Consider the following 115,343-nt stretch of genomic DNA (forward strand, 5'->3'; position numbering starts at 1 on the left):
ACGACAAAATTATGTTAAAATTGAATAGTCACGTTTTATTTTAAGACAAAATTATAACTCATTACAATAGATTATTAACCCTTATGCAAAACGAAATAGTTAAGGAATTAGAAACTTTAAAAACATTTTTAAATGGTGATTTACATGGAGATGGGTTAATGCGCAAATTATATGCTACCGATGCTTCGGTGTATAGAAAACTACCTTTGGCTGTTGCGCTACCTAAAAGTAATCAAGATCTTAAACAACTCATTAATTTTGCAAAACAACATAAGACGTCGTTAATTCCAAGAACCGCTGGAACCTCTTTGGCCGGACAATGTGTTGGTGATGGTATTGTCGTAGATGTCTCTAAATATTTTACACGAATTTTAGATATAAATGAAAAAGCTAAAACTGTAACCGTGCAACCTGGAGTGGTTAGAGATGAACTTAATAATTACCTTAAGCCTTTTGGTTTGTTTTTTGGACCTAACACATCGACTTCTAATCGCTGTATGATTGGTGGAATGGTAGGCAATAATTCTTCAGGAACTACTTCGATTCAATATGGAGTGACGCGAGACAAAGTTCTAAGGTTACAAACCATTTTAAGCGATGGGAGTGAAGTTGAATTTTCGAGTTTAACTTCTGAAGAATTTCAAGAAAAATTAAAATTAAAGAATCTTGAAGGTGCTATTTATAACACCATTTATAAGGAATTAAAATCAGAAAGCGTTCAAAAACAAATTCAAGATAATTTTCCAAAATCCGATATACATAGAAGAAATACAGGTTATGCTATTGATGAATTGATAAAGTCGGAGGTGTTTTCAGGTTCAAATTCAGGTTTTAATATGTGTCAACTTTTAGCCGGAAGTGAAGGCACCTTAGCATTTACAACAGAAATTACCTTGCAGCTAGATGACTTGCCACCATCGGAAAGCGCTATTATTGCTTTGCATTTTGAAAGTATAGCTAAATGCCTAAATGCTGTGGAAACTGTGATGCAACACAATCTGCATACCTGTGAGATGATGGATGACTCTATTTTAAATCTTACAAAACACAATAAAACACAACAAGAAAACAGGCAATTTATAGAGGGAAATCCTGCTGCTATTTTAATGTGTGAGCTCAAAGCAAATTCAAATGAAGAGCTTCAATCACAAATAAACGCATTGTTAGAAACGGTAAAAAGCATGAATTTAAGTTATGCTAATCCTGTTTTAAAAGGTGATGATATCAATAAAGCTGTAGAATTACGAAAAGCTGGTTTAGGCTTGTTAGGTAATATTATTGGTGATAAAAAAGCTGTGGCTTGTATTGAAGATACGGCTGTGGCATTGGAAGATTTAGATAATTACATTTCTGAATTTACAGCGTTAATGAAATCGTATAATCAAAACGCCGTGTATTATGCACATGCCGGAGCAGGTGAGTTGCATTTGCGTCCCATATTAGATTTAAAGCAATCTGAAGATGTTGTCTTATTCAGGAAAATTACAACTGATGTCGCTAAGCTAGTAAAGAAATATAAAGGCTCAATGTCTGGAGAACATGGTGATGGTATTGTGAGAGCGGAATTTATTCCTATGATGATTGGTGAGGCTAATTACAAGATTTTAAAGCATATCAAATCCGCTTTTGATCCGCATAATATTTTTAATCCAGGAAAGATTGTAGACGCCTATCCGATGGATAAAAGTTTTAGATATGTAGTGGGCAGAAAAGAACCTCAAATTGAAACCTTATTTGATTTTTCTGCTTCTGAAGGCATTTTACGTGAAGCCGAAAAATGTAATGGTTCTGGTGACTGTAGAAAATTACCTGAATTTGGAGGTGTTATGTGCCCAAGTTATAGAGCCACTAGAAACGAAAAAGATACGACCAGAGGACGCGCAAATGCGCTCCGAGAATTCTTAACTAATTCTGAAAAAGCAAACCGATTTGATCATGAAGAATTGAAAGAGGTTTTTGATTTATGTTTGAGTTGTAAAGCATGCGGAAGTGAGTGTCCAAGTAGTGTTGATGTAGCGAGTTTAAAAGCCGAATTTCAATACCAATATCAGAAGGCTAATGGTGTGCCTTTTAGAACGAAGTTATTCGCTTATAATAATAAAATAAATGGCTTAGCTAGTCGTATTCCTAAGCTTACTAATTTTATGTTTTCTAATGGATTTACAAGTTCAATTATTAAATCTATTGGCGGCATTGCAAAAGAACGAAGCTTGCCTTTAATCTCAAGTAGAAGTTTATATAAAGAATTTCAAAGCTCTAGTAATAAGTTAATTAACAGTAATTTTATTAAAGAAGTTATATTATTTAATGATGAGTTTACAAATCATTTAGATACCGAAATAGGTGTCGATGCCATTGCGTTGTTGAGTCGTTTAAATTATAAAGTGACTATGATTTCTCATTCCGAATCAGGACGCTCAATGCTATCGAAAGGACGACTTGAAGATGCCAAAAAAGTAGCCAATGCAAATGTTTCAAAATTCAAAAAGATAGTGTCAGAAACCACACCATTGATAGGTATTGAACCGTCTGCTATTTTAACCTTTAAAGATGAATACTTAAGATTGGCAGATGATAACGAAGGGGCAAAATCAATCGCTAAACACACCTTTTTGGTAGAGGAATTTATTCAACAAGAAATTGCATTAGGGAATATAACTTCAGCTCAATTTACAACAGAAACTAAAACCATAAAATTCCATGGTCATTGTCATCAGAAAGCATTAGCCAACCAAATGGCGAGTTTTGCTATTTTGAATTTACCAAAACACTACAACGTGACAATAATTCCTAGTGGTTGCTGTGGTATGGCAGGTAGTTTTGGTTACGAAAAAGAACATTACGATGTAAGTATGCAAATTGGTGAGCAAACCTTATTTCCGGCGATTAGAAAGTGTTCTGGTGATACTGTGATTGCAGCCAATGGCACCAGTTGTAGACATCAAATTAAGGATGGAACCGGTAGAATTGCAAAACATCCAATTTCTATACTAAAAGCCGCTTTACTTTGATTTTTTCTTTTTAGGTTGCTCTACAATTGTAATTGCAGCAATAAGGTCTTGTGTATTCATCACCTTAATGTCTTCGTCGGCAAAAAAAGGGGCGAGCTTATCTTTATTGTAACTATAGACTTTCCAGCGTTTAAACTGGTATTCTAGAGCCGTAAAATTTTCAACCCAATCACCAGAATTGAGGTAGGTTGTTTTACCGTATTTATTCCCTTTTATGAGCATTTTGGGTTGGTGAATATGTCCGCAAATAACGTAGTCATAACCATTTTCAATAGCGAGGTCTGTCGCTACTTTTTCAAAGTCATTAATGTATTTTACGGCACCTTTTACACTGCTTTTTATCTTTTTAGATAGAGAATAACGTTCTTTTCCAAGTTGATCTAAACACCAGTTTATAAACCGGTTAATAATAATTAAAAGATCATAACCCCAACCACCAAGTTTAGCTAGCCATTTGGCATTTTGAATTGAAATATCAAATACATCACCATGAAAAAACCAGGCTTTTTTACCATCGAGATTTAGAACTAATTTATTCACGATAGAAATGTTACCAATTTCTGTGTCTGTAAATTTTCGTAGCATTTCATCATGATTTCCCGTAATGTAAATGACTTCAACACCGTTGGCAGCAAAATCCATAATTTTTTTAATAATGCGCAGATGTGATTTGGGGAAGTATCGTTTTTTAAACTGCCAAATATCAATGATATCGCCATTGAGTATCAGTTTCTTTGGTTCTATACTATTTAAATAGGTTAAAAGTTGTTTGGCATGGCATCCAAAAGTACCCAAATGAACATCGGAGATTACGGCTATTTCAACTTTTCGCTTTAGATTCACGGTTCGTTATTTATTGATTACAAAGAACAGTATATTTTTTTAACTAGCTGTAAACCAATAATCAGCAAATTGTTATTAATATGTTACCAAAAATAACCAGATTTTATTTGAAGTTAACATTGCTGTAACACCGTAAAAATCGCCCTTCAATTTTCGTTTTACTAATAATACAATTACATTAGCGTAAAATTTATTTCAATGGCAGGCAATTCTTTCGGAAAGTTATTTAAACTCACCACGTTTGGTGAATCTCATGGTGTAGCAATAGGTGGAATTATCGATGGTTGTCCGGCAGGATTAGAACTCGATTTTGAAGCCATTCAGAACGAATTAAACCGACGTAAACCAGGACAATCTAAAATTGTAACCCAACGTAAAGAACCTGATACTGTAGAGTTCTATTCTGGTATTTTTGAAGGGTTAACCACAGGTACGCCAATTGGTTTTGTAATTCATAATACCAACCAGAAATCTAAAGATTACTCACACATAAAGGATGTTTATCGTCCTAGTCATGCTGATTATACTTATGAAAAAAAGTATGGTGTAAGAGATTATAGAGGCGGAGGGCGAAGTTCTGCTCGTGAAACGGCTTCACGTGTTGTAGCAGGTGCTATTGCTAAACAATTTTTAGCTTCAATTGAAATTAATGCGTTTACGTCTTCAGTAGGTGATATTTTCATAGATAAACCTTATCAAGATTTAGATTTTAGTAAAACAGAATCAAACGTTATTCGTTGTCCAGATGAAGCAACAGCAGCAAAAATGATTGCTAAGGTCGAAGCGATTAAAAAGCAAGGCGACACCATTGGTGGTACTATAACTTGTGTGATTAAAAATGTACCTGTTGGACTCGGAGAACCTGTTTTTGATAAATTGCATGCAGAATTAGGAAAAGCTATGTTATCGATTAATGCGGTCAAAGGTTTTGAGTATGGAAGTGGTTTCTGTGGAGCAAAAATGACAGGTAGCGAACACAATGATTTGTTTAATGAAGATGGGAGTACAAAAACTAATTTATCTGGCGGTATTCAAGGAGGGATCTCTAATGGTATGGATATTTATTTTAGAGTGGCATTTAAACCTGTAGCAACAGTCATTCAGAAACAGGATGCTTTGAATAGTGCTGGTGAAATTGTAGAAATGCAAGGCAAAGGCAGACACGATCCTTGCGTTGTGCCAAGAGCTGTACCTATTGTTGAAGCAATGGCTGCTTTAGTGATAGCGGATAATATACTCTTGCGTAGGCAAGAATCTCGGGAATGGTAATTAATGTTCTGACGGTGTTTTTTTGATCGTTTAGAAACTAGAATTTTCGTTTATGATAGTAATAAACTATTTTTAGGCATTACTATAAATCGAATTTGTTTTGTCATTTACCCGACTAAAAACATAAATAATTAATTAAGAGATTCCTGCATTCAAAAGGAATAAAGCATATGAAAAAACTAGCATTACATTGGAAGATTATTATTGGAATGGTTCTAGGTATCATTTGGGCTTTAATTTCAAGCACAATGGGTTGGAGTCAATTCACAATTAATTGGATAGATCCATTTGGTACTATTTTTATCAATTTACTAAAGCTTATAGCAGTTCCATTAGTGTTGTTTTCAATAATAAGTGGAGTTGCTAATATTGGAGATCCTAAGAGTTTAGGAAGAATGGGAGGTAAGACCTTAGGGATTTACTTGCTCACAACAATAATGGCAATTTCATTAGGATTAGTATTAGTCAATGTCTTTAAACCGGGTGAACTTATTGATAAACAAAGTCGAATAGATAACCGTATAAGTTATGAAATTTGGGCAGCTAGTGAAGGTCATGAAATTAAGGATGGTATAAATTTTCTTCAAGATCCAGAGTATTTTGAGCGAGCTGAAGAGATTTCAAAACTATCAAAAAGTCAACTTCAAGCAGCATCAGTTAAGGATAAAATGGAGACAGTCAAAAAACGTAAAGAGACAACTCCGTTACAACCTTTGGTAGATATTGTTCCTAGTAATTTTTTCCATTCGTTATCCAATAATGGGTTAATGCTTCAGATTATCTTTTTTGCGATTTTCTTTGGGGTGTGTTTATTGTTTGTACCAACAGAGAAGTCACAACCAGTACTAAATTTAGTAAATGGAGTCAATGACGTCTTCTTAAAGATGGTTGATATTGTTATGCAAGGAGCCCCATTTTTTGTATTTGCGTTGTTAGCTGGTGTTGTAAGTAAAATGGCAGGTGACGATATTAGTAAGGTTGTAGAGATTTTTAAAGGTTTAAGTTGGTATTCAATTACTGTTTTAACAGGCTTGCTTTTAATGATTTTTGTGATTTATCCTCTGATATTAAAACTATTCGTAAAACAAATACCATATAAAGGTTTCTTTAAGGCGATGAGTCCGGCGCAGACCTTAGCATTTTCAACATCGAGTAGTGCGGCTACACTTCCCGTAACAATGGAATGTGTTGAAGAAAACCTAGGTGTAGATAAAAAAATAAGCAGTTTTGTACTTCCTATTGGAGCAACCGTTAATATGGATGGTACAAGTATGTATCAAGCTGTAGCAGTTATATTTTTAGCGCAAATGCATATGATCGATTTAACCATAGGACAACAAATAACTGTAGTATTAACCGCAACGTTAGCGTCTATTGGTTCGGCAGCTGTACCAAGCGCTGGTTTGGTTATGTTGATTATCGTATTGAGTTCAGTAGGACTTAATCCGGCTTGGATTGCTATTATTTTTCCGGTGGATAGAATATTAGATATGTTTAGAACGGTTGTTAATGTCACAGGTGATGCAACGGTATGTTCGATTATAGCCGATGGTGAAGACATGTTAGATTACAGAGAACATGAAAACCCTAGTGAAACATTTGATTTAGATTCTTAAGTTTCAAAATGTTGAAATATGATAAATTATTTTAACTTTATACAATAGAAATTAACAAAGTAAAAATGAAGCACAATTTAGTATGTCGTATTCAATTCCCTTGATTTAATGCATAATCAATTAGAAATAATTCATTTAAATTCAGATTTAGTTTCGGTAGAATGGCTAAATAAGCACGCTGATGCCACGAATTTAATAGTGCTAGATGCTACAATTAATAAAGTTATTAGTTCTGTTTCTACACGACTACCTAATGCTAGATTTTTTGATATTAAACAAAAATTTAGTGCTGTTTCTGCACCTTTTCCAAGTACCTTACCTTCAAAAGAGCAATTTCAAAACGAAGCGCAATTATTAGGAATCAACAATGATTCTGCAATTGTGGTTTATGATGATAAAGGCCTTTACTCAAGTGCTAGGGTTTGGTGGTTATTTAAAGTTTTTGGCTTTAAAAATATCGCAGTTTTAGATGGAGGCTTACCGCAATGGGAACATCAAGGTTTTAAAGTTGAAAATTATACTGATGAAACGTATGTTAAAGGTGATTTTGAAGCAGAATTTCGCGCTAATTTAATGACGGATTTTAATGGTATTAATCAATTGAATAAGGATACCAATACTTTAATAATCGATGCTCGTTCTGAAGATCGTTTTCTTTGTAAGGTAGACGAACCAAGAGATGGATTACGACGTGGCACCATCCCAAATTCAAAAAACTTACCCTATACAACATTATTTGAAGGGTATAAAATGAAGTCTAAAGACAAGCTTGCAACTCTTTTTAAGGCTTTAGTTGAAAATGAAACTCAAATAGTATTTAGTTGTGGCTCTGGTATTACGGCTTGTGTTTTAGCGTTAGGAGCAACACTTTGTAATTATAATAATTTAATTGTCTATGATGGTTCATGGACAGAATATGGAAGCTTAACACCTTAATTAAATGAACACAATCGACTGGACGCGAGATGAACTCGTAGCCTACATTCTGCTTTTTGCTGCAAATTCTGATTTTAAAGAAAAACCTGAAGAAAGAAATCTGATTCTTTCTAAAGTAGATAAGCAAACATTTCAAGACATTCATGATGAATTTGATCGTGATAATGACTATCAAGGCATCAAGAAAATTACGACGAGTTTAGAGCAACATAATTATACTAAAGACGATATTGATATTCTACTTGAAGATATAAAGGTTTTATTCCTTTCTGACGGTGATTTTGATATTACAGAACAAAATATGTATCGTTTTTTAGAGCGCTTATTAAAGTCTTAAAAAAAAGCCTCAAAACGAAAATAGCTTTTCTATCAAAAGTATTGATACTTATAAGAAGCAAGACATTTTTCTTATGAGAATTAAACTCATTCCTAACTAACGGAAGTTAGGGTCTAATTGAAACTATTTTGTTTTGAGGCTATGTTAAGTTATAGGTTAACGCGTTTTCCTTTCGGAAATTTTACGGTGTAGGAATGTTTAACATTTTTTAAGGCATTCGGTTCTAAATCTAAGATCCATTTTAAGATGCCTTTGTCTTCATCATAGTTAGAGTTGCCTGTTTCTATGTCATCAATTTTTATAGTCTTATCTTGACTTTTAGGAATGCGATCTAAAACAGTAATCTGAATATCAGATGGTTTGTTGTTTTTAATTTCAATTTCAAAAGCTTTCTGAATCACTTTATTATTCCCTACAAATGTAGTCTTTTTAAAATCGTTTAGTTGCTTACGTTTTACAATAATATTAGGGTCTACACCAAGCGAAACTGTTAAACTATCTGTGGTCGCGCTAGGATTAATATTGGTTTTACCAGAATAGCTACCTTCAAAATATACATTAGCTTCGGCAGGTAATAAATTGTACTGCTCCCAATTTCCAATTTTAGCCGTCAAAAATACATTTTCGTTTAGTACAGGTGCTGTAAAATAATTATAAGTCGCAGGTACGCTGAATTGATCTATTTCTATCACTGAAATATCTCCGTCTGAAGGAATACTGTGTTTTTTATTGATTTCGAATCTTGTGTTGGTGATACCTGTTTCAATGATATTACCATTTGATGTATAATTTTCTGGCTTTTCATAAAGCTCTTCTTCAAAATCGTCATCAATCATTAACTGTACTTTATTTTTGTATCCTGGTGTTTTAATTTTTTTTTCTGTTGACGTTCCATAGCCCACAACAACGACTTCATCTAACCTAACGTCGTTATCTAAAGTTATATTCATAATACTAGAATGAATCGGTAGTTCTTCGGTTTTCATGCCGATATAAGAATAACGCAGTGCGTTTCCAGAGCTTGTTTTTAAATTATATCGTCCATCAAAATCGGTTTGTACACCATTCGTAGTTCCTTTCTCAATAACACTAACCCCTGGTAATGGTAGGCCGTCAGAAGCCGAGGTAACAACTCCAGAAACATTTTTTACCAATGGATTATATTTATAATTGTAACTTCTAGTGGCGCGTTGCGATTGGTAATTACGGTATGAACTAATGAAGTTTAAATACTTCGGATTTACTATTGGTTTTTCGTTATTAGTGTTTGGATCACTTGTGGAAAGTACTAAGTTGATATTGTTCCAGTCACAACCTGAATTTTGAAAAACATGTGCTTTATATTCTAAACTTATAGGAATATTAATTTTTTCGGCTTTTAAATCGTAAATAGGAAACCAACCTGCATTTTTAATATTGTATTTAATTTTTAAATCTAAGGACGTAGCGATGTCGCTATTAAGCTTTAATTTTATTTTGCCTGTTTGCACTTTTTTATCAACATTTAGTTCAGTAAGTTGCTTGTTGATGTTTGCCTGTCTATTGGTGTAGTTTTTTATGGCTTTAAGAGATTTGTTTGTTGCCATTTTCAATTCTGTAATTCGTGTTCTATAATACGTAGCAAATGTTTTAAGCTTTTCTAAGCTTACAGCTTGGGTTTCGTTTCCTAATTTTTTATTACTCTGTATAAGGCTTAATTCTTCATTGTATCCTGCGATTAAATCGTATTGATGTTGCATTTTAGACGCAAGAGATTCTAATTCATTTTGTAAAGACGTAATAGAATCATTTTGTTTTTGCTTAGATAAATAGTTAATGCCATAGTTAATTGATAAAATAGAGGCCTGTTTTAAACCTGAAACCTGAATACTACTTTCTTCAATATATGGTGATAAGCCGTTGAGCGTAATTTCAGATTTACCAGAATTGAGGCGCAATGACGTTTCACGATTAATTTCCGCTCCATCTAAATAGACGGTTACAGACGTTATTTTACTTGGCTGCTGAAATGCATTCAATAGTTGTACAGTTATGAATAAGCCACAAATAAGAAGCGGTTTAAAGAATTTTGATTGGATTATCATAATTTTAGAATATTTATGTTTATCCAAAATTAGAGAAATGTTAGTTTGACAAAAATCACAAATGAGTAAAATATAGTATTTGATTAGTAAGTGCGTGTTATCAATTAGTAAGGCAATTACTATTAAAATGTTATTGATGGATATAATTGACACTTTTGGAACTAAAATCAATTATATATAGTCTTATATCGAGTTTTTTGTGTAGAATTTTGAGATGTATATACCTTTGTGGTAACAAATTAATGTGCTATTAATCAATTCATTATTACCCTCAATATAGAATTACAATATTTTTTTGTTTTTAATTAAATTTAGTTTAAAGTAAGTTGTTAAATTAAAAAAGCCCTTTCATTGGTTGTGAAAGGGCTTTTTTTATGGGACTAATTTTCGAGATAGTCTAGTCTAGAAATTTAGCTTTTAATTCAGATGTAGGAATCATACACGCGGCTTTTTTGCCATACCATTTATAGCGATTTTTAGCAATGTAATTGTAAACCCAATTACGAATAAATGCTGGTATAATTAAGAATATCGATAATATATTTGTTGGGAAGCCCAATTGTTTTGCTATTTGTAATGCCGCTGTAGACTTATAGGTAAGCCTGTTTTTAATAGGATTATAGAGTAGAATAGAATCTGTTTGTTCAGTATCGATATTAAATGTTTTAATAATCGTTTTTCCTATATCACTTTGAAGCGGTGCAAATAAGAATTTGTTGGCATTATCCCGCTTAATTACGTATAACACACTAGCGTTGCAAAGATTGCAAACTCCATCAAAAAGAATGAGCTGTTTGTTGTTGGGAATAGTTATCATTTTTTAGCTGTTTCAACTAATTCTAATTGATCTAAACTAACATTGGTTGTAAACATACCATAGTTAACATTGGCTTTACCTTTTTCAATAGAGTCAATGCTTCCAATAGCTCTGCCATCATGCATTCTTACACGATCGTTAATTTTTAATATTGGTTTTGGTTTTTCTATTTTAGCTTCTTTTTTCTTTGCTTCTTTTTTCTTTTTACGGATAACTTCAACCTTCTTTTCAGCTTCTTCTTTTATCAATTTTTCTTTATGCTTTTCGGCGCGTTTTTGTTTTGCGGAAACCTTTTTACGTTTAGAGTTTTCTATTTGAACGAGTCTGAATAATTCAGCCATCAATTCACGCTTTTTTTTGTCTTCAAAATACTTTTCAGAAATATCATTGACCTTCTGTCCTAAGTAAATTAAGCGTTGATTAGAATCGTACAATTCTTGAAAACTTTCTAGCTTCTTTTGAACCTTAGCATTGACTTCCTCTAATTTATCCGCTTCAGAAATCTTCTTTTTTTCGTTTTCTTTTAGCGAACGTTCCGTTCGTTCTAGTTTACTACGTTCTTTTTGAAGTTTAGCAATGGTAGCATCAAAGCGTACTTTACCACGTTCAATCTTCTTTTTTGATTTGTTTATTAAACTATACGGAATACCATTTTTCTGAGCCACTTCAAAGGTGAACGAGCTTCCTGCTTGTCCAACCACCAATTTATACATAGGCTCTAACGTTTTCTCATTAAAAAGCATATTTGCATTTTTAATATGAGGTAATTCGTTGGCCAATAGTTTTAAATTAGAATAATGTGTGGTGATAATCCCAAACGCTTCACGTTCGTAAAATACTTCTAAAAAGGTTTCGGCTAAGGCACCTCCTAATTCAGGATCACTTCCTGTACCAAATTCATCTATCAGAAAAAGCGTTTTATTATTACACTTCTTAAGGAAATAATTCATCTGTTTTAACCGATAGCTATAGGTGCTTAGGTGGTTTTCTATAGATTGATTATCGCCAATATCACTTAAAATGCGATCAAATAAACATACATGACTACGCTCGTGCACAGGAATAAGCATACCACTCTGTAACATGGTTTGGAGTAAACCGACCGTTTTTAAAGTTATGCTTTTTCCTCCTGCATTAGGGCCAGAAATAACAATAATTCTGCTATCTTTTTCTAAACCAATAGTTTGAGGGAATGTTTTTTCTCCTTTTTCTTTGTTGTTTAAATAGAGTAGTGGATGGTAGGCATCTCGCAAATGCATACTACGATCCTTAGAAAATTCTGGTAAAATGGCATTCATGCTTAGCGCATATTTGGCTTTAGCTGAAATGACATCTAAGTTGGTTAGAAATTCTTGATAATCTCTAAGCAACGGTAGGAATAACCGAATATAGTCGGTTAATTCTTTTAATATTTTTATGACTTCTTCCTTTTCCTCGTATTCTAAATTATTAAGCTCTCTAGTGTGTTGCAGTGTGGTTTCAGGTTCAATATAAACGATACTTCCTGTTTTGCTTCCACCCAATATCGCTCCTTTTACTTTACGGCGATACATTGCTTTTACGGCAAGGACGCGTTTGTTTTCTACCACAGATTCACGAATATCATCAAGATAATCAAGATTGTGATACGTATGTAATGCTGAAGAAAAACTACTATTGATTTTTCCTTTTAGTAAGTTTATAGATTTACGTAAGGTTGAAAGTAGAGGAGAAGCGTCGTCTTTAATATCAGCAAAACGATCAACGACAGCGTCTACTTGAGTTATAATAGAAGTATTAACTTCAATATGTCTACCAAACTGATATAGTTTTGGGTAATACTCTTCAAACTTTTCTAAAAATTTTAAAATTGAATTTACCGTTAACGACATACTTACTAGTTTTTGCAAACTAGAAACCTCGAGATAGGTGTTTTCAATTTTTAGTAATTTTAATTCCTTAGCGATTGTTTCAAACCCATGATTTGGAATTCTATTATCATTTTCAAAGGACGACAAGTATTCATTGACGTAGATAAGTTCACGCATTAATTGGTCTTCCTCGTTAAAAGGAAGAATAGATAATACGGCCTCTTTACCTAAAGCTGTAATGGCGTGTGAACTAACTTGATTTAAAACCGTAAAAAACTCAAGGTCGTTTAAGGTTTTTTCATGAATGTTTATCATGTATAACAGTGCGTTTTTAGAATTGCAAATTTATGATATTATGTAACACTATACGTATGAAGACACGGCTAATACAATTAGAGTTACAATTATTAATATGATGAATAGAGGGAAAATAAATTTCAACCATTTACTAAAGTTAACCTTTGCAACGGCAAGCGAAGCTAAAATTAGTCCTGTTGGGTTGATTAGATAGAAAAGTCCTAATCCATATTGGTAGGTGTTAACAACTACTTCACGACCTATTCCAACGGTATCTGCTAAAGGAGCCATAATGGGCATCGTAAGCACGGCCATTCCTGAAGAACTTGGGATAAAGAAAGATAATCCGGAATAAATCATAGTCATTACTCCAGCAAAAATCCCTTTATTCATTCCTGTGGTAATATCACTTGCATAATACAACAGCGTGTCGCTTATTAAACCGTCGGTCATTAAAACGGTGACACCTCTAGCAATACCAATTATTAATGCGACACCTAATAAATCTCCTGCACCTTTTACAAACGTTTCTATAAAATCTGTTTCACTGATCTGAATAATGAATCCAATTAAAATAGAACTAATTAAGAATACCGTTGTCATTTCTACAAACCACCAGTCTAGCATTGAAACACCAATAATCATAAAGATAAAACTACAGGTAAAGACGAATAGGGCCAATTTTAACCTCCAATTAAAATTAATGTGAGTGGTGTCTTTTAGAGTAAATAATTCAGCGATTTGATTTCTTTGGTCGTAAACAAGTGATTTACTTGGATCGTTCTTAACGCGTTTAGCGTAACGCATAATATATATTATGGTAATAGATAAGCATAAAACCAACATAAACACACGACCATACAAACCAGTTGTCCAATTAATACCAGCAGCATCACTAGCGATAATTGTAGAAAACGGATTTATGGTTGAGCACATAGTACCTATTGCAGAGCCAAGGAAAATACAAGCAATACCAACTATAGCATCATATTCTGCTGCTAAAAAAACAGGAATTAAGATAGGAAAAAAAGCAATAGTTTCTTCTGCAAAGCCAAATGTTGTACCTCCCAAAGCGACCAAAGTGGTAACTAACACAATGAGTAATGATTCTTTGCCTTTTAATACGACGGCTAATTTTGTAATAGCTGCATCAAATGCTCCAGATTGGTTTAGAATACCAATTAAACCACCAATAATTAGGACTAAGAAAATGATATCCGCAGCTTCAATAATACCTTTTACTGGAGATTTTACAAAATCTAAAACACTTTGTGGTTTAGGGTCTAATTTTTTATACGTTTCAGGGATATTAATCGGTTTATAAATATCTCCATTTGTAAATTTTTCTATAGGAATTTTAATATTTAAGTCATCAAGAGACGCTTGTGATGCTGTTAAGCTTATTTCCTTATCTAGACTTAAACGTGTAAATTTGTTTGTTGAGGAATCATAACTTAAGGTATCATACTTTCCTGCAGGAACAAACCAGGTTAAAAGTGTTACTAAACCTGCAATTATAAACAATATAGTTTGTGCAGAAGGGAATTTTAGATTTTTCATTCTGAGTTATTTATAGGTAAATTTAAGTCTTAATAGGATGTAATCTGTTTTAAAAAATGAATGTAAATATAGACCAAAGCTGGAAAACTTATCTCAATCTAGAATTTGAAAAGCCTTATTTTAAAGATTTAACCGCTTTTGTAAAGCATGAATATGAACATTATACTTGTTTTCCTAAACCGTCAGATATTTTTAATGCTTTTAATCATTGCCATTTTCAGGATTTAAAAGTGGTGATTCTAGGGCAAGATCCATATCATGATATTGGACAGGCAAATGGACTGTCTTTTTCTGTAAATGATGGTATAAAACACCCACCGTCTTTAGTTAATATTTTTAAGGAGATTGAACAAGATTTGGGGCTTCCTTATCCTAAAAGTGGTAACTTAACGCCTTGGGCTGATCAAGGTGTGTTACTTTTAAATGCAACACTTACGGTTAGAGCACATAAAGCAGGTAGCCACCAAAAGAAAGGTTGGGAGCAATTTACAGATGCCGTCATTAAAACAATTAGTAAAGAAAAGAATAATGTTGTATTTCTACTCTGGGGAGGCTTTGCTAAACAGAAAAGGAAATTCATTGATACCACTAAGCATATTATTTTAGAAAGTGGTCATCCCTCTCCATTGAGTGCCAATAGAGGTTATTGGTTTGGAAACAAGCATTTTAGTAAAACTAACTCCCAATTGGCGCTAGTTGCTGATTCGACTCTAATTGATTGGAAACTAGAGTAGCAGTCTTTTTAGGAGTCTTTTTAGTTTTTTTTGTAAGTGTTACTTCAAAATCTACTTTTTTAGTAGATTTATTACAACTAAAAATTAATAGTATAAAGTTAAATGCTACTAAGCATGATAATATCAGAGCTATGTTTAGAATCATATTAATCTGTGGTGTAGTTTATTGAAAGATATTGGTTATATCAAAAGTAACAAAAATTATCAAATTTTAAAAGATAATAAAAGAAGAGTTTTCTCTTAATTAAAAGTGACCTAACTGATTATCCTAATTTTAGGCTATAAAAATAGGATTACATTTTATGAATTAAATCTTGGTAATCTACTTTTTTTGAAATGATTTTTAGGTCATATAGTTGCTCTTGCACGTTGTTTAACGTCTTTTTATCCATAACACTTTGAGACCATTCGGTTAATGACAACCACTCTTGTACATCCTCTAATTCTTGCTCGTATCGGTTAGCTATGGTTTTATCTATACTTGGTATGGATTTAAACTCGGCTGTCGTTTCATTAATTATATCTAAAATTGTTTCTAAATCGGCTTCATTATTATCTATGAAATCTTGACGAACGGCAATAACAAAACAAGGCCAAGGGGATTTACAATTATCAATTCTTCTAAAAACACCTTCATCTACAATCGGTTTAGTGGTGAATTTTTCCCACATAAAATAATCAGCATCACCATTGGTTAAGCCTTTAATAGCTCCGTCTAAGTTTTTGATGACCTCAAAATTTAAATCTTTTTCTAAATCCCAGTTATTGTTTTTAGCATTTATATAGGCCATTAGGTGCGAACCAGATCCATATCTACTGATGGCTGCTCTACTACCTTTAATGTCTTCAACTGTCTTAAAATTAGAATTAGCAGCAACATGAACACCCCAAATTAAAGGGGTTTCAACAAAGGTCTGAACGATTTTAGAAGGGTTACCTTCAATAATATCCTTTACAATACCTTCGGTTAATATCACAGCCATATCAATTTCTCCAGAACGCAATGCTTTGGTCATAGCGCCAGTTCCACCGTAATAATCGTGCCATCTTAGATTAATGTCTTGATCTTTATATTCACCATTTTTAAGTGTTAAATACCATGCTAAATTAAAGTGTTCTGGTACTCCACCAATATTTACTTTTTTCATATTAATGCCCACGAAAGTGGGTATCATTTTTTGTTAATCTTCTGTTTTTCTATGAAAATTACTTTCATATTATATATTAACGATACGCTCTAAAGCATACAAAATTAATTTATTAACTGTTTTTTTTGGATCTTCACTAAAATCGCCGTTGGCTCTATTAGCAATGATAGCATTTAATGATAAAGCTTCATGGCCTAATAATTTTGATAGTCCGTAAATAACAGAGGTTTCCATTTCAAAATTTGTAATTCTAAAATCCTTATAACTAAAGGTGTCCAATTTATGGTTTAAATCAGCATCTTGCAAAGGTAACCTTAAAACGCGACCTTGTGGACCATAAAATCCTCCTGCAGTACCTGTCATGCCTTTATGAATAGAATCACTTACAAAGTAGTTTTCTAAGAATTTACTATTTTCTATTATAATTGGTCTAGCTTTATTTTTATCCCAATTGGTATGTTTAATAAATGCATCTTCAACTTCCGGATTACAAATACCATCAATTTGATAGAAATGTAGCATGCCATTAATATCTAGGGCATGTGTACTAATTAAAAAGGCGTCTACTGGTATGTCATTATGCAAAGACCCAGATGTCCCTATTCTTATAATATTTAAGCTGGTCAGTTCTGTTTTTGGTTTTCTAGTTTTTAAATCGATATTAACTAGAGCATCTAATTCATTTAATACAATATCAATATTATCAGGGCCGATTCCTGTTGAAATTACCGTAAGACGTTTATCTTGGTAATAACCGGTTTGTGTCTTAAATTCACGTTTTTGAGTGCTAAATTCAATACGGTCAAAATGCGTTGTGATTTTCTCTACACGATCTTGATCACCAACAAAAATAATAGTGTCTGAAATATTTTCGGGTTTTAAATTTAGATGGTAAACACTACCATCCGGATTTAATATAAGTTCTGAATTTTTAATTGACATATGTTAGAGTTTTTTTATTAATTTATTCTGAGTTACGCTAAATTGATAGTCTAGACGGTTGACGCCACCATAAACCATAGCATTGTTTATTTCTGACGCAAAGTTATGATGTCTTAATAACGCTTCGTGACCTTTTCTATTTAAGGTAAGTTGATTTTCAGTTTTTTCAAAAAATATAGAGAGCTTTTCAATAAGACGTTTTAATTGTGTGTCTCCATAACCATAATAACCTTGATAATTAAGGCTATAGCCGAGTAGATGGTGTTCTGATTTTATTTCATTATCTCGTACCAATCTAAGAATATTATCTTCTAAAACGTTAAGTCCACTTTGCTGGTGTGGAAATCGTTTTAAATGTGCTTTCAGACAATTGCTCATATATTTAAAATTAGAGTTTGTAACAATATAGGGTTTTAGAATGTTATGATCTTTACCACAATACGTTCTCCAAAGTGCGATTGCAAATTCGATATCTTTTTGAGTTAAAAGAACTTTATTATTATAGTGCTCTTTCAGTTGTTGAGGGGTTAGCTCACTTAAGCTTTTTAGGTTTTTTTCGCCTTTAATACGTCCGCTACAAATAAGGTATAGCGGTTTATTTATTTCTTTTTGATGTAATAAATTAATAACGCCGAGTAAATTGATATGGCAGAATAAATCATACTCAAACCATAAGTTGATTTCATTATAATTTTCAACATTATCTAATTTTGAAAGTTCGGTTTCTAGTTCTTTTGTGTCAACTTCAATATCATAGTATTCTTTAAGGAATTTGGCTCTGATTTTAAAGAATTCTTCCGAGTTTATAGCTGGAATGGTAGGGCCTTCACATAACATTTCTTGCCATGTAAAAATATCTTCCGTAAAATCTAATTCACGTAAATACTCGGTAAGACTACCTCCGTTGGTAATATGTAAAACATTTTTAGTCATATAACTTATCCGCCTACGCGTTTTACATTAAATCCTTTTTCTTTTAATATAGCCATAATTTTATCCCTGTAATCTCCTTGGATAATTATTCTATCATCTTTAAAACTACCTCCAACGCTAAGTGTTGTTTTTAGTTCTTTGGCTAATTTTTTAAAATCTTCTGTAGCTCCCGTATACCCTTCAAGAATAGTAATAGGTTTGCCTTTCCTTTTTTCATATTTACAGATTATAGGATCGTCTTGAAGCCATAAATTAGTCTTAGAATCCTCAGCGTTATCTGTAGGTTCTGGAGTATGATCTGGGAATAGATTTTTTAATTGATCTTGTAAGTCCATTTGTTCAATTTACAGTCTCAGTTCTCAGTCTTAGTCAATCATTTACAATAAGTAATTGTGACTGTAACAGATTAACTGAGTACTATTTTTTTATAAGTCCAAGCTCAATTAAACGTTCGTTTAAAAACTCGCCAGCCGTAATATCCTCAAATTGTTTTGGATTATCCGCATCGATACAGCTTTCTAAAACATCTAATTTCATTTCACTAACAGGATGCATAAAAAATGGCATAGAGTAGCGCGATGTGCCCCAAAGTTCTCTTGGCGGATTTATAACACGGTGTATTGTGGATTTTAATTTGTTATTAGAGTGGCGCGATAACATATCTCCTACATTAATCATGAGTTCATCTGGCTCTGCAATAGCATCAATCCATTCTCCATCGTTTCGCTGTACCTGAAGTCCACGACCTTGTGCACCCATTAATAAGGTAATAAGATTAATGTCTCCATGAGCAGCTGCTCTTACTGCGTTTTTAGGTTCTTCAGTAATAGGCGGATAATGAATTGGTCTAAGAATAGAATTTCCATTATGAATATACTGATCAAAATAAGTTTCTTCTAAATTGAGATAAAGTGCTAAAGCACGTAAAACATATTTTGCTGTTTTTTCAAGCATTTGGTAGGTTTGCTTTCCTACCTTATTAAACTGTTCTAGTTCTTTTACTTCAACATTTTCTGGGTATTCTTTGCGTCGTTCTTCATCATCTTCAACGTATTGTCCAAAATGCCAGAATTCTTTTAAATCTCCTTCTTTTTTTCCTTTTGCGCTTTCTTTTCCAAATGACACATAGCCTCGTTGACCTCCAATGCCAGGAATTTCGTAACTTTTTTTAACCTCTAAAGGTAAATTGAAAAATTTTTTAACTTCTTCATATAAATTATCAACTAAGGTATCATCTAAAAAATGGCCTTTTAATGCAACAAAACCTATGTCTTCATAAGCTTTTCCTATATCATTAATAAACTGTTGTTTTCGTTTGGGATCTTCAGAAATGAAATCCTTTAAATCTACACTAGGTATTCTATCCATGGGATTTGTGTTTAATTTTTTGTCAATATACAAATGTAACAATAATAGTGCTAAAAAATTACGTGAGAATTATTGACAATTTAAAGTCTATTATGGATTATTGCATCAATTTTATTTACATTTGAAACATTACAGAAAACAACAATCTATGCCAACAATTGCAAAAAACAACATAGCTTACGATAAACGAAGTTTAAATAATCAAACGTTATTGAAGCTCTACTATAATATGTTAAAGCCTCGACTAATTGAAGAGAAAATGCTCATTCTATTACGTCAAGGAAAAATATCTAAATGGTTCTCGGGAATTGGACAAGAAGCCATTTCCGTAGGTGTAACGATGGCCTTAAAACCAAGTGAATATATTTTGCCAATGCACAGAAATTTAGGTGTATTTACAACACGAGAAATTCCGTTACATCGTTTGTTTTGTCAATGGCAAGGGAAGGCTAGTGGCTTTACGAAAGGAAGAGATCGTTCTTTTCATTTTGGGACTCAAGAATACAATGTAGTAGGTATGATATCGCATTTAGGTCCTCAATTAGGAGTTGCAGATGGAATTGCTTTAGGAAACCTATTAAAGAAAAATGGTAATATAACTGCCGTTTTTTCTGGTGAAGGTGGTACTAGTGAGGGGGATTTTCATGAAGCATTAAACGTGGCTTCCGTGTGGCAATTACCCGTAATTTTTTGTGTTGAGAATAATGGCTATGGACTTTCAACTCCAACAAACGAGCAATATAACTGTAAACATATCGCTGATAGAGGTAAAGGATATGGTATTGAATCATTTATTTTAGATGGTAATAATATTATTGAAACTTATACCAAAGTTCAGAAGTTAGCAGAAAGTATTAGAAAACGACCACGTCCGATTTTAATAGAGTTTAAAACCTTTAGACGAAGAGGACATGAAGAAGCGAGTGGTACAAAATATGTTCCACAAGAATTATTAGATGAATGGGAAGCCAAAGATCCTATAGAAAATTATAGAAGTTTTTTATTTAGTAAAAAGATTCTCACCCAACAAATGGATGAAGCTTATATCAAGGATATTAAATCTGAAATCGATGCCGCTTTAGAGTCGGCTTATGCTGAACCAAATATAATTCCTAGTGAAACAGCGGAATTAAATGACGTTTATAAAGCTTTTAATTATGAAGAGGTTACACCAGGTAAAGAAACAACAGAACTACGTTTAATAGATGCTATTTCTGAAGGCTTAAAACAGTCCATGCAAAAACATAAAGATCTTGTTATTATGGGGCAAGATATCGCAGAATATGGTGGTGTTTTTAAAATTACAGAAGGTTTTGTTGAAGAATTTGGAAAAGACAGAGTTAGAAATACACCAATTTGCGAATCGGCTATTGTTGAAACAGCTATGGGTTTATCCATATCAGGAATTAAATCGGTAGTAGAAATGCAATTTGCAGATTTTGTAACCTCAGGATTTAATCCCGTAGTGAATTATTTAGCAAAATCGCATTATAGATGGGAACAAGAAGCTGATGTTGTGGTAAGAATGCCTTGTGGTGCAGGTGTTGCTGCAGGGCCGTTTCACTCGCAAACCAATGAAGCTTGGTTTACTAAAACACCAGGTTTAAAAGTGGTATATCCTGCATTTCCTTATGATGCCAAAGGCTTATTAGCCACAGCAATAAATGATCCTAATCCCGTGTTATTTTTTGAACATAAAGCGTTGTATCGAAGTATTCGTCAAGAGGTTCCTTCGGATTATTTTACAATTCCATTTGGTGAAGCCGCAGTTTTAAAAGAAGGAGAAGCAGTCACTATAATAACCTATGGCGCAGGAGTACATTGGGCATTAGATACCTTAAAAAAGAATGCTGATATTTCTGCTGATTTAATTGATTTAAGAACTTTACAACCCTTAGATAAAGACACTATTATTAATTCGGTTAAAAAGACCGGACGCGCTATTATTCTCCAAGAAGATTCTCTATTTGGAGGTATTGCTAGTGATCTTTCTGCAATGTTAATGGAAAGCTGTTTTGAATATTTAGATGCGCCTGTAAAACGTGTTGCTAGTATGGAAACACCTATTCCTTTTATTGGTCAGTTAGAAGATCAATATTTAGCCAAAGGAAAGTTTGAAGCAGCCTTAAGAGAATTGTTAAAGTATTAGAATACGAATCACCAATAATAGAAAAGCCAGCAAATTGCTGGCTTTTTTTTTGACATAAAATAGTATTAACTTTTTTTAATTTCTTTTGCTACAGCTTCAACTTCATCTAAAACACGTAATAAATTTCCACTCCATAGCTGTGCTATTTGATCTTCAGTATAACCTCGTTTAACTAATTCTAAAGTCACGTTAAACGTTTCTGAGGCATCAGACCAACCTTCAATGCCACCACCACCATCAAAATCGCTACTTATACCTACATGGTCAATACCTATTTTTTCAACTAAATAATCAATATGATTTACAAAATCTATAACATTTACAGCATCAGGAAAACCTTCTAATTGGCTAATTTTTTCATTGGTAATATCCATCACTGTTTTCCGATTCTCTACAAATTCCGTTTGAGCGTTCTCGTCTAATGTTCTAAACTCGCTCCAGTTGTACCAAGTAATATCTAATGAGTCAATAACATTGTTTCGTATCGCTTCCATAGCTGCATTACGCGCATCATGTTTTTCAGTATTCAAATATGAGCTAAAAGCAACCGTTTGTACAACACCTCCGTTTTCTTTTAGCCACCTTAATTGTTCATCATCTAAATTTCTACTGTGATTACAGAGGGCTCTTGCTGAAGAATGCGATGCTATTATTGGAGCTTTACTTAGTTCTATTATTTGTTTCATGGATTCTTTTGAAGGATGAGACACATCAATCATCATTCCAACACGGTTCATTTCAGCAACCACTTCTTTTCCTAAATCACTTAAACCATTATGAAGCCAAACATCGTCTTCTTCGCCTGTATTACTATCACAAAGTTGACTGTGTCCATTGTGAGACAACGACATATAACGTGCACCAAGGTTGTAGAATTTTTCAACATTGCTAATGTCTAAGCCAATTGGGTAGCCGTTTTCTATGCCTATCATAGCGACTTTTTTTTCTTTGGCATTAATCCGTCTTACATCATCAGAAGTTACAGCGAGCTCTATATCGTTTGGAGCAATGACTTCAACCAATTTATGAATGGCATTAAATTTAGACATGGCATTGTCATAAGCTTTTTTATACCCACTTTCTGTTAATGAGTCTTGTCCTGTATAAACAATAAACCAAGCCACATCTAAGCCTCCCGATTTCATCTTTGGAAGTGTAATTTGTGTATCTAAATCTTGTGTGTAATTTAATGAATCTGTAAAGTTTTTTACATTAATATCACAATGTGTATCCAATGTAATGACCCGTTTATGTATTTCTTTGGCTTTTGTTAAGAGCTTTTCTTCTTCCGTTATTTCTGATTTGCAACTTACTGTAAGTGTTAGAATTAAGCCAAAATAGAGAATTGATTTATTATTCATGATTGGTTTTGTTTTTCTAAAAATAACTAGAAATAAGTCTTAAAACAAAGCGGATTCCATTAAAAATTAATTAAAATCCTTATTTTTAAGCCACAAAAAAATACAATGATGAAATTAAAATTACTTTTTGCATTTGCATGTATGACCCTAATATCTTTTGGGCAACAAATTCCAGATAACATAAAACCACCGAGTTGGAGTCTTAATAATGTCTCTGATTTGGTTGCATTTAAACTTCCTTCATTTGATTTAAAAAAATTACAAGAGGAAGACTCTATTAACGATCAAAATAAATCCATTCCTTGGAGATTTGGTCATGATATCTATGTCGATCACAACTTTAATGATGTTGGAGAATGGACGACTTTAGATAATGGAGATCGGATTTGGAGAATGGCTTACACCTCTAAAGGAGCGTATTCATTAAACTTTATGTTTGATGTATTTAAAATTCCAAATGGAGCAAAACTTTATGTATACAATAAGGAAAAAACAGATTTACTAAGACCATTTACACATCATAACAATAACGCTGAAGAAGTTTTGGGAACGTGGTTGGTAGAAGGAGATTCTGCTTATTTAGAATACTATGAACCCGCTAATGTGGTTGGAGAAGCTAAAATTACAGTAGGATCTGTTGTTCATGGCTATCGTACAGCAGAAAGCTATCAAAAATCTTTAGGAGAATCGGGCGATTGTAATTTTGATGTGGATTGCGATATATCACCTTCACCAGATCCTTATGGCTTAAATGCTGTAAAAGAAAGTATAAAAGCATCAGGTGCCTTAATATTGAGAAATGGAACAGATTGGTGTTCTGGGACATTAATTAATAATACCAACAATGATGGTACACCTTATATGTTAACCGCCAATCATTGTGCTGGAGGAGAAAGTACATGGTCATTTAGATTTAATTGGAGAAGTCCAAACCCGTCTTGTGGGACAACCGCAAATAGTACCAACGGTACATATAACCAAACCGTTAGTGGTGCTACCGTGAGAGCAAATAGCTCAAAATCAGATATGGAATTGGTAGAAATTACAGATTCTAGTTTCTTTGATAATAATTACGATTTAGTTTGGGCTGGTTGGAACAAATCTACAACAGATATACCAGCGATAAGTTTTGGATTTCATCATCCTAGTGGAGACATTCAGAAAGTTTCTAGAAATGATGAAGGAGCAATTAGGTTTACAACAGACTTTAATGGAAATTCTACGGCTCAAATGTGGAGAATTAATGACTGGGAGTTGGGGGTTACGGAAGGTGGATCGTCAGGGTCTGGTTTATTTAATGAGACAGGTCATTTAATAGGGATGCTTTCTGGAGGAAGCGCGGCCTGTTCTGGAACCAATGATAACGGTGGATATGATATCTACGGACGTTTTGGTGTGGCATGGGATTATGGCACTACAGCTTCAACACGACTTAAAGATTGGTTAGACCCAACCGATTCTGGAATTGAAATTTTAGACCAATATCCTCCTCTCCAGACTTATAATATTGATGCAAAAGCAAACGCTGGTACAAGTAATGCTTCAGAAATTTGTGGAGAAGATTTTACTCCTTCAGTTACGCTTGTAAATTCAGGAGATTTACCTTTAACTTCCGTAGATATATCTTATAATATCGATGCAGAGGCTAGTACATTATTAAGCTGGACAGGCAATTTATTAAATGGCGAAAGCATTGTTGTTGCTACTCCAACATATTCTAATTTAGAAGCTGGTAATCATTTGTTTGCTGTAAACGTTTCTAATCCTAATGGAACACAAGATGAAAACACGTCTAATGACACATTTGTATTTAACTTTGAAGTGTCACCAACCTATACAACCTCTTCATTAATATTAAATCTTTTAACGGATGATTATGGCAACGAAACCTCTTGGAATCTTGTAGATAGTGCCGGTACTATTGTAAGTAGTCAACCAATTAATACTTATGGTGATACTCAGTCATATCAAGAAATTATAACCATACCTTCATTTAATGAATGTTATACATTTACTATTTTTGATTCACAGGGTGATGGTATCTGCTGTGGATGGTATGGTGATGGATCTTATACCTTAGAAGATGAAAATGAAAACATAATTATTGTCGGAGGTGATTTTAGTACTTCCGAATCTGTAACTTTCAGTGTTCAAAATCCATTAAGCGTGAATGAGTTTAATCTTGAGAATTTTATTAAAATTTATCCAAATCCGATACAAAATAACTTAACTATAGAATTAACAAATATAAGTGAGGACGTAAGTTATCAGATTTATAATACTTTAGGTCAGCAAATTAGTAAAGGAAATTTGAGCTCTAGTAGCATGCATACTGTAAATATGTCGCAATATGAAAGCGGTATTTATTTTGTAAAAATATCGACAAGCACAAGTTCAATGACTCAAAAACTTATTAAAAAATAAGCCTAAGTTATACATTATAAAAAAGTCAGTTTCTTTAATAGGAAACTGACTTTTTTTTAGATTTAAAATTGAATACATTCAAAGTTAAACTCTAATGGTTTCTAGGTCTTCATCTAAACTATTAGATGTGTTGACGATTTTTGATAAAACTCTCATAATGATTGATTGATTGATTGATTGATTGATTGATTGATTGATTGATTGATTGATTGATTGATGAAATGTTCTGTTTTATCTATAACGTCTTTTTAAATTCCAAGCAAAACTTTTTGATGCTGTTGAAGTTCTAGATAATTGATTGCTGTTTAAAGTTCTCATAATTGTTGTTTTTTAATTGGTTACGCTTAATAGACGACGAAAGTTTATATTTGTTACAGTACTAGGTATAGCATAGTTCAGTTTTAACAAAATTTAACGATTTTAAATGTATATTTATAAGCATGAAAACAAGATTGTATTTGATAATGATAATCGTTATTAGTGTCTATAATTGCAATACAAAGCCAACAGTGTCTACTTGCCCCAAAAAGACATTAAAAGTAACTGCTACAGCTTATAATTCCTTAGCATACCAAACCAATGCAAATCCAAACATTACAGCCTTTGGTGATAGTTTAAAACCTGGATTACGATACATTGCTGTGTCTCGTGACTTATTAGATTCGGGATTAGTACATAACACTAAAGTGAAAATTCAAGGTTTCGATAGTTTATTTATAGTTAAAGACAAAATGAATCGTCGGTATAAAAAACGAATCGACATTTATATGGGCAATGATGTTAAAAAAGCTAAAAAATGGGGCAAAAAGAAACTTAAGATTGAATATTGTATTCAAACAAATGATTCAATTTCTAATTTGAACGGTTGATCATAATTTCAGAAACTAAAAAAGGATAGGCCTTTTGGACATCAATTAATTCATGTTTTGTTAATTGATCTGGTATTTTATTATAAGTAAGTTTAGCGTAACGCATTCTTAAATCATAATACGCTTTTGTGATTTCATCTTGCACCGCAATAAAGTGTTCGTATTTAGTTAATGCGGCATGCTGTAACGAAATAACAGCCACTTTAGGATGATCAGAGGATTCTTTAGATTGATTACCTTCACAATAATCACATTTATCAATGCCATTATTATCGATAAAGGTTTCAACTATAGTTTTGACATCAGCCAATTTAATAATAGTATTTTCAATCATAATGTCTTGAGTCTCGTTCATTGAAATTTGGAGTAAATTTCGTTCGGGAAGGTTAGCGATACAATCAGCTGTGTCGCAAATAGCCGGTAATTTTCGTAAAATGCCTTTGTCTGCAGAAATGGTTGTAGTCACTAAAAAGAAAATTAGTAACAAAAAGGCAATATCTGCCATAGAACCTGCATTAACCGATGCAGAATGTCTTCTAAATGATTTCATAATATATAGATTTAAATGTTAATGATATGTTAATCACAATAACGATACCAATCTTGTGAAATCTTCTTAACAATTCATTCCATAAACCTTAACAATGTGCTATTTTTGCAAAATTAATCAAGTGCTAAATTCAATCTATGTCTTCAGAAATCAGAACTATACAACAAAAAACAAGTGAGAAGAGTCTCTATGATTACCAAATCAAAGATCTCAATCGCATTTTTGATGTAATGCGAGATGAAGCTGAGGACTATAATCTTTTATACCAGTTACCTACGGGCGGAGGAAAAACCGTTATTTTTTCTGAAATTGTAAGACGCTATGTAGAACAACATCAGAAAAAAGTAGTCATACTTACCCATAGAATAGAGCTCTGTAAACAAACCTCTAATGTTTTATCTGGATTTAATGTAAAGAATAAGGTTATTAATAGTAAGGTCAAAACACTTCCAGATCAAGATGAATTTCAGTGTTTTGTAGCCATGGTGGAAACCTTAAATAATCGTTTATCGGATAACGATTTTGAATTAAAAAACATTGGTTTGGTCATTATTGATGAAGCCCATTACAACTCGTTTAGAAAATTATTTAAGTTTTTTGAAAAGTGTTTTATTCTTGGCGTTACGGCAACTCCATTGAGTAGTAATATTAAACTACCAATGAAAGATAATTACAATAAATTAATTGTAGGTGATGACATTTCAACTTTAATAAAAAACGGATTTCTTGCTAACGCAGAGGTATATAATTACGATGTAGGTTTAACATCCCTAAAAATTGGTATTAACGGTGATTATACAGTAAAATCTTCTGAAGCTTTATACACTAATAGCCTGATGCAATCTAAGTTGTTAATGGCCTATGAGGAACTGTCAAAAGGTAAAAAAACGCTAATTTTTAATAATGGAATTTACACGTCTAAAGAAGTGTATTACACCTTTAAAAAGGCTGGTTATAATGTTAGACATTTAGATAACACTGCAAATAAGCAAGATCGTAAAGAAATTTTAAAATGGTTTAAGCATACACCAGATGCCGTATTATCATCAGTAAGTATCTTAACTACAGGATTTGATGAACCTTCAGTAGAATCTATAATTTTGAATAGGGCGACAAGATCATTAACCTTATATTTTCAAATGATAGGTCGTGGAAGTCGAATTTATAAAGATCGAAATTCGTTTCTAGTTATCGATTTAGGAAACAATCAAGCACGTTTTGGTCCTTGGAATCAACCAGTAGATTGGCAGCATATTTTTAAGCATCCCGACTATTATTTAGAAAATATCGTTGATGATGATTTGCTAGAACGTGATTTCGTTTATAAAATGCCAGATTCATTAAAGGTAAAGTTTAAAAAGTCTTTTACATTAAATTTTGATGTCAAAGCGGAATATAAGGATGTAGTTAATTCTGGAAAAAAATCATTCACAGTTATTGAGCGATCGATTGCACAGCATTCACAAATATGTATTGACAATAGTGAAGATGTTTATGAAGCGCGAGAACTCATTAAAGATCTTCAGGATGAAATTGCTTATAGAATTAAACAATATTGTTACTGCATTATGAATAGTACTCAGAATTATAAAGACTGGCTATTTGAAGAGTATAATAGAAAGTTAAGAATTAGCTTTAATGGTAAGTTTTAACTTTTTTTTGTAAAGATTTCTATTTTTATACCTTTAATTTGAGATAGGTATAGTTTTTGTAACCTACTAATCAAACACTAAAACAACACTATTATTCTTGTGAAAACCATTAATATCATAGCATTTATCCTCTGCATATTTTGTAGCACCACGGTTTTTGCCCAAGTTATTAAGGATAAAGAAAATAAATCTATTCGTATTCCTGCGGAAATATCAAAAAAGAAAACCGATTCTGCCTTAGTAAAAGTTAAGGTGGCTCCAATTCTAAAAAAAGAAGAAGAAAAATCGAGTGGTAGTTCTAAGGAGGGCGAAGAAAAATTTGTGTTTAGAGAAACAGAAAAACCATTTTCCATGACGGAAAATGACGGTTTAAAAAGTCCAAGTGAAATTTTTGAAAAACGATGGAAGAAAGAAGCTGTAAAAGGTGGCATTATAAGAACAATGTCCGATCAGTTTCTAGGAGAACATCGTGTAGATACTAAATTTGTAAACATTGTTTGTAGAGATCATCAATATCCTGATGGTGATCGTGTTCAAATTTTATTGAATGGGAGCATTGTAAAACATAACTTGTTACTTACCAGTAATTATAGACGTGTAGAAGTTAACTTAGTAGAAGGAAAAAATACGGTAGATATTGTGGCTTTAAATCAAGGTGAATCGGGACCGAATACAGCTGAATTTGTAGTCTACGATGATAAAGGCAATGTCATTTCTTCAAAAGAATGGAACCTTCTCACAGGTGTAAAAGCCACTATTGTTTTTCAAAATGAAAAGGTAACTATTACCGAAAAAACAGATAAACCAACAGAAGAAGCTTCTAATAACGAATAGGAAGCACCTCTGCAGGTTGCATTGCTCCTAATTCGTAATCACCAATCCTAACTCTAACTAATCTTAGTGTCGGCAAGCCGACTTTAGCAGTCATTTTTCGCACTTGTCTAAATTTACCTTCGGTTATAGTAATAGATAGCCACGATGTAATGCCATGACGCTCATCTCGCACAAAACGTTCAAAAATATGGGAGGTATCTTTTAAAATTTTAGCTTCACATGGCTTTGTTGTATATGGTTTTCCTTCTACTGAAATTTCAATACCCTTTTTTAATTCTAAAATAATTTTGGGTGTAATGATACCATCAACCATTACATGATATTCCTTTTCTATAGCAGAACTTGTAATGTAGTTACTAAATTTACCATCTGTAGTAAGCATTAATAAACCTTCCGACTTTTCATCCAATCGGCCCACAGCCATTGTTTCTTCAGGAAAATGATGAAGTTCTCCTAAAAGCTTTTTGGATTTGCGCTTATTCTGGTGATTTACAAATTGACTTAAATAACCATAAGGTTTATATAATTTAAAATAGCTGTGCTCTTTCATGGTTACCAAAAGGTTATAAAATATTTTACAAGTTTAGTTTCATTATATTTTATCCAAACTAAAGGTGAGCGTTCAGAATCAACGTCCTCTTTAATTTGTATTTTAATCGTATTATAGTCCACCCATTTTACAGCATTATGAGGTGTTATTAGCCAATCTAATTTCTGAGGTTTATAAAATTTAAGATGCCTAAAAATAGACATATCTTCAAAAGGAATATAGCATCCGCTGATACAATTTGCGTTTAAAGGCTCGGTACCAATTGTAGAAGATGTATGTGGTAAAAACAATTGCGCTTTAAAACACAGTTTTTGAGAAACCGCTATAGGATTGATATTATAGGCTGTGAGTAGAGGAGTGGCTTCTTCTTTTAAAAGTAGTGGGAACTGCTTATTTTTTAGCTTTTCTAATTTATAACAGAGTGTATCTTTTCTATTAGGTCCAATCCAATAGGCGAGAGGATCTGTATAGGTTTTCAATGTATCATATAAGTAGAATTTATATACAACTTCGAGATGAATTGGTTGTTTATTCTGATAATAAAGTGCATCGAGTTCGCCAATGGTTTGTTTACCTTGTTGTATTTGTAAATTTTCAACAATCCATTTCACGGATGGCTTTTGTTGGAGTTGATAAAACACAAATTCTTCAACCAATTTTCCTAAACGTTTATTTTTAAATTCTATATTGGTAGTTAAGGTCTCAAATTCTGAACTGAGTTCAATATTATCAATATTTTCTAAATAGCTCGTTTTAAATAGAGAAGGTGTCTTAATATAACCCTTATAACGTAATAATGTACTTTTATCCATCGCACATTAAAAGTATAAATAAATTAGATAAAGCTATCTTTCTCTGTGATTTTATTAATGTTTATTTTTTCTGTTTAACTGATTTTAAAAGCTAAAAAATCGCAAAATCTTCTTTAGATTTTGCGATTTATTTATAAACCAATAGTCATACTATTTAATTATCAATTTTTGTGTGCGTTTAGCTCCCGAAATAGTTTCTAATTCTACAATATAAATACCTGTATTTAGATGATGAACATCAATTGATTGTTGTGTAGATGTTCCATCTAATACGGTTGATAAAATAACACGACCATGAATATCATAAAGCGTAAATGAGGTTGATACCTCTAATTGTCCTGTAACCTCAACGGTACGTTCAAGTTGATTTGTTGAAATTTTTAAGGTGTCAAAAGAGGGATTATTTAGATGAAGTACATCATTTTCAAATCTAAGATAAAAACGACCTACGCCAGATAGATTATTAGTCGCTGTAAATGTATAATCATTAATATTTAATAATGTAAATGTATTATTAGAAGTATCCTCTAAATAGACATTAATTGCATCAGGAATATCCGTTTCATGAATAGTAATCGTAATTTCTTGACCTTGGTTTGCATGAACACCAAGTGCTATACTAACATTAGTCATAGCGTTTTCTCCTAAGGCTTGTATCATTAATGGTATATCTGAATTATCGTCTACTAAATGTGAATACATAGAAAATTCAGGAATGTTACCACTATATAGTGCAGCATCATAACCAGGATCTAAACCGAGCGTAGCATTACTGTTAAAGTAAATATCAGTATGATACTCTGAATTGAGTGTACTTGCCTTTAGTTTTATATATCCTAAATGTGCAGACGTATTTGATCGTCCTAATATAAAATCATCAGTATTACCACTAACACGCATTTCAGGTGTAAATGTGATAACGCCTCCACCTGGTTTACTCTTTACAAAGAAGCCTTGTCCAGGAGCAATTAATTGACCTGTTGTTAAATTATTTAGAATAGTCCAACCATTAGATGCATCACCATCATATCCATATATAGCTTGATAAGGTCCACCATTTAAATTCGCTTTGTTATGTTCAAAAAAGGCATCAAAATCAATGTACGCTGTATATGGATTACCTATAAGATTCCAGCCATCAAACGAAGATCCGGAAGTTGAAATATTTCTTGTTACAGTATTTGTATCTATACCACCATAAAAGGTTAGGGTAGTACCATAAGTTGCATCTTCTTGGCTTTCTCTAGCAGCTCTATATCCAATCCCTAAGTTTATATTAGTAGTAGCATTAGTGTCCGTTGAGTAAGTTTCATAGGCACCAACGGTCTCATCAAAAGGACCAAATAACTTCTGAGCTGTATTATTGGGATTTTCATATAGATTTTGATTGCTACTCGCAAAATCACCAAAGGTTTGTCCACTAACTGGTGATGAAATTAAATCATTTCCGGTTGTACCGTTAAAAGCATTTACATGTCTCTTATAGTTTAGGTTCCCAGTACTAGTACCTTCTACAATTAAACTTGAATACTTATTTGATATTGAATTTAATACGACGTCACCATGAATCGTTAAATTACCTGTTATAGTTAAACTACCACCTTCAAATATTTCGATCTTACCAACAGGAGGCACTGTATAATCTCCATCAATTAGTAGTGTTTCATCTACACCAACAATAAGGTCAATACAATTATCTGGTGCTGTAAATACAGTGGCATGACTTGAGTAAATACTTTTGTATCCATCTGTAAACTCAGCTTCAACCTCTACTGGTTGTCCATCTGAAATTAAACCAGTTAAAGTAATTGTTTGTGGACTCGATGTAATAGGAAAACTTTGACCATTTACCACTAATGAACCTGTTTCTGGTGGATTAGAATAGGTTACAATTAAATCTTGAGAGTAGGTATTATCGGACGTACTGCATGTAGTTTGTTGAAGTCCGGCAACAACGCTTTCTATAATTGTTGGGGTGTTATAAGGAACAAATTGTACTAATGTTGCTTTAGGTTCCGTATTAACGTCATTGTAAAATGGGTTATTTGGGTTATTATTTCCGACACCAGTAGATGCACCTCTGCCCCTTAAATGAATACTCTTTACATCATGGATACCATCACTATATAATTGTACTCTTAACGCTTCAGCAAAGATAGGTGTTTGATTGTCACCTCCCCATTCAAAGATACCTGCATTTATCCAGCCTCCTTTGCCTTCATTAATTGTAACCCAATTGCCTTCTCTCAGATAACTAATCCGCCACATTGTATATTGTTGTGATTGACCACCATAAGAACCACCTATAGTAATATAGTTAACAAATTTCGGATTTGGCCAATCAACACGCCAAAAGAATCCGTTTTCTGCATTTACGGTACCTTGATTATATAAATATTTTACACCATATTCTGCATATTGAGAAAACGTTTTATATTCACCTGTCAAGGGTTCATATAGAATTTCAAAAGGAGTACCTCGACCTTGTTCCATTCCTGGACCCGTAAATCCAGAATTAATAGCTGAAGGTAAAAGGGCCAAGTTACTCATTGGGTTTGGCGTATTTACTTCAGTAGTATTGGAATCTAATTGGTTTATCCATTGCTCAATTAAATCTACGGCAGGTTGGTCTATCTTTAATTTTGCAAGTGGTGGCATCATAATTGCTTGATCCACACTATTCATTTTATGAAATAAGATAGACTTTGAAGCCTCTCCTGGATAAATTATTTTTTCATTAGGATCAATACCTAAAGGATTTAGTATACCCGCAGTTAATAAGCCCGTGGCTTCAAGACTATTAAATAATCGTAAGTCAAAGGTCGTTCTGTTAGGATTGTCTAACCTGTGGCAATATGCACAATTTAAATCTAAATAAGATCTTGCTCTATCATCCAAGCTTGCCGTTAGGTCATTAATTGGTTTATTAGAGCGCAATTCTGAAGCATCAACATCTGTTATCGTCTGATTAAGAATACCCAAATGACTTAAAGTTACTAATTGATTACCTACCAAACCTGTCTCTTCATACAAATAATCTGTATTTAAATATCTCGTTTTTAATCCTAGATTACCTTTATTAGCTTCATTATGACAAGTATTACATTCCGTATTCGATGGAAAATGCCAAGTTTGAGTTCTAGTGCCACCATTATTATCTGTAGCGATGGTCACCGTTTCATTTAAACTTGTGGTTTGTAGTACGGCATCTGTTTGTGTATCATTCCAATTATAAGTTAAAAAATACCAGTCTCCGTTTTTATCTACTATAGAAAACCGTGTTTCTATTTTTTTGGTAATTGAAGGATTATTATCATCAATTTGTAAATTAAATTGTTTAATGATAACAGTTCCAGGAGGAAATTCCCAATCATTATATTCTGAATATTTGATTTGTTCTTCAGGACCAGAGTAAACTCCATCCGTATTAGGAACAGCAATCCATCTTCTTTTTAAGGCACCATCTGACCAAAATGACTCATATAACTCATAAGGGACGATTCCTTCATTAACTTCTAAAGTCGTTAAATCCGTAAAAATTTCAGTTTCAGAAAGTAATTGAGGCATAGTTGCATAAGCATCATCGACACCTTCTACAAGTTTGTAAATATTTTGATTATAAGCATGAGTCAAAAGAAAAAGTTCACCATCGCTATCCTCTCCAAATGAAATGATTTGATTTAAAGAAGCTATTTGTTCGTAGTCTCCAGAACTAGTGTCAATAGAAAAGATTTCACCACCACCACCATAATCTGCACTTAAATATTTCCCATAAAGATCTGGAATAGCAGAACCTCTATAAACAAATCCTCCAGCAATAGCATTCGCATCTGTACGTGCAAAAGCTGTTAAAGGTTCTTCATGCGGCATACCATCTAATAAAACGGCACAACCGGTTCCTCGATTATTAAACCCTTCATATTGTGGCCAGCCATAATTAGCTCCTTTTTTAACCACATTAATTTCTTCAAATGAACTTAAACCAACATCACCAATATAAAATTCACCTGTGAGTTTATCTTTTGTCATTCTAAAAGGATTTCTTAATCCTATACTATAATATTCTTCGTATGTTGATCCGTCAGGACTTAAAAAAGGATTGTCATTAGGAATCCAATATTCTATGCCAGTGACTTCATCGGCATTTCCAGAGACTTGTTTTGTTCTAATAGGAGCGTGACTTTTAGTTGGATCTTTGTCTACATCTAACCTTAAAAGTCCACCAGAGAGGTTATCTGTAATATCTTGCGCTCTTCTCCAAGAGGCTTGATCTCCAATAGTTAAATATAAAAAACCATCATTGCCAAAATCTAGACCTCCACCATAATGTGTGGTGCCATACATTCTAATTTTTAAAAGATCTATTTCAGAATTTGGAATAATAGATAAATCCGTTGGGTCAACGGTAAAACGGCGAAGTCTTAATTTATTACCTTGATACTCGTTTCTGTCTTCACTATGCGTACAGCCTTGACCAGTATGTGATCCAACAGCAGGACTATTTTGTCCTGCACTATTTTTAGATGTGTAATAAACGTATATATAGTTTTTAGGATTTACAGTTGCATTAAAATCAGGATGTAATGCCAAACCCAAAAATCCGCCATCGTGAACTATGCCTACATCTCCAGAAAGATCGAGCATAGGATTTTTTATAGTTGTTGTCTCATCATTATCAAACCAAAAAATAGCACCATCTAATTGAGCAATCATAATTCTATTTTGATTTGGCACAGGTTTAAACGCAATAGGGCCATTAAACCTTAAATTAGGATAAGCCACTCTATATGTCACATCTAAGCCAATATCAGCTTCGTCAGGAAATTTGCCATTTGCATAAGGTGCTATTGTTCCTGGAGTTTGTAATCCAGGACCTTGATTATTAAAATAAGGAAAAGCACCAAAAAGTAATATAGATGAAAAAAGGATTATAGTGGATTTGATTTTAAACGATTTGGATTGAATAAATAAAGCGACATTTCCTATCGTTTCCGTGGAGAAAGAATATTTCATTTGGTGATTGAATAAAATTAATAGCGAGCTAAACGTACTAATAATAAATTCAAACGGTAAAAAATTCCGATATAAGCAGTATTATATCGTTAAAGCATAAATATAAGGTTATGAGTGTTTTAAGTTTTGTTTTAAAATGTATTAGGCATAAAAAAAACAGCTATTAAGAATAACTGTTTTTAGTAACTTTCATTTCTATTTCTAATTTAGAACAGGCTATGATTTTAACGCTTAGCGATAATAACTTTGACTAGTTCCTTTTGTACAAGCACAATTACTTACTCCTTGTAAGAAATCTAATCCAATAGTAATCATATGAGTACCAGAATTGAATCCTGATAAATCATTAATGGTTAATTGGTAAGAATAAGCAAAAAAGAATTGATTGAATGTAATTCCACCGATTGGACCTACGTTTAACGGCTTAAAGAATTGATCATTAAGAAAACGATATGATCCACCAACAAAATAATAATCACCTTTTCTGTTAAACTTTCTGTATTTAAAATTGACATCAGTACTAGAACGCTTGTCACTATCAAACATTTGATAAAATAACGAAGGTTCAAACTCTACGTCTTTATTCTGTTTACTTTTAATGACTAATCCTGTATAGATTTGATAATTTAACAGTAGGCTAGGTTCAATTCCAACATAATTGTCAATGTCTTTTCTTAAAATATTGTTCGCATTAAAACTCAAATAAAAGGCCTTCCATCGGTATAAAATACCTGCATCAAAATTATTATTTGATTTAGAACGGTCATCCGTAATATAAGGGTCAATTATTGGTGTGTCGTAACTTAAATTAAAGTCTTCAATAGCCACTCTAAAACTATTGATATTATAAGACAGTCCAAATGATAAGAATTGTTTTGACTTATAATCTAAAGTTAAATGGTGAGCAAATGAAAATTTCACACCTTTTTGACGTGTGTTCCCATTCTTATCATTATAAGCGGATATACCAAATCCTGAACGATCAGCAATTCTAATATCGGCATAGATAGATTGATTATCTGGTGCATTTTTTATACCAACCCATTGTGTTAGTCCATTGGCTCTTATTTTTAGATTATCTCCAATACCTGCATATGTAGGTGAAATTACAAAGTCGTTATCTGCTAAATACTGTGTAAATACAGGTAAATTTAATTCTTGGCCATAACTCTGTGCAAAGACCAATAAAAGAAAATATAGTGTGATTTTTTTCATAATGTTATCTTTCTAGTGTTATGTGCTTTTATCTGTATAATGTAAAATGACCGACAAACTCTTTATCATTTGTTGAGTCGTTTGTTTTAACAACGAACCAATAATCTCCTGTTGGCAATTCGCGTCCTTTGTATTTCCCATCCCAAGCTTCACCAACACGGTAAGTCGCTATTTTACGACCATAGCGGTCAAATATATCAAAGGTGAGGTTAGGGTAATTCTCAGTACATCCAGGGGCCCAAGTATCAAATTCTCCATCGTCATTAGGTGTAAACCAGTTAGTAATACAAATATCTTGGAATTCTAACTCTACTTGTATCGTTGCAAAACAACCGCTACTATCTGTAACCGTGATTGTATACAATCCTGATTCGGTTATGAAAAAAGAGTTTTCTGAACCATTGTCCTCATCGTTTATTGTAAACTGATACTCACCAGTACCACCAGCAGCATTCGCTATATATTCATTTAATCCTCCTTCTGATAAGGTTAAAGTGACAGGGTCTGCCATTTCAATATCAAAGAATTCAGTGGTTTGAATACATCCATTGGTATGTCTAACATCAATATAATGATTCGTTCCTACAGGGACGTTTATAAATGTATTTTCGGATTGGTAAGGTCCACCATTTAATGAATAATCTAGTTGTGAAAGATCTTCAATAGAAGCATCAACTGTTACCGTAACAATATTTCCTTGAACGTTATTATCACAAATACTTTCAATAATAATTTCAGGTAAAATGTTTACAGAATCAGGGAATGTAATATTCCATTCAGATTCACATCCTTCGGCATCTCTTACAAACACAATATGATCTCCACCTTGTAAATTTGTAAAATCAAACTCAGTTTGTGCGGCACCTCCTGTAGTGTAAACACCGTTATAATCATCTAAACTCACGCTATAAGGAAGCGTACCTCCAGAAATAGCAATACTAAATTCTCCATCATCATCTCCAGAACAAACTTCAGGGAAGAATGAATTTGGAACGATACTTAAGATTACAGGATTAGGTTCTGTGATGGTAAAATCGAAAGTTAAATAACAGCCTAATTCATCTTGTACAATAATATTATAATTACCAGGTTCTAAATTTTCAAAAGTATCTGTTTCAAAAAACTGATTAAGTTGTGGTGAAATCGCATATTTAATAATACCTGTACCTCCGGACGCTGTAATTTCAACTGAACCATTATTACTACCAGCACAGCTAATATTGTTTATAACAATTGAAGCATCAAGAGGAGCATCTGGTTCTGTAATACTAATTGGAGCAGATGTTGCAACACAATCTCCACTTTCAACAAGCACAACATAATCACCAGCAAATAATTCAGTAAAATAACCAGGGCTATTTTCGGTTGCCGTTACTGGATTTCCTAAATCATCTTGTAAAGTATAGGTGTAATTTCCTAATCCACCTATGGCAGTGGCCAAAATAGTTCCATTATTATCACCAGCACAATTAATTGTAGGGTTGGTTGATTCTAATGTTACCTCGAGAGTAGGTAATGGATCTACTGTAATTTCGTTAGACACATTTGTTACACAACCATTGGCATCTCTTACATAATAAGAATAGGTTCCATCAGAAACAGGGAAGGTTGTCGATGTTGAGAACGTTCCGATAATTGGTGAAAAGGATGCGTTTTCACTATACGTGTATAAACCTGTACCTCCTGTTGCACTTAATGTTAACGTAGATTCTGTTAAACATGTTTGCGTAGTTGTTCTTACTAAACTTGCTTCAATTGGAGTTGGTTCAGTTATTACAATATTTACTGAAGTAAACTCACAATCATAGCCATCTGTAATTCGTACAAAATAAGTTCCAGGGCCTAAGTTTTCAAAGACATTAGAGGTTTGTGGACCAGAAACACTAGGTGTTGGCGACACCGTATTTAAGGTGTATGTATAATTTGAACCTTGACCACCTGTAACATTCGATATGGTAATACTCGCATTTTGATCTCCAAAACACGATAATACCGTAGTACTAGGAGTAAAGGTTGCGCTAATAGGAGCAGGTGGTTGTAAGTTAATGGTTTCGGTAGCAATACAACCGCCGCTATCTCTAACATTAACGGTATAGTTTCCGGCTGAAAGACCAGTAAATGTTCCGTTAGAAGAGTAAGCTACTGTTGCATCACCAGTTAATTCATATTCATAATTTCCCCAACCACCAGTTGCAATAGCTGTAATTGTACCAGCATTGTCATTACACGTTACATTAGACGTTTCTGAAACTGTAAGTGTCATGGCACTTAATGGAGATACAATAATAACATCAGAAGTTGCAGAACAGAAAGGAACATCTGTTTCTGTTATTACTACTGAAAATGACCCAGCTTCCATTCCGGTTACGGTCATTGGGTTTGTTGATGTGTTGGCATTAACAAGTCCTGTTACTGAAGTTCCAGAACTATTAAACACTTCGTAAGTATAAGCACCAGAATAGTTTTCGATGTTTATATCGAAAGCTCCAGAATTATCACCAAAACACGTAATTTCATTTGGAGTTAAAGTGAACGTAGGGGCAACAGCTTCAGCAACAACAACAGAAACTTCTTCTGTACAAGAAGTTAGTGTATCTGTAATTGTGATTGTGTACGTTCCTGAAGGGACTCCAGAAAACACATTACCTGTAACACTTATTGAAGCAGGATTTGGAAGAATGCTATACGCATATGATCCAGATCCACCAGACCCCGTAATTGTTATTTCGCCATCGTCATCATTACAAGACGGTAATGCAGTTACTTCTGGTGTTAAAGCAATAGGCGGAACAATATCTAAAGACACCGTATTTCCACAACCATTCACATCTTTAATTGCTATAGTATGAGTTCCTGAATATAAGTTTGAAAGGGTAAATGGAAAGGTTTGCGTTTGAAATGCCCCTCCGTTAATACTAACGGTATAAGGAGGCATACCAATTGTATCTAAGGTAACGTCAATTTCATACTCACCTTCTGCAACGGTACATTGATTGTTTATCGTTGCTGAAATATTTGGAGTTGGATCCATATCTAACACCTGAACAGCACTAGATACAATACAGTTATATGCATCTTTAACATGAACGTAATAACTGCCTGCATCCATATTAAATGTACTTGACGTATCCCAAGCGGCATCTGTAGGAAGTGGGCTACTTGGTGTTGTTGTAATTTGATATTGATATGGTGGCGTTCCGTTAGATCCGATAGCGCTTATAACTCCAGAATTAGCTTCACAATTAGCATTCTGATCGATTGAAACAGCTAATTCTAAAAGAAATGCAGATTCTGTAATATTAAAAGGAACGGTTACAATACCACAACCCGCATTTGCGCCAGTGGTTTCACTAATTGAAACGTAATAATTTCCATAAGGTAATGGCCCTAAGTCCGTAACATTTAACGCTCCATTTGCAGGTACAGTTCCAGAACCTATAATACCTGTTGATGTTAAACTTAAAGAATCGAAAATTTCATAACTAACGTTCACGGAACTACTGTAAACACTGTTTACTGTAAAAGATACATTTCCATCGGCACTACCTGTACATGTAATATTATTAGCACTTACAGCTGTTGCTGTTAAGGTTGAATTGGTAGGAATAGGAATTGTTGAAGGTTCATAATAACTACAATTTGTAGATTGGTCATAAACTATAAATGTATAAAGAACACCAGGTGTTAATCCTGTAAAAGTCGCAGATTGACTTCCAGGAGCATCTTCTGGTAACCAAGTACCTACAGGATATACAGTAGATACACCATGATAAATACTAAAGAAAAATGGTCCTGCACTCGTTAGCGATGAACCAATGCTTACTTCAGCTTCACCACCTGTAGAACAGTCTACCGTTGCAGTAACATCAATATCTAAATCTGTTGGAGGTGAAGCCACTAATACATCTTGAACTAAAACAGAACAACCATTGGCATCAACTACATTTATTTCGTACAATCCAAAATCAACCACATCAAAACTTACGGATGTAGAACCTGTATTGTTTAGTTCTGAATTTGAATAACCATTAGATCCTGTTACAAAATAATTATAAGGAGGTGTACCACCTACAGCGGAGTTTATGATAACTGAACCTTGAGAAACACCACCTGGACCACAAGTAATATCAATAGCATCGTAATCTATAACAATTGCATCTGGTTGGTCAATAACAATGGTTTCAGTTGTTGTACACATTTTTGAATCCGTTAAGGTAACCGTATATGATCCTGCTGGTAATCCAGAAGTTTGTGTTCCAAAATCTGTTCCTGTAGTATCATTATTGACATTAATTGTAAAAGGCGGTGTTCCTACTGTAGTATCAATAGTAACATCAATAGCTCCATTAGTATCTCCGTTACATAAGATAGGTTGTGTTTGAGCCACCAAACTTAAAGTGGGTAATGACAAAGGGTTTACCGTAAGTACAGAGGATTCCGCTGAACAACCATTAGCATCTGTAATTTGAAACTGATAAGTTCCTGCAGTTGCTGTTGAATATGTAAATGGTGTTCCTGTTGCTCCTAAAGCGGTATATGCTGATCCATTGATAGAAACAGCATACGTATATGGTGCAGGACCAGATATAGTTCCGGTAATAATAGCATCAGGCGAAGCTGTACAATCTAAACCTTCTGTTAAAACAACGGATAAAGTTGGAGTAGGTATAGGATCAATGGTATATGATTCGCTATACACACAATCATTCTCATCTTTTACTTGAAACGTATATGTTCCAGGTTCTAAGCCAGAAAAAGAAGTTGAAGTTTGATATGTAGTAACTGCCGAAGCAGGCGCTGTGATTTGATACTCTAAAGTTCCTGTTCCACCTGTAGTTCCTGTAATCGTTATTGTAGCTTCATTTGTTGGACAGGTAACAGGAGAATTATCAAACATTAAATCTGTTGGTGGATCTAATGCATCTATTGTAATAGTATTAGTTCCCGAAGTACACCCACTATCATCTTTTACAATAATTGTATAGGTACCTTGCGTTAAGTCATTAAAAATAGGACTCGATTGATATTGAACTCCGTCAATACTGTATGTATATGGAGCATTCCCACCAGTAACATTTGTAACTGTGATTGTTCCATTTGTTAGACATGTTAAAGGTGTTGTAAGATCTATAGTGCCATCAATAGGTTCACTCGAATTTATAGTTACGGTTAGTGGATCAGTTACACAAACATCAGTACCAGAAGTGTATTCTAGTACAACATCATAGTTCCCAACAGTTAGATTTGTGAACACATTAGAATCAAAAAACGTTAATCCTCCATCAATACTATAAGAAATACTATTGCCATTAGGATTTGTAACGTTTATGGTTAGCATTCCAGAATCGGTATTATCCGCACAAGCAATATCGGTTACATCAACATTAAATTCTGGTCCAGAGATTGCTTCAACGGTAATTGTAACATCTGCACTACAATTATTAGAATCGGTTACTGTAATATCATAATCACCAGCTGTTGTTACCACTATTTCTGGAACTGTTTGAAATTCCGTAGAACCATTTACAAAATAGAAATACGGAGGTGTACCACCTACAGGGTACACGGTAATCTCACCTTCGGTACAATTTAATGGACTTGTTATAGCAGCTGTTACAGAAAGAAGTGGCGGTTCTGTTATTGTAATATCTTCAGAAAATATACAACCATTTTCAGAGGTTATCGTTGCTGTGTAGATGCCAGGATTTAAGTTTTGAAACGTGTGAGTATTATCAATAACAGGCCCAACACTATTGACAAGGCTACCACCTTGTGTCAATGAAAACGAATATTGAGGATCGACATCATTCGCTGCTAAATAAATGGTTCCCTTATCTCCGTAACAAAAAGGCTGCGTTACCACTGTTGATCCTGTAAAAGCTCTATCTCTAATTTGAACATCTGGAACGGTAAAAACACAGGGGTTAGTTGCAACACCGACTTGTCTTATGTAAGCTGTATAGATACCTGCGGTGTTAACTTCAAACACATTACTATCTTGAAAATTAGTACCATCTAAACTGTACTCATAGCCTGAAGGCACTCCGTTTACAGTAATACTACCAGGCGTTGTACAAATAATATCTGTTGCATTTACGGTTGCATTTAATATATTTTCATAGATATTAAAATAGAATTGAACAAAACAACCTCCAGGATAATTTATGGTTATTCTATATTGACCAGAAGTATCTGCAAGAAAATTGGCACCATTTGCAACTTCATTCCATGTACAAGCGCTATCCTCATTTGCACAATCAGAATTAGATACAGCAGAACAACTAGCTTCATCTAGTTTTTCCCAAATAACCGATGTCGAATTTGAAATATTAGTTTCAATTAATCTCGAATCATTTGCTCCACATAGGAATATATTAGGTAATAATTTCCCATCATTAGGACAAGTAACCACTTCATCTGCATAAGGAATTACAGGATTGGTTGTGTTTCCACCAAAAAGTTCAACATGAAATTCTTGCACAATAGATTGACAAGGAGCAACTGCAGTATTAAACGAATAGTAAGTTCCTGTTTCTGTAGCAGTAAATGTTTGTGTATTACCTATAACAGGTGTGCCAGTAGGGCTTGAAGACCAAGCGTAAGAATCATAGCCATTTGCCGCAGTAAGTTCAACACTATCTCCACATAAAACAATATCTTGAGAGAATGTACAATTTAAATCGGCCAAAAAATTTGTTGCTTGTGGTGAGAGCAGACATCCAGTATTACTACTTAAACTTGGATCGTCTGTAATATTAAAATTAGGATTAAAAAATCCACTATAACTTGCAAAAGCTTGATTACTGATAATATTAGTACAGGCATCAATTAACAAGTTACACGATTCAACCACTTGTACTTCAATACGAATTTCGTAAACCGGATCATTCTCTTCAACTAAAGAGTTGTCCACTGCAAATATTATTTCTCTAGTAACAGGGTTGTAACTAGAAACTGTGACTCCAGGTGGCAATACTAAATCATCAGGATAATTGAATACAATATTTACCGGAAGAACATCTCTAATTTGAAAATTAGTTGCATTATCGTTACCTGTATTTTGAAAACCAATCACATAATTAAGGGACGTTCCAAGATCAACGTAGGCATTACCAATATTATTTCCCGCATCATCTTCTACAATTTTTGTAAGAACAATATTAGGCTCGATAATCTCTACTGCAAAAGCGAAAAAATAGGGAAAATAGGTATCACCGCTTGTTTCTAACCTAATAGTTCCGGAAGTAGCATTATTGGCTATCACTGAATTTCCTGGATTAGGAATGGCAATAACCCCAGTATCAAATCCAAGAGTGTTTGTACTATTAGGGACTCTGTTATTAACAGGTGTGGCGTCTAGTTGTGTAACCGAACTATTGAAAAAGTTCGCCACCGGACGATCTGCAGTCGATAAACTTACGCCATTTAATCTTAAACGATCTCCTAAAATTGGACTATCACCTTCTAACGTTGCAAAAGCAAAATTAGCTCTTACAGGAGCAGGAGCAGGAACAGTTCTAAATCCATCCACTGGAATATCTAGCGTAGGATTACCACCAGCAACACTAATGGCGCTAAAACCGTCAAAACTCGTAATTGATTTTCCCGGTAATGTTGGGTCTTCATATACAATAAATAATGACCAACCAGCAGATTGACCTGTTCCATTGTATGGATTATAAGATGCTGTTCTTCCTTGGGCGGAAGAGACGTTTGCTACAGTATATGTTCCTAAATCTACACCAGAACCAAAACTGGTGACAATTGAAGTCACATCGGCAAAACAAGCATAAGAAAAACTATCACCACCATCTACAGAATTTCCACCAGCATCGTATATAATAGTTCCTTCTATATCATTATAACCACCTACAGGGCCTTTAAATTTTACTTCAGTAATTGGAGCCTCTCCCGGATTTACAGCTCCCCAATATAATCCTGCATATATAATTTTGTAACAATTAGGATTTGGAATTTCTAAATCAGCACTAGAAGAACTAAATGTAGAAGGGTCTCCATCGATATCAATATAGGTCATATTAACCTGATGATTATATACCCAATTGTTATTAAATGCATTATTATTAGGCCCAAGAATATTGTTTCCAATAAGAACGATATCACCTTTTAAATCTTCATTAAATCTAGGATTAAAAGGTTCGTAGTTTTGAGCAAATGCTAGCTGTCCTAAAAAGAGACTTAAAGCAATTAATACTATTCTAGAAAAAGTAGGTTTTTTCATGATAATTGATTGTTTTTTTTCATTTTACGACTTGGGGCAAAGTATAAAATGACAGGTGGCTTAACTATTTATTGGTTTTCAATTTTTACTATTGACATTTTCCCATTGTAGGGTCTATTTCCTTTAGATTTCATAGCCTTATTGGCACTAGAAATATCATTAACTTTATCGTAATAAATGTAATATTTACTAGTATTTACATCATGAAAGAAATCAACGTTTGTTCTTCCTGAAGCGACAACTTTAGTTATAAATTCATCTCTGCTTTTTACATCTCCATGAACTGCTATAATGAGGTAATAACCACTTTCAACATGTTTAATATTCTTTAAAATTTTGATGTTATTACCTTGTTCTTCACCAAAATCAAAATCTTCAGCTTTAAAAGGAGTCTCTGCTAATGGTGTGTTTTCTCTTATACTTTTTAACTTCGCTCTATCTTGGCTGTATCTATCGTCTTCATTATTAAAAGCCGCCCGTTTGATTCGTCTTCTTTTCTCAAATTCAGTAGCAATCTTAATCGCTTCTAACTTTGCATCTAATTGTGCTTTTGCGGCATTAGCTTTTACTTGTTCTGATTGTAGTCTTTTGATTTCTTTTTTATAAAATAAATTCACTTCATCTAAAGCATACGTACCATTACTAGCACGTTCTTCATAAAGTTTGTTTAATTCATCAATTTTCTCACTACGTGTTTTAATGACATTTTCTAAATCGGCCTTAATCGCTCTAAGTGCATTATTTTCTGCTGTTACACTTTTAAACGGTCTTGGTTGTACTGTAATCCCTTGATCACTTAAATCATTTTCTTCTTTTAAATCTTTAAGGTCTTGATCTTTTATAGCAATAATATCATTGAACTGTTTTAGTAAATCATTTTGAACTGTTTTAGAATCCTCAGTTGATTTAGCCAAAGTTTGCATTGATTTAGCAAGTGCATCTGTAGGGTTTGAAATAAGATCTTCTTTAGCATCTTGCTCTGCTACTAATTCAACTTGAGCATCAGCTTCTTCTTTTGCTTTTTGTTCTGCTAATAGTTTGGACTGAGTATCAGCTTCTTCTTTTGCTTTTTGCTCCGCTAATAGTTTGGCCTGAGCATCAGCTTCTTCTTTTGCTTTTTGTTCTGCTAATAGTTTGGCCTGAGCATCAGCTTCTTCTTTTGCTTTTTGCTCTGCTACTAATTCAACTTGAGCATCAGCTTCTTCTTTTGCTTTTTGTTCTGCTAATAGTTTCGCTTGAGCATCAGCTTGTTCTTTTGCTTTTTGCTCCGCTAATAGTTTGGCCTGAGCATCAGCTTGTTCTTTTGCTTTTTGTTCCGCTAATAGTTTGGCCTGAGCATCAGCTTGTTCTTTTGCTTTTTGCTCCGCTAATAGTTTGGCCTGAGCATCAGCTTGTTCTTTTGCTTTTTGTTCTGCTAATAGTTTGGCCTGAGCATCAGCTTGTTCTTTTGCTTTTTGTTCTGCTAATAGTTTGGCCTGAGCATCAGCTTGTTCTTTTGCTTTTTGTTCTGCTAATAGTTTCGCTTGAGCATCAGCTTGTTCTTTTGCTTTTTGTTCTGCTAATAGTTTCGCTTGAGCATCAGCTTGTTCTTTTGCTTTTTGTTCTGCTAATAGTTTGGCCTGAGCATCAGCTTGTTCTTTTGCTTTTTGCTCCGCTAATCGTTTCGCTTGAGCATCAGCTTGTAATTTTGCTCTAGTTTCTGCTCTCTTTGCAGCGATTTTATCCGCTTCTATTTGGTCGGCTTTGGCCTGAGCTTCAGCTAATTCCTTTGCCTTTTGTGCCTCTAATAGTTTCGCTTGTTTCTCAGCTTCGATTTTAGCTTGCGCTTTTTCTTCTGCAATTAATTTTGCTTGTGCATCTGCTTCAGCTTTTGCTTTAGTATCTATAGTTGATTTATTACTAGCTACTTTTGGTTTAGATTTTTTAGTTACACGACGTTTTTTATAACCACCAGATGATAAGATACTACTGACTTCATCCTCGCGACTATAATCGTAATAATTATTGTTTTTAAATCGGTAAGCCAATGTAATTTCGTGAGAAGGACCATAATTACTTAACTCACCAAAAGCCGTTTCGTAATTATACTCAATTGCAATTTGTGTAGTAATATTAATCCCTAATCCGCCAGAAGCTCCATATAATGTATTATAACCAGCTTGTGCCCAAATACCTTTAGGTACGGTAACCATAGCCACTGCGGATATAATGGTTTCTTCTTTTTGAAAATCAGATTGCAATAATCCCGTAAACTTACTCTCATCAAAAAAACCTCTACTATCCATATAGCCCGTATACATAATGTGAGCTTGAATACTTTGTTGAGGATTATCTTCAATAAGGGCAGAGGTTTGAAAATTATATAAGGCTAAGTTATTTATTGCTAATCCAAAATCTAAAAACTCAGTCCCGTAGTTAATTCCTGGATTCACAGTTAATAGAAAATTTTCTGGAACATTTTGAAGTGAAGGATCGTCAAAATTAGTAACAACGTTTGCAGTATTCACTCCACTTTTATAAGCTCCGATATTTAAACCAAACGTAAGGTTGCTATCACGACCAAGTTTTGCATTGTATGCAAAATTCAAAAGACCACCAAAGGTGGTTAATACTCCATAATTTTGTTGAAAAAGACCTAATCCTGCTCCGATATTTTCACCAAATCGTCCTGAGTAACTCGCTAAATAGGTGAGTGGTGCGTTTTCAAATTGCACCCATTCTCTTTTGTTATAGAAACTAATAAACTTGGTCTGTTCTCTTACAAAACTAAATGTTGGGTTTAGGGTGTAACGATTAAAGGTTAAAGAATTTCGTGTTGGTATGGCAAACGAAACCACTCCGTCATCTTCTTGAGCGTAGGATGTCTGTGTAGCACAGATACATAATATAAGAAGTAAGAAATATGATTTCATATTATTTCACTACGGTTATTGAACCTTTTTTTACTTTATTATCAGATGTTGTGATGATGTAATAATACACTTGATTAATACTCGTTAATTTTAAATCGTTTTCTGGCCAATTATTTTGATAATCATTTGTTTTTAAAACCACCTTACCTTGATTAGTCATTATCATAACTTCAGTGTCCGTACCACTAACATAAGCTGTTGGTATAATCCAAGTGTCGTTAATGCTATCTCCATTTGGACTGATAAGATTAGGAATCTTTTCTACGTCAGGAAAAAGATCAAGAGCTTCTTCTATTGAAAAGACATATTCTACTGAAGTTGTACAGCCTGTAGATTGTGTAATGATTACTTTATAGTCACCAAACTCAGTCGCTTCAAATGAAGCTCCTGTTGCGCTAGGGATTAAATCACCATTCAAATACCAAGTAAACTCAGGGTTTGTGGCTGTTGTAGTAACGGTTACCATTAAGGAGTCTTCAGCAGTCATTTCATTAAATTCTGGGACATTGATAGCACTATCAAATAATTCACTTACTAAATCAATTGAACCGGAAGCAGAACAATCTCCTAAATCGACTTGAACTGAAAATACACCAGATGCATTAGTCTGATACATCTGATCAGTGGCTCCGTCAATTATATTTCCATCTTTATACCATTGATATGCTAGTCCGCCTATAGTACTTAAAGTGGTATAGCCTTGTTCAGGACAGTAAGGGTTGCCTAAGCTAGATACGATAGTTGCATTGGCTTCACCAGATGTTGCTTCACTAATAGTCACACGATTAGAAAAAGAATCGGAAGTACAACTTCCATAATTTGTTCTCACAAAATAAGTTCCTTCGGTATTAACACTTAATGTTGGTCCGTCAGCAACAAAAGCAGATGTCGTAGGTCCGGTTTCCTTATACCATTTAAACGTTAAGTTTGGATAGAGTAGAGGCGAATCGTTTGTGCCATTACCTGGATTATCTATAGATAATAAATAACTACCTCCTGTACAGTAAGCTCCTGTTGATACTAAATTATTAATGGTGAAAGGAGAATCTTGAATTTTATAATATGCTGCAAACGGAACTGATTTAGAGCTGGTTGCTGCTGGTGAACTACTTTTAATACGAATACGGTAATTTTCACCGGCTGTTGTTTCAGGGATAGAAAAAGTGATGGTTGCTGGTGATGTAGTTACAGTGCCTGCGTCTGTAGTATGTATCGTAGTTGGGCTTGTAAAATCACCATCAGCATCAGACATTTCAATTGTAAATTGATTAGAGGCATTTAATGCCGATTCAGGTGAAAAAATAAAAGTAGTAGTATAGGTATTAAACGACTCGCTTGCACATGCCTGACCAAATCCTAAGTTAGGCGTACCAATTACGACTTGAGCATTAGCTTCATTTGATATAAAAATGAAGCATAAGCAAATTCCAAAGAAGCATTGTGTTAGGGAAATAGATTTAAGCATCGTCTTAGAGGTTGTAGTTTTTTAATCAATAAGCTGTTTAGGTTTTTATCAGTGTCATTGGATATTTAAAATTGCTTTTAAATATCCAATGAATTAAAATTGAATTTTTATATTACATTAGAGAATGATTTTATTCGTCGTCTTCTTTATTATTGTCATCAAATAAATCATTTGAAGCAATAATTTTATTTATTCTTAATCTGAAATCTGGATTTCTACTGTTGTTAGAGTCAATAAAAGTTTCAGAATCGGGACCTTTTGAATAGACATTATCAAAAGCTCTACTACCATACCAACTTTCTAAATCGTCATTATTTGTATAGCCTTTTCTATAAATATTTCCTTTACAGTTATTAAAGTAAGAGCTAGTGAATTTTATTTTTTCTAAATTATCGTTATTAATAGCGATGCGGTCATCAAAGATTACTGCAGGTTTAAAACCAGAGATCACACTTTTATTAATACTAAACTCAACGTCTGGTCCAATAAAAATAGCTTCCTGTACTAAACCTATTTTTATATCCGTTTTTAAATCTTTACTAACATTTATTAAGGTTAGGTTTTCAGCATTTATATAAGTAGGTTTTTTAGAAGCGTCAATGTTTTCTTTCAAATCATAAGAACTTGCATATATACAACGTGAACCATCAGCACTTGAAATATAAGGAGATCTTATAGCCAAAGCATTTTCAATATGACATTGTGCACCTAAGTTAAAATTATAATCATTTTTATTAGATCTAAAAGACACGGTTTTAGTTAAGTTAACTTCACCACCAATAATATTAAAGGAGTTTCCTTCACAATAACTAACCATTACGTTACGTATTGCAGTATCTAAACCAACACCTGCAAGAGTAAGTCCACTGAAGTTCCCAAAGTCTTTCGTCTTTTTACCAGCGTATTCAATTCTGACATAATTTAATGAACCTGAATTGCTAAAAGGATTATCACCACCATAGCTTAAACTTTCGGTTATAGACGGTTCTAAACCGTAATTTAAAGAAGCTAAGTTTCCAAAAGTATTTAAAGGAGCGTTTCCTAAAATAAATATCCCTCCCCAATCGCCAGGTTTTTTATCCGTTCTGTTAGATGTAAATACTATTGGGTCTGTTGTTGTACCTTCAGCAATAATTTTAGAACCATTACTAATAATTAAAGATCCTTTAGTTTTAAAATCACCAAGAACCACTGTTCCTGGTTCAATTGTTAAGGTTGTGCTATCTGTAACAAAAACATCACCAAGAAGAAGGTAAGTATTTCTTTTATCTAAAGTAATGTCTTCAGTAATGTTTCCTGATAAAATTTGTGTCGGTTCTTCATAGTTAGCTTTATTAGGTTGAAAGTCTGTCCATGAGTCTAGCCAATTATTATAGCCAGTTATTCCTTTTTCTTGTTGGGCAAATAAATTACCAAACACCAAAAGAAAGAAAAGTGTAGTAAGAGTAATTTTTTTCATATTTAGTGAAATTTGATATTTAGGTTAAGGGCTTTCAATCAATTCTATTCAAACATATAAATATTATCTATGAAACACAAATAATATCGATAAAATACATCTTTTAGTACAAAATATAGTATTTAGATTACAAATATGAGTCGTTAAACGTTAATAATGACAAATATTTTATTATTTTAAGTTTTCAACCTGAATAATTTAGAATATAAAAAAACCTTGATACTTTACGGATCAAGGTGTTTCTAAACACATACAATAATTAAAAAACTAACTAATCCTTTTTAAAATCGTCGTAAGTATGTAATGCTTTCAATGTTGATTCATAAAAAAGAATTGCGGCAATTAAATCTGTTGTATCCGAATAGGGCAATATCTTTTTTTGAAATTCCATCGTACTTTCAAAATAAGAGGCAGAAGCATTAATATTATCTTCTAACGCTTTTCTGTTATCCTTTGTATCTGGAATTCCAAGGTTCTCCATGGTTACTCCAGGTTTCGTTGCAAATGCAATATTTGGAAGAATATTTACAATCACTTCTATTCGTTCTATATAAAGGTTTAATAGGTCGCCTTTTTTCATCCTTTTTAAGTCCTCTCGACTGTGGTATTTTGAGATGTTTACTTTACCACTAATGATACTTTGAGATGCTTCTTTTTTTTGAGCAAAACTCATGCTAACCATTAGAAAAAATAGAGCACAAAATAAAGTAGATTTGGTTTTCATATTCACGCTTTTTAATTAATCTTAGTGCCACAAATCTATACAATTTATTAAATAAAACAATTAATTTCTAGCATTTTTCATAAAACATCTTGGGTTACCAAATACATATTTTGAGGTTAAACGGCGTGTTTGCTTGATAAAAAGCAGATTTTATCGACGAAATACTTTTATGCTTTTCGTTGAATTTTCAACCTAGAAAGCCTCAATTTTACTAAGAAATCCATTGTAAATATCAATTTATAAAGACAAATAGACTTAAGATGTAAAGGCCTTATCTACTCAAAATTAAATTGAAATTCATTTTACCAAAGAAGTGGCAATATTTCAATAATTAGTTGTTTTAAGTGCCTTTGTTTTACGTTTTTAGCAAGTGTAATTGTACTTGTCTGTAACTAATTTTTACTCAAATGTTTTTTTTATATCACTATTGTATTTCATCGATTATTTTTGTTTGTTTTTTCTGTTTATCGTCAAAAACCAGCATTGGTGTGATTTTTAGGGTATTAAGTTAGAAAAGCATCAAATTTGGTTAAACCCAAAAAGCTTATTCTCATGAAAAACCTAATTACTTTGTTTTGTATTGTGTGTTTTTATAGCGTGTTTAACCATGTTACTGCACAAGAATCAAATTCTATATTAGATTCTAAAAACCCTATACATGATCGCGCTATAGATCAGATAAAATATACAGATACCATTCCAGAGTTTAGGTCTAAAACAAATAAATTAAAACTAACAGGCATTATTTATCAAAGTGATGGTGTGACACCAGCCAAAGATGTGATTCTTTTTATTGAACAACCAGATGAAGACGGTGAATTTGATTTAAGAAATACGGGTGATGCACGTTATGTTTTTCATAGAAGTTGGGTAAAAACGGATGCCGATGGTAGATATACCTTATATACATTTGTGCCAGGTGGAGACAGAAGGTACAATCAGATGCAGCAAATATTCCCGCTAATTAAAGAACCTTTAAAGCAGGCTTATGTGGTTGAATCGTTTTTGTTTGATGAAGATCCATTGCTTACTGAAACATGTAGAAAGCGTATGGCTAAAAAGGGAGATGTGACTAGAATTCTTAAACTAAAGACTGAAGATGGTATTTTTGTTGCAGAACGTAATATCACTTTAAAAGCGAATCAAAATTTAGCGAAGTCTTAAATACAGACTTTACAATATTATATAGACGCTCTAAATTTATTTAGGGCGTTTTTTTTATAGACCACTTTTTGTTCAATGGTATAGGTGACCACATGTATCTTTAATTGTATTTAGTATACATATGAGCATACATTTTTTAACTAAGTGATAATTGTTTCTGATTTTAGTATAGACTTAAGTGGACTTCAAATAAATGCATAAATCTCAAAGCACAGTATAAATATTACAAAAAAGTAGATTTTTATCACTGTTTAAGGCGGTTATAGAGTAAATTAGGACCTGTTTTTATAGTGCCTTACAATAAAATAATAAGAAAGAATCCAAATAAAATGCTGTAAGTCAAAAAAATGGCATCATCTTTGTACTTTAATAAGTATTATAAATTAAATTACATTATGAGTAAAGGAACAGTAAAATTTTTCAACGATGCCAAAGGATTTGGATTTATCACTGAAGAAGGTGTTGACAAAGATCACTTTGTACACATTTCTGGATTAGTAGACGAAATTCGTGAAGGCGATGAAGTTGAATTTGATCTTGAAGAAGGTAAAAAAGGATTAAACGCAGTAAACGTAAAAGTTATCTAATACATATACTTCAAAGTTTAAATAAAAAAGCCCATCAATTTTGATGGGCTTTTTTTATGGGTAAAAATAGAAGAATATGACTATTCTTTAACTCTAATAGGTTTTAGTTTAATCACACCAAAACCATCTAGTATTTTTATAATGACGTATGTTAAATCAATTTCATACCATTTTACACCAAAGTTAGCTCTACTTGCATATTTATGATGATTGTTATGGTAACCTTCTCCCATCATTAAAAAATCAAAACGGAATAAGTTTTTACTAGTATTCTTCATTTTAAAATTCACGTAACCGTAGATATGACCAAACCAGTTGATAATAACTCCATGAATTGGAGCCATTAAAAACGTAATTGGCAATAATAGCCATTGCCACCAAGCTGTAGCAAACAACGCAAAGAATAATACATAAAGTGAGATCCATAGTAATCTTGAAAACCGAGAACTAGCAAAATTATCAAATGCTTTCCATTGGGGCACATTTTTAGTAAAACGCTGATCAACAGATATTCGTTGCTTATTAATATCTTGATAGATGGTTTTAGTTTTCCACATCATAGCAAATACATTAGCATCATATGATGGAGAATGTGGGTCTTTTTCTGTATCGGTATAGGCATGGTGCATTCGATGCATGATTCCATAACCATAAGCACTTAAATAGCTAGAACCTTGAAAAATCCAAGTTAGTATAAAAGTGATGCGTTCCATAGTTTTAGACATTGTAAATACTTGGTGTGCCGCATAACGATGCAAAAAGAATGACTGAAAAAACAGACCTCCATACCAAAGTATTAAAACAAAAAGAATTATAATCATAGTTATTTTTTTACAAAGATAAGTGCACAATACGTGCCAAACAATGAATCTAAATCAATAAAAACTTGGGTTTATGCACTGCAGTGATTAAATATGCTCTGTAAATAGTATTGTATAATTAATTATACACGTTTTCTTATTCGGCTTAAAGCTTGAGCTGTTATACCTATATAAGAACTAATATATTTTAATGGAATGTCTTTTAAAAGTTCTGGACGTTCTTTGAATAATTTTAAATAACGCTCTTCTGCGGTAAGATTTAGTAGGTTTTGTTCGCGACTAGATTTTAATAGAAAGAGGCGCTCAGCGGTTAATCTTCCAATTAGATTACCTATTTGAGTTGTTTTGTAAACGTCTTGTAAATCAGCATATGTTATACTTAATAAAGTCGTCTCTGTAAGCGCTTGTAATTGATAGGCAGAAGGTGTCTGTGTTAAGAAAGAATCGTAAGCACTAACAAATTGATTCTTAAAACTAAAGCCAAAAGTGATTTCTTTATCAGGATTTTCCTTAGGAATAAATAAACGTACTACACCAGACTCAATAAAAGAAATATGATTTTCAATAGCGTTAATTTGTAAAAAAACGCTTTTCTTTTTTATAACACGACGTTGCAATTTAGATGTAAAGAAATCCCAATCCGCTTGCGAAATGCTAGCTAGTTGATCTAAATATGCTTTTATTTGTTTCACGTTTTTCAAGGCTAATAATCGAGGCTGCAAAGATATAAATTCAAATAATCTTTAAATTGAAAATAGTAAGAAAGAACGATAATATGAAGTCTTTCATACAAACTCTATAAATTATACTATTTTTGTAATGTTAATTCATAAAAGTAATTACCGTTTTTTTAAATTTATAAATAAAAATTATACAAGAAGATGATTAGAAATTTCATAAATAAATTATTTAATCTTAACAAAGGAAGCGAAACAAAAGAAGGTACCGTGAAATTTTTTAATGCAAAAAAAGGATTTGGATTTATAACGCTTAACGACACTAAGGAAGAGATCTTTGTTCATACCACTAATGTTGTCGGTAAAATACGAGAGAAAAACAAAGTTACTTTTAATATAGAAAAGGGAGAAAAAGGCTTAATAGCAACTAATGTTCGTGTTGTAAAATAATTACGCCTTAATTATATTCTACATAACCATCTTAATTGATGGTTTTTTTGTTACTTAATTTTTAGAACGTTTCTGGGTTTTAAGTTCTAATTATCAAGTTCCTTGGCTTTATAGAGGTTGTAAGCTGTTTTAGTTGATTTAACTTTAATTTTGTAACGTCTTTTTTTATTCTATTACCAAGAACGGTATTCTTACCTTTGCAAAAATATTTTTTTATGTCCAAACGTTTTTCCGATTTAGGAATTAATGAGCAGCTACAACATGGTTTAGCTGATATACAAATTTCAATTCCAACAGATATTCAATTAAAAACGATTCCTGTGGTATTGCAACAAACTGATGATGTGGTTGCCTTAGCCAAAACAGGAACGGGAAAAACAGCCGCATTCGGACTTCCGTTAATACAATTAATCAACGTTGATGATTCTAATATTCAAGCCGTCATTCTAGCTCCAACGAGAGAATTAGGTCAGCAAATCAGTGCTAATTTAGAATCCTTTGCAAAGTATGTTCCGGAGATCTCTATAGCTACAATCTGCGGTGGAGTACCTATTAAACCTCAAATTGAACGTTTGCAAAGTAGTACACATATCGTTGTGGCCACACCAGGTCGTTTAGCAGATTTAGTAAAACGACAAGCCATTGATATTTCTAAGATTTCTTATTTTGTTTTAGATGAAGCCGATGAAATGGTAAGTGCTCTAAAAGATGGACTCGATGCTATTATAAAAGAAATCCCCAAAAAGCGACGGACGTTATTGTTTACAGCGACCATGCCTGGAACCATAAAACAATTGGTTCAAAATTACATGTCAAAACATGTTGTGCATATTGAAGCCGATATGGCCACTGTTGGACATCAAGGTATCGATCATCAATTTGTGGTGGTTGAGCCTATTGAAAAATTAGATGTTTTACTTCATTTCTTAAATTCGAAAGCAGGACAACGGGGTATTATTTTCTGTAAAACGAAAGCAGCCGTTAATAAATTAGCTAAAAACTTAGCGATTAATAAATTCTCTTCAGGGGCCATTCACGGTAGTTTAACACAAGGGATTCGCGATCGTATTATGGGGCAATTTAGAGAAGGGCATATTGACATCTTAGTCGCTACAGATTTAGCCTCTCGTGGATTAGACATTAAAGATGTGGAATATGTGATTAACTATCATTTACCAGACACCTACGATGCGTACGTGCATAGAAGTGGTAGAACCGCCAGAGCAGGCGCAAAGGGTTTAGCTTTAACTATTTTACAACAAGAAGAAGTTGCTGATATTGCTGATTTTGAAGATGAATTAGGTATTTCATTCAAGGAATACAAAAAAGCAGATGCTAAAAGCATAGAAGAAAACAAAGCTTTATTATGGGCTAAAAAAATATTTAAGACCAAGCCCAATCGTACCATTTCTGAGCAGTTAAGAAAAGACGTCAGAACGGTTTTTCATCATTTAACAAAAGAAGAGTTAATAGAGAAAGTATTAGCAAATCAGTTGGCACAAACTACTTTAGGAGTCCAGAAATCAGAGGATTCTAAACCAAAGAAAAAGAAAAAATAACTATGGCAAATAATATCAAAGCACAGCAAGATATACTTGAAAAATTAAATATCTATGCGCTTAATCCAATGCAAGAATCTGCGTTGGCCACCATAGAAGAAAACCCCAATGTTATTCTTTTATCACCAACAGGAACTGGGAAAACATTAGCCTTTTTGCTACCGCTCTTAGAAACTTTGGATCCTGAATGCAAAGAAGTGCAAGCCTTAATTATTGTGCCCTCTAGAGAATTAGCCATTCAAATTGAAACGGTTGTTCGTAATATGGGATCGGGTTATAAAGCCAATGCTATTTATGGAGGTCGTGCTATTTCAAAAGATAAAATAGAATTGAAACACACACCTGCCATTTTAATTGGTACACCTGGGCGTTTGGCAGATCATTTTGAACAAGCTCGTTTTTCTACCAAATTCATTAAAACCTTAGTTATTGATGAGTTTGATATTTCAATTGAAGTAGGAGCAGGCGGCGAAATGAAACAGATCATGAGTTATTTGGCGAATGTAAATAAGCGTATTTTAACCTCTGCCACTGAAGGAGCCTCTATTCCAAAGTATTTAAAAATGGATGGAGCCAAAACCTTAAACTTTTTATCTGAAAGACCGAGTTCTAAGCTCGAAATTAAAACCGTAATCTCACCATCAGTTAATAAACACAATACTTTAGTCGATTTATTGCATCATGTTGGTAGTGATCCAGGGATTGTATTTTGTAATAAAAAAGAACGTCTTGAAGATTTAAGTCGTTTTTTAGAGAAAAAGAATATAGCACATACCTGCTTTTATAGTGGAATGGAGCAACACGATCGTGAACGTGCTTTAATTAAATTACGAAACGGAAGTGTATCTGTACTTGTTGCAAGTGATTTAGCAGCACGTGGTATTGATATCCCAGAGATGAATTATATTATTCATTACGAAATTCCTGAAGCGATTCAAGAATACACGCATCGAAATGGTAGAACAGCACGAGTAAATTCTAAAGGCACAGCGTATTTAATTAAAGGAGAGCGCGAAGTCTTACCTGATTTTGTCGGGAAATCTCAAACCATTCGTGTTAATGCTGCCAAAGACATTAAGCCTCCATTTTGGACGACTTTATTTATTTCTGGTGGTCGAAAAGATAAGATCTCTAAAGGGGATATTGCAGGACTGTTTTTTAAACAAGGAAACATTACTAAAGATCAACTCGGCGTCATAGAATTGAAACAAGACTGTGCTTTTGTTGCCGTTCCTGTTAGTATTGCCAATGACTTAGTTAACAACTTAAACAATACACGTTTAAAGAAAAAGAAAGTGCGCGTTAGTATTATCTAAGCTTAAAGCAAAGGTTGTAATACTTCCCAAACCGTATTAGCTACTATTTTATGACCTTCAACCGTTGGATGAATTCCATCATTCTGGTTAAGGGCTTTTATACCTCCAACGTCTTTCAAAATAAAAGGAATAAATTCTAAGTTATTTTTTTCGGCAATATTCATAAAGACTTGTTTAAAGTCTCTTGTGTATTCTTGTCCCATGTTCGGAGGTAATTGCATACCTGCTAGTATAATTTTAGTTTTAGGACTTTTAGATTTTACCGCATCTATTATAGATTGAAGGTTTGCGGCCGTTTCTACAAGATTAACACCTCGTAGTCCATCGTTAGCCCCTAATTCTAATATAAAGATATCAATGTCTTGGTTTAAAATCCAATCGATTCTTCCTTTTCCTCCAGCCGTAGTTTCTCCACTAATTCCAGAATTAATAATTGTATAATTTAAGTTTAAAGAATCTATTTTCTGTTGTAAAATACCAGGATAGGCATCGTTAGTATCATCTAACCCATAACCAGCCGTAATGCTATCACCAAAACAAAGAATGGTTTTGGTAGTGGTTTCTCTAGTGGCTATTTCTTCTGCTTGATCTTGCGATTGGTTTTCAGTATTTGTTTTCTCCGATTTGCTATCACCACAACCAACCAATAAAAAAGCGGTTATAATATAACAAAACTTTAAGAGTTTAGAAGCCGTTGAGATTGGTGAAATTAAATGCAAATGAGTATTTTGAGCCTTCGACATAAAGTGTCTTATTTAATTAAAATTGATATGCCAAAGATATTAAACATAACTGGTCTAGAAAAGACATATTCTAGCGGTAACAAACAATTAACAGTCCTACAAAACATTTCGTTTGCCGTAGAAAAAGGACAAACGTTTTCTATTGTTGGACCTTCAGGAAGTGGAAAAACGACGTTATTAGGCTTGTGTGCTGGTTTGGACCAACCTAATGCTGGGACCATTGAGCTTTGTGGCCAAAACTTAAACGCTTTAAATGAAGACCAACGTGCACAGTTGCGTAATAAAGAAGTGGGATTTATATTTCAGAATTTTCAGTTGTTACCAACGCTTACTGCACTTGAAAATGTGAGTGTTCCTTTAGAATTGCAAGGCTCTAAAGATGCTGATAAAATTAGTAAGGCATTATTAGAAAAAGTGGGTTTAGCTGATCGGATTCATCATTATCCATCGCAACTGTCTGGTGGAGAACAACAACGTGTGGCATTGGCAAGAGCCTTTGCCAATGCACCTTCCATTTTATTTGCAGATGAACCAACAGGAAATTTGGATGAGGAAACAGGAGAAAAAGTAATTCAACTATTGTTTGAGTTAAACAAAGAAGCCGGAACCACTTTAGTGATTATTACCCACGATTTGGATTTAGCCAACCGAACACAACAAATTTTAAGGCTTAAAGGTGGCCATATTTTAACCAACGACCGTACAGCAGTACAGTAAATAATTCATTACAGATGCGTAAAAATACCCCTTGGTTATTTAAAATGGCATGGAGAGATGCTAAAGCGAGCCGTGTACGCTTATTGTTATTTATGGCTTCTATTATATTGGGAATCGCTGCAGTAGTCTCTATTCAATTATTTAGCAGCAATCTTAAAGACAACATAAAGCTTCAGTCTAAAGCCTTAATGGGGGCAGATTATACTATAGATAGTCGGCAAGAACCCACAGCACGTGCACAAGCCATTATAGATTCTTTACAGCCTAAAGCTAAAGAAATCAATTTTGTGTCTATGATTGCTTTTCCTAAGAATGGTGGGACTAAATTAGTTAAAGTCCGTGGTCTTGATGGAGCATTTCCTTTTTATGGAACGATTGACACCGAACCAAGCTCTGCTGCAAGTACTTATCAAGATTTAAATGGAGCATTAGTTGATGCCACTTTAATGCTTCAATTTGATATAAAACCAGGCGATTCTATAAAAGTAGGAAGCTTAACATTGCCTATTTTAGGATCATTAAAAGCAATTCCCGGAAGTACAGCCATTTCAACATCTGTAGCTCCACCAATTATAATGCCATATGCATTACTAGAAGCGACAGGTCTCTTACAATTTGGAAGTCGTAAAGAGTATCAGTTTTTCTATACAACTTCTGAAACTTTTAATTTAGAACAGTTTGAAAAAACAATAGGACCTTTATTAAAAAAGGAAGAAGCAGACTTAGATACCCATACGAGTACGAGTGAACGTCTAGGGAAACGGTATGAGAATGTCGGTAAGTTTTTGAATCTAGCCGCTTTTATAGCCTTATTATTAGGTTGTATAGGGATTGCAAGCTCTGTTCATATTTATATTAAAGAGAAACTCAGTGCTATTGCTGTTTTAAAATGCATGGGAGCCTCACGACTGCAAAGTTTTCTGATTTTCTTGATTCAAATTGCAGGTATTGGTATTGTTGGAGGTCTAATAGGCTCTTTAATTGGTATTGGCGTCCAGAAATTGTTTCCATATTTACTAAAAGACTTTTTACCGTTTTCAGTTGAAATCTCAATAGCTTTTCAACCCATAGCGATTGGTGTTTTTCTCGGTTTATTTATGTCCGTGTTATTTGCTTTATTACCACTGCTTAGAACTTGGTATGTTTCTCCATTAGAAGTATTACGCGTCGATGAAAAAGGCGCTCAAGAACCGTTCAAAGTGCGGGTGATTGTTATTTCTGCAATATTAGTTTTTCTTTTCTTATTTTCTTTTTGGCTATTAGAAGATGCGGTCTATGCTTTAGGTTTTATGCTTGCGACTTTAATTGCTTTTGCGGTTTTAACAGGCGTTGCCTTACTGTTTATTAAAGCCATAAAAACTTATTTTCCAAAACGATGGGGTTTTGAAGCACGTCAAAGTTTACTCAATCTATTTAGACCCAATAACCAAACTGTGGTTTTAGTGGTTGCTATTGGTTTGGGTACCTGTTTAATTAGCACTTTGTATTTTACTAAAGATATGTTGTTATCGAAGACAGAAGTAGGGCAGAGTGCTAACAAGGCTAACATCATTATTTTAGATGTGCAGGCAGAGCAGCAAGATGCCATTGAAGACCGTATAACTTCAAAAGGTTTACCGGTTGTTAATAGTATTCCAATCGTTACGATGCGCATTCATAAAATAAAAGGACGCTTAGCGAATGAATTGCGACAAGACAGTACAAAGCAAATGCGGAATTGGATATTGAATCATGAATTTAGAAGTACATATCGCGATTCTATGATAGATTCCGAAACACTTTTAGAAGGTGAGTGGACTACGCACACCACAGCTAATGCTCCCATACTAGTTTCGATTGCAGACAATCTTGTAGAGGACGGTATAAATATCGGTGATAATATTACATTTAATGTGCAAGGGGTGCTTATGGAAACTACAGTTGGTAGTATACGAAAAGTAGATTGGAGACAATTACAACCTAACTTTAATTTTGTGTTTCCTGTTGGAGCCCTTGAGCAAGCACCACAGTTTCGCGTTATTTCTACAACTGTACCAGATGAAGCTAGCTCTGCAGCATTACAGCGCGATTTAGTGGCCGAATTCCCTAATGTTTCAATAATAGATTTACGTCAGGTTTATACTATAATTGAGGATATTTTAGATAAAGTCTCTTGGGTTATTAATTTTATGGCATTCTTCAGTATTATTACTGGAATTATTGTTTTGATAGGATCCGTGCGTACCAGCAAGTATCAACGTATAAAAGAAAGTGTATTGCTAAGAACCCTTGGGGCTAAAAATGCACAGATTTTAAAAATTTCAGCTTTAGAATATCTGTTTTTAGGATTGCTAGGTAGTTTAATAGGTATTCTATTGGCCTTAGTTGGTAGTCTTTGTTTGGCTTTATTAGTCTTTAAAGAACCTTTTGCACCTTCATTGATTCCATTTTTAGTGATTTTACCAGGCATTACTCTCTTGGTGATGGCTATTGGTTTAAGTAATATACGATCTGTTTTAAATAGTTCACCTTTAGCTGTCTTACGAAAAGAAGCATAGTGTAGTTTTGACCGTAATCTATAGCCATTTATTTGATGCAAGAATTTTCAATAGCAAACCCGCTTATGGCCCGAGTATGTCTAAAGATCATTTATTTTCGTCATTCACTCTAAAAAAAAGTATATTTAGGCCTATCTAACGTATTGATAATTAATGCTTAAGTATTATACATCATTCTTGTTTATTTTGGCTTTAGGCCTGTTTCCATTGTGGTCTCAAAGCACCACGCTTACTCGTGAAACCTATTTTAGACAATATGAACAGATTAGTGATTCTATGGCATCTGTGTTTCCTGAAAATGACATAAAAACATATAGACGCGGCTCCTTTTCTGATGCTGAAATGCAGCGGTATCTATCACTTCATTTTAAACGTTTAGATATATTAAAACATATTGAAGGGCATACCAAATTTGTTTTGGATAGCTATTTACATTCAGGCAATTGGTTTAGAGAAGTGGGGTTTCCAAAAGAATCCATAAAATCATATCTTGCCTTTTTTAGGTATTATGCCGTCCATGAAAGCCAATTAAGCCTTGTAGAACGGAACAAATTTATGGAAATGCGGAGCTATGCTCGGAGTATACTTGCTGAAAACTATGCTAAACTGGGTTTGTTAGATAGTGCAGCGTTTCAGCATAAAACGAATATGGCATTTACTAAAAACCTGGATTATATTTACCATCCATCGTCTATAAACAATTATGGTCTTTTTTTTTATTGGCATAAAAAAGATCTCGATTCTGCTATGTATTTCTTTGAACGTGCTTATGCACTTACAACGTCTAAATTCCCAAAGCATACTTTAAATGGTAGTATTCGTGATAATATTGCTGATATCTATGCCGAACAGGAAGATTATAAAAATGCCCAGCCTTTATATCAGCAAAATTTTGAGTATTTTAAAACAGCCATAAACGAAGAAACTTTAACGCATGACATTCCGCGTTTAATTAGTGCCGGATCGCAATTGGTGACTAGCGATACACATTTAAACAAATTAAATACAGCACAGGAAGCCTTTAATACCTTAGACAGTATTGTACAATATCATGAAGCCTACAATAATCTTAGCACTAGTTCTAAATTAGAATTTTTAAGGGCTAAAGAATTGCTATTGCGTGCCAAAAACAATATTCCTGCAGCGTATACTACCGTAAAGCAAATAGAGCATATTTCAGATAGTCTTCAGTCCTTATTGGATCATGCCGACAAAAAATGGCAAGAGGAATTGAATGATATTACAATAGATAAAATTGAATTAAATTTTAAAATCGACCGTATTCAAAAGGAAAACATGATTAAAAACCAGCGCGCTAAACTTTGGTTTATTGGACTTTTGTCTTCGATTTTTATAATTGTCTTAGTTTCACTAATAATTAGTAGACGGCAACACCTTATAAATGCAAAGAATAAGCAATTATTAGCAGAACAGCTCCTTGAAAACTCTGCGCTAAAGGTAGAGCAACTTAATTCTGAGATTCAATCTAAGGAACGGGACTTATCTGATTTTGCGATTAAACTCACGCAAGATCAGGATTGGGCTAAATCGCTCGCCAACCAATTAGAAGTTATAAAACAAGCGAATTCAGAAGCGCATCCGGAATTAATCAATGAACTCGATTTAGCCATTTCAAATAAAATAAGTGTTGATAGCGATACGCAAGAATTTTTTGAACGCTTAGATAAACTGAGTGATGCGTTTTACAGTAAATTGACAAAGCGCTATCCTAATTTGAGTAAAAACGAGATTAGACTGTGCTCGTTAATTCGATTAAAAATTGAAAGTAGAAGTATTGCGACGCTTCAAAATATCACCTTAGCTTCCTTAAACACCAGTCGTTATCGGTTAAGAAAAAAACTTCAACTCTCAGAAGAAACGGATTTGAATTTCTTTATTCAAAACCTATAAGCCTTTTATTACGAGGTAACTATAATTCAAATTACGAAACTGTCTATTAAATGTCTATCGCCTGTACATCAGTGGTCTATATAGATTATGCGGTTGTGGCTTACTTAACTTTTAATTTAGCAGTGTTCTATTTATACAACGTGTTTATTTAGAATAATGCTATTACCAATTTAATTATTAAGTACCACTCTAAAACCGTATCACTTATGAAAACATGTCTTCTTGGTTTAATTTTATTAGGACTCACCAACCTTAGCTCTGCACAAAATGAATTAGCAATGGGAACGTCTCAGTTTAAGGACAAGGATTATACTCCGCGTTCCATTACAGTTCTAAACGAACAGTATTTAAATTTAGAACTTCACACAGCACAACCGTTAGCGGTTCGTATTAAGAAATTACAAAAAGTAGCTGCAAATTTTGATGTGACAAAAGATCCTGTTTACAGTAAGGACAAGTCTATAACGTACACGATTAACTTTCAATCTCGTACCAATTATATTACAGCTATTTATGATGCTAAAGGTGTTATTTTGAGTTCTGATGAATATTATGAAGATGTTCGACTTCCTTTAAAGCTCACTAATCAGTTGGCTAAAGACTATCCTGGGTGGGGCTTTCTTAACAGTTCCTGTACCGTTAATTATGATCATATAAATGGCGCTGATATCACTTACGTTATCGCTATACAGAAGGAAAATAAATCGAAGTCTATTTCCCTAACGCTATAGAATCCATATCTTATTTTTCTGAGTTGAGAACAGCACTAAGTTAGTGCTGTTTTCTTTTATAATAGAGATTTTTATGTCAGTTCGAGTGTTTTGAGTATGCGAAAAACGTATCGAGAACCATTTGTGTTAAAAAGCTTCTCGATACAAAATTCCAAAAAAGGAATTTCACTCGAAGTGACAATCATTGCATATTGAGAACACTACCAACCATCAACTACAAATCCAACAAACGCGATCTTAATATCTTCTGAATATCCATATTGTTTTTTTGAGGAATGAGGAATCTCTCTAAATCATCGTTATGGCTTATGGGTTCTTCTTTATCAATAAAACCATAGCCTAAATAGTCTCCATTTTTCACTAATACAAAAGCTTCCTCATTATCATATCTTCCTTTTTCTCTAACAATGATGTCGTTCTTTTGGTCTGACATATCATGAATAGCTTCAAGAACTCGGTTATTATAGTCTTCTACAGATTCTTCATCTTTACAAACACCTTTACAGTTTTTTATACTAAAATGGGAACATTCTGAAACCGATTCTTGTAAATGACAATATTTAGGACATAAATTATATTTAGTACACATCTTTTCTAAATAGGCACGTACTTCTCTTATACTAAATAGTGTAACAATAGGATTAGGCACTAAACGCCCCTTATTACTAGCTAAATGCAGAATTCCTTTTCGATCTTCATACGAGAAAATGGCAAAGGATTGAATACTGCGCTTGGCGACTTTATTATACACCGGAAAGTGGTGCTTAATAGCAGCATCTTCCATAAGCAATGCTATTAATTCGCTACCTGAGCATTCAAAATCGATATCGCGCGTTTCTCTTACCATATCTTGTGCCTTTTTTGTTTTACTATAAAAATGGCTGAGTACTCTTTTTTTGATATTTATAGCTTTGCCTACATAGATCACGGTTCCTTTTTTATCCTTAAAATAATAGATACCTGCGGTATCTGGCAAGGCTTCAAAAGTGGCTTTAGGTAGGTTAGGAGGTAAAGTCGCTTCTTTAGAATTCTTATTTAAAAATTCTTTAAAAACAGCTGAAGCTTCAGGTTGTTGTAAGAGTAATTTAAATAGAATGGTTGTGGCTTCAGCATCCCCTCTGGCGCGGTGTCTACCAACCAAATTAATCTCTAAAGCACTACATAACTTCCCTAAACTATAAGACCGATGGCCAGGTAATAAGCGTCGGGATAAACGAACGGTACAAAGTTTCTTTCTATTGAATTCTAGACCAATTCGGCTGAATTCTCCACTAATCACTTTATAATCGAAATTCACATTATGGGCTACAAATATGGCTCCTTCAGTAATATTTATAATATCTTCTGCAACTTCTTCAAATCGCGGCGCATCAGCGACCATATGGTCATCGATTCCGGTGAGTGCTGTAATATGTTGTGGAATATAAGTTTCCGGATTAATTAGTGATGTAAACTCGTCTATTACGGTATCTCCGTTAAATTTAAAAATTGAAATCTCAGTCATGCGATTGCTTTGTCCTGTAGTTTCAACATCAATAATGGTGTAAATCATGCGTTTTCGCTTGCTTTTATGTTTTGCATCAATTTATCTATGGATTGTGCTAATGGGTGTTTAAGACTTCCTGTAAATTTACAGTAGTAGATCAAAGTGATTTAATTTATTAACTTAAAAATATAGAAATTATGTCTAAACCATGGCAAGATAAAGCAAAAGGCAATTGGAATATTGCAAAAGGAAAATTAAAACAAAAATGGGGTGAATTAACCGATGACGATTTAGATTACGCAGAAGGTAAGGAGGATGAAATCTTAGGAAGAATTCAGAAACGTACCGGAGAAACAAAAGAAAGCGTTAATGCGTTTTTGAATGATTTAAAGTTTTAGATTCCTTTTAGTTTATAAAATTAAAATCCCACGTATTGTGGGATTTTTTTATGGGTATTAATTACCTGATATTATTAGGTCATCTTGCATGCTTCTTTTAAGAATTGCAGGTTCTTTTTCATATAATTAAAACCCTTCTTTTTATCTCTTGTAGTATCGTTTGTTGAAGTTTTACATGTTCACTAAGTTTCTATTTTATTAAATAGGTGTTCATGAATGCTATTGATTTGCCATAGGTGAATAAGTGCTTTTAAAACTTTTATGCGTTTTTATAATAAACGCTCGGCAATTTCTAACCAGGTCGCGACTCTTGTGTAGCCTGTATCGTGTACATTATGAGGGGAATTAAACAATAGGGTATCGCCTTCAAATTTTTCTAAGTTGTAGGTTCTGTCGTCTATTAATAAATCTCCGTTTAAAATAAACTTATCTCCACACATAATGCGATGTTGCCAAGTGATAAACGGCATGTGCTCGTCTAACCATTCGCTTTTTTCTAATAAGGAATTCGGGAATTGTGTGGCTGCTGTGGCAATGTACACTTCGTGTTTGCTGTATAAGGCTTCCATAACTTGTATGGCATCTTTAATTGGTTCTAACTCCCGAAAAAAACCAGGTCGTAGCGCGTGATCTTTGATGCTTTTTTTGTGTGTTTCTGGGACGTTATTCCATATTTCACCAGAAGTGATTTGGTTGATATGTAAGTCTTGTTGGTGTTCTTTATTATATAATTCGATGTGCTTACCGTAAGTGTCGGCTAACACATCGTCCATGTCTACAAATATTGTCATTGGGTTGTTTTTTTTGCGAAGTTCTTGATTATGGATTGAAATGCCAAGGAGCTATGGGTTATTTAATATTTATTTAATGTTTTAACTTAGAAGTATAAATTAACTATAGATCAATCATATTTATAATTTTATTAGAAGATTCTTTTCTAAACAGTAAAATTATTCAACCAAACTCTAATTCTTTTATTCTTAGCTTTTTTATCCTTACCCGCAATACCTCTATTTTGAAGTAACTTTATTAATTTTATATTGTAATCATTATCGTTTAACATCATTTGAGAACTAGGGACAACATTGTAAGAAGCAGGTAATCTGTTTCTTAAAAAATCTACTACATTTAAATTAGTCAACATTGATTCATACAATACAATAAGGTTTACTTTTTGCTTAATTGTTAACTCCTGTTTCAACAATGCTTTAATCTTTTCTATAGATAAAATCAAACTACTTGTGTTAATAATTAAATCACACAATTCTTCTGACAATTCTTCGCTATCGTTAATTTCACTTATTGAAATTTCATCTGTTAACTTCAATTGGCTACTATTTGATATTTGGTAATTCTGTAAGATTAGTATTTTGTCAGCTATATCTATATTGTTATTATTAATGAATTCTAAGAAATTAACTTCATTTTGTACTAACAAATTAATATGCAATTCGGGGTGAGTTTCTTTTATGGCTTCATAAAATGTAGGACTTAATATAATAACTTTTTCATCTATTAAAATCTCTACTTTGTCCTCATCTATTAATTTAAAATCAAAATCATTGGGCAATTCAAAATCATTAGATATGCAACCTATAAGCTCTGTATATGAATCTATACCTAAACCATTGTTACTTATTAAATCTAAAATAAACTTAAACCGTTCTTTGTCTTCTATACTTAAATTAATCTTTCCTTCAATACTAAGACCAAGATAATTATCAGCATCGTTTAGATATTTAGTTAATGATTCATCGAAGTTATTACTAGACTCAACATAATAGCTATAAATATTATTCCAAGTTGCTTTTATACTATTGTTATCAAATACTAAACTAAAAATAGACACATCTTTTATATCGTACAAATCACTAATTTCACAATCTTGAGATTTAAGAAATAATATAGTATTTGCTATTGACAATCCTTTCTTATTAAGAACTTTTAAAATATTATCTTCATTATCATATTGATTATTTTCTAATTTGGAATAAACGTTGGAAATATAAGTGTTGTAGCTATCTTCCTCAATATATTCAGTTAATTCAAATAAGTTGCTATCATAAATATATGTTAGGTTGAAATTATCGAATGATTTCTTATCGCGAATTTCTAAATGATATTCTATAATAGTACCAATATTATTGTAGTCAAGAACATATCTATTATTCTCGTAAATAAGTTCAAAGAATTTATTATATCTATCCTCAGGAGGGGTGAGTTCTTTAAACTTTATATTCAAGACTCTTTTAAAATATCCTCAGTTTTACTCTCTAGGCTAAAGTTGTAAAAGAAATCTAAATCATCAGATATGTCATTACTTAAAGCTCCTTTATTATTTAATGCTATTAACGTTTTACTATCCGTGTTTACTAATAATAAGTGCAAAAGTCGATTTTTATCCTTATGTAAAAAGCTAGAATCTGATTGTATAGTATTCCACATATCTTTCCAGCTTTTAGCCAATTGATCAATAAATAAGACGTTTTGAACCCCTTGATTTATGTAAATGATAAAAAATTGCTTACTTCGTTTACTCCAGATTGAAATTGTTTTAAGAGTTGTTTCAAATTTATTTACATAAAACTCTCTATGAACAACAAGAAAATCTATTAAGTTAGTATTTAATATTCTATTGTCTTTAAAATAATTGATTGGTAAATCATTAACCAGATCATCAATATTTGACAATTTATAATCAAAATGTTTTGGTTCATTTACTCTCGATATTATATTTATTTTAAATTCTTGGTCACTTTCCGTTAAACCTCCTTTTTGAAAAGTTGAAATATAAACTCTATAATGCTCATCTATATATCCATTTTCTAATAAAAAGATTAATAGTAGATCATTATATATTCTTTCTTTTTCTTCATTTATTTCACTTTCCAAATAGAAACTTCCAAATTCTTCTTTTAATTTATCTTTGGATAAATCTTTTTTTATTAATATTTGAGCGAGAGTTTCATTTTGCACATCTCTCAAGTTTTGTCTTAACGTCTCTATTTTGTTTTCCTTTTCATTTATTAGTTTGTCTTCATTCACTATTATATTATACCTCTCAGAATATTTATACCCTACAAGTTTATCAATTATATCAAGAGTTGTATGAGTTGCATTATTCATGTTTTGCCTAGAAAACCAAAATATTTCCTCAGAATAGAAAATATTTAAATCAATACCTTCAATAATAATGTTATTAAATTTTATCTTTTTAGTATTTACAATTAAACCTTTAGCTGATTGATTATTAATAACTTCTTTAATATGGTATAGAAAGATAGTGTTTAAATTTGCTATACTAATTAAATGAGATTGTCTAATTTCAGTAATTGACTCGTTTATTTCTAAGATTTCATTATTAAAATCCTTAACAGATTTTTTAACTAACTTATTTTTATTTGCAAACACAACATCAATGTTACTACTTCCTTTATGCAGTCTTGAAAAGTCTTTAGGTCTTAAGTTTTTATAAATTATTAATGCTAATAATTTTTCTTGATTAAACTCTTCCTTTTGCAGTTTTTGCTGTTCTTTATAAACAACAAACTCATTTATGATGTTCACCAGTATTCTATTATCTGTTATAAATGCAGAAACAGTATTAATAAAATCCTTATTACTATTAGGATTATTAAACAAGTCTTCTTCATTACCATAAATCTCTTCCAATTTCTTAGTTAAAACATTCTTAGAATTACTAAAATTAACAAAAGGGATAGTTGGGATAATTAAGTCAAAAAATTTAGTTCTATCTAATTCATTCAAGAATATATCATCCTTTATAGCGTATAAAAAAGTAACTTTCTTAAAGCTATTCATTGTGTTTTCAAGATAGTTGTTAAGAATGAAATTTAATTCCCTAAGCGTTCTATAAATTTCAGTACTATTAAATCTATCTAAGTCTTCAATTACGACAATATCAGTCTGTATTTTTTCAAAAAAATACAATATTTCATCTATATATTTATTTAGAAAATCTTTGTGTTCAACTTTATTTCCAAGCTCGGCTTCTCCTTTTACATTTATCTTATTTATTTTAGAATTAGACATCATTTTTAATAAGAATTGTCCAATAAAAAACGAAGAGCCTATAAATAATAAAAAGAAAAGAATGCTCCAATTATTAAAACTTGAAGCGTTACTCCAGTTATTAGGATTTAATTGATATGAAAAAAAATTCAATATCAAATATGTGGATATTATAAATACAAGTAATCCGAACACTTTTAAAAGATGACCTTTTTTCCATACATCAATTTCTCGAATACGATTAATCCTTGAGTCTGGTAACTTCACTGAATCTTGACTATAAATTATCTGTTGAAGAATTGTTAATTGTATTTGATCTTTAAATGATTCATATTTATCCGTTTCGTTAAAAGATGCAAGCGAAATATTTAATGTTTTTTTGTTAGGATATTTTGATTTATAAGATTTAATTATGGTGCTTTTTCCTGAGCCATAAACTCCTGTGAGTGCTAAATTTCTAACATCAGGATTTGAAATAGCATCATTTATGTGTTTTAAATATCTTTTTACTCTTGGGTCATCTTTCTTATCTGAAGGAGAAAGTAAATCTAATTTAATACCATTATTAATTTCATCAACAACATCTTCATAAGCAGTATCTTCATTAATTGTTTTATTTCCCATTAAGTTGATATTTAAAAGTTTACAACTTCAAATTTAATAAGAAGATTCAATCAAATTGATTTTTGTTTTTAACATTAGTGAAATGTTTTTAACAATTTCAGTTTTCGGATATATTCCATTAGGAAAAGTCAGAACATTGTAACTAACGTATTTTTTATATTTGTCTTGTACGTTCATTTTGCCTTGATGCAAACTGCGAAGCATATCATGAGTTCCAAAATAAACAATAGATTTATACGAATAAACGAACCAAAAGATCAAAACGATTTGTTAGGAAATCACTGCGTGCCATTCGCTACTGCATTAATAAATAGAGGTTTTTATTAGATCTGTGTTTTCAATACTTGATATTGTAAATTAACTTTATTCTTAGCTCATTATTTCTGAAAATCGTTGGTTCCGACGGTGTCGGAATTTGGGTGTTGATGGTTTGCTAGCTGTTTGTTGTTCTTATTATAACTTATTCCCAATGGTATTTCGTTCATTATTTATAAATCTATAAAGGCATTTACTCTAAAGGTTAAACCTATCTTAATTGATGCTTTTTGGTTCATTGTGGTATTTGAAAATCGTAACTTTATATTCTAAATTAATACGAGAAAAACACATGGATATGCAACCCTTATTAACACCTTATCATAAAAATATAACATTAAAAAACCGAGTTGTTATGGCACCTATGACACGTAGTCGTGCGGATAACAACGAAAAAGTCGCTACAGACGATTTACAAGGTTTGTATTACGAACAGCGTGCTTCGGCAGGTTTAATTATTACAGAAGGTTCTCAGGTTTCTAAGGAAGCTGTGGGTTATATTAATACTCCTGGTATTCACTCTAAAGCGCAAGTGGAAGGATGGAAAACGGTGACTAAACGTGTACACGCCAAAGGAGGTACTATTTTTATCCAGTTATGGCATGTGGGTCGTATTTCGCATCCCGATTTTCATGATGGTGCGTTGCCTGTTTCTGCGTCTGCTATCAATCCGAATGCCCAGTCTTTTACTCCAAATGGATTTAAAGATACGGTTACTCCAAAAGCCATGACGCTTGAGGATATTAAACGAACCGTTACCGATTTTAAAAATGCAGCTGCAAATGCTGTGGAAGCGGGCTTTGATGGTATTGAATTGCATTCGTCTAATGGGTATTTGTTTCAGCAGTTTTTTAATGGCTGTTCTAACACCAGAACGGATGCGTATGGTGGCTCTATTGAAAACAGAGCGCGTTTCTTTTTTGAAGTTTTAGACGCTATGAAAACCGTGATTCCAGAAGAAAAAATTGGAGTGCGTTTTAATCCGTCGTTACATGGGCTGTTTGGTATTACGATAGATGAAGAGACCATTCCGACGTTTGAATATATTATTAAAAAACTAAACGACTACAACTTGGCTTATGTGCATTTGTCAGAACCGTTTACCGATGTTTCTGAGGTACCGTTTGCTGTAACTGATATTGCTAAGCATTTTCGTCCGTTGTACAATGGGACGTTGATGATTAATACTAATTTTGATCAGGAAAAAGGAAATAAGGTGCTTGCTGATGGTGATGCAGATTTAGTAGCCTTTGGTAAGCCTTTTGTATCGAATCCGGATTTAGTGGAACGTTTTGAGAAGCATTTAGCATTAGCGGAATGGGATAAGGATACGTTTTATACTTCGGGTAAAAAAGGGTATACGGATTATCCTTTTGCTTCTGAGTAAGTTTTGGTTTCTTTTGGTATTAGGATTGGCATTGTAGGGCTTTTGTTTTATGATGCCTTTTTTTTGTGCTTTTAAGCTAATGTGTTTTTTGATGAAGGTCGTCGGTTCGAGTGCATTTTACGATTGTAATGCCTAAAATTAGTATTGATAACCTGTGTTCTTAGTTGTGTTTTGATAATATTGCAATGAAAACGTTGAGATACTTGAACTTAAGTTGTGTGGTTTTTGTTTTATATGTTCATTTTTATTCGTAGATATTCATTGTATAAGAACTCATGATATACTTCGTAGTTGAAGGACCAAAAACGAACCAAAAGGTCCTTTACTGTCGACAGTGTTTCCGACGCTGTTGGAATTTGAGTATTGCTTGTATAATTGGGGTGTTTTCACTGAATTTCTACGTTTTAGCTTCCTAATTAGAATAGAAAATCAGAAAGGCTCCGATCATAATTCCTGCTAAAGGGACTAGTTACTTGCGCTTATTGAAGATGTAAAAAAATATTTACTCAAACGTATGACGAATTTCTCCGATTACAGAGGCTTTTAGTAACTGATTGAATAATTTTATGCTGTCAAAATTTTCCGTGATAGCATCCGATACCGCAATGCCAGATATCCCAGTTTCTAAAATATCAGTGACATCATTTGTGGTGATATCACCAAAACCTATAATTGGTTTCTCAGTTATTAAAGCATTACTAATAGCTGTATAGCCATCAAGACCTAAAGCTTTAGTTGTATTTTTTTTAGTTGGTAATCTAAAAGGTTCTAAAATAATATAATCACTATTTTTGGCTATTAATGTTTCACAATCTTCTAAGGTATTTGCCGTACCCCCAATAATTTGCCAAGTATATAAATGCGGTCTTACTAAAGTAGGGCAGATGTCTGATTTATCTAAATGCACACCTTCTGCTTTCACGTCTTTAGCTATTTTATAATTTGAAAATATGATTAACCGTGTTTGAAAATGAAAGGTGATGTCTCGAGCAGCTTTGGCAATCTCTAAATATTTAGCATCCGAAACATTTGTAAGATGTAATTGTACTAATTCTGCACCAGATGTACACGCCCTTTGGATATTTTCAAGATGGTCTTCAGGAGTGTTTCCTTGAGAAATATAATGCAGTTTAGATATAATCATAGGTGTTGTTCTTGATTATTAGGTATTCTAATAAAACGTAGCACAAAAATACAAATGTTTAGTGGCGTAGATGATGAATCTATTATTGAAATACGTTATTTTTTAATTTAAGACCATAGACCTAAACTTCTAGTACCTATGAAGACATAAAAAAGCCTGCAAACATGACGTTATACAGGCTTTTCGCTACTAATCAACTAGGGGTAATTATTTCAATATTTCTAATAACTTTTCAGCAACTAATTCTGATGATGCAGGGTTTTGCCCCGTAATAAGGTTACCATCTTGAACTGCATAAGGTGCCCATTTATCAGCATTAGAATAAAATGCTCCATTTTCAATAAGCATATCTTCTAATAGTAATGGTACTACTTCAGTTAAGCCCACAGCGGCTTCTTCTAAATTTGAAAAACCAGTTACTTTCTTACCTTTTACTAAGGCTGTTCCGTCTTCATTTTTTACATCTTTTAATACAGCTGGTGCATGACATACAAAAGCAATTGGTTTTTCTTGACGATCAAACTTTTCAATCAATGCTACTGAATTGGCATCATTGGTTAAATCCCATAAAGGCCCGTGACCGCCTGGATAAAATACCGCATCAAAATCATCTGGATTCATATCTGCTAATACTTTAGTGTTTGCAATTTTATCTTTGGCTTGGGCATCTTTGTTAAAGCGCTCAGTGGCTTCAGTTGCCGCATCTGGCGAGTCACTACTTGGATCTATTGGCGCCGCACCACCTTTTGGTGTCGCAATAGTAATAGTTGCTCCTTTATCTAATAAGGTGTAATATGGACTTGCGAATTCTTCAACCCAAAACCCTGTTTTCTTTCCTGTATCTCCTAATTTATCATGAGAAGTTAATACGAATAATACGTTCATTGTCTTTTCTGTTTTTGATTCTTTTTGTACTTCTGAAACGGTTTCAGAAGGTAATTTGTTTTTACAATTAGACGTTGTAATTACGATTAGAAAGACTACGATTGTTTGTAGTGTTTTCATTTGTATAAAATCTTATTTCCGTTTAAATATTAAAAAAAACGGTTCTCGATACATCCCGACTAAAAAGTCGGGACACTCGAGCTGAGACTTTGTTTAAAATTAGTACGCCATTTTTACGATTTTCTCTACCTTATCTGGTGACAATGATTGGTGTTCACCTAATCCTAACCATCCACGATCAGTAAAACGTTTTGCTATTTTTTCAGCAGTACCTTCATAATCTTTAGTGTAATCAGATAACTTTGTATCAATTCCTAATTGATGGAAGAACGCGGTTGTTTTTTCAATCGCAGCATAAGCCTTATCGTCGGTGTTACCTTCGGTAACATTCCAAACACGCTCTGCATATTGCGCTAATTTTTCTTTCTTCGTTTCAAAATTAAATTTGTAATGGCTTGGTGCAATTACCGCTAAGGTACGTGCGTGGTCAATACCAAACATGGCTGTTAATTCGTGTCCCATCGAATGAATTGCCCAATCACCTGGAACTCCTTTCTGTATGAGTCCATTTAATGCCATTGTACAACTCCACATAAAGTTTGCGGCAGCATTATAATCTGTAGGATCTTTTAGAACTTTTGGTGCAACTTCAATTAGAGTTTGTAATATACTTTCGGCAAAACGATCTTGTAATAAGGCTCCAACTGGGTAGGTCATATATTGTTCTAAAACATGTGTAAAGGCATCTGTTAATCCGTTTGCTAATTGTCTTTCCGGAATAGATGTAATTACTTGAGGATCTAGAATAGAGAATTCAGGAAATAAACCAGGTCCACCCATAGCTAATTTCTCTTGAGTTTCAGCTCTTGTAATTACAGCACCCGAATTCATTTCAGATCCTGTAGCAGGAAGCGTTAAAACGGTTCCGAATGGCATGCCTTTTTCAGTTCTAATGTTTTTAGTTAAAATATCCCAAGGTGTTTCACCTTCAAAAACCGCAGCAGCAGATAAAAACTTAGTCCCATCGATAACAGATCCACCACCAACAGCTAATAAATACGTAATATTTTCAGCTTTAATAATTTTTAAAGCTTCCATTAACTTAGCGTATTCTGGATTTGCAGGAATGCCTCCAAATTCAATAACATCTACTTTAGCTAAAGCCGTTTTTACTTGGTCATAAATGCCATTTTTTTTAATACTTCCTCCACCATAAAGCATTAATACTTTGGCATCTTTAGGAATTTCGTTTTCTAGTTTTTCTATGGTATCCTTTCCAAATATAATTTTGGTTGGATTTTTAAATTCAAAATTGTTCATTGTTTGTTCTTTTTTTGTTTGTTGTATTGTGATTGATTTAGAAAACCATCCTAAAACCCCTAAACAAGATTCTAGGATTGTTACTTATTGATTTTATAGTTCTACGATCATTTTCCCTTTGTTCTTACCATCAAATAAATCGATAAAAGCACTAGGAATGTTATCAAAACCTTTAACAATGGTTTCTGAGTACGTCAATTGGCCTTCTGCCAACCAGTTTGCCAATTGTTTCATGGCCTCTGGAAATTTCTCAGTATAGTTAGACACAATAAAGCCTTGCATTAACGCACTGTTTTTTACTAAGAACGGTTGTACGCTTAAACTTTTTGGTGCTTCCGTATTATTGTAAACTGAAATAGCACCACAGACTATGATTCTCGCGAATCGGTTAATGTTTACTAGTACAGCATCTGATATTGGGCCACCGACATTATCAAAATAGATGTCTACACCATTTGGTGCTGCTTCTGCAATAGCCGCTTTCATGTTTTCTGTAGTCTTATAATTGATACCAGCATCAAAACCGAATTTGCTTTTTAGAAGCTCTATTTTTTCATCTGTTCCGGCAATACCAATCACTCTAAGTCCAAGGATTTTTCCAATTTGTCCTACGACAGATCCAACCGCACCGGCTGCTCCAGATACCACTAAAGTTTCACCTTGTTTTGGTTGTCCTATTTCTGTTAATCCGCAATAAGCTGTTAAACCTGTCATACCTAGAATTCCTAAATAAGCTGATAACGGAGCTTTAGACGGATCAACTTTAGTCAATCCTTCACCATTAGAGATTTGTTTCGTTTGCCAGTTTAGCATGCCCGAAACATAATCACCTGCTGTAAACTTATCATTTTTTGATTCGATGACTTTCGCGATGACGCCAGACTGAATGGGTGTATTAAGTTGAAATGGTGGCACGTATGATTTAGCATCACTCATTCGTCCTCTTAAATAAGGATCTACAGAAACATATTGGGTTTCTAATAGTAATTCTCCTGGATTTACTGTGTTGTCAGACTCTTCTGTTTTAAATTCGAAATCTGACATTGAAGGTTTTCCTTCAGGTCTATTTTTTAATAAAATTGTCTTTGTCATGATTCGTTATTTTTTTAGTCTATTACAGTCACTAAATCTTCCATAGGTTTTCTCACCTTAACAAGATTTACTAACCAATCTTCATCTTCTTTTCTGTAGCCTATTGGTAACATAACGGCACTACGTAAACCTTTTTCACGAAGTCCTAAGATATGGTCTACAGCATCTGGTTCAAATCCTTCTAAAGGTGTTGCGTCAACCTCTTCAAAAGCAGCAGCAGTTAAGGCTTCTGTAAATGCGATGTAGGCTTGTCTTGCTGCGTGATTAAAATTTTCTTCAGGATCTTTTTGAGGATATAGGTTTAATAACATTTGGCGGTAGTTTTCCCAACCTTCGTTTTTAAAGCCACGAATTTCGTTGGTTAAATCGAACATGTAATTAATTCTATCTTCAGTATAGGTATCCCAAGCCGCAAAAACGAGTAGGTGAGAGCAGTCTGTAATCACTGACTGGTTCCATGCTATAGGTTTAATTTTTTCTTTAACCTCTTGATTTGTAATTACAAATATTTCAAAAGGTTGTAAACCACTAGATGTTGGTGCTAAACGTGCTGCTTCTAAAATGCGTTGAATTTTTTCTTCTGGAACCACTTTTCCACTCATGGCTTTAGCGGCATATCTCCAATTTAATTTATCTAATAATTCCATATCTATAATTTCTATTTAAGCGTTGTTTCCTAATTTATTAATATCTTCTGACGTTATAATTACATCAGCATAATCATTTGTATTGGCTAGGTGTATCATAGCTTGCGCTATGGTTTTGGCATTTACTATTTTATACTTTTTTAGTTTACCTATAAATAAGGGCTGAATGACTTTGAAGATCACCAATCCTATTTTTTCTAATAATCGAGTTTCTTGTCTATCACCACCAATTAAAGATGGTCTTAAAACAAATGTGTTTTTAATCTGCTGCTTTAAGATGCTGTTTTCCATTTCGCCTTTGGTCTTGTTGTAAAACACCGTACTATTTTTATTCGCTCCCATTGCTGAGATGACTAAAAATGTAGGGATGTTATTTTCTTTTGAAAGCTTTGCAGCGGCAACCGGAATTCCGAAATCTATTTTTTTATAAAGCGTCTTATTAGGAGTTTTTTTCGCTGTGGTACCAATACAACAATACACGTCGTCTGCTGTAAAGTCTGCTTTAAATTGGTTGATTTCTAATAAATTACCAATAAACTGCTGGACTTTATTTGGCAAACCTTCCATTTTTGAACGCGAAAACAATTTAATGGTATCGTAGCGCTCGTCTTCAATTAATTTTTGAAGCACGAAACCACCCGTTAAACCAGAAGCACCTAATATAATTGCTGTTTTTTTCATGTTATTTACACATTTTTATGCTACTCCAAGCTGATTGATAAGCGTCTTCTAAATGTGTTTTATCTAATGTAAATGCCCCTCGTTTTTGAGTCATCATTAAAAAGGATAATGGGTTAATGGCATAAGCATATAATATGTAATTAGAAAGCGGTTTTATAATTCCTTCTTTTTTACCACGTTCCCAAAGGTCGAGTAGTGGTTGTAGGTGCTTAATACCTTCTTGTCTGCTATCCTCGTCAATCATTGGTGTATTATCACACTGTGCTAAAAACATAGCATACTCGCATTCCTTAAGTTTAAAATCGGCGATACGTTTCCATATCATTTCGAAGCCTTCTTCAATTGGCATATTAGGGTCGTAATTGGCAAAAGCATAATTAGTATATTCAGCCTTAACGTCTATATAAGTTTGATTTACTAGGTCTTGTTTATTTTCAAAGTATAAGTAAATTGTTGCTGGTGAGACCTTAGCCATTTTAGCAATCTTACTCATAGGAGTTGCATGAAACCCATTATTATTAACCAGCTCTATAGTTGCCTTAACAAGTGCATTACGTTTATCTATACTTTTTTGAAGTTTTGCCATGATTTAACTAATTCTGAGGCAAAGATACAGTAAAAATGAATGTTCATTCTTTTTTTAACAAAGGTTTAAGTTTCGCTAACCATAGGGCCGCTATTACATTGTATTATGAAATAAATGTGTTTTTGGTAAATAGGCGTATAGCAATACGCCTATAAGGCCTTAGATATTAATTAAATAATTTTTATGATGCATTTTTTTGTAAATATCTTTACTAAACATGTATAGCTGTGCAGGCTTTTTTGACACACCAACTTGTTTCTCATCTAGAGGAATGATGTATTTTTTCTTAATTAACTTTCTCCTAAAGTTTCGGTTATCAATCTCTATGTCTAATATAGATTCATACAAATCTTGCACTTCATTAATTGTGAATTTATCAGGTAATAATTCAAATATAATAGGTTCTGAAAGACATTTGGTTTTTAAATCTTCATGCGCCTCTTCAATAATTTGCTGATGATCAAAACCTATTTCGGGGAGTTGTCTTACAGGAAACCATTTGGGTTTATGTTTATTGTTTATTACATCTACATCTTCAGTCTTTAATAAAAAATAATAGGCTATAGTGACGGTTCTTAAATTAAACGCTTCGTTTTTAATCCAAATCAGATCCTTTTCATTTGTTAAACGATTAGGATCCCCAAATGCCTTAAACTGCTTTTTATACTGATTTGTTAAACCGGTCAACTCCTTTAATACTCGTGAGGCAGATTCATCTAAAGTTTCATCTTCATAAACATGATATCCAGTCAGTACATAATCATCAACCAAAACTTCTTTGGTGTCCTTAGATTCTAAATACCGTTTAATAAGAAGCACATTTAAGGATTTTGAACTTGTATCATAACCAAAAACAACACAATCTACAGATAAATTAAGAATTTTTTGAGCTGCCATATATATGAATTATGTGATAAAAATATAAAAATATTATTTAATAAACGTCACTTTAACACTAATTATCATTAAGATGAAACTCTAATAAACGATCTGTTTTAATGGTAATATGCCATAGTATCAAGTTAATATAATATATTTTTATGAGTTAAGTTGTGAATTATTCAGATTTTATTTTATACATTTGAATAATAAACGTAAAAATGACGTTTATAAATATAACATGATTAGAATTGTTGAAACCACAGAATTATAATTACGCACATATTAATTCAGAACATAACCTAACGACAAACACATTGGTATGTACGTCAGAATACAATATTTAAACAAGGCTAATTTCAATTTATAAATTATGGACGCAACCAATGACTTTCAGCAATTCGAAAACTTAGAGGACGAACAATTACCAATTGCGAAACATAAATTACATAATTGGATGCATTTTGCAGGTATTTATGCCGCTGAGCATGTTGCTGCAACAGAGTTTGTAATTGGTGCTACTTTTGTTGCTTTAGGAGCTACAACAAAAGATATTCTATTAGGGTTGTTAATCGGTAATATCTTGGCTGTTTTAAGTTGGACGTTCATTACATCTCCTATTGCTGTAGATACACGTTTAAGCTTATACACCTATCTCAATAAAATTGCAGGAGATTCAATGACCAAACTTTACAATTGGGCTAATGTCATTATCTTCACAGTGATTTCTGCAGCAATGATTACGGTATCGGCTACAGCTGTTAGGTTTGCGTTTAATATTCCACCACAATTAAACTGGTATCCCACCAATTCTTGGTTTGTACTCATTGTATTAATTGTTGGAACAGTCGTCGTATCTATAGCTATTTATGGTTTTAAAGCCGTTTCAGAATTTGCTGGTATTTGTGCGCCGTGGTTATTTGTGATGTTTACGTGTGGCGCTTTTGTCCTATTACCCGCCTTATCTTTAGAAGTATTAGGTAAGCCGTTGCCAAATGGATGGGCAGATTTTATAAGCTTAGGTGACCAATCTATCTGGACAGGAGTGAATAGTGACGGAGAAGCAGGTATCGGTTTAACAGAAGTCATTGGTTTTGCTTGGGCTGCTAATACCATTACGCATTTTGGACTTATAGACATGGCCTTATTCCGGTTTTCTAAAAAGAAAATATACGGATTAACAACGAGTACAGGCATGATGTTTGGACATTATGTTGCTTGGATTTCTGCCGGAATTATGGGAGCTGGTGCGGCTGTTATCATCGGGAAATCTATAGTAGAACTAGATCCTGGTGATGTCGCTTATTATGCCTTAGGTTGGTCTGGCTTTGTTATTGTGATTGTTGCGGGTTGGACGACTGCAGTTGCTAATCTTTATAGGGCTGGTTTGGCAGCACAAGCGATATTTAAAAATCATTCGCGTAAAAAAACCACCATAGCAGTTGGTTTAGTTACTATGGTAGTGGCCTGTTTTCCGTTTGTGTTTTCTCAAATACTGCCGTTACTTACTTATGCTGGTTTATTAGTTGTACCGGTGGGAGCCATTGTATTTTCAGAGCATCAAATATTTCCTCGAATTGGTTACACACGTTATTGGTTACACTATCGACAATTAACGGTTAGTACTCCGGCAATTGCTTCTTGGGCACTTGGTCTTGTGTTTGGTTTTGGACTAAACGCATTAAATGTCATGTCTTTCTTTTATCTATTTATACCTACTTGGATATTCACTATAGTCGTTTATATATTTTTAGCAGGACGCTACGGTGCTAAACGTAAGTATCCAGAAGCTGAAGAAAAAGAAAGAATACGCAACATAAACATCTCAAAATTTCAAGAGCAAAAAGCAGAAGGAGAGCGCATAATCATCAAAGACACATCACTTTTTACTAAATTATTAAGAGCTATTGCTTTACTTGTTTTACTCATTACGGTCGTCTTAGCCTGTAATGTGTTATTTGGTAGTTCTGATGCAGAGATGTACACAAAAAAGCGAGAGGTATTTTATAAATATGCCTTTATCTGTACCGTAATATATTTTGTAACAGCCTATTGGGCACTTAAGCGTGGAAAAATTAAAAATACCTAAATATCATGGAACATAACATCAAACTTAATCAAAAGAATTTAGGAGAAATTTCAAAAAGAATTTCTTATCCTAAATACGATAGAAGCTATCTAAAAACGGGTATTGTTCATATTGGTATTGGTGGTTTCCACAGAGCTCATGAAGCTTATTATACCGATCAATTATTACACAATACTGCTATAACTGAATGGGGAATTTGTGGAGTGGCTTTACTGCCTTCTGACACTAAAATCTATAACACTTTAAAGGCACAAGATGGTCTTTACACTTTAATGGTTAAAGAGTTTGATGGCTCGCTAACCAAACGTGTTATTGGCTCTATTACCGAAATCCTTTTTGCCCCAGCAAATCCGATGCAAGTCATTCAAAAAATGGCGAGTCCAGAGGTTAAAATAGTAACCTTAACCATTACAGAAGGCGGTTATAATTATAATGAAGCTACAAAATCATTTGATAAAGAGAATCCTGTAATTCTTCATGATATAGCAAATCCATCAACACCAAAAACCGTATTTGGCTACCTCACTCAAGCCTTAAAATTGAGAAAAGCGAGGGGGAGTAAAGGATTTACTATTCAATCTTGCGATAATATCCAAGGCAATGGTCATATGGCTAAAAACATGCTTTTGAGCTATGTGCAAATGGCAGAACCAAGTTTAGTCCCTTGGATTAAACAACATGTGTCTTTTCCAAATAGTATGGTAGATCGCATTACGCCAGCAACATCGCCTAAGGATATTGAAAGATTGCAAACAGAAGTCGCTATCGATGACGCTTGGCCTGTAGTGTGCGAACCGTTTAAACAATGGGTTATTGAAGATGCCTTTGTCAACGGTAGGCCACTTTGGGAAGCTGTTGGTGTGCAGTTTGTTAAAGACGTTGTCCCTTACGAAAAAATGAAATTAAGCCTATTAAATGCAGGCCATACAGTCCTTGGTCTTTTAGGAGCATTATCAGGTTATTCTACAATCGATGAAGCTATTCACGATACTCAAATCAATACGTTTTTGAAGCATTATATGGATACTGAAGTGACACCAACTCTAGCTGATTTAGAAGGCGTGGATCTAGAAGCCTATAAAGCCTCATTATTACAACGCTTTGGAAATGTAAACATAAAGGATCAAATCGATCGGATTTGCTCAGAAAGTTCTGCTAAAGTCCCAATTTTCGTTTTACCAACTATAGCGACCAATTTAGAATCTAATGGATCTATTGACTTTGCAGCATTTCTAATCGCAGCTTGGGCTATTTATAGCTTAGGAAAAGACGACAAAGGCGACGATTTAATTGTAAAGGATGCTATGGCAACTACTTTACATGATAAAGCGGTAGTAGCATCGAACGGAAATCCAAAAGCTTTTTTAGAAATAGAATCTATTTTTGGACAACTAATAATGTCCAATCGATTTGTTGAAGCTTACACAACAGCGTACCAAAACTTAGCAAAATTGGGTACCAAAAAGAGTGTTCTTAATTTAAATAGCAACAACTCAAACATTATTTAAATGAAAAACATAGTTTGCTTTGGTGAAGTGTTATGGGACGTGTTTCCAACGCACAAAAAAATTGGAGGCGCTCCATTAAACGTGGCTGTACGATTACAGTCCTTTGACAATAATGTCTCTATAATTACCAGAATTGGTGAGGATTCGGATGGAGAAGGGCTTTTTAAGTTCATAAAAGAAAATGGAGTCGCTGTAGATAATATTCAAATGGATTCTGAATTAAAAACAGGTGAAGTGGCCGTTTCATTAAATGAAGAAGGTTCTGCTTCTTATACTATAAACTATCCAAGAGCTTGGGATCATATTCAATTAACAAAAAGCGCTAAGGATGTTACTTTGGCTTCAGATGCTTTTATATTTGGAAGTCTAAGCGCTAGAGATTTTAATTCTAAGCAGACGTTGTATGATCTTTTGGAAATTGCTCCTTATAAAATTTTTGATGTTAATTTAAGAGCTCCATATTACACCAAGGATATTTTAAATCATTTAATGGAGTCTGCAGATTTCATTAAGTTTAATGATGCTGAAATTATAGATATCGTAAGAGCTATGAATTTTGAAACTCAATCTATTGAAGAAGGCATAGCATTTATAGCTAAGCAGACCAAGACAAAATCAATTTGTGTCACACTAGGTTCAAAAGGAGCTATACTATTTTACAAGGATACCTTTTATTACAATAAAGGTTACAAGATTAATGTCGTAGATACCGTAGGTGCTGGAGATTCTTTTTTAGCAGCTTTAACAGATAGGCTACTAAAAGGTGACTCACCGCAAACCGCTATTGATTTTGCCTGTGCTGTTGGCGCAGTTGTAGCTAGTAGCGAAGGAGCTAATCCTAAACTTAATCAAAATGACATAGATACTTTAATGTCTAAACATATAAATTGCTAAATTCTAGAGCCCTGACTAGTAGTGATTTAAGAAAAGCTTTGTGATGTATTCATGAAGCTTTCTTTTTTACTTAAAAATGACATATGGAGTACTTCTAAATAAATTTCTCTTTAATATCCTCTTGTTTTATAATCGTCGTTTTAGCTATAAAATTCATAAATAGGTAGATGGCCATCACATGACAAATAACAATTAATATTGTAAACGTTTTGTCAAAATACAAAAACTCATTAATTGCAATTAATGTAATTTGAAAAAAAGTAAAAATACCCGAAGCTAATAAAAGCGTACCATTATGGTAGGTATCGCGTATGTAAATAATAGCGACTGTTATGATATAAATCAATAAGCTCACTGCGCACAAAAAAACAAAGAACAACTGCACACCTGCAAGGAAATCAATAAGCAAGTCTACGATAGCATAAATAATATAGAATATCAATACAGCGCTTATTATAACCGAAAAGGATAATACCGATTTCAACTTACCTTTATGTAAGTAGCTCTTGAGGCTAAGTGCACATAAAATCAAATAAATAGAAGCGAAAACAGCAATCCAAACAAAACAAGCTTCAAAACAATAAAATGATAAGATATCAGAAACTAATATTGCAAATAAAGCCAGTAAAAAAAGAGGGTTAGCTTTCTTTTTTGTGAGGCTTATGTATTTAAAAAAAATGGAAAGAATAACAATAGGTAACACATATACAAGCTGTGTGCGATCAAAGCCAATGCTAACCGCTATGGTTGCTAAAAACGAAATGTAAAATATGCTGTCAACAAAAGTTATCTTTTTAAAAAAACGAGTATTGACTTCGCCTTTTTTAGTCATTTTAATGAATTCATATTGGTTATCACAATACCAAATATAATTAATTAATTTCTTTAAAACGGACTCAATACATTTATAATCAACACTTATACTCTTTATAACTCTTCAAGCATATCGATTTGGGTTACTATAAATATTCCTATTAATCTCTAATGTTAATCGTTCTTAAAAGCACAGCTCCTCATTGCAAAAAAAGAGCTACCTTACAACTTTAAGCACGTATACTTGAGGCACAAGCTCCTCTTTTTAACATCATATATTCACCATTATTTTTAAATTCACGGATAGAAGTACCTGCATAACGTTTAAACGTTTTAGATAAATGACTCACATCAGTAAATCCAAGCTCATCAGCGATTTGTGTTAATGTGAAATCTGAATTTAGCAAGCGTATTTCTACTAATTTCAACTTTGCTTTAATAATGTATTCACGCAAAGACATATGCACCTGTTTTTTAAAATATTCACTAACATAAGTTGAAGACATCATGAAGACATCAGCTAGGTTTTCTACTTTTAGTAATTCGGTTTTATCAATGTTTTCATTAATATAAGTGAGCATTTTAGTAATTCTTTCATCACTATTATTTGGAATCTCAAAATAATTACTCTTTTTAATATTTCTAATAAGTATTTCTAAAATACTCGTCATAAGACTGGTTACAAGATTTATAGACGATTCTCCGTAATTCCTAGATTCTTGTAAAATCATATCAACCAATCCGGATAAATGACTTCTATCGATATCATTTTTAATAATATCTCCTGGTAATTGATTATAGTTAGATAAAATGTAGGACGCCTCTTTAAACCATTCATTACGGTCTATGGTAATTCTGTTGACATTCTTAAAAAATGAATCCGTAAACTTTAAAAACACAAAAGTGGTAGGTTTTTCTATAGTAAACGAATGGCATTTTAAAGGTGGTAACAAAAATATACTATGCTTTCCGTAGGGGTAATCATTATAATTTATGCACTGAGTACCTTCTCCACCTTTAATTAAAACCAATTCAAAAAAGTTGTTTTTAACAGGTCGCTGTTTCCATTCTGTTAATTCAATTTCTTGTATTTCAAAAGGTTTATATGCTTCAATAACTTGCATTTTGGTATGATTTAATACTAATTTAAAGCGAAACTAGATAAAAAAGAATTATAAATTCAGAATAGCACCGCATAAACCTTTTAAAATACCATATTATCCTTTTAATATACCTACTCAACATCGCTATCGACTAGTATCTTTGTGTTCTTATTAACGATTGCATTGGTTATACTTCTTAAAAACAGAAAACAATGCATGCCATGACTAGTATTTTATACCTCAAGCTATTTATGACGTTAAAAGATTTTTGTAAAAATTAATTATAAAACAACATGAAAAAAGTAAACATAGGACACACAGATTTAGAAGTCTCACGCATCAATTTTGGTGGGAACGTTTTTGGTTGGACTTTAGATGAAAAACAATCTTTCCAAATTTTAGATGCTTTTGCAGGAGCAGGATTCAACTTTTTAGATACTGCAGATACGTATAGTTGGTGGGTAAATGGCATTGGCGGACAATCAGAAACCATCATCGGCAAATGGATAAAAGCTCGCGGTAACAGAGACCAAATGGTTATTGCTACAAAGGTAGGCTCAGAAACCAAAGAACATCCAAAGGATATTAGCAGAAAACATATTTTAAAATCGGTAGATGAATCTTTACAGCGACTTCAAACCGATTATATCGACTTGTATTACACACATTTTGATGACGAAGTAACTACCGTAGAAGAAACCTTATCTGCTTACGACGAAATTATAAAAGCAGGTAAAGTGCGTCATATTGCTGCTTCAAATGTATCATCAGAACGGTTATTGGAGTCTTTTAAGGTTTCCGAAGAAAATAACCTTCCCAAATATGTGGCTTTACAACCGCATTATAATTTGGTGGAACGTGAAAATTATGAATCTAAATATGCAGATATTGTAGATAAATATGGGTTAAGTGTAATGACATATTTTTCTTTAGCAAGTGGATTTTTGACAGGTAAATACCGATCGGAATCTGATTTAGGCAAAAGTGTACGAGGAGAAGGAGTTAAGCAATATTTGAACGCAAAAGGTTTAGCCGTTATTAATGCATTAGACACGGTATCAGCAAAACATAGTAGCAAGCCAGCAACCGTAGCTTTGGCATGGTTATTAGTACAACCACATATTGCAGCACCAATTGTTAGTGCTACGAGCGAACACCAATTACAAACCTTATTTGATGCGCCTAAATTGAATTTGGATGCTGAAGATTTAGAACTATTAGAAAAAGCTAGCAACTAATTAGAAATTTAAAAGAAGACCAAATGGATTTAAAAATAAAAGGTAAAGTAGCATTAATTAGTGGATCTACTGCTGGTATAGGCTATGCAACTGCAGAGCGTTTTTTAAACGAAGGAGCTACGGTTATTATTAATGGGAGAACGGACGATCGAGTCAATGCAGCGATAGCTCAATTAAAAGCAAGTACTAAAAATGAGAATGTTTCTGGTGTTGCCGCCGATTTTTCTAAGGTAGCTGATATTAATAGATTACTAAAAGAAGTTCCAGAAGTTGATATTTTAGTAAACAACACTGGTATTTTTGAACCTAAAGCTTTTGCCGATATTCCAGATGAAGATTGGTTCCGTTTTTTCGAAGTGAATGTGATGAGTGGTATTCGCTTAGCGCGTCACTATTTTCCTAAAATGTTGAAGAAGAACTGGGGACGCGTTATCTTTATTTCTAGCGAATCGGCTGTATTTATTCCTAATGAAATGATTCATTATGGAATGACAAAAACCGCACAATTAGGAGTCAGTAGAGGTTTGGCAGAACTAACCAAAGGCACAAATGTTACGGTTAATTCTATTTTGCCCGGCCCAACAAAATCTGAAGGGGTTAGTGGGTTTATTAAAGATTTAGCTGAAGCAGACCATATATCAGAGGAAGACGTTGAAGCTGATTTCTTTAAAAATAGGCGTCCAACCTCTTTAATAGAACGGTTTGCTGCTGTGGATGAGATTGCAAACACTATTGTCTATTATTCTAGCGATTTAGCTTCTGCAACTAACGGAGCTGCTATTAGAGTTGAAGGAGGATTAATTCGTTCTATATTATAAACTATATCATTTTTCAGAAAAAGATTAGGGATTAGGATTTAAATTCTAATCCCTATTTTTGTTTAAATCAAAATACTTTTAATGTTCAGACACCTTCAGAAACATGCCATTTTATTCATTTCCATAGGCATTATATTTACTTGTACATTAATTGTGTTTTTTGCCACTAAAGCTAGCTATAATACTATAGAAAGCGCGTCATTATGGGTTCGGAATTATTTTGGATACTTCTATTTGTACTTAGGTTTTGGTTGTGTTGTAGCATTATTATTAGTTGCATTTTCCAAATACGGAAACATAAAATTAGGCAAAGCATCTACTAAACCAGAATACTCATTATGGTCCTGGATTGCTATGTTGTATAGCGCAGGAATGGGATCTGGTATTTTGCTAAGAGCCGTACAAGAGCCTGTTTATATGCAACAAAATCCGCCTTTTGCATCTGGCGTATCTAATGAAACTTTAGCATTGGAATTCACGTTTTACCAATGGGGAATTACAGCTTGGGCATTTTATGGGCTATTTGCAGTTATTGTTGGCTACGCATTGCACGTCAACAAAAAGAAAGTCAGAATTAGTGCCACCATTGAAGATCGTATTAAAAACAAACCCTTAAGAGCAAGTGTAGATATTATTACGATTATCACCACTATTTTTGGATTAATTGCAGCTATTGGTTTGGGTACTACACAAATTAATGGTGGATTAAATCACGTTTTTAGTACTAATTTTGGACTAATAACAACTATAATTTTGTGTGTTTTTATTTCTACAATAGCATGTTATTCTGCTTGGCAAGGCGTTAATAAAGGGATTAAAATATTTTCTAAACTAAACATTATTGTCACGCTATTCATCCTTTTATTTGTCTTTTTCACAAGTGATATACAAGGTATTATCGTTTCTTTTTTTACAGCTTTGTTTCAGTACATTATCGACTTTATACCTATGAGTTTGGCTATAGGAGATTATAATCCTGGATTAGAGTTTTTAACAGGATGGACCTTTTATTATTGGGCATTTTGGTTAGCTTGGGCACCTTTTACAGGTATATTTATTGCGCGTATTTCTAAAGGAAGAACGATAAGACAATTATTATTAGGTGTGCTAATTATTCCTAGTTTAGGAACCTTCTTTTGGTTTTCGGTTTTTGGTTCTTCAGCATTTCATTTAATTGAAGCTTGGGGCACTTACGATAACCAATTCGGGAATGTATTCTCATCTATTTTTGTGTTTTTTGAACAGTATCCGTTTGCTACATTTTTAAATATAACCTCTATATTTTTATTAATTAGTTTTTTGATTACATCTGTTGATTCCGCAGTATTCGTACTAAGTATGTTTACAGATAAAGGGTCTAAAAACCCAAATAAAACGCATCGTGTCATCTGGTCGGTTTTCATCTTATTAGCAACTATTGCTTTAATTCTTTTAGGTAATATTAAGGCAAATGTCAATGTATTGGAAGCTGTGCAACGCTTGTTAATTATAACGTCGTTACCGTTTTCGTTTTTCATCATTATTATGTTTGTTTTTTTTGTAAAAGATCTTAGAAAAAAACGACTAACAGCCAATAATTTAGAATAGGATTACTATGGAATCATTCAATCAAATAGATTTGTTTTCGACTAATGAGGTCCATAAAACGGAATTTGATTTACCTGGTGCTGTTGTTACTTTATTTGAGAATTTCTTTTCAGAAGAAGAAAGCGATAGATTGTATAATAGCCTTTTAAAAAATACCAATTGGGCGCAAGACCAAATGGCTATATACGGTAAACAAATAGACTTACCTAGACTTACCGCTTGGTATGGCGATACGGATTTAGAAGTGGCCTATGTTGGAAAAACAACAAAGCTACGTCCTTGGACTCCGGAGCTATTAAAAATCAAACAACGCATAGAGCAGGAGGTAGACATCAAATTTACGCGCTGTTTACTTAATTATTATAGAGATGGAAAAGACAGCGTAGATTGGCATCAGGATTATGAAGTAAATCAACGCAAAAACACGGTTATCGGCTCCGTTACTTTTGGAGAAACGAGACCTTTTCAACTAAAACACGCCACGCGTAAAGATTTAAAACGGTTGGACATTCCTTTAAAACACGGCAGTTTATTGCTAATGCAAGGTGCTACTCAAGATAATTGGAAGCATAAAATTCCGAAAACCACAAAAAAAATTAGACCACGAATAAACCTAACCTTTAGATGGGTTGGATAAAACCACAATGGTATTATTAATCAAGGATTAACTAAAAATAAATGTACGTTCTGCAGTTTGGAAGCGTGCTTATTGTTTTTTTATGAAAACTTTTGGAATTCACCTTTAAACATACTGTTATTACCTGTTTTTATACATCAATTTGGGTCTAATTACCAGTTATTTTTGTACTATCATTTATGACCGTTATTGTGAGGTTTTAATACTATACTTACTTTTGTCACTATAAAAATGATAGTTAATTAAAAAAACATATAAAAATGAATTTACAAGACACATTAAACTGGAGATACACTACGAAGGAATACGACACCACCAAGAAAATATCTGATGCAGATATGGCACAAGTCAAAAATTTATTACGAATGAGTCCTTCAAGTATTAACCTTCAACCTTGGCATTTTATTATTGCTGAGACTACAGAGGGAAAAGCGCGTATGACAAAAGGAACACAAGGCTTTTTTCATTTTAATGAACCAAAAATAACGAATGCATCAGCAGTAGTATTGTTTTGTTCAAAAACGAGTGAGGGTGCAGATGATGCTTTTTTTAAACACCTTTTAGAAGTACAGGATAAAGACGGAAGATTTCCTAATGAAGACATAAAAAACGGAATGTACGGAGGAATGAACGCTTTTGGTGACATTCATAAATATGATTTAAAGGATTACCAACATTGGATGGAAAAGCAAGTATATCTTAACATTGGTAACTTTTTATTAGGAGTTGCTAGTTTAGGTATCGATGCAACACCAATGGAGGGTATTGATGTAAAAGCGTTAGATGAAGAATTCGGATTAAGAGCAAAAGGATTTACCTCTTTAGTAGTTGTTTCTTTAGGATATAGAGCAGCATCTGATTTTAATTCGACGGACAAAACACCAAAATCTAGATTACCACAAAGTGAAATTATCACTGTAATATAATTGCAATAATTATAATTCAGATGAAAGCAATAGGATATAAAGAGAATTTACCAATTGATAATGTAAATTCTTTACAAGACATAGAATTAGAATCGCCAAAAGCAACAGGAAGAGATATTCTTGTTGAAATTAAAGCGATTTCTGTAAACCCAGCAGATTACAAAGTACGTGCAGGAATGCCTGTAGAAGGAGACGATTGGAAAGTAATTGGTTGGGATGCAACAGGAATTGTAAAGGAAATTGGAGAAGATGTTTCACTATTTAAAGTGGGTGATGAAGTTTGGTATGCTGGCGATTTTACGCGTCAAGGGAGTTATGCGCAATTTCAAGTGGTAGATGAACGTATTGTGGGTAAAAAACCTGCAAGTTTATCGTATGCAGAAGCTGCTGCATTGCCATTAACATCATTGACGGCTTACGAAATGTTATTTGACAGATTACAGGTGTCTAAAGACGATGCCAATAAATCTATTTTAATAATAGGAGCAGCTGGAGGCGTTGGTTCTATAATGGTGCAATTAGCTAAAAAGCTAACAAAACTGAACATTATTGCTACTGCTTCTCGCGAAGAAACTACTGATTGGTTAAAAGAATTAGGTGCAGATACGGTTATCAATCACAGAAATAAATTGAATGAAGCGTTTGAGAAATATAGCCTTCCTGCGCCAGAATATGTGGTGAGTTTAAATGCTACGGAACAACATGTAGATGACATTGTAAAGCTGATTAAACCACAAGGGAAATTCGGATTTATTGATGATCCAAAAGTAATGAATGTGATGCCTTTTAAAGGGAAAGCAGTGTCTACGCACATCGAGTTAATGTTTACGCGTGCTATGTTTCAAACAGAAGATATGATTGAACAACATAACATTTTAAACAAAGTTTCTGAATTAATAGACAACGGAACAATTAGAACCACTTTAGGTGAGAATTTTGGAACTATAAATGCTAAAAACTTACGTAAAGCACACGCTTTTTTAGAAACAGGAAACGCAAAAGGTAAAATTGTTTTAGAAGGGTTTTAGACTGAATAAATACCAAAAAACATTAACAATACGTCACTTCGAGTGTTTTTATTGGAATAAAATGAAAATAAAAATGTATCGAGAAGCACAGCAATCAGAATGGTTCTCGATACAAAATTCTGAAAAATAATTTCACTCGAACTGACGAAATATATAAATAGAAAAATGAATTTCAAATCAATTATAGCAGCAGCAGCAGCAGCTGTAACCGCATTTTTTGCTAGTAACACGGTAAATGCACAAGTAAACACCATAGATTCTGTAGCAACATCAAAAGTGCAACATTTCAATTTTGATGATATGGCATCAGAAACTATTGGAAAAGGTATTAAACGTAAATGGTTTCACGGAGAAAAAGGACAAATGACGATTTTCAATTTAGAAAAAGACGCACATATTCCTTGGCACAAACACCCAAACGAGCAGATAACATACATCATGTCTGGTAAGGTTAAAATCAAGACTATTATTGATGGTAAAGAAACATATGTAGAAGTTGGAGCAGGAGAAGTGATTGTTTTTCCTGAAAATGTACCTCACGAATTTTGGGCATTAGAAGAAACTGTAGATTTAGATGTGCACGTGCCTGTTCGTGAAGATTGGTTGTCTAAAGAGCTTCCGGATTACTTGAAGAATAGCAAAAATTAATTAATAGTCCCTAAGTATTGATTAATAGCAGGAAGAAGCCACAATATACTGTGGCTTTTTCTATTTGAATACTAGTTGCTGATTTTTCAGATTTAAAAGCAGTTAAACAACTTGCAGAACAGATTAAATTCGAGATTCCGAAAATTAATGTTTTAATAAACAACGCTGGGATTTTTAAAACGAAAACAACTATAACTAAAGACAGTTTAGAAATTAGAATAGTTGTTAATTACTTAGCGCCATAGGTGTTAACAAATACTATAGCTTATGATGAAGCGAACATTAAAAACTTATTACGACTAACGGATAGTGTATTGTAAACGCTTCGTTTTGAAAATTAAATAAGCTATCAATTTGGATAGCTTATTTAATTTACTCTCCTTCTTCAAACAAAAACTCGCCTTTTGTTTCTGCTGCATGCAAACCCCATTCTACAATAAGGGTTAGAATAGGAGTAAGGGTTTCACCAAATTCGGTAAGCTTATATTCCACTTTTAAAGGTGGTTTTTTGGTAAAGACTTTTCTGCTTATAATGCCATCTGTTTCTAATTGCTTTAACTGTAAACTTAGGGTACGCTCTGTAATGCCTGGAATTTCCTTTCGCAATTCGTTATAGCGTTTTTTATCACCAATTAAGTGGGTAAGGATGACGCTTTTCCATTTGCCCCCAATCAATTCCATGGCCGCACTTGTTGGGCAAAACGATATTTTATCGTTGATTTTAATCTTTGGTTTTTTTTCAAACAGTTCTTTTCTGTCCATATCTAAAGTAATTAATATAATGCAAAGATAACACGCTTTATTTTAGTATGCAACTATACTTTTTATAGTAAAAATTTTACGTATACTATTCTGATTTACAGTTAACTAAGAATTAAATAATATACTATACTTCTTGACCGTTATTGCACAGCATTAATACTATACATACTTTTGTCACTATAATTTTGATAGTATAATTTACCAACTAAATATAAAAAGATGAATTTAAGTGAGATTTTAAACAACCGCTACACCGTAAAAGAATTTGATGCGACTAAAAAAGTATCTAATGATGATTTTGAACAAATCAAATCATTATTACGTTTAAGTCCATCAAGTATAAACCTACAGCCTTGGCATTTTATAGTTGCTGATACAACAGCAGGTAAAGCGCGCATTGCAAAAGGCACGGAAGGAACCTTTCCTTTTAATACACCAAAAGTTTTGGATGCTTCTCACGTAATTGTAATTGCAGCAAGAACCAATGTCGATGAGAATTATATCAAAAGCATTCTAGATAAAGAAGACGACGATGGGCGTTATGCAAAACAAGAATATAAAGACCAAGCTTACGCAGGACGAATGATGTTTGCTAATCTGCATCGATATGACCTTAAAGATGTACAACCTTGGATAGAAAAACAAGTGTACCTTAATATGGGGTCATTGTTAACAGGTGCAGCTGTTTTAGGCATAGATGCTTGCCCAATGGAAGGGGTTGATGTAAAAGCTTTAGATAAAGAGTTTGGCTTACGTGAAAAAGGATATACCGCGTTAGCTGTAGTGTCTTTAGGATACAGAAAAGACACCGATTTCAATTCAAAACTTCCAAAATCCAGATTTTCAGAAGATACCATTATTACCAAATTATAATCCCTATAAAAACCATATAACTAATGAAAAAATTCTTTAAAATAATTGGAGGTATCATCGTGAGCTTGTTAGCAATTGGTGCTATAGTATTTTTCTTTTTCCCAAAAGTGTTGGTAGATCAAACGAATGTGAGTTATGCTAGTGCTGCAAACTTGGAAAAGAAAACGGTAGAAGTAAATGGATACACCGTACATTTTTACGAAAGCAAAGCGAATGATGATAAACCCAACTTTGTAATGCTTCACGGAATGGCAGACGATAAAAGTAGCTTTTTACAAACGGCTAAATTTCTATCTAATGATTATCATCTAATTCTTCCTGATTTGGCTGGACACGGCGATAATGAAAGAAAACAGGGATTGGACTATTCTATAGATGGACAAGCCACTTTCTTAAAATCGTTTTTAGATCAACTTAACGTAACAAACTTTAACCTCATAGGTAATTCAATGGGCGGACACACAGCTGCTGCCTACGCTATAAAATACCCTAATGATGTTAAAAATTTAATCTTATTAGATGCTGCGGGTATAAAAATAGATGACCACGTTGTGTATGGTGGTTTTGGTAAAAAAATCGAAAATAAAGAAGAGTTAGATGTTGTGCTTCAACGTGTTTTTTACAAAGTACCAGACCTTCCAGGACCCATAGCAGATTATATGATTGAGACCGTGAACAACAGTAAAGATTTTGTTGATGACACGTTGATTCCTGCAATTACGAACGGAAAATACTTCAATCTTAAAGACGATGTTCAGTCTATAAAAGCACCAACATTAGTATTACAAGGGAAACACGATGAAGTGGTACGTTTTAATGTAGCTGAATACTATAAAAACCATATTCCGAATGCCGCTCTAGTAGTTATCGAAAACGCAGCACATTCTCCTCAATTAGAAGTTCCTGAAGAAGTTGCTAATGATATTAAAAAGTTTATAAAATTATAAAAACACATAATTATGAACACTAACACAAAAACTATTCATGCAGCTATTGTGCAATATCACCGTTGGTATCTTTTTTATGAACGTGATTTTGAAAACAAGCAACGCCTAGAAAACCAGCTAGAAATTTTAGCAGATTCTATAAAAATGAAATCTGCAGCGGGAGAAATGCAGGGCAAAGAAAATTATCCTGAAAGATTAAAAGTCTATAAAGGCTGGAAAAATGCGCATCATATCCAAAATATAATAGTTAACAAATTAGAGGATGGCACTATTAACCTAGAGGCTGATATTGTGTATCAAAATTTAAAATCAGATGGATCTAATGATAGTTATCCTTTGCATTACAGCACGTTTTTAAAAGAAGTCCCTAATGCTCAATTACCAGTATTTACAGAGATAAATATTCAACCAACGGGAGAAATTAAAAATCCTACGTTTGAAGACGCCTATCCAGAAAACAGAATGTTATCGCTCATGCATTATTGGTTGTTAAATATGGAACAATTAGATGGTAATGTGGAACCTTTTAAAGAAGTATTAGCTGAAGGTTTTAATCTTAATTTTTCAACAAATAGCGAGCCTATTGTTACCATAGAACAATTAGAAAAATGGTTAAACGGAACGCCATTACAATTAGCAGAAAGCAGTCATTTCCCTGAGAACTTTTCTGTAAAAGTCATTTCAGAGAACCAATATGAAGTTAATGTTGATTTTGTTTGGAATGGAGAAACAAAAGACGGACAAATAGTTACAGCAACTACAGCACACCATTGGATTGTATAGGACAATCCTAATGACAGATTTGCAAAAATAAAAGAGGTTTCCATAACCCAAAAAGTACCACTAACCCCAAGAAATTAGATTCTTATAAACACATATTATGAAAAGCACCATAGTAAAATTCACAGCAAAACCAGAACACGCCACAAGTTTTGCAGCAACATTAAAAGAAGCACAAGCAGCAACACAAAAAGAAGCTGGTAATAAAGACATTAAAGTATTTGTATCTAAAACAGATGCTAATGTATTTTTTGTTTACGAACGTTGGGCAGATAAAGCAGCAATAACGTCTCATGATAACGAGCCACACACGCAAATGCTAATGCAAGTAGGGCAAACTGCGTTACAAACGGCTCCAGATTTCTACTTTTTAGGAGATACTAATCCGTTACCAGACCATTCTAAATCTGCAAATCCGGAAGACGACGTATTTATCATTTTCTTCATTTTTAAGTTGAAAACAGAATTTAGAGCACAACTTTTAAATCAGTTTGAAGACCACATTACACATACCAGAAAAGAGGAAAAAGGAAATATACTTTTTGACTTATACACGGTAGATGACCAAGAAGATACTTTAGCGGTTTATGAGCATTGGAGAACAGCATCTGATGTTTGGGATATTCACTTTCACCAGCCATACGCTGTTAAAACAGGTAAACTTATGGAAGAAGCTGTGATCGGTGATTTAAAGCAGTATATGAATTTTGTAACTGAAATTTAAAAAGTATTAAAAATGAAAAATAGAATTATAGCATTAGTTTACGGAGTTATTGTGGCAGTTGGTATTCAGGACATTTCTGCTCAAGAACCAAGTATGAGAACGTTTAACGAAAACACCAAAGCAGTACAATTAGAAAAGGGTACGATGCAAATTTTTGATTACGGAGAAACGAAAGTCCATACTTATGAAACCAAAGGTTTTTTTAATACACATGTTTTTTTTGTTGAAAAAAACGAAAAAGGGGTGTTGATTGAAACACCACCAATGAAAGATAATTACAAGGAGCTTGTAAATTATATAGTTGGTTTAGGGTATACAAATATTGAGGTGATGGTTTCTTATCATTTAATAGGAAAGCACTTTTTTGATACGGACAAACTAAAGTTCAACCATGTATATTCTAATCAAGAATCTTTAGATTATATGACAAATTCTGGAAATGAATCGCTATCAAAATTAGCAGAAGTCTCAGGTGAAGATCTAGACGAAACTACAATAGTGCCAACCGATTTGCTAGAAGCAGGAGTACAAGAAATTTCAGGGATTCCTTTTATAATTACGCCTACGGGTTTTGGATTTGATATAGAAATGCCAGAAATAAAGGCAGTTCACTTGCATATGGTTGGTCACGATAACCATACAATGATTTTTAATTCAGAATTTATAGATACCGTAATTAACGAGCTTTCTGCTTTTCAAGAAAAAGGGTATACCACCTATTTTTCTTCACACAGTGCACCCGAAACTTCGGGAGATGTGACCATTAAAATCAACTATCTTAAAGAAATGAAAGCTATTCTTGCTGCTTCTAAAAGTAGCGAAGAATTCATTCAGAAAATGGATAAAGCCTATCCTAATTTTGGATGGAGAAACTACCTGTTAGGGAGTGCAAAAATGCTATTTCCTAAAAATTAATTCAAGAACAACAAAAAAAATAGCTTTATGAAAACGCAAGTAATTTTAGTATTGGCATTGTTTTTCACGTTTACAAGCATTGCGCAAAACACACAAGAGGATAATTATAAAACAGGAGTAAAAATTATAGATGAAGTAAATGGAGAAGGTGCTTCAAAAGGATTAGAAACGGCTTTTAAAAGCGTGTCTCCAGATATGGCAGATTATATTATTCGTTATGGTTTTGGAGAAATTTACAACAAAGCAGGTTTAGATTTTAAAACTAAAGAATTACTAATTATTGCGAGTCTTACTACACAAGCCAATGCAACATCACAATTAAAATCTCATATGAAAGCTGCACTTAACCTTGGTGTAACCCCAAATGAGATTTCTGAAACGATGATTTTACTAAGTTTATATACTGGTTTTCCGGCTGCAAACAATGGGATTTTTGCTTTGAAAGAAGTTTTAGATGAAACAAATTATACTGCTTCTTCTAAAATAAATTCAACAAATCAATTAATTAAAAATTGGGAATTAGAGGGTTTTGCTATGCCAGAATCTATAGTAGCTTCTCCAACTGAAGATTGGTTGTATGTTTCTAACGTAAATCAAAATGAAAAAGCCTATATAAGCCGAATTACAAAGGATGGTAAAGTAAATAATTACAAATGGGTAACAGGTTTAAATAACCCTGCTGGTTTAGCTTTATACCAAGACAAATTGTATGTAGGTGATGGTAAGGAACTTCATATAATTGATGTAAAAAAAGGTAAGCTGATAAATAGCTTTACATCAACAGATGTGGTTTCATTAAATGATGTTGTAGTTTCTAAAACTGGACAGGTTTTTATCTCTGATATTGCAGGTGGAAAAATTTTTACTTTAGAAAATAACAAACTAGTAGTTTGGTTTCAATCACCCGAAATTAAACATCCAAACGGGATTTTCATTCAAGATGATAATTTAATTATTGCTGATTTTGGGGCAGAATTATCATTAGAGTTAACTCCAGATAAGTATGGTAGTTTATATAAAGTCAACCTAAAAAACAAAACAGCTACGATGATTAAAAGTGGGTATCAATTAGGTGCTTTAGATGGTTTAGCAGCAGTTAAAGATGGATATTTAGTTACTGGTGGTACGGTTAGCGATTTGTTTTTTATTAACGATAATGCCAAAAAGTTAATTGGAACTTTTCCAAAAGGTTTAGCAGATATAAGTATTCTAGGCAATACGCTATATGCTCCAATTCTCTTTAGTAATAAAATTGAAGCTTTTTCACTGCCAAGAGACCTTACCACAAGTAAAATTGTTGATGAGAAGTAACAAGACATCATCATAAAAAAAGAAGATTTAAACAAATTAAAAACACATCATAATGAAAGCGATATTATTAAAACAAGCAGGAGGGCCCGAAAATCTGTACTTAACAGAAGTACAAAAACCGAGTATAAAAGACAATGAAGTACTAGTGGCAACCGAAGCAATTTCGTTAAATCCAGCGGATGTAAAACCAAAGTACAATGACAATATGTTGAGTATGATGTATGGTACAAAACGTCCCGTAATTTTAGGTTGGGATTTAGCAGGAACGGTTACAGAAATAGGATCTGCAGTTACCAACTTAAAAGTAGGGGATAAGGTCTTTGGGATGGTAAACTTCCCTGGTGTTGGAAATACGTATGCGGAGTTTGTAGCAGCTCCAGAAGCACATTTAGCGGTAATGCCCAATAACGTTTCTTTTGAAGAAGCTGCAGCAACGACATTGGCAGCCTTAACCGCATTACAAATTTTATCAGGAAAAATTAATAAAGATGATAAAGTCTTAATACAGGCGGGTTCTGGTGGTGTTGGGCACTTTGCTATTCAAATTGCTAAAAGCTTTGGAGCGTATGTAATTACTACTGCTTCAGCTAAAAACAAAGATTTTGTATTGTCTATTGGTGCAGATGAAGCTATTGATTATCACACACAAAAATTTGAAGACATTTTATCAGATATCGACTTTGTTTTAGATACACAAGGTGGTAAAGTTTTAGAAAATTCAGTAAAAGTTTTAAAAAATGGAGGAGCAGTTATAACCACTGTCGCACCAGATTTACAAGAAGAAGTTAAGGCTGAAGCCGAAAAAGAAAACAAAACAATTGCTAACATTTTAGTACATTCTAGTGCCGAAGATATGAATACCTTAAAAGGGATGTTAGAAAGCGGAGCTATTAAACCAAATATTTACAAAACTTTTACCTTCGAAGATATGGCGAATGCACATAGAGAAGTTGAAAAAGGAAGAACAGTTGGTAAAGTGATTGTTACTATTTAAGAGCAATTTGGTTATGGAAAATAATAATTCTACAAACGCTTTAATTTTTAACAAAGATGCATCAAACCAAAAGAAAAGACCTTTTCTAGTAGATAAAGAAGAGTATCCTTTTAAAAGTAATTGGTATGACAAAGACGGTGTTTCAATGCACTACATAGATGAAGGAGAAGGCATACCTATTGTTTTAGCACACGGAAATCCAGAATGGTCATTTATATCTAGAAATATTATAAAAGCGTTATCTGGGGAAGCAAGATTAATAGCTTATGACTTACCAGGTTTTGGATTTTCAGATACACCTAAAGATTTTGATTATACGCCACAAGAGCACGCAAAATGGGTGAAATCTTTGGTGCTTGATCATTTAAAACTTGAAAAGTTTATTTTGGTTGTGCAAGATTGGGGCGGACCAACTGCATTGCATCTTGCTACAAACCATCCAAATAGGATTCTAGGAACCGTTATTTCTAATACTTGGGCGTGGAAAGCGAATCCTGAATCAGAAAAATTTTCTAATTTTTTTAAAACTGAAGAAGGTAAGCGACTTATTTATGAGGAGAATTACTTTGTAAGAACATTGCTTTTAAAAAGTATGAATAAAAAATCTGGCAATAATCAAGCGATTATTAATGCTTATGAAATGGCATTTCCAACACCAGAATCTAGAAAAGGAACATTGATTTTTCCACAGCATATTACACTTTCAGAATCTTGGTTTCTAGAAATAGAAGAAAAATTACACCTTTTAGCAGACAAGCCAGTGGAGTTGATCTTTGGTGAGAAAAATAGAACTCTAGGAAATCCAGAATCTATTGCTAAATGGCGTTCTTATTATCCAAATGCAAATGTTCAATTATTGCCTAATGCAGATCATTTTACGCAAGAGGAAAGCCCTGAGAGCTTTGTGTTTGCGCTTAGACGAATATTAAAAGAGAATAAAAATTCTAATAAAAAGTAATTAAAAAACGAGATAAAATGAAATACCAAATTACAATGTTTTCTGATTTTCAATGCCCTTATTGCTATATCGCAAAAGGAACTATGGATAGCCTGAAAAAAGAATATGATATTGAAATTAACTTTAGAGGATATGAAATTCATTCAGACATACCTGAAAACGGTATTCCCTCAAAAGATTATTTCCCAAATGCAAAACAGAAAAATATTCAGCTACAAGAATTTGGACGTCAATTCGGTTATGAATTTGCAGATATAACTGCTATGCCTAATTCTAACAAAGCATTACAAGTTGCAGAGTATGCTAAAGAGGTAAACAAATCTGATGCGTTTAATACACTAATGTACGAAGCATTCTTTTTTAAAGATATAAACATAAGTTTGGTTCCTGAAATAAAAAAAATGGCATTGACAGTAGGTATTTCTGAAGCAGAAGTTGATCAGGTTTTAGCTACAAATAAGTATAAAGAAATATTAGATTCCAATAAAATATTTTGTAGCGATAATAATATTTCGAGTGTTCCAACTTTTATTATTAATAATAAAATTATAGTTGTTGGAGCTCAAAGTGCTGAAAATTTCAGAAAAGTCTTTGAAGAATTAAAAGCATAAATATACAGTAACGATTATATAAAATTTTTATAAGAACATATAAAACATACAGAAAATGAAAACACAAGACGAATTACCAAATTACACCAAAAAAATATTTGTTGGTGGCGAATGGAAAGACGGAAAAGGACCAGCAATAAAAGATATTAACCCTTGGAATCAAGAAGAATTATTCTCTTTAAATAGTGCTACCGAAGATGATGTAAATGAAGCTTTTGAAACAGCAGCTATTGCACAAAAAAAATGGGCAGCAGTATTACCTCCAGAAAAAAGTAGAATGATGCTTAAGCTTGCCGAAGTGGTAAGAAACAGAAAGCAAGAATTTGCAGAATGGGCAAGAAAAGAAGTGGGAGCAACCTTAGCAAAAGGTTATTTTGAAGCCGAATTAGTAGCTAGTGTTTTTGAAAGTTCTGTGCATTTACCATTATTAGTAGAAGGTAAAATTTTACCACGAGATATAGAAGGCAAAGAATCTATTGCCGTTAGAAAACCATTAGGAGTCATTGGCTTAATATCACCTTGGAATTTCCCAGGACAATTAACAGCACGTACACTAGGTCCTGCCTTAGCAGTAGGTAACGCAGTTGTTTTAAAACCAGCATCGACATCTATAGTAACTGGAGGATTAATTTTTGCTTCATTTTTAGAAGAAGCAGGTTTCCCAAAAGGATTGTTGAGTGTGTTGCCAGGTAGTGGAGGTACTATTGGTACAGCGATTACCAAACATCCAATTTCAAAATTAATTTCTTTTACAGGTTCAACTCCCGTTGGTCGTCAAGTAGGTCAAAATGCGTTGAGTGCTGATATTATTAAAAATATTGAATTAGAATTGGGTGGTAATAGTCCGTTTGTAGTGCTCGAGGATGCAGATATTGATCAAGCGGTTGAAGCTGCTGCTTGGGGTAAATTTATGAATCAAGGTCAGATTTGTATGGCTATAAACAGAATTATTGTAGAAGATAAAGTCTATGATGAATTCACAGAAAAATTTATCGCCAAAGTTAAAACTTTAAAACGTTTAGATATGAATGATCCAGATACGTTCATTGGACCAATCATTGACCAAGCTCAGTTTGATACTGTAAAAAACTTAATAGAATCAGCCAAAGCTGAAGGTTATAAAATGGCTTTAGGCGGTGAAGCAGAAGGTTTACATATGCCACCACATGTTTTTGTAGATGTTGATGAAAATTGTCCGTTGTTTAAAAACGAAATATTTGGACCTGCTGTATCTATTGCAAGAGCAAAAGATATGGAGGATGCTTTACGCTTAGCAAATGCAACAGATTATGGTTTGTCTAGTGCTGTATTTACACAAGATGAAGCAAAAGGAATGGCATTTGCACAAGGTATTGAGGCTGGTATGACGCATATTAACGATCAACCAGTTAATGATAGTGCTTATGCACCATTTGGTGGCGTTAAAAACTCAGGATTAGGTAGGTTTAACGGACAATGGGGCGTAAAATCGTTTACCGTAGCCCATTGGATTACTATTCAAAAAACACCAAGAAAATATCCATTCAAAGCATCTGACTTTCAATAGAATTAAAATTTTTATTTAATAAAATGCTACAATTAATTGCATAATTAATCGTAGCATTTCTTATATTAAACAACAATCCAAAATTTTTGAAAATAAATCTTGATAGATTTAGTAATAAAGAAGTAGTTTTGCGTTTTTTTTTAATCAAAATTTCCCCTTAAATGGATAACTTAATAACATTTTGTATTACCGTATTCACGGGATTTTTTGCCATTACAAATCCGATATCAAATATGACGGTTTTTGTAGCCTTAACCCAAGGCGCTAATAAAAAAACAAAAGACGACATTAATAAAAGAGCCAATATTATTGCGTTTATTATTGTTACCGTATTTGTGTTATTAGGAAAATTTATTTTTGAGTTATTTAACATCAGTATTCCTGCATTTAAAATCACAGGTGGCATCTTAATATTTTATATCGGTTTTGAAATGTTGCAATCTAAACAATCTAATGTTAAAACACTCAAGCATGTCGATATTGATGAAAACATTGCAGTTTCACCATTAGCCATTCCTATTTTAGCAGGACCAGGAACGATTGTTACAGCGATGAATTTTGTTGCTAATGTAGAGCCCATTCATATCTTTTTAGTGATAGCTATATTCGGGTTAATGAGCGTACTTGCTTATACAACCTTTAGACTAAGTGACCTTATTGTTAAATTAGTAGGAAATAATGTCATCTCTGTTATTGGAAAAATAATGGGATTAATTATCGCTATTATAGGCACAGGTATGATTATTACAGGAATAAAAATTTCATTTAATCTAATGTAGTACCCTCTTTTTAAAGTCGTTTTATCGACTATTTCAATTCACAAAACAAGTAAAAAATAAACCTACCAATGGTATTGAATTAGGGGCTTAATATTTTTAACATTCATTTAACTTCGATTTGTTCGGTTTGTTCCGAACCAATAAATATCTTTGCAAAGAATTTACTGCGTTGCGATAACTCATTTTCAAAACACAGTAGTAAAATAGTTAAAAAATGAAAGAAAATATCTGCCAAAAAAAAATGGCCTTAGTTGAGAAACTAGGAGTTCATTTAGAGAACAGAGAACAATTAGCTCCTGTTGCTGCGCGCATTTTGTCTTACATTATACTTACTGGTAAAAGAGGAGCCACTTTTGAAGACTTGGTAAGTACCCTTTGCGCTAGTAAGAGTACAATTTCAACGCACCTTAATCATTTAAAAGATTTAAACAAAATTGAGTATTTCACAAAAACAGGAGATCGTAAAAAGTATTTTATAATTAATAAAGACACCATAATTCAACATGTCGATAGAATGATAAGCCATTGGCAAGAGGAACGCGAAGTACATCTAGAAATTAAAAGTTATAAAGAAAACCAAAACAATGAAAAAATTATAAATGATGATGAAAAATTCGATTTAACTTTTCATAACGATTATATCAAGTTTATAGACGAAGCATCGTCATCTGTAAAAGCCTTAAGAGAAAAATTAATTAATCACTAATTCCATATTTAAAGAAAAAAGAAATGAAAAAGACTAATTTATACACTATCCTAGGATTATTCTTAGTTATTGTCAGTTGTGGAGACAAACAAAATGCTACAGCTGCACCAGCTCAAGCTCCGCCAGCACCTTTTCCGGTGACTCAAATACAAACAAAGACAGTAACGGGGTATACTGAATACCCAGCAACTATTGAAGGTATTGTAAATAGTGATGTAAGAGCTAAAACGTCTGGATATATTGAAAAAGTATACGTTGATGAAGGTCAGAAAGTACGTAAAGGACAACTATTATTTAGACTCGAAACACAGTCTTTAAGTCAAGATGCAAGTGCTGCAAAAGCACGTGTTAATGTGGCACAAGTAGAAGTTAACAAGCTAATTCCTTTAGTAGAAAAAAATATTATTAGTCCTGTACAATTAGAAACAGCCAAAGCTAATTTAGCACAAGCCAAAGCTAATTATAGTAGTGTCACCGCTAATATTGGCTATGCCTCAATTAAAAGTCCTATTGATGGTTATGTTGGTTCAATTAATTTTAGAGAAGGGGCTTTAATTAGCCCAAATGATGCCACTCCATTAACTACAGTAAGTGATATTAATCAAGTTTATGCATTCTTTAGTTTTAATGAGGCACAATACATCAACCATTTACAACGATCTGAAGGCAAAACAAAAGCAGAACGTATTAAAAATTCACCAGATCTAAGTTTGATTTTAGCCAATGGAAAAGAATATGCCGAAAAAGGGAGAATCCAAACCAGTACAGGACAAGTCAATCAAAATACAGGAACTATAAAAATTAGAGCTGCATTTAATAACCCTAACGAAATTTTAACCAACGGAAACAGCGGAAAAATAAAATTCCCTATAGAATACAAAGACGCCATTGTAGTCCCTCAAACGGCAACATTTGAGCAACAAGGCAATATTATGATATTTAAACTTGGGGCCGAAAACAAAATTGAAACGTCTATTATAAAAGTTCAAGGTACTGTAGATAACTTATATGTTGTAGAATCTGGCTTAGATACAAATGATAAAATCGTTGTAACTGGAGTTGGTAAATTAAGAAATGGTATGGTAATCTCTCCACAAGAAGTATCTTTTGAAGAAGCTCTTAAACCTATAGCCACTTTATTTAAAAACTAATTAACCTAGAAAATAGTAATCATGTTAAAAACATTTATTGAAAGACCTGTGCTTTCAACAGTAATCTCTATTATCATAGTTTTGCTTGGAGTTATTAGTATCACAAGCTTACCTATTGAAGAGTATCCCGATATTGCACCACCTACGATTAAAGTTACGGCGAATTATACAGGTGCAAATGCAGAAACCGTTTTAGAAAGTGTCATTATTCCAATTGAAGAACAAATCAATGGAGTAGAAGGTATGACCTATATTACCTCTACAGCATCTAACACTGGTTCTGCTGAAATTACAGTATATTTTGATCAAGAAATTGATGCCGATATTGCCGCTGTAAACGTTCAAAACCGTGTTGCTAGAGCAACACCTTTATTACCCTCAGAGGTTACACAAACAGGTATTATAACGCAAAAGCAAGAAACTAGTGCTTTAATGTTTATTTCTATGTATTCTGAAAGTGAGGATTATGATGCCACATTTATTCAGAATTACTTAAAAATTAATGTTATTCCTGCTATGCAACGTATTAGTGGTGTTGGAGACGTTAGTGTATTCTCTCAACAAGATTACGCGATGCGTATTTGGTTAAATCCTGAAAAATTAGCCTCTTATGGTTTAATTCCTTCAGATATTTCTGCCGCTTTAGCTGAACAAAATTTAGAAGCAGCAGCAGGTTCTTTAGGACAAAATAATGGTGAATCATTTTCGTATACATTAACCTACAGTGGCCGTTTTAAAGATGAAAGCCAATACAGTGACATTGTTATTAAAGCCTTAGGAAATGGAGAGTTTTTAAGATTGAAAGACGTAGCGACTATTGAATTAGATGCACAATCGTACTCATCTAACGCCATGAGTTTAGGTAATCCAGCTGTATTCATGGGGATTTTTCAAACCAAAGGTTCCAATGCTCAAGAGATTATTGAAAATATCAAAACCACATTAGAACAGGTAAAAGCAGATTTACCTAAAGGCTTAGATATTTTTGTACCCTACGATACGAGTTTATTTTTAAATGCTTCAATTGAAAAAGTAGTATCTACTTTATTAGAAGCCTTTTTACTAGTGTTTTTAGTGGTTTTTATCTTCTTACAAGATTTCCGATCAACTTTAATTCCTGCCATTGCAGTACCCGTTTCTATTATCGGTACCTTCTTTTTCCTAAATGTTTTTGGGTATTCCATTAACTTATTAACGCTATTTGCCTTAGTCCTGGCCATTGGAATTGTAGTCGATGATGCTATTGTGGTAGTAGAAGCCGTCCATGCTAAAATGGATGAAGGCGAACACAATCCTAAAAAAGCAACCTTAACGGCTATGAACGAAATTTCTGGAGCAATTATCTCAATTACGTTGGTAATGGCTGCAGTATTTATTCCTGTGACGTTTGTAACCGGTCCAACTGGTGTGTTTTATGAACAATTTGGTGTGACTTTAATTATTGCGATTCTAATTTCGGCAGTCAATGCCTTAACATTGAGTCCTGCTTTATGTGCCTTATTATTAAAAGAACATAAAGACGATGAAGAATTAAAAGGAAAAGGGCCGTTAAAACGTTTTTACACTTTATTTAATCGTGGCTTTAATGCTACCGTAGATCGTTACGGAAAATCACTTCATTTTTTATACAAAAGAAAAATTATTTCTGTATTACTTTTAGTCATTGCAGGAGTAGGGATTTACTGGGCTTCTAAAACAACTCCTACAGGATTCGTACCTAATGAAGATAGAGGTATTATTTTTGCCAATATCGAATTGCCACCAGGAGCATCTTTAGATAGAACCGATGCCGTTGCCAGAAAATTATATGAAAAAATTGAAGGCATAGAAGGTATTGTTGGGGTTAACTTTATAAAAGGACGAAGTTTAATTAGTGGTGCTGGTAGTAACTTTGGTTTTGGAATTATCAAACTAAAAGACTGGGGAGAACGTAAAGACGAAGCGCTTTCGGCCCAAGCTATTACCGGAAAATTATTTGGTATAGCGGCGACTATTCCAGATGCTAATATTATTTTCTTCTCACCACCAAGTATTCGTGGTTTCGGTAACTCGGCTGGGTTTGAAATTAATTTGTTAGATAAATTTGGAGGGGAATTCTCAGACTTAGACAAAGCTAAGAATGACTTTACAATGGCTTTAATGCAACGTCCAGAAATTAAATATGCAACGTCATCATTCAACACTAACTATCCACAATATGAAATGGATGTTAATGTACCTCTAGCTAAAGAGAAAGGAGTTTCGGTAACGAGTATCTTTTCAACCTTGCAAGGATATATCGGTGGAATTTATGCGTCTGATTTTTCTAAATTCGGTAAACAGTTTAGAGTTTATATACAAGCCTTACCAGAAGACAGAGCAGATGAAGACGCTTTAAATAGTATGTATGTAAGAACAAGCTCTGGTAAAATGACACCAATTACGCAGTTTGTAAGCTTAAAACGTGTATATGGTCCACAATCGGTGACGCGTTTTAATCTTTTTAACTCAACCACTATAACAGGTGCCACAAATGACGGATTTAGTACTGGTGACGCTATTAGAGTTATTGAAGAAGAAGTCGCTAAATTACCAAGTAATTATACTGTTGCTTATTCAGGTTTAACGCGAGAAGAGGTCAATGCAGGTAATCAAACCACCTTTATATTTATCTTAAGTATTTTATTTGTGTATTTCTTATTAAGTGCACAATACGAAAGTTATTTATTGCCATTTGCTGTGGTATTATCACTTCCTTTCGGTGTCTTTGGAGCCTATATAAGTACGAAGTTCCTAGGCTTAGAGAACAATATTTATTTCCAAATTGCTTTAATTATGCTTATTGGATTATTGGCCAAGAATGCCATTCTTATTGTAGAATTTGCCTTGCAAAGACGGAAAAATGGTGAGAGCATTGTTAATTCTGCAGTTCAAGGTGCTAAAGCACGTTTACGACCTATATTAATGACCTCTTTCGCATTTATTTTAGGATTAATGCCATTAGTCTTAGCAAAAGGTGTTGGTGCAGAAGGAAACAACTCTATTGGTACAGGAGCTGCCGGAGGTATGCTTATAGGAACTATTTTAGGAGTCTTTGTAATTCCAATCCTATTTATATTATTTCAGTGGTTACAAGAAAAAGTTTCTAGTAAACCAGCAGTACAAACTATTGAAAAATAAAACGATGAAGTCAACTATAAAACATAGAAATTTTAATAAAGGAGTCTTATTACTTATTGTTGCATTAACATTACAAAGTTGTTTTGTGGCGCAAGATTACGTAAGACCTGAATTGTCTGAAACAGAAACACTATATAGAACCGATAACCTGTCTACAGATAGTGTTTCTATTGCAGATATATCTTGGAAAAATTTATTTACAGATCAATACCTTCAAAATTATATAGAAGAAGGTCTGCAAAATAATATGGATATTCGCATAGCTTTGCAGCAAATCATTGCCGCAGAAGCTTATGCTAAACAAGGCAAAGCTGGGTATTTACCATCAGCAAGTATTGGCGCCAATGCTACACATCAAGAATTGTCAGAAAATAGTCAGTTTGGGTCGTTGTTTAGTGGCGGAATTGACACCTATGACATTACAGCAAACTTATCTTGGGAAGCCGATATCTGGGGAAAAATAAGAAGTAATAAAAGAGCAACACAAGCTGGCTATTTACAGAGTGTGGCTGGGCATCAACTGGTAAAAACACAATTAATTTCTAGTATTGCCAACACCTATTATAATTTACTTGCTTTAGATGCGCAATTAGAAATAACAAAGCAAACTATCGCAACGAGAGAAAGTGGAGTTAAAACCATTAAAGCTTTAAAAGATGCAGGACAAGTAACACAAGTTGCGGTAGACCAAAATGTAGCGCAATACAACAACGCTAAAGCCTTGCAAGTCGATATTGAAACAGCTATTTTTAAAACTGAAAATACCTTGAGTATACTATTAGGTAAATCTGCTCAACATTTTGAAAGAAGCAGTTTAGATCTTCAGAATATTGAACAAGATATTGTATTAGGTGTACCTGCCACTTTATTAAGTAACCGACCAGATGTTATGTCTGCTGAATATGGTTTAATTCAATCCTTTGAACTAACGAATGTAGCGAAGAGCAATTTATATCCATCATTAAAGTTAACAGCTTCAGGAGGGTTTCAAAGTTTAGAACTAGATAAGTTGTTAAATGCAAATTCATTATTTGCTACTATTGTAGGTGGATTAACACAACCCATCTTTAATCAAAGACAATTAAAAACACAAAAGGAAGTGGCTATTGCACAGCAAGAACAAGCTTTACTTCAGTTTAAAAAAACCTTATTAATAGCGGGTAATGAAGTCTCTAATGCTTTATATGCTTATGAAGCGGAAACTAAAAAATTCGAGTTTAGAAAAAACGAAGTCGAAGCATTGCGTACCGCTGAAGCTAACTCAGAAGAATTACTTAAAAATGGATATGCCAACTACTTGGACTTATTAACAGCAAGACAAAGTGCCTTAAGTGCTGAATTAAATATTATAGATAGTAAACTACAACAATTGATATCTATTGTAGATTTATATGAAGCCCTTGGTGGTGGATGGAGATAAAATAATTGCAAAATGATAACGAAAGCAGAATTGTTAAAATGTTCTATTACAAAGTTTACCCAATTTGGTAGTAAACATATAACATTAGACCAGTTAGCAAAAACGCTTGGCATATCAAAAAAAACGATCTATACATTCTTTGATAACAAAGAAGACCTCTTAACTTCTGGTCTCGAAAGTTTATTAAATGAGTATAGAGAAGATATAAATAAGATTGTTTCTAGTAATAGTGATGATCCTGTTTTGAGTGTTATATTAATTTACAAAAGAGGGTTTGAGTATATGAGATACTTTAGGCCCTCTTTTCTTTTCAGTTTAAAAAAATACTACCCTAAAGCAAGTCAATTGTTTGATGACTTTATCGAAGAATTATCAAACCACATAGTATACCCTTTACTGCGACAAGCACAAGAGTCTGGTACCATAAAAAAAGACGTTAATTTAGAATTAGTGGTAAAAATCTACTTTTTTAGAATTGATAACCTTGTGTTTAAAGAAAACAACTTATTCGAGTTGTACCCAAAAGAAGACTTATTCAATAATTTGGTCATTTATAACCTTAAAGGCATTATTAATTCCGATTATTCTAATTCATATTTTGATTAGTTTTACTAAAGCAGAAGTAATTCTTTGAATTATTTTAATTTTACGTAAATAGATCATGCTTATTATAGTTCTATTTCGCTGGCTTAACACATCGTAAAACACACTTTAAAGACCTTTAAAATATGACAGGAAGCTTACTCTTTGTAGCCATAATATTATTATCAAGCGCAATCATTTTTGTGTCAATTGCTAAGCGCTTAGGTTTAAGTTCTGTATTAGGGTATTTATTTGCGGGTGTTATAATCGGTCCTTTTGTATTAGGATATATAGGTGAAGAAGGGCAAGACATCATGCACTTTGCAGAATATGGAGTAGTAATTATGCTATTTTTAATCGGGCTAGAAATTGAACCAAAGAATTTCTGGAATATGCGTAAAACCATTTTAGGAATGGGGGGCATACAAGTTGGTGGCACCATGATGCTGTCCTACCTGCTATTTACAGCCTTTGGTTACGCATGGGAAGTCGCATTAGTGATTTCTATGGCTGTTGCACTATCCTCTACTGCAATAGCACTGCAAACCATAAAAGAGAAAGGATTAATGAAGACCACATCTGGTACTTCTTCATTTTCCATATTATTATTTCAAGATATCATTGTCATCTTTATGATTGGAGCCATACCCTTATTCTCTAATTCAGAATCGGTGACTTCTACCGCAAATCATGGAGACAACACTAATTTATTACATAGTTTACCAATAGGATTACAAACACTCGCTATTATTATATCTGTTGTTTTAATTATCATTATGGGGCGTTATTTAATTGTACCTATGTTGCGTAAGGTGGCAAAATCGGGAGTTAGAGAGCTCTTAATTGCAGCGGCCTTTTTAATTGTTTTTGGAATTTCATTTTTAATGGAATATGTTGGGTTAAGTCCGGCTTTAGGGGCCTTCTTAGGCGGCGTAGTCCTTTCTAATAGTGAATTTAAACACGAGTTAGAAAGCACATTAGAACCGTTTAAAAACCTAATGTTAGGCTTGTTCTTTATGGCTGTTGGAGCCTCTATTAATTTTATCGTCATTTCTAATAATCCATTATCTATTGGAGGTATTTTAATTACGGTTATCGTTATCAAAGCGGCTGTTTTATTTATAACAGGAATTATTTTCAAATTAAAAATTGATCAAAACTTATTACTAACCTTTAATTTATCTCAAATTGGAGAATTTGCATTTGTCTTACTTTCGTTTGCTTTTCAATCCAATATTTTAGAACAAGAACAATTAGACATCATGCTAGTTGTAACGGCCTTATCTATGGCAATTACACCTATTATTGGGATGATGAACGAACGCTTAATACTCCCAAAAATTGGAACAAAAGAATCCATTAAAAGACCCATGGATCATATTGCAAAGTCGCATAAAATTATTCTGGTTGGTTTTGGTCATTTTGGAAGTACTATTGGAAGGTTTTTGAGGTCCCATGGTGTAGAAGCCACAATCTTAGATCAAGATTCTAACCGTGTCGATTTTCTTAGAAAAATGGGATTCGAAGTCTATTATGGTGATGCTACCCGAATCGATTTACTCGAATCTGCAGGTATTGCTGAAGCTAAAATTTTAATCTGTGCTATCGACAATCCTGATGTTACTAAACAAATAGCAAAACGTGTTAAAGAAAAATACCCGCATATAGAATTAATGATTAGAGCAAAAAATAGATATGTTGCTTTTGAATTATTAAACATGGGAATAGATAATATATATCGTGAAACTCTAGAAACATCCTTAACGCTTGCAAGCGATGTATTGGCTAAAGTTGGTTTCCAAAAAGACACCTTAAAGCAACAAGTACAAAACTTTATTAAGTATGATGAAGAAAGTATAAGACGTTTGGCACCTGAATCTAAAAAAGATGACAGCTATATTTTTAAAGCACGACAAGAATTAGAACAACAAGACAAGCTTTTAAATGAAGATTTTAAAAGAGGCTTAGTCGATTAATAGCCACTAATCAAACTGTTTGGATAACACCTTACATCCTTATTTCTGCAATTACAAAGGCCTAATATTAGAGGTAACTCATTATCTTTTGAGTAACACAAATCCACATTAGTGCATAATTCTCAAAATTTACATCATAAAATTACGGACTTCATAAATCGTATAGCATCTCTAAATTTACCTACAAAACTTCATCATATCCCTACGTCTCATAAGTCCCTGATAACGCAAGTATCCAAGCGTTATGCCTATCTGCCTACACAAATTTATAAGCAAGGTCTCTGAAAATATGATATCAATCATATTATAAAAAATAGCCCTAAGCTAAATTTGTAGAAACAAAACATCGGAATTATGAATATTTCACATATCGAACATTTAGGGATTGCAGTTGAAAATTTAGAGGAAGCCATAAAATATTATGAGCAGGTATTAGGAATGAAATGCTATTCTGTAGAAGAGGTTGTTGATCAAAAGGTGAAGACAGCCTTTTTTTTAGTAGGAAATACCAAAATTGAATTATTAGAAAGCACCTCTCCAGATGGACCTATTGGAAAATTTATTGCTAAAAAAGGACAGGGTATACATCATATCGCATTTGCTGTAGATGATACTAACGATGCCTTAAAAACAGCAGCAGAACGCGGTGTAACTTTAATTGATAAAACATCCCGTAAAGGAGCTGAAGGTTTAGAAATTGGATTCTTACATCCAAAATCAACTTTAGGCGTACTTACAGAATTATGTGCAAAACCAAAGAACTGAATTAATAGAATTAGATAAGCAAAGGAAATAATTATGGCAAATCAAGATAAAATTAATGAGCTTATAGAAAAAAGAGCCAAAGCCAAGTTAGGAGGGGGAGAAAAACGAATTGACTCACAACATGCTAAAGGTAAATTAACAGCTCGTGAACGTATAGACATTCTTTTAGACGACGATAGTTTTGAAGAATTTGACATGTTTGTAACCCATAGAACAAAGTCTTTCGGATTAGACAAACAAATTTACCTCTCTGATGGTGTTGTTACAGGACATGGAACAATAGACGGACGAATAGTATATCTATTTGCTCAAGATTTTACAGTATTCGGTGGGTCTTTATCTGAAACTTATGCCTTAAAAATATGTAAGG

Annotated in this window: 91 protein-coding genes (1 of these 91 running past the window's edge); 52 read left to right on the forward strand and 39 right to left on the reverse strand. The window is 33.3% G+C overall.

The features are described 5' to 3' along the window. Nucleotides 1-83: 83 nt before the first annotated feature. On the forward strand, nucleotides 84-3,011 hold the full coding sequence (locus ACXGSQ_RS12550; RefSeq protein WP_458626500.1) for an FAD-binding and (Fe-S)-binding domain-containing protein: 2,928 nt from the start codon (nucleotides 84-86) through the stop codon (nucleotides 3,009-3,011). Here ACXGSQ_RS12550 and ACXGSQ_RS12555 read toward each other — a convergent pair. Next, nucleotides 3,003-3,854 carry a UDP-2,3-diacylglucosamine diphosphatase gene (locus tag ACXGSQ_RS12555; RefSeq protein ID WP_458626501.1) on the reverse strand — a complete coding sequence of 284 codons (852 nt, stop codon included), beginning with the start codon at nucleotides 3,852-3,854 and terminating at the stop codon, nucleotides 3,003-3,005. The two genes, ACXGSQ_RS12550 and ACXGSQ_RS12555, sit on opposite strands and share 9 nt — an antisense overlap. A 198-nt stretch (nucleotides 3,855-4,052) precedes the next feature. On the opposite strand from ACXGSQ_RS12555, the gene aroC reads away from it, so the two are divergent. The 4 genes from aroC to ACXGSQ_RS12575 all read left to right on the forward strand — a co-directional run bounded on the left by aroC (nucleotide 4,053) and on the right by ACXGSQ_RS12575 (nucleotide 8,012). Further along, nucleotides 4,053-5,123 carry a chorismate synthase gene (gene aroC / locus ACXGSQ_RS12560; protein ID WP_458626502.1) on the forward strand — a complete coding sequence of 357 codons (1,071 nt, stop codon included), beginning with the start codon at nucleotides 4,053-4,055 and terminating at the stop codon, nucleotides 5,121-5,123. Nucleotides 5,124-5,293: 170 nt separating this feature from the next. Beyond that, on the forward strand, nucleotides 5,294-6,739 hold the full coding sequence (locus ACXGSQ_RS12565; RefSeq protein ID WP_458626503.1) for a dicarboxylate/amino acid:cation symporter: 1,446 nt from the start codon (nucleotides 5,294-5,296) through the stop codon (nucleotides 6,737-6,739). A gap of 108 nt (nucleotides 6,740-6,847) precedes the next feature. Further along, nucleotides 6,848-7,675: a sulfurtransferase gene (locus ACXGSQ_RS12570; RefSeq protein WP_458626504.1), complete on the forward strand. Its 828-nt coding sequence runs from the start codon at nucleotides 6,848-6,850 to the stop codon at nucleotides 7,673-7,675. 4 nt (nucleotides 7,676-7,679) lie between these two features. Continuing rightward, on the forward strand, nucleotides 7,680-8,012 hold the full coding sequence (locus tag ACXGSQ_RS12575; protein WP_458626505.1) for a hypothetical protein: 333 nt from the start codon (nucleotides 7,680-7,682) through the stop codon (nucleotides 8,010-8,012). Between the two features lie 149 nt (nucleotides 8,013-8,161). Here the strand turns inward: ACXGSQ_RS12575 and ACXGSQ_RS12580 are convergent, their stop codons facing one another. The 4 genes from ACXGSQ_RS12580 to ACXGSQ_RS12595 form a co-directional block, all read right to left on the reverse strand. Then, on the reverse strand, nucleotides 8,162-10,096 hold the full coding sequence (locus tag ACXGSQ_RS12580; RefSeq protein ID WP_458626506.1) for a DUF4139 domain-containing protein: 1,935 nt from the start codon (nucleotides 10,094-10,096) through the stop codon (nucleotides 8,162-8,164). A gap of 397 nt (nucleotides 10,097-10,493) precedes the next feature. Continuing rightward, complete coding sequence (locus tag ACXGSQ_RS12585) at nucleotides 10,494-10,913, reverse strand: thiol-disulfide oxidoreductase DCC family protein (RefSeq protein ID WP_458626507.1); 420 nt, start codon at nucleotides 10,911-10,913, stop codon at nucleotides 10,494-10,496. Beyond that, a complete protein-coding gene (locus ACXGSQ_RS12590; protein WP_458626508.1) occupies nucleotides 10,910-13,078 on the reverse strand; it encodes an endonuclease MutS2 in 2,169 nt (722 codons plus the stop codon). The genes ACXGSQ_RS12585 and ACXGSQ_RS12590 overlap by 4 nt, the downstream gene beginning before the upstream one ends. Nucleotides 13,079-13,126: 48 nt before the next feature. Further along, nucleotides 13,127-14,620 carry a YfcC family protein gene (locus ACXGSQ_RS12595; protein WP_458626509.1) on the reverse strand — a complete coding sequence of 498 codons (1,494 nt, stop codon included), beginning with the start codon at nucleotides 14,618-14,620 and terminating at the stop codon, nucleotides 13,127-13,129. A 56-nt stretch (nucleotides 14,621-14,676) separates the two neighbouring features. Here ACXGSQ_RS12595 and ACXGSQ_RS12600 point away from each other — a divergent pair, with 56 nt between their 5' ends. After that, nucleotides 14,677-15,354 (forward strand): uracil-DNA glycosylase, encoded by a 678-nt coding sequence (locus ACXGSQ_RS12600; RefSeq protein WP_458626510.1) that lies wholly within the window; start codon nucleotides 14,677-14,679, stop codon nucleotides 15,352-15,354. 293 nt (nucleotides 15,355-15,647) lie between these two features. Here the strand turns inward: ACXGSQ_RS12600 and ACXGSQ_RS12605 are convergent, their stop codons facing one another. The 5 genes from ACXGSQ_RS12605 to ACXGSQ_RS12625 form a co-directional block, all read right to left on the reverse strand. Beyond that, nucleotides 15,648-16,502 carry a substrate-binding domain-containing protein gene (locus tag ACXGSQ_RS12605; protein ID WP_458626511.1) on the reverse strand — a complete coding sequence of 285 codons (855 nt, stop codon included), beginning with the start codon at nucleotides 16,500-16,502 and terminating at the stop codon, nucleotides 15,648-15,650. A gap of 69 nt (nucleotides 16,503-16,571) precedes the next feature. Then, nucleotides 16,572-17,444 carry a nucleoside phosphorylase gene (locus ACXGSQ_RS12610; RefSeq protein WP_458626512.1) on the reverse strand — a complete coding sequence of 291 codons (873 nt, stop codon included), beginning with the start codon at nucleotides 17,442-17,444 and terminating at the stop codon, nucleotides 16,572-16,574. 3 nt (nucleotides 17,445-17,447) lie between these two features. Then, entirely contained in the window at nucleotides 17,448-18,377 is a 930-nt protein-coding gene (locus tag ACXGSQ_RS12615) for a DUF1835 domain-containing protein (RefSeq protein WP_458626513.1), read from the reverse strand. Nucleotides 18,378-18,382: 5 nt separating this feature from the next. After that, nucleotides 18,383-18,712, reverse strand: coding sequence for a translation initiation factor (locus tag ACXGSQ_RS12620; protein ID WP_458626514.1), 330 nt, complete (start codon nucleotides 18,710-18,712; stop codon nucleotides 18,383-18,385). A gap of 82 nt (nucleotides 18,713-18,794) precedes the next feature. Then, nucleotides 18,795-19,745, reverse strand: coding sequence for an isopenicillin N synthase family dioxygenase (locus ACXGSQ_RS12625; RefSeq protein WP_458626515.1), 951 nt, complete (start codon nucleotides 19,743-19,745; stop codon nucleotides 18,795-18,797). A 148-nt stretch (nucleotides 19,746-19,893) separates the two neighbouring features. Here ACXGSQ_RS12625 and ACXGSQ_RS12630 point away from each other — a divergent pair, with 148 nt between their 5' ends. Continuing rightward, a complete protein-coding gene (locus ACXGSQ_RS12630) occupies nucleotides 19,894-21,894 on the forward strand; it encodes an alpha-ketoacid dehydrogenase subunit alpha/beta (RefSeq protein WP_458626516.1) in 2,001 nt (666 codons plus the stop codon). A gap of 65 nt (nucleotides 21,895-21,959) precedes the next feature. On the opposite strand, the gene ACXGSQ_RS12635 is transcribed toward ACXGSQ_RS12630, so the two are convergent. Continuing rightward, a complete protein-coding gene (locus ACXGSQ_RS12635; protein ID WP_458626517.1) occupies nucleotides 21,960-23,255 on the reverse strand; it encodes a dipeptidase in 1,296 nt (431 codons plus the stop codon). 105 nt (nucleotides 23,256-23,360) lie between these two features. On the opposite strand from ACXGSQ_RS12635, the gene ACXGSQ_RS12640 reads away from it, so the two are divergent. Both ACXGSQ_RS12640 and ACXGSQ_RS12645 read left to right on the forward strand, forming a co-directional pair. Continuing rightward, nucleotides 23,361-25,679, forward strand: coding sequence for a T9SS type A sorting domain-containing protein (locus tag ACXGSQ_RS12640; RefSeq protein ID WP_458626518.1), 2,319 nt, complete (start codon nucleotides 23,361-23,363; stop codon nucleotides 25,677-25,679). A 440-nt stretch (nucleotides 25,680-26,119) separates the two neighbouring features. After that, nucleotides 26,120-26,548: a 3D domain-containing protein gene (locus tag ACXGSQ_RS12645; protein ID WP_458626519.1), complete on the forward strand. Its 429-nt coding sequence runs from the start codon at nucleotides 26,120-26,122 to the stop codon at nucleotides 26,546-26,548. Here the strand turns inward: ACXGSQ_RS12645 and ACXGSQ_RS12650 are convergent. After that, nucleotides 26,532-27,098 carry an ExbD/TolR family protein gene (locus ACXGSQ_RS12650; RefSeq protein ID WP_458626520.1) on the reverse strand — a complete coding sequence of 189 codons (567 nt, stop codon included), beginning with the start codon at nucleotides 27,096-27,098 and terminating at the stop codon, nucleotides 26,532-26,534. The genes ACXGSQ_RS12645 and ACXGSQ_RS12650 overlap by 17 nt on opposite strands. A 137-nt stretch (nucleotides 27,099-27,235) precedes the next feature. On the opposite strand from ACXGSQ_RS12650, the gene ACXGSQ_RS12655 reads away from it, so the two are divergent. Both ACXGSQ_RS12655 and ACXGSQ_RS12660 read left to right on the forward strand, forming a co-directional pair. Then, complete coding sequence (locus ACXGSQ_RS12655) at nucleotides 27,236-28,750, forward strand: DEAD/DEAH box helicase (RefSeq protein ID WP_458626521.1); 1,515 nt, start codon at nucleotides 27,236-27,238, stop codon at nucleotides 28,748-28,750. 99 nt (nucleotides 28,751-28,849) lie between these two features. Next, nucleotides 28,850-29,584, forward strand: a complete 735-nt coding sequence (locus ACXGSQ_RS12660; protein ID WP_458626522.1) for a hypothetical protein — start codon at nucleotides 28,850-28,852, stop codon at nucleotides 29,582-29,584. Here the strand turns inward: ACXGSQ_RS12660 and ACXGSQ_RS12665 are convergent. From ACXGSQ_RS12665 to ACXGSQ_RS12705, 9 genes are all read right to left on the reverse strand, one after another. After that, nucleotides 29,571-30,134: a pseudouridine synthase gene (locus ACXGSQ_RS12665; protein WP_458626523.1), complete on the reverse strand. Its 564-nt coding sequence runs from the start codon at nucleotides 30,132-30,134 to the stop codon at nucleotides 29,571-29,573. The genes ACXGSQ_RS12660 and ACXGSQ_RS12665 overlap by 14 nt on opposite strands. A gap of 2 nt (nucleotides 30,135-30,136) precedes the next feature. Beyond that, nucleotides 30,137-30,946, reverse strand: coding sequence for a DUF1853 family protein (locus ACXGSQ_RS12670; RefSeq protein ID WP_458626524.1), 810 nt, complete (start codon nucleotides 30,944-30,946; stop codon nucleotides 30,137-30,139). 150 nt (nucleotides 30,947-31,096) lie between these two features. After that, nucleotides 31,097-35,959: a PQQ-dependent sugar dehydrogenase gene (locus ACXGSQ_RS12675; RefSeq protein WP_458626525.1), complete on the reverse strand. Its 4,863-nt coding sequence runs from the start codon at nucleotides 35,957-35,959 to the stop codon at nucleotides 31,097-31,099. A gap of 231 nt (nucleotides 35,960-36,190) precedes the next feature. Continuing rightward, a complete protein-coding gene (locus ACXGSQ_RS12680) occupies nucleotides 36,191-37,174 on the reverse strand; it encodes a PorP/SprF family type IX secretion system membrane protein (protein WP_458626526.1) in 984 nt (327 codons plus the stop codon). 28 nt (nucleotides 37,175-37,202) lie between these two features. Then, nucleotides 37,203-45,416, reverse strand: a complete 8,214-nt coding sequence (locus ACXGSQ_RS12685) for a T9SS type B sorting domain-containing protein (protein WP_458626527.1) — start codon at nucleotides 45,414-45,416, stop codon at nucleotides 37,203-37,205. Nucleotides 45,417-45,484: 68 nt separating this feature from the next. Continuing rightward, entirely contained in the window at nucleotides 45,485-48,328 is a 2,844-nt protein-coding gene (locus tag ACXGSQ_RS12690; RefSeq protein WP_458626528.1) for a PorP/SprF family type IX secretion system membrane protein, read from the reverse strand. A 1-nt stretch (nucleotide 48,329) separates the two neighbouring features. Beyond that, nucleotides 48,330-49,793, reverse strand: a complete 1,464-nt coding sequence (locus tag ACXGSQ_RS12695) for a T9SS type B sorting domain-containing protein (RefSeq protein ID WP_458626529.1) — start codon at nucleotides 49,791-49,793, stop codon at nucleotides 48,330-48,332. A gap of 130 nt (nucleotides 49,794-49,923) precedes the next feature. Next, nucleotides 49,924-51,252, reverse strand: coding sequence for a hypothetical protein (locus tag ACXGSQ_RS12700; protein WP_458626530.1), 1,329 nt, complete (start codon nucleotides 51,250-51,252; stop codon nucleotides 49,924-49,926). A 271-nt stretch (nucleotides 51,253-51,523) separates the two neighbouring features. Next, nucleotides 51,524-51,976 (reverse strand): hypothetical protein, encoded by a 453-nt coding sequence (locus ACXGSQ_RS12705; protein ID WP_458626531.1) that lies wholly within the window; start codon nucleotides 51,974-51,976, stop codon nucleotides 51,524-51,526. Nucleotides 51,977-52,528: 552 nt separating this feature from the next. On the opposite strand from ACXGSQ_RS12705, the gene ACXGSQ_RS12710 reads away from it, so the two are divergent. Then, nucleotides 52,529-53,140 carry a hypothetical protein gene (locus ACXGSQ_RS12710; RefSeq protein ID WP_458626532.1) on the forward strand — a complete coding sequence of 204 codons (612 nt, stop codon included), beginning with the start codon at nucleotides 52,529-52,531 and terminating at the stop codon, nucleotides 53,138-53,140. A 395-nt stretch (nucleotides 53,141-53,535) separates the two neighbouring features. Beyond that, nucleotides 53,536-53,727, forward strand: a complete 192-nt coding sequence (locus tag ACXGSQ_RS12715) for a cold-shock protein (protein ID WP_092467858.1) — start codon at nucleotides 53,536-53,538, stop codon at nucleotides 53,725-53,727. Between the two features lie 80 nt (nucleotides 53,728-53,807). On the opposite strand, the gene ACXGSQ_RS12720 is transcribed toward ACXGSQ_RS12715, so the two are convergent. Both ACXGSQ_RS12720 and ACXGSQ_RS12725 read right to left on the reverse strand, forming a co-directional pair. Beyond that, nucleotides 53,808-54,548, reverse strand: a complete 741-nt coding sequence (locus ACXGSQ_RS12720) for an acyl-CoA desaturase (RefSeq protein ID WP_458626533.1) — start codon at nucleotides 54,546-54,548, stop codon at nucleotides 53,808-53,810. Between the two features lie 122 nt (nucleotides 54,549-54,670). After that, entirely contained in the window at nucleotides 54,671-55,240 is a 570-nt protein-coding gene (locus ACXGSQ_RS12725) for a Crp/Fnr family transcriptional regulator (protein WP_458626534.1), read from the reverse strand. Between the two features lie 189 nt (nucleotides 55,241-55,429). On the opposite strand from ACXGSQ_RS12725, the gene ACXGSQ_RS12730 reads away from it, so the two are divergent. The 3 genes from ACXGSQ_RS12730 (at nucleotide 55,430) to ACXGSQ_RS12740 (ending at nucleotide 58,550) form a co-directional block, all read left to right on the forward strand. Next, on the forward strand, nucleotides 55,430-55,675 hold the full coding sequence (locus ACXGSQ_RS12730) for a cold-shock protein (RefSeq protein ID WP_458626535.1): 246 nt from the start codon (nucleotides 55,430-55,432) through the stop codon (nucleotides 55,673-55,675). 215 nt (nucleotides 55,676-55,890) lie between these two features. Then, nucleotides 55,891-57,234, forward strand: a complete 1,344-nt coding sequence (locus tag ACXGSQ_RS12735; RefSeq protein ID WP_458626536.1) for a DEAD/DEAH box helicase — start codon at nucleotides 55,891-55,893, stop codon at nucleotides 57,232-57,234. Between the two features lie 2 nt (nucleotides 57,235-57,236). Continuing rightward, entirely contained in the window at nucleotides 57,237-58,550 is a 1,314-nt protein-coding gene (locus ACXGSQ_RS12740; RefSeq protein WP_458626537.1) for a DEAD/DEAH box helicase, read from the forward strand. Nucleotides 58,551-58,552: 2 nt separating this feature from the next. Here the strand turns inward: ACXGSQ_RS12740 and ACXGSQ_RS12745 are convergent, their stop codons facing one another. Beyond that, on the reverse strand, nucleotides 58,553-59,293 hold the full coding sequence (locus tag ACXGSQ_RS12745; RefSeq protein ID WP_458626538.1) for an arylesterase: 741 nt from the start codon (nucleotides 59,291-59,293) through the stop codon (nucleotides 58,553-58,555). 27 nt (nucleotides 59,294-59,320) lie between these two features. On the opposite strand from ACXGSQ_RS12745, the gene ACXGSQ_RS12750 reads away from it, so the two are divergent. The 4 genes from ACXGSQ_RS12750 (at nucleotide 59,321) to ACXGSQ_RS12765 (ending at nucleotide 65,189) form a co-directional block, all read left to right on the forward strand. Continuing rightward, a complete protein-coding gene (locus ACXGSQ_RS12750) occupies nucleotides 59,321-60,010 on the forward strand; it encodes an ABC transporter ATP-binding protein (RefSeq protein WP_458626539.1) in 690 nt (229 codons plus the stop codon). Between the two features lie 44 nt (nucleotides 60,011-60,054). Next, nucleotides 60,055-62,547: an ABC transporter permease gene (locus ACXGSQ_RS12755; RefSeq protein ID WP_458629358.1), complete on the forward strand. Its 2,493-nt coding sequence runs from the start codon at nucleotides 60,055-60,057 to the stop codon at nucleotides 62,545-62,547. Between the two features lie 153 nt (nucleotides 62,548-62,700). Continuing rightward, nucleotides 62,701-64,458 carry a helix-turn-helix transcriptional regulator gene (locus ACXGSQ_RS12760; protein WP_458626540.1) on the forward strand — a complete coding sequence of 586 codons (1,758 nt, stop codon included), beginning with the start codon at nucleotides 62,701-62,703 and terminating at the stop codon, nucleotides 64,456-64,458. A 206-nt stretch (nucleotides 64,459-64,664) separates the two neighbouring features. Beyond that, entirely contained in the window at nucleotides 64,665-65,189 is a 525-nt protein-coding gene (locus ACXGSQ_RS12765) for a hypothetical protein (protein WP_458626541.1), read from the forward strand. A gap of 214 nt (nucleotides 65,190-65,403) precedes the next feature. Here the strand turns inward: ACXGSQ_RS12765 and ACXGSQ_RS12770 are convergent, their stop codons facing one another. Next, a complete protein-coding gene (locus ACXGSQ_RS12770) occupies nucleotides 65,404-66,741 on the reverse strand; it encodes an exonuclease domain-containing protein (protein ID WP_458626542.1) in 1,338 nt (445 codons plus the stop codon). Nucleotides 66,742-66,872: 131 nt separating this feature from the next. Between ACXGSQ_RS12770 and ACXGSQ_RS12775 the strand changes: the two genes are divergently transcribed. Further along, nucleotides 66,873-67,073 carry a CsbD family protein gene (locus ACXGSQ_RS12775; RefSeq protein WP_458626543.1) on the forward strand — a complete coding sequence of 67 codons (201 nt, stop codon included), beginning with the start codon at nucleotides 66,873-66,875 and terminating at the stop codon, nucleotides 67,071-67,073. A gap of 269 nt (nucleotides 67,074-67,342) precedes the next feature. On the opposite strand, the gene ACXGSQ_RS12780 is transcribed toward ACXGSQ_RS12775, so the two are convergent. The 3 genes from ACXGSQ_RS12780 to ACXGSQ_RS12790 all read right to left on the reverse strand — a co-directional run bounded on the left by ACXGSQ_RS12780 (nucleotide 67,343) and on the right by ACXGSQ_RS12790 (nucleotide 71,729). Next, on the reverse strand, nucleotides 67,343-67,864 hold the full coding sequence (locus tag ACXGSQ_RS12780) for a 5' nucleotidase, NT5C type (RefSeq protein ID WP_458626544.1): 522 nt from the start codon (nucleotides 67,862-67,864) through the stop codon (nucleotides 67,343-67,345). Nucleotides 67,865-68,010: 146 nt separating this feature from the next. Further along, a complete protein-coding gene (locus tag ACXGSQ_RS12785) occupies nucleotides 68,011-69,315 on the reverse strand; it encodes a hypothetical protein (protein ID WP_458626545.1) in 1,305 nt (434 codons plus the stop codon). Continuing rightward, entirely contained in the window at nucleotides 69,312-71,729 is a 2,418-nt protein-coding gene (locus ACXGSQ_RS12790) for a YobI family P-loop NTPase (RefSeq protein ID WP_458626546.1), read from the reverse strand. Before ACXGSQ_RS12790 ends, ACXGSQ_RS12785 begins: the two co-directional genes overlap by 4 nt. Nucleotides 71,730-72,336: 607 nt before the next feature. On the opposite strand from ACXGSQ_RS12790, the gene ACXGSQ_RS12795 reads away from it, so the two are divergent. After that, nucleotides 72,337-73,431 carry an alkene reductase gene (locus ACXGSQ_RS12795; RefSeq protein WP_458629359.1) on the forward strand — a complete coding sequence of 365 codons (1,095 nt, stop codon included), beginning with the start codon at nucleotides 72,337-72,339 and terminating at the stop codon, nucleotides 73,429-73,431. 502 nt (nucleotides 73,432-73,933) lie between these two features. Here the strand turns inward: ACXGSQ_RS12795 and ACXGSQ_RS12800 are convergent. From ACXGSQ_RS12800 to ACXGSQ_RS12835, 8 genes are all read right to left on the reverse strand, one after another. Beyond that, nucleotides 73,934-74,575, reverse strand: coding sequence for a thiamine phosphate synthase (locus ACXGSQ_RS12800; protein WP_458626547.1), 642 nt, complete (start codon nucleotides 74,573-74,575; stop codon nucleotides 73,934-73,936). A 207-nt stretch (nucleotides 74,576-74,782) separates the two neighbouring features. Further along, nucleotides 74,783-75,580: a type 1 glutamine amidotransferase domain-containing protein gene (locus ACXGSQ_RS12805; RefSeq protein WP_458626548.1), complete on the reverse strand. Its 798-nt coding sequence runs from the start codon at nucleotides 75,578-75,580 to the stop codon at nucleotides 74,783-74,785. 99 nt (nucleotides 75,581-75,679) lie between these two features. Further along, nucleotides 75,680-76,840 (reverse strand): iron-containing alcohol dehydrogenase, encoded by a 1,161-nt coding sequence (locus ACXGSQ_RS12810; protein ID WP_458626549.1) that lies wholly within the window; start codon nucleotides 76,838-76,840, stop codon nucleotides 75,680-75,682. A 93-nt stretch (nucleotides 76,841-76,933) separates the two neighbouring features. Next, entirely contained in the window at nucleotides 76,934-77,932 is a 999-nt protein-coding gene (locus tag ACXGSQ_RS12815) for an NADP-dependent oxidoreductase (RefSeq protein ID WP_458626550.1), read from the reverse strand. Nucleotides 77,933-77,946: 14 nt separating this feature from the next. Further along, on the reverse strand, nucleotides 77,947-78,579 hold the full coding sequence (locus ACXGSQ_RS12820) for an NAD(P)H-dependent oxidoreductase (RefSeq protein WP_458626551.1): 633 nt from the start codon (nucleotides 78,577-78,579) through the stop codon (nucleotides 77,947-77,949). Nucleotides 78,580-78,594: 15 nt separating this feature from the next. Continuing rightward, nucleotides 78,595-79,260, reverse strand: a complete 666-nt coding sequence (locus ACXGSQ_RS12825; protein WP_458626552.1) for an NAD(P)H-binding protein — start codon at nucleotides 79,258-79,260, stop codon at nucleotides 78,595-78,597. A 1-nt stretch (nucleotide 79,261) separates the two neighbouring features. Continuing rightward, nucleotides 79,262-79,846, reverse strand: a complete 585-nt coding sequence (locus ACXGSQ_RS12830) for a TetR/AcrR family transcriptional regulator (protein ID WP_458626553.1) — start codon at nucleotides 79,844-79,846, stop codon at nucleotides 79,262-79,264. A 159-nt stretch (nucleotides 79,847-80,005) separates the two neighbouring features. Next, entirely contained in the window at nucleotides 80,006-80,743 is a 738-nt protein-coding gene (locus tag ACXGSQ_RS12835; RefSeq protein ID WP_458626554.1) for an NUDIX hydrolase, read from the reverse strand. 355 nt (nucleotides 80,744-81,098) lie between these two features. On the opposite strand from ACXGSQ_RS12835, the gene ACXGSQ_RS12840 reads away from it, so the two are divergent. Genes ACXGSQ_RS12840 through ACXGSQ_RS12850 form a run of 3 tightly spaced genes read left to right on the forward strand, consistent with a single transcriptional unit; the run spans nucleotide 81,099 to nucleotide 85,216 of the window. Then, on the forward strand, nucleotides 81,099-82,814 hold the full coding sequence (locus tag ACXGSQ_RS12840) for a purine-cytosine permease family protein (RefSeq protein WP_458626555.1): 1,716 nt from the start codon (nucleotides 81,099-81,101) through the stop codon (nucleotides 82,812-82,814). Nucleotides 82,815-82,819: 5 nt separating this feature from the next. Continuing rightward, nucleotides 82,820-84,322, forward strand: coding sequence for a mannitol dehydrogenase family protein (locus ACXGSQ_RS12845; protein ID WP_458626556.1), 1,503 nt, complete (start codon nucleotides 82,820-82,822; stop codon nucleotides 84,320-84,322). Further along, a complete protein-coding gene (locus tag ACXGSQ_RS12850; protein ID WP_458626557.1) occupies nucleotides 84,323-85,216 on the forward strand; it encodes a carbohydrate kinase family protein in 894 nt (297 codons plus the stop codon). A gap of 94 nt (nucleotides 85,217-85,310) precedes the next feature. On the opposite strand, the gene ACXGSQ_RS12855 is transcribed toward ACXGSQ_RS12850, so the two are convergent. Next, nucleotides 85,311-85,658 (reverse strand): hypothetical protein, encoded by a 348-nt coding sequence (locus tag ACXGSQ_RS12855; protein ID WP_458626558.1) that lies wholly within the window; start codon nucleotides 85,656-85,658, stop codon nucleotides 85,311-85,313. A 601-nt stretch (nucleotides 85,659-86,259) separates the two neighbouring features. Then, nucleotides 86,260-87,153 (reverse strand): AraC family transcriptional regulator, encoded by an 894-nt coding sequence (locus ACXGSQ_RS12860; protein WP_458626559.1) that lies wholly within the window; start codon nucleotides 87,151-87,153, stop codon nucleotides 86,260-86,262. Nucleotides 87,154-87,425: 272 nt separating this feature from the next. Between ACXGSQ_RS12860 and ACXGSQ_RS12865 the strand changes: the two genes are divergently transcribed. The 8 genes from ACXGSQ_RS12865 to ACXGSQ_RS12900 all read left to right on the forward strand — a co-directional run bounded on the left by ACXGSQ_RS12865 (nucleotide 87,426) and on the right by ACXGSQ_RS12900 (nucleotide 94,259). After that, the gene (locus ACXGSQ_RS12865) at nucleotides 87,426-88,370 is read left to right on the forward strand and encodes an aldo/keto reductase (RefSeq protein ID WP_458626560.1); all 945 of its coding nucleotides are present in this window, start codon (nucleotides 87,426-87,428) and stop codon (nucleotides 88,368-88,370) included. Between the two features lie 23 nt (nucleotides 88,371-88,393). Next, nucleotides 88,394-89,188: an SDR family NAD(P)-dependent oxidoreductase gene (locus ACXGSQ_RS12870; RefSeq protein WP_458626561.1), complete on the forward strand. Its 795-nt coding sequence runs from the start codon at nucleotides 88,394-88,396 to the stop codon at nucleotides 89,186-89,188. An 81-nt stretch (nucleotides 89,189-89,269) separates the two neighbouring features. Further along, complete coding sequence (locus tag ACXGSQ_RS12875) at nucleotides 89,270-90,775, forward strand: BCCT family transporter (RefSeq protein ID WP_458626562.1); 1,506 nt, start codon at nucleotides 89,270-89,272, stop codon at nucleotides 90,773-90,775. 7 nt (nucleotides 90,776-90,782) lie between these two features. Beyond that, a complete protein-coding gene (locus ACXGSQ_RS12880; protein ID WP_458626563.1) occupies nucleotides 90,783-91,412 on the forward strand; it encodes an alpha-ketoglutarate-dependent dioxygenase AlkB family protein in 630 nt (209 codons plus the stop codon). A 260-nt stretch (nucleotides 91,413-91,672) separates the two neighbouring features. After that, entirely contained in the window at nucleotides 91,673-92,338 is a 666-nt protein-coding gene (nfsB, locus tag ACXGSQ_RS12885) for an oxygen-insensitive NAD(P)H nitroreductase (protein ID WP_458626564.1), read from the forward strand. A gap of 20 nt (nucleotides 92,339-92,358) precedes the next feature. Then, a complete protein-coding gene (locus tag ACXGSQ_RS12890) occupies nucleotides 92,359-93,366 on the forward strand; it encodes a zinc-binding alcohol dehydrogenase family protein (protein ID WP_458626565.1) in 1,008 nt (335 codons plus the stop codon). A gap of 165 nt (nucleotides 93,367-93,531) precedes the next feature. After that, nucleotides 93,532-94,014, forward strand: coding sequence for a cupin domain-containing protein (locus ACXGSQ_RS12895; protein WP_458626566.1), 483 nt, complete (start codon nucleotides 93,532-93,534; stop codon nucleotides 94,012-94,014). A 68-nt stretch (nucleotides 94,015-94,082) separates the two neighbouring features. Next, complete coding sequence (locus tag ACXGSQ_RS12900; protein ID WP_458629360.1) at nucleotides 94,083-94,259, forward strand: SDR family NAD(P)-dependent oxidoreductase; 177 nt, start codon at nucleotides 94,083-94,085, stop codon at nucleotides 94,257-94,259. A gap of 127 nt (nucleotides 94,260-94,386) precedes the next feature. On the opposite strand, the gene ACXGSQ_RS12905 is transcribed toward ACXGSQ_RS12900, so the two are convergent. Then, a complete protein-coding gene (locus tag ACXGSQ_RS12905) occupies nucleotides 94,387-94,776 on the reverse strand; it encodes a winged helix-turn-helix transcriptional regulator (RefSeq protein ID WP_458626567.1) in 390 nt (129 codons plus the stop codon). 219 nt (nucleotides 94,777-94,995) lie between these two features. Between ACXGSQ_RS12905 and nfsB (ACXGSQ_RS12910) the strand changes: the two genes are divergently transcribed. The 19 genes from nfsB (ACXGSQ_RS12910) to ACXGSQ_RS13000 form a co-directional block, all read left to right on the forward strand. Next, nucleotides 94,996-95,649: an oxygen-insensitive NAD(P)H nitroreductase gene (gene nfsB / locus ACXGSQ_RS12910; RefSeq protein ID WP_458626568.1), complete on the forward strand. Its 654-nt coding sequence runs from the start codon at nucleotides 94,996-94,998 to the stop codon at nucleotides 95,647-95,649. A gap of 23 nt (nucleotides 95,650-95,672) precedes the next feature. Further along, nucleotides 95,673-96,596: an alpha/beta fold hydrolase gene (locus tag ACXGSQ_RS12915; RefSeq protein WP_458626569.1), complete on the forward strand. Its 924-nt coding sequence runs from the start codon at nucleotides 95,673-95,675 to the stop codon at nucleotides 96,594-96,596. Nucleotides 96,597-96,608: 12 nt separating this feature from the next. Beyond that, a complete protein-coding gene (locus tag ACXGSQ_RS12920) occupies nucleotides 96,609-97,379 on the forward strand; it encodes a hypothetical protein (RefSeq protein ID WP_458626570.1) in 771 nt (256 codons plus the stop codon). Nucleotides 97,380-97,476: 97 nt separating this feature from the next. Further along, nucleotides 97,477-98,100, forward strand: coding sequence for a putative quinol monooxygenase (locus ACXGSQ_RS12925; protein ID WP_458626571.1), 624 nt, complete (start codon nucleotides 97,477-97,479; stop codon nucleotides 98,098-98,100). Between the two features lie 12 nt (nucleotides 98,101-98,112). After that, on the forward strand, nucleotides 98,113-99,015 hold the full coding sequence (locus ACXGSQ_RS12930; RefSeq protein ID WP_458626572.1) for a hypothetical protein: 903 nt from the start codon (nucleotides 98,113-98,115) through the stop codon (nucleotides 99,013-99,015). 27 nt (nucleotides 99,016-99,042) lie between these two features. Continuing rightward, nucleotides 99,043-100,326, forward strand: a complete 1,284-nt coding sequence (locus ACXGSQ_RS12935; RefSeq protein ID WP_458626573.1) for a carboxymuconolactone decarboxylase family protein — start codon at nucleotides 99,043-99,045, stop codon at nucleotides 100,324-100,326. Nucleotides 100,327-100,378: 52 nt separating this feature from the next. Then, the gene (locus ACXGSQ_RS12940; protein WP_458626574.1) at nucleotides 100,379-101,320 is read left to right on the forward strand and encodes an NADP-dependent oxidoreductase; all 942 of its coding nucleotides are present in this window, start codon (nucleotides 100,379-100,381) and stop codon (nucleotides 101,318-101,320) included. Between the two features lie 13 nt (nucleotides 101,321-101,333). After that, complete coding sequence (locus ACXGSQ_RS12945; RefSeq protein ID WP_458626575.1) at nucleotides 101,334-102,278, forward strand: alpha/beta fold hydrolase; 945 nt, start codon at nucleotides 101,334-101,336, stop codon at nucleotides 102,276-102,278. Between the two features lie 17 nt (nucleotides 102,279-102,295). Beyond that, nucleotides 102,296-102,889 (forward strand): DsbA family oxidoreductase, encoded by a 594-nt coding sequence (locus ACXGSQ_RS12950; RefSeq protein ID WP_458626576.1) that lies wholly within the window; start codon nucleotides 102,296-102,298, stop codon nucleotides 102,887-102,889. A 55-nt stretch (nucleotides 102,890-102,944) separates the two neighbouring features. After that, nucleotides 102,945-104,435 (forward strand): aldehyde dehydrogenase family protein, encoded by a 1,491-nt coding sequence (locus ACXGSQ_RS12955; RefSeq protein ID WP_458626577.1) that lies wholly within the window; start codon nucleotides 102,945-102,947, stop codon nucleotides 104,433-104,435. Between the two features lie 161 nt (nucleotides 104,436-104,596). Next, the gene (locus ACXGSQ_RS12960) at nucleotides 104,597-105,214 is read left to right on the forward strand and encodes a MarC family protein (RefSeq protein WP_458626578.1); all 618 of its coding nucleotides are present in this window, start codon (nucleotides 104,597-104,599) and stop codon (nucleotides 105,212-105,214) included. A gap of 214 nt (nucleotides 105,215-105,428) precedes the next feature. Then, nucleotides 105,429-105,920 (forward strand): GbsR/MarR family transcriptional regulator, encoded by a 492-nt coding sequence (locus tag ACXGSQ_RS12965; protein ID WP_458626579.1) that lies wholly within the window; start codon nucleotides 105,429-105,431, stop codon nucleotides 105,918-105,920. A 23-nt stretch (nucleotides 105,921-105,943) separates the two neighbouring features. After that, a complete protein-coding gene (locus tag ACXGSQ_RS12970; RefSeq protein ID WP_458626580.1) occupies nucleotides 105,944-107,071 on the forward strand; it encodes an efflux RND transporter periplasmic adaptor subunit in 1,128 nt (375 codons plus the stop codon). A gap of 21 nt (nucleotides 107,072-107,092) precedes the next feature. Then, nucleotides 107,093-110,230 carry an efflux RND transporter permease subunit gene (locus ACXGSQ_RS12975; RefSeq protein ID WP_458626581.1) on the forward strand — a complete coding sequence of 1,046 codons (3,138 nt, stop codon included), beginning with the start codon at nucleotides 107,093-107,095 and terminating at the stop codon, nucleotides 110,228-110,230. A gap of 4 nt (nucleotides 110,231-110,234) precedes the next feature. Beyond that, entirely contained in the window at nucleotides 110,235-111,650 is a 1,416-nt protein-coding gene (locus tag ACXGSQ_RS12980) for an efflux transporter outer membrane subunit (RefSeq protein WP_458626582.1), read from the forward strand. Nucleotides 111,651-111,662: 12 nt separating this feature from the next. Beyond that, nucleotides 111,663-112,256, forward strand: coding sequence for a TetR/AcrR family transcriptional regulator (locus tag ACXGSQ_RS12985; protein ID WP_458626583.1), 594 nt, complete (start codon nucleotides 111,663-111,665; stop codon nucleotides 112,254-112,256). A gap of 122 nt (nucleotides 112,257-112,378) precedes the next feature. Next, complete coding sequence (locus ACXGSQ_RS12990; RefSeq protein ID WP_458626584.1) at nucleotides 112,379-114,208, forward strand: monovalent cation:proton antiporter-2 (CPA2) family protein; 1,830 nt, start codon at nucleotides 112,379-112,381, stop codon at nucleotides 114,206-114,208. A gap of 354 nt (nucleotides 114,209-114,562) precedes the next feature. Next, on the forward strand, nucleotides 114,563-114,973 hold the full coding sequence (gene mce, locus ACXGSQ_RS12995; protein ID WP_458626585.1) for a methylmalonyl-CoA epimerase: 411 nt from the start codon (nucleotides 114,563-114,565) through the stop codon (nucleotides 114,971-114,973). Between the two features lie 33 nt (nucleotides 114,974-115,006). Beyond that, nucleotides 115,007-115,343, forward strand: the beginning of a protein-coding gene (locus ACXGSQ_RS13000; protein ID WP_458626586.1) for an acyl-CoA carboxylase subunit beta. It continues 1,223 nt past the right edge of the window; only the first 337 of its 1,560 coding nucleotides appear in the window; it begins with the start codon at nucleotides 115,007-115,009; the stop codon falls past the right edge of the window.

This window comes from Winogradskyella sp. PC D3.3, assembly GCF_054366245.1.

What these genes read in the sequence shown, in the direction of transcription:
- ACXGSQ_RS12550 (WP_458626500.1), top strand. Translation starts at nt 84, where the DNA reads ATGCAAAACGAAATAGTTAAGGAATTAGAAACTTTAAAAACATTTTTA.
- aroC (WP_458626502.1), top strand. Translation starts at nt 4,053, where the DNA reads ATGGCAGGCAATTCTTTCGGAAAGTTATTTAAACTCACCACGTTTGGT.
- ACXGSQ_RS12565 (WP_458626503.1), top strand. Translation starts at nt 5,294, where the DNA reads ATGAAAAAACTAGCATTACATTGGAAGATTATTATTGGAATGGTTCTA.
- ACXGSQ_RS12570 (WP_458626504.1), top strand. Translation starts at nt 6,848, where the DNA reads ATGCATAATCAATTAGAAATAATTCATTTAAATTCAGATTTAGTTTCG.
- ACXGSQ_RS12575 (WP_458626505.1), top strand. Translation starts at nt 7,680, where the DNA reads ATGAACACAATCGACTGGACGCGAGATGAACTCGTAGCCTACATTCTG.
- ACXGSQ_RS12580 (WP_458626506.1), bottom strand. Translation starts at nt 10,096, where the DNA reads ATGATAATCCAATCAAAATTCTTTAAACCGCTTCTTATTTGTGGCTTA.
- ACXGSQ_RS12585 (WP_458626507.1), bottom strand. Translation starts at nt 10,913, where the DNA reads ATGATAACTATTCCCAACAACAAACAGCTCATTCTTTTTGATGGAGTT.
- ACXGSQ_RS12590 (WP_458626508.1), bottom strand. Translation starts at nt 13,078, where the DNA reads ATGATAAACATTCATGAAAAAACCTTAAACGACCTTGAGTTTTTTACG.
- ACXGSQ_RS12595 (WP_458626509.1), bottom strand. Translation starts at nt 14,620, where the DNA reads ATGAAAAATCTAAAATTCCCTTCTGCACAAACTATATTGTTTATAATT.
- ACXGSQ_RS12600 (WP_458626510.1), top strand. Translation starts at nt 14,677, where the DNA reads ATGAATGTAAATATAGACCAAAGCTGGAAAACTTATCTCAATCTAGAA.
- ACXGSQ_RS12605 (WP_458626511.1), bottom strand. Translation starts at nt 16,502, where the DNA reads ATGAAAAAAGTAAATATTGGTGGAGTACCAGAACACTTTAATTTAGCA.
- ACXGSQ_RS12610 (WP_458626512.1), bottom strand. Translation starts at nt 17,444, where the DNA reads ATGTCAATTAAAAATTCAGAACTTATATTAAATCCGGATGGTAGTGTT.
- ACXGSQ_RS12615 (WP_458626513.1), bottom strand. Translation starts at nt 18,377, where the DNA reads ATGACTAAAAATGTTTTACATATTACCAACGGAGGTAGTCTTACCGAG.
- ACXGSQ_RS12620 (WP_458626514.1), bottom strand. Translation starts at nt 18,712, where the DNA reads ATGGACTTACAAGATCAATTAAAAAATCTATTCCCAGATCATACTCCA.
- ACXGSQ_RS12625 (WP_458626515.1), bottom strand. Translation starts at nt 19,745, where the DNA reads ATGGATAGAATACCTAGTGTAGATTTAAAGGATTTCATTTCTGAAGAT.
- ACXGSQ_RS12630 (WP_458626516.1), top strand. Translation starts at nt 19,894, where the DNA reads ATGCCAACAATTGCAAAAAACAACATAGCTTACGATAAACGAAGTTTA.
- ACXGSQ_RS12635 (WP_458626517.1), bottom strand. Translation starts at nt 23,255, where the DNA reads ATGAATAATAAATCAATTCTCTATTTTGGCTTAATTCTAACACTTACA.
- ACXGSQ_RS12640 (WP_458626518.1), top strand. Translation starts at nt 23,361, where the DNA reads ATGATGAAATTAAAATTACTTTTTGCATTTGCATGTATGACCCTAATA.
- ACXGSQ_RS12645 (WP_458626519.1), top strand. Translation starts at nt 26,120, where the DNA reads ATGAAAACAAGATTGTATTTGATAATGATAATCGTTATTAGTGTCTAT.
- ACXGSQ_RS12650 (WP_458626520.1), bottom strand. Translation starts at nt 27,098, where the DNA reads ATGAAATCATTTAGAAGACATTCTGCATCGGTTAATGCAGGTTCTATG.
- ACXGSQ_RS12655 (WP_458626521.1), top strand. Translation starts at nt 27,236, where the DNA reads ATGTCTTCAGAAATCAGAACTATACAACAAAAAACAAGTGAGAAGAGT.
- ACXGSQ_RS12665 (WP_458626523.1), bottom strand. Translation starts at nt 30,134, where the DNA reads ATGAAAGAGCACAGCTATTTTAAATTATATAAACCTTATGGTTATTTA.
- ACXGSQ_RS12670 (WP_458626524.1), bottom strand. Translation starts at nt 30,946, where the DNA reads ATGGATAAAAGTACATTATTACGTTATAAGGGTTATATTAAGACACCT.
- ACXGSQ_RS12675 (WP_458626525.1), bottom strand. Translation starts at nt 35,959, where the DNA reads ATGAAATATTCTTTCTCCACGGAAACGATAGGAAATGTCGCTTTATTT.
- ACXGSQ_RS12680 (WP_458626526.1), bottom strand. Translation starts at nt 37,174, where the DNA reads ATGAAAAAAATCACACTATATTTTCTTTTATTGGTCTTTGCACAGAGT.
- ACXGSQ_RS12685 (WP_458626527.1), bottom strand. Translation starts at nt 45,416, where the DNA reads ATGAAAAAACCTACTTTTTCTAGAATAGTATTAATTGCTTTAAGTCTC.
- ACXGSQ_RS12690 (WP_458626528.1), bottom strand. Translation starts at nt 48,328, where the DNA reads ATGAAATCATATTTCTTACTTCTTATATTATGTATCTGTGCTACACAG.
- ACXGSQ_RS12695 (WP_458626529.1), bottom strand. Translation starts at nt 49,793, where the DNA reads ATGCTTAAATCTATTTCCCTAACACAATGCTTCTTTGGAATTTGCTTA.
- ACXGSQ_RS12700 (WP_458626530.1), bottom strand. Translation starts at nt 51,252, where the DNA reads ATGAAAAAAATTACTCTTACTACACTTTTCTTTCTTTTGGTGTTTGGT.
- ACXGSQ_RS12705 (WP_458626531.1), bottom strand. Translation starts at nt 51,976, where the DNA reads ATGAAAACCAAATCTACTTTATTTTGTGCTCTATTTTTTCTAATGGTT.
- ACXGSQ_RS12710 (WP_458626532.1), top strand. Translation starts at nt 52,529, where the DNA reads ATGAAAAACCTAATTACTTTGTTTTGTATTGTGTGTTTTTATAGCGTG.
- ACXGSQ_RS12715 (WP_092467858.1), top strand. Translation starts at nt 53,536, where the DNA reads ATGAGTAAAGGAACAGTAAAATTTTTCAACGATGCCAAAGGATTTGGA.
- ACXGSQ_RS12720 (WP_458626533.1), bottom strand. Translation starts at nt 54,548, where the DNA reads ATGATTATAATTCTTTTTGTTTTAATACTTTGGTATGGAGGTCTGTTT.
- ACXGSQ_RS12730 (WP_458626535.1), top strand. Translation starts at nt 55,430, where the DNA reads ATGATTAGAAATTTCATAAATAAATTATTTAATCTTAACAAAGGAAGC.
- ACXGSQ_RS12735 (WP_458626536.1), top strand. Translation starts at nt 55,891, where the DNA reads ATGTCCAAACGTTTTTCCGATTTAGGAATTAATGAGCAGCTACAACAT.
- ACXGSQ_RS12740 (WP_458626537.1), top strand. Translation starts at nt 57,237, where the DNA reads ATGGCAAATAATATCAAAGCACAGCAAGATATACTTGAAAAATTAAAT.
- ACXGSQ_RS12745 (WP_458626538.1), bottom strand. Translation starts at nt 59,293, where the DNA reads ATGTCGAAGGCTCAAAATACTCATTTGCATTTAATTTCACCAATCTCA.
- ACXGSQ_RS12750 (WP_458626539.1), top strand. Translation starts at nt 59,321, where the DNA reads ATGCCAAAGATATTAAACATAACTGGTCTAGAAAAGACATATTCTAGC.
- ACXGSQ_RS12755 (WP_458629358.1), top strand. Translation starts at nt 60,055, where the DNA reads ATGGCATGGAGAGATGCTAAAGCGAGCCGTGTACGCTTATTGTTATTT.
- ACXGSQ_RS12760 (WP_458626540.1), top strand. Translation starts at nt 62,701, where the DNA reads ATGCTTAAGTATTATACATCATTCTTGTTTATTTTGGCTTTAGGCCTG.
- ACXGSQ_RS12765 (WP_458626541.1), top strand. Translation starts at nt 64,665, where the DNA reads ATGAAAACATGTCTTCTTGGTTTAATTTTATTAGGACTCACCAACCTT.
- ACXGSQ_RS12770 (WP_458626542.1), bottom strand. Translation starts at nt 66,741, where the DNA reads ATGATTTACACCATTATTGATGTTGAAACTACAGGACAAAGCAATCGC.
- ACXGSQ_RS12775 (WP_458626543.1), top strand. Translation starts at nt 66,873, where the DNA reads ATGTCTAAACCATGGCAAGATAAAGCAAAAGGCAATTGGAATATTGCA.
- ACXGSQ_RS12780 (WP_458626544.1), bottom strand. Translation starts at nt 67,864, where the DNA reads ATGACAATATTTGTAGACATGGACGATGTGTTAGCCGACACTTACGGT.
- ACXGSQ_RS12790 (WP_458626546.1), bottom strand. Translation starts at nt 71,729, where the DNA reads ATGGGAAATAAAACAATTAATGAAGATACTGCTTATGAAGATGTTGTT.
- ACXGSQ_RS12795 (WP_458629359.1), top strand. Translation starts at nt 72,337, where the DNA reads ATGGATATGCAACCCTTATTAACACCTTATCATAAAAATATAACATTA.
- ACXGSQ_RS12800 (WP_458626547.1), bottom strand. Translation starts at nt 74,575, where the DNA reads ATGATTATATCTAAACTGCATTATATTTCTCAAGGAAACACTCCTGAA.
- ACXGSQ_RS12805 (WP_458626548.1), bottom strand. Translation starts at nt 75,580, where the DNA reads ATGAAAACACTACAAACAATCGTAGTCTTTCTAATCGTAATTACAACG.
- ACXGSQ_RS12810 (WP_458626549.1), bottom strand. Translation starts at nt 76,840, where the DNA reads ATGAACAATTTTGAATTTAAAAATCCAACCAAAATTATATTTGGAAAG.
- ACXGSQ_RS12815 (WP_458626550.1), bottom strand. Translation starts at nt 77,932, where the DNA reads ATGACAAAGACAATTTTATTAAAAAATAGACCTGAAGGAAAACCTTCA.
- ACXGSQ_RS12820 (WP_458626551.1), bottom strand. Translation starts at nt 78,579, where the DNA reads ATGGAATTATTAGATAAATTAAATTGGAGATATGCCGCTAAAGCCATG.
- ACXGSQ_RS12825 (WP_458626552.1), bottom strand. Translation starts at nt 79,260, where the DNA reads ATGAAAAAAACAGCAATTATATTAGGTGCTTCTGGTTTAACGGGTGGT.
- ACXGSQ_RS12830 (WP_458626553.1), bottom strand. Translation starts at nt 79,846, where the DNA reads ATGGCAAAACTTCAAAAAAGTATAGATAAACGTAATGCACTTGTTAAG.
- ACXGSQ_RS12835 (WP_458626554.1), bottom strand. Translation starts at nt 80,743, where the DNA reads ATGGCAGCTCAAAAAATTCTTAATTTATCTGTAGATTGTGTTGTTTTT.
- ACXGSQ_RS12840 (WP_458626555.1), top strand. Translation starts at nt 81,099, where the DNA reads ATGGACGCAACCAATGACTTTCAGCAATTCGAAAACTTAGAGGACGAA.
- ACXGSQ_RS12845 (WP_458626556.1), top strand. Translation starts at nt 82,820, where the DNA reads ATGGAACATAACATCAAACTTAATCAAAAGAATTTAGGAGAAATTTCA.
- ACXGSQ_RS12850 (WP_458626557.1), top strand. Translation starts at nt 84,323, where the DNA reads ATGAAAAACATAGTTTGCTTTGGTGAAGTGTTATGGGACGTGTTTCCA.
- ACXGSQ_RS12860 (WP_458626559.1), bottom strand. Translation starts at nt 87,153, where the DNA reads ATGCAAGTTATTGAAGCATATAAACCTTTTGAAATACAAGAAATTGAA.
- ACXGSQ_RS12865 (WP_458626560.1), top strand. Translation starts at nt 87,426, where the DNA reads ATGAAAAAAGTAAACATAGGACACACAGATTTAGAAGTCTCACGCATC.
- ACXGSQ_RS12870 (WP_458626561.1), top strand. Translation starts at nt 88,394, where the DNA reads ATGGATTTAAAAATAAAAGGTAAAGTAGCATTAATTAGTGGATCTACT.
- ACXGSQ_RS12875 (WP_458626562.1), top strand. Translation starts at nt 89,270, where the DNA reads ATGTTCAGACACCTTCAGAAACATGCCATTTTATTCATTTCCATAGGC.
- ACXGSQ_RS12880 (WP_458626563.1), top strand. Translation starts at nt 90,783, where the DNA reads ATGGAATCATTCAATCAAATAGATTTGTTTTCGACTAATGAGGTCCAT.
- nfsB (WP_458626564.1), top strand. Translation starts at nt 91,673, where the DNA reads ATGAATTTACAAGACACATTAAACTGGAGATACACTACGAAGGAATAC.
- ACXGSQ_RS12890 (WP_458626565.1), top strand. Translation starts at nt 92,359, where the DNA reads ATGAAAGCAATAGGATATAAAGAGAATTTACCAATTGATAATGTAAAT.
- ACXGSQ_RS12895 (WP_458626566.1), top strand. Translation starts at nt 93,532, where the DNA reads ATGAATTTCAAATCAATTATAGCAGCAGCAGCAGCAGCTGTAACCGCA.
- ACXGSQ_RS12905 (WP_458626567.1), bottom strand. Translation starts at nt 94,776, where the DNA reads ATGGACAGAAAAGAACTGTTTGAAAAAAAACCAAAGATTAAAATCAAC.
- nfsB (WP_458626568.1), top strand. Translation starts at nt 94,996, where the DNA reads ATGAATTTAAGTGAGATTTTAAACAACCGCTACACCGTAAAAGAATTT.
- ACXGSQ_RS12915 (WP_458626569.1), top strand. Translation starts at nt 95,673, where the DNA reads ATGAAAAAATTCTTTAAAATAATTGGAGGTATCATCGTGAGCTTGTTA.
- ACXGSQ_RS12920 (WP_458626570.1), top strand. Translation starts at nt 96,609, where the DNA reads ATGAACACTAACACAAAAACTATTCATGCAGCTATTGTGCAATATCAC.
- ACXGSQ_RS12925 (WP_458626571.1), top strand. Translation starts at nt 97,477, where the DNA reads ATGAAAAGCACCATAGTAAAATTCACAGCAAAACCAGAACACGCCACA.
- ACXGSQ_RS12930 (WP_458626572.1), top strand. Translation starts at nt 98,113, where the DNA reads ATGAAAAATAGAATTATAGCATTAGTTTACGGAGTTATTGTGGCAGTT.
- ACXGSQ_RS12935 (WP_458626573.1), top strand. Translation starts at nt 99,043, where the DNA reads ATGAAAACGCAAGTAATTTTAGTATTGGCATTGTTTTTCACGTTTACA.
- ACXGSQ_RS12940 (WP_458626574.1), top strand. Translation starts at nt 100,379, where the DNA reads ATGAAAGCGATATTATTAAAACAAGCAGGAGGGCCCGAAAATCTGTAC.
- ACXGSQ_RS12945 (WP_458626575.1), top strand. Translation starts at nt 101,334, where the DNA reads ATGGAAAATAATAATTCTACAAACGCTTTAATTTTTAACAAAGATGCA.
- ACXGSQ_RS12950 (WP_458626576.1), top strand. Translation starts at nt 102,296, where the DNA reads ATGAAATACCAAATTACAATGTTTTCTGATTTTCAATGCCCTTATTGC.
- ACXGSQ_RS12955 (WP_458626577.1), top strand. Translation starts at nt 102,945, where the DNA reads ATGAAAACACAAGACGAATTACCAAATTACACCAAAAAAATATTTGTT.
- ACXGSQ_RS12960 (WP_458626578.1), top strand. Translation starts at nt 104,597, where the DNA reads ATGGATAACTTAATAACATTTTGTATTACCGTATTCACGGGATTTTTT.
- ACXGSQ_RS12965 (WP_458626579.1), top strand. Translation starts at nt 105,429, where the DNA reads ATGAAAGAAAATATCTGCCAAAAAAAAATGGCCTTAGTTGAGAAACTA.
- ACXGSQ_RS12970 (WP_458626580.1), top strand. Translation starts at nt 105,944, where the DNA reads ATGAAAAAGACTAATTTATACACTATCCTAGGATTATTCTTAGTTATT.
- ACXGSQ_RS12975 (WP_458626581.1), top strand. Translation starts at nt 107,093, where the DNA reads ATGTTAAAAACATTTATTGAAAGACCTGTGCTTTCAACAGTAATCTCT.
- ACXGSQ_RS12980 (WP_458626582.1), top strand. Translation starts at nt 110,235, where the DNA reads ATGAAGTCAACTATAAAACATAGAAATTTTAATAAAGGAGTCTTATTA.
- ACXGSQ_RS12985 (WP_458626583.1), top strand. Translation starts at nt 111,663, where the DNA reads ATGATAACGAAAGCAGAATTGTTAAAATGTTCTATTACAAAGTTTACC.
- ACXGSQ_RS12990 (WP_458626584.1), top strand. Translation starts at nt 112,379, where the DNA reads ATGACAGGAAGCTTACTCTTTGTAGCCATAATATTATTATCAAGCGCA.
- mce (WP_458626585.1), top strand. Translation starts at nt 114,563, where the DNA reads ATGAATATTTCACATATCGAACATTTAGGGATTGCAGTTGAAAATTTA.